Genomic DNA, 112,506 nt, shown 5'->3' with positions numbered 1-112,506 from the left:
TCGTTGCGACGGGGATTGGTTGCGTGCTGGGTGCCATGCTGGTGACCATCCTGTTGCGTCGCGAGCATCGTGCGGCTCGACGCGGCGTCGTCTGAACAAGGCACGCGCGATCGGCGGCAGCGGAAGTGGGGCAGGTAGAACGGACGGCGCCGGCGGTGGGCATGTTGCGGGGATGGCGCCGCCCACCGGTGCGGATGGCGCGATGCCAGCCGCATCAGTCAGCCGCATCAGTCAGGCGCATCGGTCAGCCGCATCAGTCAGGCACTTACCGGTAAGCCGCTTACATCTCGCCCGCTTCGCCATCGTGCCTGCCGCGCCGGACCTCGCGAGCGAGCTGCGCAAAAATCCACGAGGACGCGCAGGTGATCAGGCCCACGGACACGAAAGTCTCATGAAACACCGGCAGCGAACCGCGGCCACTCGCGGACATCGCGCCGAAGGCCGCCAGCAGGGCGCCCGCCACGGTGACGCCCAGGCTCATCGCCAGCATCTGCACCATCGAGAACAGGCTGTTGCCACTGCTCGCGCCGGCGCCGGCTAGGTCCTTCAGCGTCAGGGTGTTCATCGCGCTGAATTGCAGCGAGTTCACCGCGCCGAAGAACGCCACCTGCGCAATCCTCAGCCAGGTCGGCTGCTCCGACGAAATCAGCGCAAAGCTGGCCATCGCGGCGCCCACCAGGATGGTATTGACGATCAGCACGTTGCGATAGCCAAAGCGGGTAATCAGCATCGGCACCGCCCGCTTGGTCGCCATCCCGGCCGCCGCAGCCGGCAGCATGATCAGGCCGGCCTGCATTGGCGTGTAGTCGAGGCTCACCTGCAGCAGCAATGGGATCAGGTAGGGCATCGCACCGCTGCCGATGCGGGCGAACAGATTGCCCAACAGCCCGACGCTATACGTATGGATGCGGAACAGGGACAGCGGGAAGATCGGGGCGGGCGCACGAGTCGCATGCAGTCCATATGCGACGAAGCTTGCCAGGCTGACGATCAGCAGGACCAGGACCGCCGCGTGGTTGAGGCCGTGGGCGGCGATATTCTCCAGCGACAAGGAGAAGCCGGCCATACCGACCGCCAGCAGCACGTAACCTTTCGCGTCGAAGCGTTTCACCTCGCTGCGCGCATCCGGCATGGCAAACCACGTTGCGATACAGCCGGCGATGCCCACTGGAACGTTGATCAGGAAGATCCAGTGCCACGACGAGACTTCGACAAGCCAGCCCCCAAGCGTCGGGCCGATCAACGGACCGACCAGACCTGGGATCGCGACGAAACTCAAGGCCCGTACATAATCCTCGGGCGGGAAGGTTCGCAACACAGCCAGTCGGCCGACCGGCAGCAGCATTGCGCCGCCCACGCCCTGTACGACGCGCGAGCTGGCCAGTTGCACCAGGGTCTGGGAACTCGCGCATCCGATCGATCCGAGAACGAAGAGGGCGATCGCCGTTGCGAAGATCTGTCGCGTACCGAAGCGGTCAGCCAACCATCCCGAGGCTGGGATCACGATGGCCATCGTCAGCGAGTAGGCGATGACCACCGACTGCATGCGCAGCGGGCTTTCGCCCAGGCTGCGGGCCATCGACGGAAGGGCGGTGTTGACGATGGTGGTATCCAGGGTCTGCATGAAGAACCCGGTAGCCACCAGCCATAGCATGGCGGAAAGATGACGAGGAGACGCGGACATTCGGTCGGTTTCGACGTTGAGAACGGCAATGTAAGACGGTCCGAAGCGCGCCGCGTTGGCACTTCGAGAGGCAGAACCGGCAGCCACGCTGTTCAGTATAACCAGCGACCCTTGAAGCCGTCGCAAGAAGTCTGGCGTTCGCGATCATCTCAAAAACATATACTGAATACTGACATAGTAAAAAGCACAAAAACAATGTTCTCGTTCATGAATGCCAAAGGCACTTCGCCACCAGTTAAGACTTGCAAGGTGGGTCAAGACAGGCCTGTTCTTTGCTATCGGCGAACACTTCGGCCGACATCGAATTACCCGCTCGGTCGAGGGATGCGTTAAGTCTCGTATTAATCTATCGACGTCATTAATCTGAGCAGGCGACAACCGACAAGACAGAGCGCGGCAAAATTGGTTCTCAGCTCGGATTCGCAGCCCATTGCGAGCAGGCGAGCAAGCAGGAGAAATGATGACTAAAAAAACGCTTGAAGAGTGCCATTTAATCGAGGCCAACCGTCACTTGGACGAGGCGCGCAAACGCATTGCCGAATTGAGCGCGCAGTATGAGCGACGATCGCCGGCTGCCGGCCAGCGGGAGGACGCACAGCGCCTGCTGCACATTCTCACTGAATGCATGCAGACGATGAACAAACATCGCGCATTGATTGAACGCGAGGTTGTGGCGCAGCGGCCTTCAAATGAGGAGGCGGGCGGCAGCTAGCCGAGGTGGACTTCGAAGCGTCTCGGTCTTGGCCGGCCGTCGCACGGGCGCCGGTTAAGTCACGCGCTGCGCTCCCGCTCCTTCGGGGGCCTTTAGGTGATGCGTCAAAGCATCGGGCAACTCGCGCTCTCTGGCATTAATCGCGCGTGCATCGAGGCGACCCAGCGAGTAACCCTGGCGACCGCCAAGGTTTCGGCATCGATTTGTCGCGAATCGGCGCAATTCGCCCAGGAGCGAAATATCAGGGGCGTGGCGCATGAACTGGCACTGGCGCCAGCAATAGCGAGGCTGAAGCGCGGACGTCATGTAAAGCCCGGCCTTTATTGCCTGATTCTCCATTATCGGGAATTCGGCTGCGTCGCAGACTAAACGTTCCTGATCGACTACGAGAATCGCCGCTGCGCCGAGCAGCGTACCGCTCAGCGCTGCAATTTCACGCACCGCCAGCGGCATTGCTCGCTGCAGCAGCGCGGACTCCGGTAACAAGGAACGCAGCAGACTGGCTCGGACGCAAGCGTGAGACTGCGGCGCCGATGCTTGGGCATATCCCGTCAGGCTGGCGAAATGCACGATGGAATGCGACTGTGGCGATGGGATCGGGGCGCGCAGCGGCGCTTACCGCCGAATCGCGCAAGTGTCGGCGGTCCGAAGCCGACAGCCGGCGATCGCTGATCGATGGTTCGTCCGAACGCAGGACGGCGACCGCATGGTAGCGAGCGCGAAAACATGCCTGAAAAACAGGTAGCCAAGCGCGGCGGAGGAAACACGGCGAGCGCAGCGTGGATGGATCAGCGACAGCGCCAGCAGATGCGACTGGCGGGCAGCGATCGTGGGAGTTCGTGTCGCGTCGGCGTTCGTGACAAATGGCTGCGTGTCCTGGCGTGAACTGACGCGACATCATTTATCAGCAGCCCATCGCAACGCCGCCTCGAACTCGATAATTACTCTTATGTTAAATGCAGTAGAATTGTAGTCGTTCGGGCGCGCCATGCGGTGCCCTGCACGCTGCCTGAGAGCCCGATTTTCGGCGATAGGCGTTCAGGGTTCGGCCATCCAGCTGTGGCTGCCTTCGCGCTTCGACGCAAGCACAGATGCGATTTGTCTAATCCATCGTTTCGAATTGCAAACTCAGCGGCAAGCTGGCATGCGCGGCTTGTACCATGCGTGCACCGCCTTCAAGGCGATTCGTATTAATCCTCGCGTCGTCCAAGTCCCCTCGATTCGCGCCATCCGCGCACGCCGGTCCAGGAGGTTCATGCGGCGCGCTTTCACGGCGCGGCGCCTTGCCGCCCGTTCGCAGTTTAGTGGCGGCTCAATGCCTGATGCGTGTACTCCTCGGGTTCGCCCGAAAACTTACTTCATCCAGCCATTGCCCCGGCTGGTGCTGATCGCTGCGGTGTGGATTGTCATCGCAGAAAACGATGCCTGGGCGGTGCCCAGCTACGGGCGGAATTCGGGTATTGAAGCGTTGCCATGCGTGGGACGTGCATGCGCTGGCAACGACGAAGCGTTTCCCGAAGTCCTGCGCGACGGGCGCTCTGGACCGCATGCCCAGGCCTCTGGAAGCGAAGCCACACATGCGACGCACCATGCCTACTCGGCAACAACGGCTTCCGACGATCGTCCAGATTTTTTCCCGCCCGCGGTCGAAGAACGGTTGACGGACGACGAACGCGCATGGATCGCCGCGCATCCGCTGGTCCGCATCGGCGTGCCGCGCGCGTTTGCACCGATTGCCTACCGGGATCGCGAAGGCCGTCTCGCCGGCGTACTTGCTTCGCTGCTCGACATGGTCGCGCGGCGGACCGGACTGTCTTTCGAACCTGTGTTCGAAGCCGGCCTGCGGCGTGCCGGCGAGGCAATCACGCGACGTGAAGCGGCGATGGCCCTGGTCACTTTCCCGGTCGGTGATGAACCCGCGTCCGCCCATCTCACGCTGCCATTTTTTCGCTCCCGCCTGGCCCTGGTTGCACGTCGCAGTGTGGACCACGGCAGCGCCTCCAAGGTCAGGCCGCGTCGCATCGCGGTGATCGATGCGCTATGGCAGAGCCCGCAGTCGGGCAGTGATCGTTGGGCGACGCACGATCTGGCGGCGATGGACAGCGCGGACCCTCGGCCCGCCGCGCAACGCGAGCCCCAGGTAATGCTCACGGTGACCGAAACGCCGGCGGCGCTGGCCGCGATCGCGGCGGGCCGGGCCGATGCCGCATTACTGTATCAGCCGGTTGCACGCTATGTGGTTTTCCATCGCTATCGCGACGATCTGCACTTCGTCGGTGCGATCGGACCACGGATCGCGGCCTACTTCTTGGTCGGCGACGAACACGCGGCACTGTGCGGCATCATCAACAAGGCGCTGCGCACGATTCCGCCGCAGACGATCGAAAGCCTAGCATCGCAATGGACCTACACCCTGCCCGTCGAGAGTGGGCGCGGCGCGTCGACAATGCCGACGGCCATCGTCGTCGCCGGCGTCGTGCTGCTGGCGACGCTGATCTATAACGTTCGACTTTGGCAGCGGATGCGGGTCCGGCAGCACACCGCCCGCGCCCTGCGCCGCCGTCTCGCGTTCCTGTTCAGACTGGTCGACGCCAATCCCCATTCGATCTATTTTTGCGATGCTGACGGCCGCCTGCGCGAGTGCAACCGCGCGTTCTGCGAGGCCTTGGGCAGGCGCAAGTCGGAATTGGTCGGACGGCGACTCGACGACATGCATTTCTTCTCCGAGGCGACGCGCAGTACGCTGGCACGCGCGGAGGAACAAATTCGGCGCGGCAGCGACCGCTATGTCGAGGAGGTGACGGTCTGCCTGAACGGCATATCAAGGACCGGACTGCATTGGGCCGCGCCGCTTCACGGCAAAGGCGCCGTCGCGTCCCCGCCCTATGCTGGCGTGATCGGGGGCTGGATCGATCTCACCGAGCAGAAGCGCCTGCAGGACGCGCTGCGTGTAGCCCGCGATGAAGCGCGGGCAGCGGACCGTGCGAAAACCATGTTCCTCGCGACGATGAGCCACGAAGTCAGAACACCGATGAATATAGTCATCGGCATGCTCGAGCTCATCGGCCGCAGTGCCGACCCCGAAGCCGTACGTCACGCCGAACTGGCCCGCGAGGCGGCCACTGCGCTACTGAAGCTGCTGAACGACATCCTTGAAGTGTCGAGGGCCGAATGCGGTGAGATGCCGTTCGACGCCCAGGTTGGCAATTTGGCCGACACGCTGCGCGCCGCAACCGCCCTCTTTCAAACGCCCGCGCGCGCAAGGGGCCTGGCGTTGACGTTTTCAGCGGACGACGCGCTGCCTGCCGCGCTGCGCTTTGATCCTTCACGGATTCGACAGATCGCCTACAACCTGGTCGGGAACGCCATCAAGTTTACCGACGCAGGCCGGGTCGATGTCGAAGTAAGGCTATTGCGCTGCACCGCGGAGTTCTGTCTGATCGAGATGCGAGTCTCCGACACGGGCATCGGCATGGATCCCGCAACGCTGCGCGACGTGTTCGAACCGTTCCGCCAAGGGGGCGCCGGCACCTACCGCCGTTATGGCGGAAGTGGCATGGGGCTGGCCATCTGCCAACGTATCGTCTCGGCTATGCAAGGTCGAATTACGCTCGAAAGCGAAACAGGCACCGGCACGCGCGCGGCGGTCATCGTTCCGATGGCGAGGCCCCTGCCGCCCTCTTCCCCCGCGCCCTTCCCGGCCGCTGCTGCAATCCCGCTTCCGATCGGCACCGCCGAATCGAATCGACAGCACGTCGACGCTGCGGGTTCGGCGCGCAGCGCCGCTGCCCACGAGGATCGCGCCGACGGCGGGGACGCCTTGCCTGCCGCTCCCGGTGCTGACGTGGTTCAAACGGCAAGCGCGCCCTGCGCAGTCGATGCGCTTGCCGACCGGCCAGACGACGCCGAGGCCAGCGATGGTTTCGTCCAGCGCCCGGCGCCGCACCAGTCACTGCGCACCGTCGGGGGCAACAAGTCCATCAACCGCTCGGAAGCGGCGCCGCCCTCGCATCCAACAGAATCGAACGCCCTTCCCGCAGTGATCCACCTCGCGCCGGGTGCCACGGTCCTCGCCGTCGACGACCACCCGGCGAACCGGGTGCTGCTCACCACCCAACTGCGCCGGCTCGGCTTCAATGCATGTGCCGCTGAAAGCGGTGAGCAGGCGCTGGTCGTCGTGGCCAGCCGCTCGATCGATGCCGTGCTGACCGACTGTTCGATGCGCGGCATCGATGGGTTCTCGCTCGCCGTGAAGATCGGCGCGCTCTGCGATGCACCGGTGATCGGCTACAGCGCCGATCCGTCGGATGCCTGTCTGGCACGCTGCCTACGCGCCGGCATGACGGGCTGTCTCGTGAAGCCGGTCGGCTTGAACGAATTGGCGGCATGCCTTGGCGTCTCGGACGAGCGGCGCGATCGTGATGCGCCCGCCGGTCCGCTAGCGCGCGTGCAGGTTGAGCCCGACGGAATCGCGGTTGCGGAAGTCATTGGAGGCGATCAGGCCGTATCGACCAAGCGGCGCACTCACGTCGTGCCAAGCCAGGCGCCCGGCGGATTCGACGGCGACCCGGATGGTGCCGGCCATTGTACGGACACGGGCGTCGGTAGCGGGAACGCAGGCGCCGCGCCGCTCTCGGAGAGTGAGACGGACGCCCGGCTGTTCGACCATCTCCTCATTCTGGCCAACCATGAGGCAACGACCGCACGGGCGCTGTTGAGCCTTTTCATCGAGGGGCTTCGACAGACCCGGGACACCATCGCAAGTGGCGACTTCGCCGGCATGCGGCAGCATGCGCATCGCAACAAGGGGCCGGCTGCAATGCTGCGCATGGACGACTTCGTCGCGGCGTGCGACGCGTTGACCGCGTGCCCGGGGGCGGAGATCGCCGAACGCGCGCTGCAGACATATCTTCACGCAGTCGAGGCGTGCGAGCGGCGCCTGCAACCGCTGCAAGCCAGGCTGGACGCGCTCGGCGTCGCGCCAGCCGATGCAGCGGCCGACCCGCAAGAATAGCCTCGATAGCCGCATCAGCCGCAATGTGGGCAACGAGCGCCATATGCGCCATATGCGCCATATGCGCTATACGCGCAGTACGCGAAAGAGCCGTCCATCACGTAGTTGCCGTGAACGCGTCCGCACCTGTTCCGCAATCGACCTGGCTTGTCGTTGTGGTCCCGCCCGGAATCAATAATGGGCGAAAGCGTCGCGGCAAGCCTGGGGATCAGCCGGGTGCGCCGTAAGGGCGACGGTCAACAGCACTCGCGCCTTCCACACGCTCAGGGTGCCCGAGGGAATGAAATGGGCGTCGAGCGCGTCGCCCGTTACGCGAGGATGGCTGATACGAGACGATTGTACGATCACCACACCGGCCTCGGCCGCCTTCAGCAGCGGCCGCAGCAATGCCTGGTGGATCGATCCGCCTCCGGTGCCGGCAACGACGATGCCTGGCACGCCAGCGGCGATGGCGGCCTCGACCTGCAAGCCGGTCACGCCCGCGTAACTCGACACGATTTCCACTCGCGCAAGCGCCGACGCGTCCCAATCAGCACGGAGCGGCGCATAGGCGCTGTTCACCGTATGCCGTTTCTCTGCATCGCGCAGCGCATCGACACGTCCATCCTGTACCCAACCCAGTACGCCCCGTTCACCGCTCGAAAATGCGTCCACCGCGTAGCTCGACGTCTTCGCGATATCACGCGCCCCGAAGATCCGGTGCCCGAAGGCGATAAGCACGCCTTTCCCGCTCGCCGACGGCGACACGGCCACCGTGACCGCGTCGAGCAGGTTCAGTGGCCCATCCGCCGACAATGCGGTCGCCGGACGCATGGCGGCGGTAAAGACCACCGGCTTTCGGGTCGCTATGGTGAGGTTCAACCAGTAAGCGGTTTCTTCAAGCGTATCGGTGCCATGCGTAACCACGATTCCATCGACGTCGGCCCTGTCGACGTGATGCTGTACCCGCCGGGCCAGCGCGAGCCACGTAGTGTGATCCATGTCCTTGCTGTCCAGCGCCGCTACCTGCTCGGCCTCGACCTCCGCCAAGCGCCCGAGCATCGGCACCGCGGCAAGCAATTGCTGGATTGGCAATGCGCCAGCCGCATAGCCAGTGGTCTGTGCGGCGTCGCCCGCCGCACCGGCAATGGTGCCACCGGTGCCGACCACCACGATACGCGGGCGTCGGGACGCGGTCGGCGCGTCGGAAAAGGGGACGGTATCGGTTCTCATGGCGCGCATTGTAGCCGAGCGCTTCGGCCCGCAACGCTTCTCCCGGATGGTCGAACAGACGCTGCTCGCCCTGACTTGCTTAAAAAATTCCGCTTGCATACAGTACCGATACTGTATAAAAATACAGATGTGATCACACGGAGGCGGAAGATGGTGAAGTTGACGGCACGGCAGCAACAGGTGCTCGACCTTGTGAAAAGGGCAATCGAGACGTCCGGTTTCCCGCCGACGCGCGCGGAGATTGCCGCGGAGCTTGGGTTCAGCTCAGCCAATGCCGCAGAGGAGCACCTACGCGCCTTGGCGCGCAAGGGTGTGATCGAAATGACGCGCGGCGCATCGCGCGGCATCCGCCTGGTCCGGTCGGCCGATGACAACGATCGACTCGGCGACGTGCCGTTGGAGTTGCTGGGTCTGTCCCTTCCGCTGGTCGGACGGGTCGCCGCAGGCAGCCCAATTCTTGCCCAGGAACAGGTATTGCGAAACTACCGGTGCGATCAGTCGATGTTTGCTAATCGCCCCGATTATCTCCTGCAGGTTCGCGGGATGAGCATGCGGGACGCGGGAATCCTCGATGGCGATCTGCTGGCAGTCCAGCGGCGCACCGAGGCGAAGGACGGCGAAATCATAGTCGCGCGGCTTGGGGATGAAGTCACCGTAAAACGGTTGAAGCGCTTACCCAGCGGTGTGGAATTGATAGCCGAGAACCCCGAGTACCCGAATATCGTGGTTGAAGAAGGCAAGGCGGATTTTGCGTTAGAAGGTATCGCGGTCGGACTGATTCGTCCGACTCAATTCTGAGGAGCGTGATCATGGCAATTTCGATTCGACTGGCAGCAACCGGCAACACGACGAAGCAAAACAACGATGCCCGCAGCGAGGGATACAGTGCAACGTCGGTCAAACGCGCGCTGGGCGGCCAGTTGCTGAAGATGGTTGCGCGCCCGCGAGTGGAGAATGCTCTGAGCCGCCGTCCTGCGGTCCGTTCGATGACGTTTGCGCCGAATGTTCGCGTGTACCGCGGCCCTTCGCGTACGACGATGGTCGGGACCTTCGCAGCGGTGTGCAGCATGCTCGATCGATGTGTTGCTGAAGACGAAGCTGGCCATCGCGTTGCGTCTGCCATCTAAGGTAGCTATCGCTGGATAGGATGCTACCGCTATCGCTACGCGACGTCGCCGTGGGACCTCAGGAAAGATATCGGCTGATAGGCGCACTGCTCCCAGCTGATCGGCAAGACGACGTAGGCATAAGGCTTGCATCGTTTTCTTTCGAACAGGATTTGATTCGCTTGATATCGTATCAATCTTTTCGATTGGAGAGGAGCCCTTATGAAAGACGATAAACCCCAAGACGGAACTGCGCAGCCGGCAGTGCCGGTCGCTGAACATAGCGACAACGAAAAAAGCTTGTTGCCCGAGCGTGACGACGCCGACAAGAAGCGCGCACCGAATGACAATCCGCCAGAGACCAGCACAGAGAAAGAGCCACCAGTCGGCTGACGGCGGCTGAGCGGTCGCAGCGGATCCTCTGCTTCTCAATGCAGTGCGAGAACACCCCTACCCAGCGCTTTGAAGCGGTGCGACCGCTTGTGTAGGCCAATGCGCCGCAATACGTATAGTGACCAGCACGAATATTGTCTCGGTCCTTACGTTCCCGCCACCGATGTTCCTATTTTTCCGCTTTTTCCGCTTGTGCGGATTGGCGCGACGCGTGGTGGTTTCCCGACAGCGCTTCTCACGTGTCGCACAGGCGCCATCTAAAGTCACGACTCATTTCCAGGACCGCTTCAACGCACGTCGTATCGCTGGACCAGTATCTTTCGCAGCACTGCTGCGCTACATATGATGCCGAAGGCGCAACCACGGGTCGCTGCCCCGGACTGGCACGGAGACACCTTCAGGCGCCCCGCACCGAACATCAGCACACGCGTGTCTACGCTTAAAGTGTCCCGTTCTGCAACTCGCCGGTTTGCACCGCCTTCTCGATTAGCCCCGACGACTTGACCTTTTCGATGGCATCGTCCAGAAAGGCATCGGTGGATTCGAGCTTCGCCTTGATTGCCGCAAGCGTACCCGATGCTTCCATAATGACCAGTGTCTCCGGCGATTCGACACGGCTGACCAGTGCCCGGCTATTGACTGCGCCGTCGCCGAACGTGATGCAAAACGTTTCGTTCTTGCCTTCGACTACGTGAGTGAATTCTTTGATCATTGTATTGATGCTCCAGTTGATTGGGGCCGGATGCGCCGTTAGCCTCTCCACATACCGCTGTATTTTGCCGATGCGCGTGATTCCGGGGCTTCGTGCATCGATGAGCGTCTGAAGCGCTGCGGGGTAAATATGCCGAGCGCCGGGATGCTAGCGACGACCGCGACGGTGCTCCAATGGCTTGCCCTTGCTTTCGTCATCATCGTCTAGCGGCACGGCGCCCGGCGCATCCTCTGGATGCGGTTCGGTCATCGGATCGCGCGCGGGCTCGCCAGGGATGGGTTCGGGCCGGTGGAAAACGAATCCGAGCGGCATCATGCATTCTCCTTTTTCAAAGTCTGCCGAATAAAGCAACCTGCGCGCCAGACCAGTAGGGGCTTTGTGTTTCCCGCTGACAGCCGGTGCTATGATGGTCGCGATGCACCGATTGATGGGCAAACCTGGCGTTAGCAGAGCGATAATGAACCAAGCAGCAATGTTCAACGAGAACGGTGTGCAAGTGCACGCCGACCGACTGGTCGTCTACGGGCAGACAGTGCTTGTACAAGACGGCGACCGACTGGTACTCCAGCCTGGCGCGCGTTCCAAGCTGGCGGCCACCGTGCTCTTGCTTATCGGTTTGGCAGTGGTCGCATTGAGCGTTTACTTTGCCAGCGGTCCGGCGCTGATTCTTGGCCTGATGGCTTTCATCGCCAGCTTCATCGCTTGGCGTTTCCAGAACGTGCGCCACACATTGCAATTGATCGGTACGAGTTCGAGCCGCACGGTCGTCGACAGCACGGATTTGGCCTGGCTCGAGCGAATCCAGGCTGCGTTTGCCCAGCGCAAGTCGCAGGATGAGATCGTCAGCACGGCCAATACCGTGCAGGCTTGAGTCACATCGACGCCGGGGTCGACGAATCTAGCGTCAACGAACGGTATGGGGTTTGCGAGAGAGCTTGGCCCGCAGGATCCAAACGCCAAAGCGCAGAGCAGCTGGCAACCTGCGACCTGACTCTACGGTTCTCCCTACCTGCCCGAAACGGTCGGTCCGGCACGTGCCTGTCCGCAGTCTGATCGGCGGTCACCGCACGGCAGCCCCTTTCGCAGCTCGATGAGCTTGTCCGAAGATGGCGATGCCACGACGGTCGCGACGCTCATGTGGGTTAGTTGCAGGTCTCCCGAGTGGCAAGCCAGCGCCGCCACCCGTCATGCCGTGGATTGCTGAGACGTCACGACGCGGGCAAGTCGAATCGTTTCGGCGTCACGGCCGGCGTCGACACCGTGAGCGCACATTGCATCCAGCCACGAGACACTTCGCGTGACCCGACTCAAGGTGTCGGCTAATGAGACGTCGGCTAACAAGACGTCCACCGATCGCGCGGCAGGGTTCGCTCGGGCATCTGACAGTGATGCGTCGCGCGTACATCCCATCGCTCGGCTCTGCTCCGCCTGATTGCGCCGGTCAACAGCGGAAATCCTGCCTTCCTTCCTGCCCTCCTGCCTTTCCGCTCTCCCGCTCGTCAGCGCGCGCTTCATCGGTCCGCCGCGCCACACTAGTCTGCAGCCTTCGCCGGATACGCTACGCCGCCATCCGGGCATCGCTGCTGTGCAGCCAACTCTTTTGTGCGTTGCAAAGTCAACGTCGTGATGCAATCGGCCTAACTCATTGGCCATATCGAGCCACCGTCGCTTCGAGGGCCGAGCCGGGAAAGACACTCTTTATCCCGAAATGTTATCCATGCTTTCTCGGCATCACGGAGACGTTGTTTCCCTCCTGCGTCGAGCGAGGCTGCTAGGCTCTTGTACTGCTTGTTGAGAGCCTGATCTGCCGCGGACTGCTTCGCCGCAGCGCACTGATCCATTGCGCTTTGAGTCGTCGTATCGCCACAATTTGTCACAGGGTCGGCTTGTTCGGTCGTGATCGCTGCTCCCGAGAAGAACACTACGAGTGCGCTGGCGAGCCGGAACGCGGGTGCACCATCAAGCTCGGTGGTGTTGCTCACTGTCTTCTTTCTGAGATGTTGGATAGAAATCAGTGTTGTATTTTTTTCAGTATATGTTTCTACAACGAAGCAGCGGGGACCGCCCTATCTGCTACGTACGACCGGACGCCTTACACGGTGGGCGCGACTCGGGCACCGCCAAACTCGTCCAAGACGCTGGCTCATCCGAGGCGAGCGTTGTGCTCCTTCAAATATCGAATCAAACCATCGACCCCGCCGTTTTTCATCGCTGTCGCAAACTGCTGCCGATACACGACGATGGCCCACGAACCCATCATGTCGATGTCGTAGATCTTCCAACCCGCCGCGGTCTTGCCAAGACGGTAGCCGACCTTCAACGCATCGTCGCTGGCGCCCCGCACTTCCGACTGCACGACCACGTCGCTCGTCTTGGCCACCGGCTGCGCACGGTCGAAGCGAAACGTCACCTTCTGGTCACGAATCTGCGTCAGCTGCAGCGCATAGGTGCGTACGAGAAGACGCTGAAATTCCTGGAAAACAGTCTGCCTCTGCTCCGGCGTCGCACTGCCCCATGCCGGTCCAAGCGCGAGCCGCGTGGTGCGCTCGAAGTCCGTGTAAGGCAGGAACTCTCGCTCCACCACGCGAGCGGTGGCATTGATGTCGCCGTCGCGCGCGGCCGGATCCTGCTTCGCCGCGGTCACGACTGTTTCGATGGCGGTTTTGATAAACTCGTCGGGATTAGCGGACTTCGTCCCCTGCGCCCAAGCGGTACCTGCGGCGCAAAAAGAAACGGCCATTGCGGCAAATGCGGAAAGTGGCTGGTTCATCGTTTTCCTATTTCTCGTTCATTCGGCGGGCACCCCGGCGCCTGCCAGCGTATCCATGTTGACTTCGCTGATATCTCGGGTGGTGCGGCTGTCCGTGCGCCACGCCCCTCTGGTCATCGCTGCCGCATTGCTGCTGGGCGTGGTCAGTGCCGTCTACACTGCCCGCCATTTCGCGATCAATACCGATATCTCCGGTCTTATCGATACTAACGCGGCCTGGGCGAAGCGTGGCAAAGCGATCGACACGGCATTCCCGCACCGCGACGAGAGCACACTCGTTGTCGTCAGCGCTCCCGCCCCGGAGCTCGCCCGCGAGGCAGCGGATCAACTGGCGGCGCGACTGCGACAGGATACCGCCTCATTCCGGTCGGTCGAGCGACCAGGCGGCGGCGCATTTTTCGAGACCAATGGGCTGCTTTATCTCGATGTGGCCGAGGTCGAACGCGTCACGCAGCAACTGACCGACGCAAAACCGCTGCTGAATCGGCTTGCGCGTGATCCCACAGTGACGGGCCTGTCGAGCCTGCTGTCACTGATGCTGTCCACCCCGCTGGCGAATGGCGATGTCAAGCTAGAGAACATGGCGGGACTGTTCGACGCCAGTGCGACTGCAGTCGATGCCGTCCTCGCGCACCGCTCCGGCGCACTGTCATGGCAAGCCCTGCTCGCTCCTGACGCGGAAAGGCGCAGTTTCATCGAAGTCCGACCCGTCGTCGACTATGGCGCGCTCGAAGCAGGCCAGGCTGCGGCGGAACGCATTCGAGGCGCCGCGCAGAGCCTGCAGCTGGCGCAACACTTTGGCGCGCACATTGCCCTCACCGGCTCGCGACCGCTGGCCGACGAAGAATTCGCGTCGGTTGCGGAGGGGGCGATACCCAACGCGGTCGCTACTTTGATGCTGGTCCTGATCATCGTGTGGCTCGCAGTGCGGTCCGGCCGCCTGATGCTCGCCGTTTTCGTTACGCTGTTGGTTGGCCTGAGCATGACCGCCGCGGCAGGTTTGTTGCTCGTCGGTGCACTGAATCTGATCTCCGTCGCGTTCGCGGTCCTCTTTGTCGGCATTGGCATCGACTTCGGCATCCAGTTCGCCGTGCGCTACCGCGAAGCCCGGCTCGGCGCTCCGGATGTCGAAGGTGCGCTGCGCGGCGCCGCCCGCTCGATTGCAATGCCGCTCGCGTTGGCCGCGGCCGCCACCGGCGCAAGCTTCTTCTCGTTCCTGCCAACCGCGTACCGAGGAATCTCGGAATTGGGTGAGATCGCCGGCGTGGGCATCCTCTTCATCGCGTTCCCGCTCAGCGTGACGCTACTGCCTGCCTTGATCGCCGTCCTCAAGCCGCCAGCGCAGCAGCACGCGCCCGGCTTTCGCTCTCTGGCGCCGGTCGATCGCTTCACCGCACGGCATCGCAAGCCGTTGCTCTATGGAACCTTGGCATTGGTCGTCGCGGGTCTGCCACTGCTGGCCCATCTGCGCTTCGACTTCAACCCGCTGCATCTGAAGGATCCACACAGCGAATCGATGTCGACACTGCTGACGCTCGCGCAATCGCCGAACAACGGCGTGAACGACGTCGCCGTGCTTGCGCCGGATCTTGCACATGCAGACGCCCTTGCAACCCGCATCAAGGCCTTGCCCGAGGTTGGGCGAACCATGACTGCCAGCAGCTTCGTACCCGCCGATCAAGCGGTCAAGCTCGCCGCCATCCAGCGAGCGGCGGCGGCGCTGGCGCCCGTCCTATCTCAAACTCCGATCAACCAGGCAGGCGACGGCGCACGCATCTCCGCACTCCGCTACGCAGCCGGAATGCTCGACAACGCAGCGCTCGACCATCCCGGCAAGGGTGCCCCGGAGGCGCAGCGGCTTGCCGCGGCTTTGCGGCGCTTGGCGGGCAGCGATCCGGCGACCCGCGATCGCGCCGAGGATGCCATCGCCTTGCCGTTGCGTCTGTCGCTCCGCGCGCTCGCCGATATGCTCCGGGCGACACCGATCACCCTCGACAGCCTGCCGCCGACCCTCAAGCGCCAATGGATTGCGGAGGACGGCCGCGCACGCGTCGCAATCTCGCCGCGGGTCATGGCCGGGCAGGACCCGAACGACGACGTCATGTTGCGGCGATTCACCGAGGGCGTCACGGCTGCAGTGCCGGAGGCCGCGGGCGGCCCAATCTCGATCCTTCACTCGGCGGATACGATCGTCGCGGCTTTCTATGAGGCAAGCGCATGGGCGCTGGTCGCGGTAACGATGCTGTTGTGGCTGGCGTTGCGGCGTTTCACCGACGTACTACGGACGCTCGTACCGCTGCTGGTTTCGGCACTGGTGACGCTGGAGCTGTGCGTGCTGATTGACCTGCCACTGAATTTCGCGAACATCATCGCGCTTCCGTTGCTGCTGGGAATCGGCGTCGCCTTCAAGATCTACTACGTCATCGCGTGGCGCGAAGGCCGCAGCGACTTCCTGCAGTCCGGTCTGACGCAGGCCGTGATTCTATCGGCCGCAACCACCGCTACCGCATTCGGCAGCCTGTGGCTGTCGCACCACCCCGGCACGGCGAGCATGGGCAAGCTGCTGTCCCTGTCGCTGTTCTGCACGCTGATCGGCGCGGTCTTCTTTCAGCCCATCTTGATGGGACAACCACCGGCACCGCGCGCAAGCCCCCGTCCGAGCGAATTGCGGCACAACCGAGGGCGCGAGTGACGGCAGGCTTTCAGCGCCGATGAAAGCGCCGGTGACAGCGCGGAGACAGCGCGGAGACAGCAAACGTACGACGCAGGTTGCGGCGAGACCCGCATCGCGCAGCCGTGCCCGCTGACACGGCCGCGGCGACCCTCAAGCCGCGTCGTCGCGCCCCGCCGCCGTCGTGCAGAGCGACGAGAACGCCGCAAGCAGCCGCTCGATGTCGCCATCGGCAAGTGCGCCCATCGTGGAAATGCGGAACAGGGTACGCGAAAGGCCGCCTTGCCCCGCATAGATGACGAAGCCCGCTTTTTTCAAATGGTCGTGCAGCGTCTCGTAATCGACACCGGCCGGTAGCGAATAGGCCCGCAACACCGCCGACGATGCTTCGGGCGCAACCGCCGCCACGATGCCGAGCGCTGCCAACCCCGCGCGCACCCGCTCCGCCAACGCCTTGTATCGTGCAAGCCGAGCCGGCTGCCCACCGCCCTCCTCCATTTCGCGCAAGGCCTCCACCAATGCGTAGATCGCATGGACCGGCGGCGTGAACGGGGTATTCCGCTCGGCCTGGAGCGCGGCGGCCCGCTTGAGGTCGAGATAGAACGCCCGCGTGATACCCTGCTCGATCGCCGCGCGACGTGCCACGACTAACGCAATGCCCGGCACGCCGTGCAGGCACTTGTTGGCCGTCGCGGCGACGGCCGCCAGCGCTGGCGAACGAAAGTCGATTTGCTCGGCGCCGAAGCTGCTCACACCATCGAGCAGCATCGCGATGCCGCGCTTCTCGCAAAGCGCCAGAAGCGCAGCGATGTCAGTCAGACGCCCGGTGGTCGTCTCATGCTGCACGACAGCCAGGTGCGTGAAGGCCTCGCCGCGCCGCGCCGCTTCGTCCATCGCCGCAGCCAGCGTCGGCAGATCGGGAGCGGCCATCCACTCGCCCTGCGCCGTTTCATGGGCTATCCCATAACGCGCCGCCATCTGCGCAATGCGCTCGCCGTAGACGCCGTTCGCGACCACCAGCAAGCGGCCCTGCGCGGGGACCAACGAGGCGATCATGCTTTCGACCGCAGCGGTGCCAGAGCCGCCAACCAGAATGGCCTGCCAGACGGTCGCGTCAAGCGCGTAGACCTGTAGCAGCCGCCCGCATGCTTCGTCTTGAAGGTCGAAGAACTCGTTTTCCCGGTGACACAGGTCTGTTTGCAGCAGGCTGCGTCGCACACGCTCGGTCAGCGTGACCGGGCCTGGATTGAGTAGAAGGTTCATGGCTTCGCCCCTGTCGTGGTGCTGAAGTGGCGTGCGCCGATTCCGATATGGCGCTGCAGGCGGTCGCGCACCTGGACGGGCGTGACGGTAGGACGCGGCAGGCCGTCGGGCGTGCCCGGACGGATGTTCAAGCCGGCGAAACGGCAACCCGCGCTGGCCGTCTGCGCGAACAAGGCGTCGACCACGCTCAGCGCGCTGCCTTCGCGCGCCTCGCCATAACCGCAGGCGGCGGCAACGCCCGCAAAGGACACATTCGGCGAAACGCTGTGCTGTCCTCCGGTCGAGTCATGTACGCCGTTGTCGAGCAAAATATGCAAGAGATTGCGCGGACCGTAACTACCCAGCGTCGCAAACACACCCATGCGCATCAGGGCGGCGCCGTCGCCATCGACGGCGACCACGCGCAGATCGGGCCGCATCAACGCAAAACCGAGCGCCAGCGGTGTCACGCAGCCCATCGAGCCGACCATATAGAGCTGGTTGGGCCGGTCATCCAACGCATAGAGTTCGCGCCCGCAGAAACCCGTCGACGCGAACACGACGTTCTTCTCGACCGGGGTGAGCGCAATCACGCGTTCCAGTGCCTCCCGTCGCGCCGGCAGCGTCTGTGCCACCGGTTCGTGACGCACCGACATGTCGTGTCGGTTCGAACTGCTCGGTGTTAGCGCGCGCGCCAGTGCGACCGGCGCCACGCTGCCCTTTTGCATCAGCAAAGCATAAGGCCGCCCAGTGCTGCTCATATAGGCGAAGGCGCGTTCCAGTGCCGGCTCGATCTGTCCCCGTTCCGTCGGAAACAACTCCCAGGGGATTTCCATCAAGTCCAACAACTGCGGCGTGATCGGTCCCATCAGCGCATGCTGTGGCTCGTCGGCCACGCCGGGCTGCCCCCGCCACGTAACGATCAACAACTGCGGCAGACCGAACGTCCAGGTCAGTGAAGTCAACGGACTGACTGCATTGCCCAGGCCGGAGTTCTGCATCATCGTAATGCCGACGCCGCCCGCGAGCGCAACGCCGGCATTCACCGCGACCGCGTCGCCTTCATTGGCCGCGGAGAGGTAGTGGAGCGTCGGATCCTGCAGCACATAGTTGATGAACGGCGTCAGATACGAGCATGGCACGCCCGCATAGCGGTCGATGCCGCGTGCCCGCGCCGCTTCGATGAAATCCTTTGCCTCGATCACTGGCTATCCCCTTCAGTGCTTGTCGTCGGCACGCGTGCCGACGTCTTCAACGGGCACCTCGGCCCCGAAAGGCTGCTGGCCATGCGCGAAGTCGCCTGCCAGACGGAGTTCGTCGAGATCGTTGACGCCGCGCCAATGACCATGGACGTATTGAACGGCGACCGTCACGCCGTCGGTGACGAGCGCATTGATCAGATCGGGCATGTCCAGGCGATCGAAGTCGGGCCGCTCGCGCAGCGCGGCCAGGGCCGCATTGAGACGGCCGACGCCCTCGTCGCGCACCGCCATCAAGCCGATCCAGCGCCCCTCCGCCGAGCGATCGTCGCGTGTCGCCTGGCTGTCAATGTCGAGCAGGCGTACCGCTTGTCCGAACAGGTCCCGGTCGTCCGGTGCCGAGCAATAGGCGAAGTCGCGCACACTCGGATTGCACTGCGCCGGATCGGAAGAATCGATCACGACCGTCACCTCGGCCTCGCTATCGAGCAGGTCGCGGAGAATGTAGCTGCGGTACAGCAAGTCGCCGTAGGCGATGACCGCGTCGCCTTCGAGTGCCTCGACCGCGCAGGCCAGTGACGCGAGCTCGCCGGTCTGCTCGGCGCGCTCGTTGACGGCAAGCTTGACGCCTGTGGTATCGATCGCATCGGCACGGTAGCCGCCGACCACGGTGATGTCGTGCAGCCCCTGCGCCTTGAAGCCATCCACCAGCCAACGCAGCAGGGGCTTGCCGGCCACCGGCAGCATTACCTTCGGACGCGTTTCCGTCAATGCCTCCAGACCCCGTCCGCGCGCCGCCGCCAGCACCACCGCTGCCGCGGGCTTCCGGCCTGCGCCCAGATAGGCCCGCTCGGCGCGCGCGTATTCGTCGGCGCCTTGCAGCCGGAATATCTCGTTTACCGGCGCGATGCGGTCTTCCACGTCGATCAAGCGCTGGTTCGCATGAATTTCGCGGGCCGTCGTCTGCATCGCGGAGGTCGCCGCCCGGATCAGATGATTGGCCCAGATGATCGTACTGATGCCCGCTCGACGGAACACATCCGTCGGGGTGCTGTAGTACTTCGTCGGCACGATCACCAACGGCGCCCGACCGGCCCACTCGCGTGTGAATTCGAGGATTTCGTCCGGTCGCGACAGCTTGCTGTGAATCAGGATCGCGTCGGCACCGGCGGCACGATACGCCTCCGCGCGACGCAGCGCTTCGGCCATGCCCCAACCTGCGATCAACGCTTCCACACGGGCGACGATCGAGAAATCGTCGTCGCGCTGCGAATCCTTGCCCGCCTTGATCTTGCCGCAGAACTCGTCGACCTCGGCTAGCGGCTGACGCTCGCCGTCGATGAAGCTATTGGTCTTCGGGAACTGCTTGTCCTCGATACACACGCCCGCGATCCCGCGCTGCTCGAGCTTGTGCACCAGACGCCGCAGGTTGTTGAAGTTGCCGTAGCCAGTGTCGCCATCCAACAGGATCGGCAGGCCGCTTGCGTCGACCATGAACTCAAGCGTGTCGACGACTTGTGTCCAACTGGCCTCGTTGTTGTCGCGCACGCCGTACTGGGCGGAAATCGCCAACCCCGAGCCCCAGATACCCTTGAAACCGGCCTCGCGCACGATACGGGCCGACAACCCGTTGTGCGCTTCCATCAGGAATTCGAGTTCCGACGACAACAGCATGTCGCGCAAGGCGCGCGCGTGCGAGACTGGCTGGGAAGTGACAGGTGCGTTCATGCAGACATCGTTCCGTGTTGTACCGCTGCGGCAGGTGAGGCAGACGACGCAGGCAAGGCCGGCGGGAATGGCAGGAGCTGCGGCAGCACCTCGTCGGCAGCGCGCGCGACGTCTACTGGAAAGTCGATTTCGAGCCAGGGCAGCCCAGTCGCATCGGCGACGTCGAACTGTTCGCCACGTTCGATCAGCAGGTCGCGGACCGCTTCCTCGTGCGGCTGATCCGAACGCCCGGCGTCGATGTATCCCGCGACGATCTCGACGAGTCGTCGCGCGGTTGGCTGATCGAAGCGGAAAAAGCCAATCGACTCGCCGACAGTATCGTAGACCACGTCGGCCGCGACGCGCTTGCGCAGTTCGACTGGCACCCCGTCGCGGACGCACAGCTTCACCGGCTCGTCACCCGCCTCGAAGTCGCGGTCGATCAGTAGCCGGTTCGCGTGGCTGCCCTGGACCAACGCGGCGATGATTCTCTCGTCATACAACACGTCCGCATCGAAGAGCAGCACGTCGTCGTCCGCCTGCATCGCGGCGGCGAGCGTGTGCACGGTCAATACACTGCCGAGCGTGTAATCCGGATTCACCACGAGCGTGGGGCGCGGCTGCCAGTTCAGACGCGCCAGCTCCGCTTCGATTGCCTCGTGCGCGAAGCCGACGCCGAGCACGACATCGTCGATGCCCGCCGAGCGAAGCATCGTCAAATGGCGTTCGAGCAGCGTATGCCCGCCAAAGCGCAGCAGACATTTGGGGAAGCGTGCGTCCGCCGCCTGCTGTAGACGTTGGCCGACGCCGGCCGCGAGGATGATGGCTCTCAATCTGATCGTTCCAGGTTTCGGTTCGGTATGCCTATGCCTATGCCGTATCCCGGCTTCGGCACGTGCAATTTCGGGACGGAAGCGGCGCCCTTGATCCGGGCAGCCGGCATGTGTTCAGCCGGCGCCCTGCGCACGTATCCGGCGCCAGCGACGCTCGGCGTGTTGCAAGTAGACGATGCCCGGCACGGCGAGGATGATTTCTCTCGCGCGCTTCAGCAGCGACAGCGCCAGCGCGGTCGACGGCGGCAGTCCGACGAGATGAGCCAGCAGCAGATAGCCGCCCTCCTGCACGCCCAGCGCGCCCGGGATCGCGAACGCGGCGGCACGCACAGCCTGCCCCAGGCTTTCGAGCAGCAGCGCCTCGGTCCAGCCAACGGGGTGCCCGAGCAGTCGCAGCGCCAGCCACACTTCCGCGACGCCCACCGCCCAGCCGACGAGACTGAGCGCAAAGCTCCAGGCGGCCCGGCTGCCACTGTTCCGGTAGACCGACTGGACCGCCAGATCCGCGCCTCTTGCCCGTTCAAGCCAGTGCGTCCAGTCGTGGCGCGGCAAGGCGCGGCCCAGCCCTTGCACGAGCATCTCGAACAGGCCGCGCCGCTGCGCAACGTAGAAGGCATAGAGCAGCAGCAACAGCACTCCCGAGACGCTGAGCAGTGGCACCGTGACGTTTCCGGATGCGTAGGCGCAGCAGACTGCGATGCCGACCAGCGTAAACACGAGCTGCGCCGCCGTCTGAAGCGTGGTGCTGACCGTGATCACCGCAGTGGCCTGAGAGCCGCCCAGCCCACGTTGGGTCAGGTGGCGCACCATCAAGACGGGTCCGCCAATCTGCCCGGCAGGCATCAGGCTGTTGACCGACTCACCGAGCCAGCGCGCAAGAAGCGCACTGCGGAAGTAAGGCGACGCCGGAGCGGCACTGGTGGGCCGCAGCAGCACCGCGATGGCGCCCGCATCGAGCAGGAGCGGCGGCAGGTGCAGCGCGGTGATCGACAGCACGCCCCAACCGACCAGCGCCAGCGCGGACAGCACGGAGTCCATGCCCTGCCAGGCGAGCAAGACAAGCAACAGCGCACCGCCGGCCAGCAGCGACAGAAGCGCCGCTCGCCTCATCGAGGCTCGTCCGGGCGCCGCGCGGGCTCGCGACGCCTGCCGATCATGCCGCGGAAGACCTGCCGAAAGCCGAAGTACGCCACGGCATCCTTCAAATTCGAAAGTACGCGGCGCGAGCCCCGAAGCGTCGGATCGGTCACGTACTCGAACGTCAGCGAAACGCGCTCCTCGCCTTCCTTGAGGCGGGTGACGCGGTGGTGCAGCTTGTCGCCGTCGAACAGGATGAAGCCGCCGGGACGCAGGCGCGCCGCGCCCGATACATTGGCCCGCTGTTCATCCCGCGTGTGGAGCCGGTATTCAAGCAGGCACGACGAGTCGTCGATCACCCCCAGCAAGAGCGTGTAGCGCTTGCCGTCGTAATATGAGGTGTCATAGTGCCAGCCGATGTGGTCGCCGGCCCGGGTATAGAAATAGAGCGCGTAGGCGTGGGGATCGTCGTCCGGCGACGGCAGCAGCCGGTCGCCGGTCAGCCGCTCCAGCCAGCCGATCAACGCCGGCGACCGATACAACTCGGCGATGAACGGCGCCGCTTCGTCAATGACATGTCGACTGACACTGCCGCCCTGCTTGTGTCCGGGCAGATAGTTCCGATTCGCTTGCGACTGGACGGCACGAACGCAGTCGATCAAGCCGCGGGTGACCTCCGGCGGCAGAAAATCCTCAATGAACAGGAAGGCGCCCTGCTCGTCGAATCGGGCCTTTGCCGCCGCCGCGTCGAAGTCGGCGACACGTGCGGCCACCGCACGATCCGGGTCGACCGTCCCAACCTCAGCGCTTGCGCGCATCGATGGAACCGCGGACGGTGCGGCCTCGGCCGCAGCCATCGGTGGTGCCATACTGGCCCCCAGTGCGTGGCCGCCTGTGTCGGCACGACCCGCATCCACGCCCCCCTCCGGGTTCGAGAAGGCAGCCGCGCCAACGCCCGCCAGGGCAATGTGTTCGTCGTCGTTCGCCATCGATCGTTCGGCCCTCGCCATGCCAGTCGACGCGTCGCTGGCCGCCGCAGGGGCCGCCTCGCGAACGCGCCAGTAATCCCGTAACACGAGTATCAAGAAAAGGGGCGCGCCAACCGCCGCCGCCACCAGGAAGCCACGCGTCGCGTCGAATACGGTTATCAGCGGCAGCAGATACAACACGTCCTCGGTCTCGAAGCCGGCAAACGACGCCTGCCGGCTGCCCGCCTTGCCGGCCCGGTTCTCGAGCAACAAGCGCACGTAAAAGATCAACGCCACCGCCAGCCCGGCGATCACACCAAGCGCAGGCGGCGCCACCCACCACGACGCACCGCGATCCGGCAGCGTGACCGCCACGCCCAAACCGAGACCGGCAAACAGCCCAACCGTCACGACCGCGTCACTTGCCAGATCGTAGACGTGACCGATGCGACTGGTCTTGCCGCTCATGCGAGCCAGTTCGCCATCACCGTGGTCGATGAAGTTCGACAGCACGATCAAGATCGCGCCCGCGTTGCACCAGCCGAAACCGCCGTGCGCGAAACATGCCGCCCCCAGCAAACCGAGCAGCAATCGCAGCGTCGTGACGTGGTTGGGCGTCACCCGGCTGTCAATCAGGGGCCGCACCAACCAGGCGGCCAGTCGCGCATCCCACGGGCGTGCCGCCCCCTCCACGGCCGTAGCGGCGCCTTCGGACCTTCTAGTCTTGATCATCCCCGAAATATATACCTCAACGACGGACTGCGCCCAGCCCCAGGGCAGTCGACGCCGGCCCTGAGACCGGCTCATCCCATCGCCAGCAACCTGTTCCGACACCGGCCAAAAAACAAAGAAAGGCGCGTTCGCCGGCGCGGCACTATCGCGCCGCGCACGGGTCTGGCCGGGTCTGGCCGGCAACGGCCGCTCGCCGCGCCGAAGTCCGTTGCAAGGCACGGCACGCACGGAACGACGCGCATCGCGGCTCCAGCGACCAAAATTGACGGCGATGCGCGTGGCAGTGCTGCTTCGGTTATCGTTGGCGCTGCCGGACCACACTTCGAATCGTCATCAGACACGACCCAGGGAATGCCCCATGCGCTCACGTTTTCAATATGCCGCGCTCGCCGCGTCGTTGGCAGGATTGGCGGGCCCGGTAGCCGCCCGCGCCATCGATGCAGACCTGTCGTGCGCGCTGAGCGGTCACAACTTCATCGAGCCGTTGGTGGCGTCGGGCGCGATCGCGGCCACTCCATACCGCGTCGAAGACAACTCGGTCAATGTTTTCCAGCCGACCGTCACGGGGAATCTCACGGCATACGGCAAGAACGTACTCGCCGTGCTCGGCTTTGAGCGCGACGATCCCCGTTTCAAGACGGGCAAGGGCGAACCGATTGCCGATTGGGCCTACGGCGTCGTGGTGATCGGCGGCGCCGACGCCGTCCAGGGTGCGGCCCAGCGCGCAGCGAGTCCCGCTTACGTGCATCGCGTGGCGCCATTGATCACGGCGATCCTCTGCAAGAAAGGCGACGCGGCACCGTCTGCTCCCGCATCTGCGCCATCCCACTGAGCAATCGGCGCGATGCGTATTGTTATAGCGCCTGTCACCGGCAACGAAGCAGCAAGTGCGGATGGCAGCGACCCGAACCGCTCCGCGCATATTAACGATGCCAGCACCGCCAGGACGCACGCCGGCCAAGCACCTGGTTCGACACAAACCGGCAGTCGGTCTCGACAAGGCACGCGGTAACGCGGTGGCTACGCTGCTTTGATCGAGCAGGTCGTCGATTGGAGAACCAAGCAAACGAAGCAATCCAAAACATCGGATGTCTTCCGGCCGATGACTGACGCGACAGACCTGCACCGAGGCGCTTTCGCCATTTTTCGACTGGTTTTTCGACTGCGGCGACGCAATTTTTCGATTCGTATCCCTTATTGATATATGCTAGCAAGGCTCGCAAGAGCAACCCCCGCTTGCGCCCCGCCCGGATTCCCCTGCGCGGGGCAATTTTTTTGGCGCGGATCGAAATCGAATGTCGCGTCGGGAACGCTCAGCCTGCCGTTTCAGCCGGGATCGGCGCTGGCGTGAAGGACTGACCGCACGGCCTGGTTCGTATGCCCTCCCGCAAATGCTGCCATGGCAAGTCGGCCGGATCGGCGCGCATCGGGCCAGGCGCCTTCGCCACGAGCACTGCCGAAGCGATCGGTTCGAAATCGGCGCGGAAGTGCACTGAGCTTTTATTGACGAGAATCTTCATCCGCTCCGGTTCGATGCCGACCATTCGAAAAAGATTCCGGTCGAGCATTTGCGCTTTCACCGAACTCACCGCGATCCTGACACCGTCGATGCGCAAGCACGCACTCGGCCCTTGGTCCGCGTGCATTCCGTTCATCATCGGTCCATCGAACACGCAGCGCCCGTCGCTCAGCGCTTCGACCACGAAACGCCCCTCGAAAGGCGCGTCGCCAGGCACGCCTGCGCGTCCGCCCAAGCGCAGCGCGATCGTTGCGCCGACACCCGCTTCGTGTGCCTGCCTGGCCGCGTCCGGATCCCAAAAAAGACCCAGTGCCGCGCCGTCGACACCGTGCGCGAGCAAGGCGCGCAGCATGCCGGTAGTGTTGGCGTCGCCGCCAGCGCCCGGGTTGTCCTGCGTGTCGGCGATCACCACCGGGCGCGTCGCATCCCGCGCGAGACGCGCCGCCTCCGCAACGGCGGCATCCGGCGCCAGGAACGGAATGGCCCATGCCGGTTCGTCGGCGACGATACGATCGTAGATCGCTCCGACCGCGGCCTCGGCCTCCTCGCGATCCGCTGCATAGCCCCACACGGTGCCGCCGCAGCCTTCGAAGTCGGCGGCCGGGAATCCCGGCGCAAACGACAGTGCGACGCGCCCGTCATGTTCAGCCTCGGCTTTTGCCAACGCTGCGTACGTCCCGCGCGCGGGTTCCAACGACGTGCACATGCCATTGATCGGAATCAGGAACGGCAGTCGCCGGAACGCGCAGGCGGGCCGGCCCGATTCGACCACGCGCGCCAGCAGGTCCGCCGCCCGCCTGCCCGCCTCGGCCATGTCGACGTGCGGATAGGTGCGATACGCACACAGCGCATCCGCCTGCTCAAGCATCAACGGCGTCACGTTCGCATGAAGATCCAATGACGCGACCAACGGGATATCAGGACCGATGGCGTCGCGGACCCGTCTCAGTATCTCTCCCTCGCCATCGTCAGCATTCTCCGCGGCCATTGCGCCGTGCAGATCGAGATAGACAGCCTCGAAATCGCGTCGGCGCGCGGCTTCGACGATCTCGCCGACAATGCGTTCGAACGCGTCGCGCGTCACGCGGTCGGACGGGCTCGCGCCAGCCCAGATCACCGGTTTCAGTGTATGGCCGGCCGCTTCGGCCGCCAAGATGAAGCCCCCGACGGGAATGTTCACGTCGCGCAGCTTCAATACGTCCGCGCCACGACACAGCGCGGGAAAGCCCTCGCCCCGGACGAAGCTGTCATAGGTCGCCGGTGTTGGCGCAAAGGTATTGGTCTCGTGCTGGAAGCCTGCAATCAGAATCTGCATAGTCGGTCTTGCTGGATGAAGTATCGAAATCGGAGATTCGGCCCGATCCTGCTGCCGGTGCCGCCGCGCCCGAATCGCAGCTCCGTCTGGATCAGGTCGGGCGGGCACCATCGGACGGTCGGATGCGGTTTGCACTGCTCCTGTGGCCGCCCGCTGAGAGCACGGGTGCCGGCGCCATCGGGCAGCAGGTGAATCAGGCAACCGCTTGGGGTCGCGGAATGCGATTCAGCATGAACAGCACCGAACCCAGCACGAGCAGGCCGACCATCGACATCAGGCCCATCTCCATGCTGCCGGTTGCCGTACGTACCCATCCGATCAGCGTCGGGCTGACGAAGCCACCGAGCAAGCCGATCGTGTTGATCAATGCGATGCCGCCTGCCGCCGCCTCACCCTTCAGATAGTCGGAAGGCATCGCCCAGAACACGGTGTACGAGGCCCACATCAATGCGGTCGCGATGGTCATGCTGATCAGCGACACACTCAGCGAACCGCCGGCCCGCGCCGCGACAGCCAGCGCTATGGCCGCACCGAGCGCAGACCACGCCGCGTGCCAGCGACGCTCGCGGCGACGATCGGAACTGCGGGCGAACACCACCATCGCAACAATCGAGGCGATGTACGGAATCGACGAGTAGAGCCCGATCGAAATCGTGTCGGTCACACCGGTGCTCTTCAGAATCGTCGGCAGCCAGAAGCTCACTGCATAGAGCCCGCATATCTGACAAAAATAGGCAACGGCCATCACGTACACGCGCACGTCTTTCGCAACCTGGCGAAACGAACCGTGACCACCGCTTGGGGGCGTCAGCACCTCGGCCAACACCTGCTTTTCCTGCGCATCCAGCCAGCGTGCCGTTTGCGGCCGGTCGTCGAGATACCGCAGCGCCAGCACGCCCAGCACGACGCATGGCAGTCCTTCGATCAGAAACATCCATTGCCAGCCGGCGAGGCCGTGCGATCCGGCGAAGGCGGTCATGATCCATGTCGACATCGGGCCGCCAACAATGCCGCCGATCGGCCCCGCGCACATGACCACCGCCATCACGCGCGCCATCTTCGCGCCCGAATACCAGTACGTCAGATAGAAGATCATGCCAGGCGCGAAGCCCGCCTCGAACACGCCAAGCAGAAACCGCAGACCGTAGAACATATGTTCGTTACGCACGAACAGCATGGATGCCGAAGTCAGTCCCCACAGGATCATGATGCGGCTCAGCGTGCGGCGCGCACCGATCTTGGGCAACAGCAGATTGCTTGGTATCTCGCAGAGCATGTAGCCGAGGAAGAAAATGCCTGCGCCAATCCCGTACACCGCGTCGGTCATGCCCAGATCCCGTTGCATCTGGAGTTTCGCGAAACCGATATTGATGCGGTCAAGGTAGGCAAAGACATAGCAAAGCATCAAGAAAGGCAACAAGCGCCAATCGATCTTGCGATAAGTCGCCGCGAGATCCGGACGGGCCGCGGACGGTGCGGCCAGTGGGGTGGAAGCCATCGAATGCTCCGGCAAGATGGACGAAAGAAACGGGACGAAGGGTTCGGGAACGCCAGGCTGCCGTTGATCGAGTGCACCGACGGCACGACCCGAACGACCGGGCGCCGCTGCCATCTGGAATGCACCGTCAACACGAAACAGTTTTTGGAACCAAAAATCGACGAGCAAGAGCAACTTTGGTGAGTTACTGTTGCTCTGTCGGCAACACTATCTATCTATGCGCGAAATCAATCCCCGTCGGCTCCGTTACTTTCATGCGGTGCTTACCCACCGCTCGATTCGTGGTGCCGCCGACGCCCTCAACACTGCGCCCTCGGTTCTGACGCGTCAGATTTCGCTGCTGGAAGACGAACTGGGCGTCGTTCTTTTCGAACGGAGAGCCCGCGGCGTGGTGCCGACCGAGGCAGCAGCCCCACTGCTGGAGTACTGGCGAGGCTGCGCCGCGCAATTCGAGCGACTTGAGGACAGGTTGCAGGCCATTGATGATCTGCAGCACGGCGCGGTTCGCATCGCAGCAAGCGAAGGCTTCGTCGAAGGGCTGCTCGACGAAGTGCTGGGCGATTTTTGCGAACAGCACCCGCACCTCGCGATCACGCTGAATGTGTTGCCAGTCAACGACATTGTCAGCGAAGTGCTGAATGATGTCGCGCACATCGGGCTCGCCTACAATCCCCCCGCAGACCCGCGACTCGACGTTCGCCGTGCGGTCTCCGCACCGGTCAAACTCCTTACCCGCGGCGACCATCCGCTAACCGCGTTGGACGGTCCCGTGCCGCTCTCTGCGCTGCGCGCCTATCCATTGGCCATCATGCCGCCCGCCTACGGGCTGGGCCAGACGATCGAACTGCTCGAATACTCGACGCATACCCGGCTCGCACCGGCGCTCAAGGCGAATTCGCTGTCGGCGCTGAAGCGATTCGTGCGCCACGGATCGGGGATCAGCTTCATCGGTGCATTCTCTGTCTCTGGCGAGGTGTCGCGCGGCGAGCTTGCCTGTCTCGATATCGATCATCCGCTCTTCGATTCGGCTGAATCGCGGTTGCTGACGCGAAAGGGCCGCCCGTTGGCGCGTGCCGCGCAACGTCTGCTCGATGCGATCATCGAGCGGATGACGGCATTCGGGGACCCCGGTCGAGTCGAGACGGCCTGAGGCGCCACCGACGGTGGCGCGGCCGAGCGGCGCGCCCGCACGTCGCTGGTTTCCGCGCCGGTGCGCCGACACCCGACGTCAACGGTTGCGCGTGCGGGCCAGTGCGTAGGCTGGCGAAAGCTCGCAAGGCGGGACCGGCGCCCCCAGGTTCGTTCCGGCTTGCCACGCCGCAGCGCTACGCATCCACGGTGCAGCGACGTGGCTGCGCTGGCGTGCGATGGCCGACGACGCGGGGCTTCGCGACGGACATGGCATCGCCGGCCTGCACCGCGATCGATAGCATCAATTCGCAGCTCACAACCGCGCCCGACGCCTTGCGATCGGGGCCTGCGAACGTGCCGTGCCGTGGTGGGCGCCGGGTGCCGAGGTGCTGACTCGCGGCGCGTTAGGCGTGACCGCTTCCAAAGCGAAACACGGGTCGTTGACGGCTTGCCGAACAGTCGAGCACGCTCTGCCCTATACTTGCGCCCTTGCCCAAAAAGTCTCTTCTTGACGATACCTTGGCCTGGACCTAGGTCTATACGTCGGGCGCCCTTCGCGCCGGCAAATGAGCGCGGGATGGCATGATATGGCCGTCCGCGACAAATGCATTCCGATGCCGTTCCAGGATGAACGACCGTCTCCTATCGATGGACACACTCCCGCACCGCTTTTCCGTAGCACCGATGCTCGATTGGACTGATCGCCACGCGCGGTTTTTCCATCGCTTGTTGTCGCGTCACACGCGCCTCTACACGGAAATGGTCACCACAGGCGCACTGCTGCACGGCGACGTCGTCCGGCATCTGCAATTCAATGCAGAGGAACACCCGATCGCGCTCCAACTCGGCGGCAGTGAGCCGACCGCGCTCGCGCACGCGGTGAAGCTGGCGCAGCGGTACGGCTACGACGAAGTGAATCTGAACTGCGGCTGCCCGTCGGAACGGGTGCAGCGTGGCGCCTTTGGCGCCTGCTTGATGGCCGAACCCGAGCTCGTTGCGGAATGCGTGAGAGCGATGCGTGACGCGGGCGAGATGCCGATCACGGTCAAGCATCGAATTGGCATCGACGACATCGAGAGTTACGACTTCGTTCGCGACTTCGTCGGCACGATCCGCGATGCAGGCTGCCGGACTTTCATCGTTCACGCACGCAATGCGATTCTGAAGGGCCTGAGTCCGAAGGAAAACCGCGAAGTGCCGCCTTTGAAATACGCATTCGCGTATCGATTGAAGCAAGACTTTCCCGATCTCGAAATCGTGATCAACGGCGGCATCAAGACGATCGGCGAGGTTCAGCAACATCTCGAAAACGTCGATGGCGTGATGGTCGGCCGCGAAGCCTATCAAAACCCCGTGTTGCTCACCGGGGTGGACGCCATTCTGTTTCCCGACCTGCCAGGCGCGACGCCAGCATCGGACGCCGAACTCGTCGCGGCTTATCGCACCTACGCGGTAGCGAGGTTGGCCGAAGGCGCACCGTTGAGCGCGCTTACCCGGCCGCTGTTGGGTTGGCGGCGCGGCAGCGCCGGTTCCCGGCACTGGCGGAGAATCCTCTCCGACTCGAACCGGCTGCGTGTGAACGATCTTGGTGTGTTCGCCGACGCGCTAGCTGCACTCGACGCGGAGCGCTCTTACGCGAGCGAGGACAGCCCGGTCGACTGAACCGGTGCGACCGCGCATCGGCTTATTGAGTCGCGGCCTCATTCGCCGACGGGCAGTGCCGTCTTCTGGCGAGGCTGACGCATGCCAAAGGTGACCGCTGTACAGAAGCGCTTTCGGCGTGGTCTTAGGAGGCGCTGAGCGGGCCCGAGGCAGTGAGGCCCTTCACGTTCTTCACGGCCTTTACGTGCTTCAAGTCCCTTCTGTCGTTTACGTTCTTTGCATCCCTTTAAGTCCTCTGCCAAGCGACGACAGGGCTTGAAAACGCCCGGCGAACTGGGTGCACCCGCTCGGACCGGACTTGAAACGGGCGCCGGTAACACGCTATCCGACACGGCCCAGGGGCATCGTTACATGACGCTGCGTTCTCGATTCGCCGTTTGCGGCACGGAATCACCATAGAGCCGCAGTCGCGTTCGAGTCGACATAATGGAAACAGTTCATCACTGTCACCCAAGCTCAAGGCCCACTCGACATCCGCTGGCGCAACCGCTAACGGTTGATCATCGCCACGGCTCGCATTGCTTGGTCGTGGATAAGTAAGCTCGCATTAAGCGAACTGGTCCTGCCCCCATCCCGCCTGACTAATTAGACCCTTGCTGGCAAGTGCGAGTTATCGCTGCTTTGCAGTGCGCAACACGCTGACCGTCATAGTTTTCGTATCGGTTGATCTGCAAGACAGTATATATCGAAGCGCCGCGCGGGGCAGGTGTGCGCCTCCGCCTGTCGACGCGCCGCTAGGCCACGTCGCGCATGAACGCGCGGATCATCACCAACGTTCCCCACCCCCAGACGGCGTTGACGACGAAGGCGGACCCGAGGCGAGGCAGCAGATAGCCCGTCGGCCAGACCCCGCTGAGTGGGCCTACGACGAAGATCGTCAAGCCGGTCATCGCGAATGCGCCGAACAGCGTGGCGCCGAGCCACGGGGCCGAAGGCGCGCTGTCGATGCGCAGCACCCACGTCGCCAAAATTGCGATGAGTCCCCCCAGCACGGCATCCTGAACGAATGCCGGAACGCCGCTAGGCGCCGCCGCGGTCGTGTCGAACGCGATCCGCGCGCCAATATTGGCGGCATGCAATAAACCGATCGCAGCCTGCTGAAAGAAGAGAACCGCTAGAAAGCCAGCGACAAACGGTATAAGCAGGCGTTGCATAAGGGCGGGCGCGCAGGTGCGCCGGGAAGGGAAACATCAATGGCGGCGCTGACACGGGCCAGCGCCCTGCCCCACGTGGGGCAGCCAACGGATGACGCGATAAGGGTATCGCGGTGGACCATTATAGCCAGCGCGCCAGGTTCGCTGCGCGTAGCGAACCTGGCGGCCGACACTACACGCTCAGGCGGCCGAGGAAGCGACCTTCGCCGCGCGCGCGCGCCAGCCGAAAGCGGCCAGCGGCACCATCGCAACCAGGATCGCCAGAATCGACACAGCGCTCACGTAGTGGGCAGCGGCGAGCCGATCCTTTTGCAGCCAGAGTTGCGTCAGCACAGGCGTCAGGCCGCCGAAGATCGCGTACGACACGTTATACGCGAACGACAGGCCGGAGAATCGGATGACGGGCGGGAACACCCGCGCGCCGACGATTGGCATCGTGGCGATGGAACCGCAGAACAGTCCGACCAATGCATAGTTGAACATCAGCTGACCGTCGGAGATGCCCGGCAGGTTCACATAGAAGATATAGCTGGTAATCGCCAAACCGCCCCACGCAACGAGCATCGTCAAGCGGCTGCCCACGCGGTCGCACAGGTACCCAAACAAGATACAGCCGAGCGTCAGCGTCAGCGTGGCGGCGCAGTTCGCAGCAAGCGCAGCCTGCGGCGTGATCTTGTAGACCTTCTGCAGCAGCGTCGGCGTCATCAGGATCACGACGACGATGGCCGTCGACAGCGACCAGGTCAGCGCGGCGGTGACCAGGCAGGCCGCACGGTGTTCACGAAGCACCGTCTTGACCGGCATTTCACGCGCCAACGCGCGCCGCGCTTCGAGTTCCTTGAAGACCGGCGTCTCGCCCAGGAAACGGCGCAGATAGACCGAGATGAAGCCGAAGATGCCACCGAGAATGAACGGGATGCGCCACGCGTAGGCAACCAGGTCTTCCGCCGAGTAGCTGCGGTTGATGATGATCGCGACGATCGAGCCGAGCAGAATGCCACCGGTGATGCCGGACGTCAGCGTGCCGATGCCGAAGCCATAACGCTGCGGCGGGACGTGCTCTGCGACGAATACCCAGGCGCCCGGCATCTCGCCGCCGATCGCCGCACCTTGCATGACGCGCATCGCGAGCAGCAGCAGCGGCGCCGCGATACCGATCGACGCGTATGTCGGCATCAGACCGATCAGCAGCGTCGGCAACGACATCAGGAAGATCGACAGCGTGAACATGCGCTTACGGCCGAGCTTGTCACCGAAATGCGCAATGATGATGCCGCCGAGCGGGCGCGCCAGATAGCCTGCCGCAAAGATGCCGAGCGTTTGCAGCTGAATCAGCCAGTCAGGCATCGACGGCGGGAAAAACAGTCGTCCGAGCGTGGCAGCGAAGAACACGAAGATTACGAAATCGTAAAATTCGAGCGTGCCGCCGAGCGCGGCCAAGCCAAGCGTCTTGTAATCCTCGCGCGTCAGAGGTCTGGGCGAGTGGGCGTCGGGTGCGGCTGAGTTATCCATGGTTCTAACCGAGAAACGGCATACAAAGGGCGCGCAACAAAAAGCCCGCAGCAAAGGCTAGCGGGCTTCGGACAGGCCACCGGTCGGCGATGATCGTTATGGGATGCAGGCACGACTAGCGGCGCGCCGAACCCGATTAGGGTGGCGAGCCGGAACTAATCGATAGCAAACCGAGGGCATGCGTCATAGTGGCGCGATCATACACCGGCCTTTCACGCATGGGAACATGGCTAGTGTAAATCCCAGGAGCGTCTGCCGAGCAGTGCCGCGAGGTGTTGCGCATTCAAGACTTGGCGTGACTCGTCTTACGGATTTCTTCGCGCATGGCCGCCCCGTGTGACCTCTCGCAGTGACCTCCCGCGCTTGGCGCGGAGGCATGCGCGGAGTATGCAATGAAAGGTATGGCTGCCAATATCGCGTCCGATGGAGTCCGATCGAGTGACGTGATCGAATTCGCGCAGGCACTCAACCCGCGTGGCCAGCGCCCGCGAACATCATGGGTCCGCACGACCAGCGCTGTTACTCGACCGGCGCCTCTGCCGCCTGCGGAATGATGCGGACCGTCGTGATTCGCGGACCACGCATCCGCTCGACGACCGCCTGGAATCCGTCGAATGGCACGCGCTGGCCTTCACTCGGCAGGTCCGAAAGCTTCCAACTGATGAGTCCCCCGATCGAGTCGACCGCGTCGGTCGGCATCTCCACCCCCAATGCGCGTTCCAACGTGAACAGCGGCAAGCTTCCCTTTCCTATCATCGAGCCGTCCGGCAGCAGCGTCCATTCGTCGCCGTGAGCACCGAATTCGTCCTGTATCTCGCCAACCAGCGCAGTCAGCAAATTGTCGAGGGTGATGAAGCCAACCGGCTTGACTCGACTGCCCGGCTGCAATTCATTTAGATGGCCCACCACCGCGAGGTGCGGTGCCCCGGCGCGAAACTGACGGAACAACTCGAGTGCGGGCATTTTCGGCGGCACATAGGTCACCGGCCGAAGGAACGGCTCCAGGGAGTCGATGGCACGCCCGTCCTGGGTTGCCAGGAACAGATCCTTCAGATTGATGATCCCGAGCACACCCTCGCCTTCTGCATCGAAATACGGGTAGCGCGTGAACCGTCCAGTACGGGCGATCGCGAGATTCTCCGCAACGCTCGACGCGCTCGACATCGCAACTACTTCCCCGATCGGACGCATCAGGTCAGATACCTCCAACTCGCTGAAATCCATCGAATGCGCAAGGATGTCCAATTCCTTGCGCGTCATATTCTTCGAGACCCGCGTTGTTCGCAGGATCAGCTTCAGTTCATCGGCCGAATAAACCGCATCGTCATGTGCCGTTGCTCCGAGACCCGTCAGCCTCAGCACCGCATTCGAGCTCCAATTCAACAGCGCGATTGCCGGTAGCGCGAGCCAATAGAACCCATACAGCGGCCAGGCCGTCCATCCCGAGACGAGTTCCGGCATGCGCAAGGCGATCGACTTCGGCGCCAACTCGCCGATCACAATGTGCAGGAAAGAAATGATCCCGAACGCAACAACGAACGACACAGCCGACACCAATGCCACGTTATCGACGCCCGCGAGCGCGAACAACGGTTCGAGCAACCGCGCGAACGCCGGCTCCCCAATCCACCCAAGCCCGAGTGAGGCAAGCGTGATGCCGAGCTGGCACGCGGAAAGGTACGCATCCAACTGACCGTGCACACGCCGGAGCACACGCCCCCGCCAACCGAGTTCAGTCGCGAGGGCAGCCACGCGCGTGCTGCGCAAGCGAACCAATCCGAATTCGGCAGCCACGAAAAAACCGTTGGCGGCAACCAGGATGAGGGCGGCAAAGACGAGTAGCAGATTGTGCATTGATACGACCGCTGGGTCGCAGCGAGTGAGAGGCGCGATGGCTTCGGCCATGCAGCGGAGGGTTACTTGGCCAGACTGTCGCTACCAAGCTTGTCGATGGTGCTGCGGTGCTCGTTCGGCATCTTGGGCGGACGCTTGATCGGCATCGGGTCGCCTGCCGCGCCGGGTCGCCGCACCATCGGTGCATGCGCCGCGGAATCGCTGGCCGCCGGCGCTTCATCCGCGGGCGCAGCGAGGGACAGGCCCGCCGGAGCGAGCAGAAGAACAGACGCGAGAAATGACGAAAGTGGCGGCGCAAACTGCCTGGATCGCATGGCTCGTGGCAAAAGTAGAGAGCGGAATCGGGTCCGCCGGAGGGCACGTTGTGTGCCGAAGCTTACAAGCTGTCTGCCAAGATTAACCGAAGCTGACGAAAGCTGTCGATGTGACGATCCGCTCGGCTCGAATTGCCATAAAGCGCTAGCCAACGGCCGAACTGCTGCGTATAATCTTGTTCTTCGGTTCTGACGCGTCAAGCGACGTTCCGGATGTAGCAACATTGGTGGCCGTAGCTCAGTTGGTAGAGTCCTGGATTGTGATTCCAGTCGTCGTGGGTTCGAGTCCCATCGGCCACCCCAAGAATTCGTTGATTTCTAAGCAGTTATCGGAAATCGGATTTTTCGCAATATGGAATTCGGAACGAGGATTCGAATTTCGGAATATGGCCCGCCAACGAGCGGGCTTTTTTGCATTTCTGGGCGTCGCCGAGGGAGGCATATGTCCATGATTTCGACCTTGGTCGGCGCGGCCGTGGCATCGGTGACAACGGGCGTGGCAACATGGTGGACTCTCTCCGCTCAGGAGAAGAGAGCGAAGCGGGCTCAGGTTGCACAGACAAGGGCTTTACTGCAATCGATTTCCAGCGAATTCGAGACGGTGCTGGAGCTGTACAAACTGGCGGTCGGAAATCGAATCAGCGGGCTGCCCGATACTGGCCCGGTCGACCTTCTTTGGATTGCCGGTTCGCAGTACTTTCCTATTTACACAGCGAACGCTGCGGCGATTGGTACCCTAGATGACCATGATCTTCGTCAAGCTGTGATCATTGCGTACTCGCGGGCACAAGGACTGATTGACACGTTTCGGATGAACAATGAGTTGCTTCTCCGATACGACGCGGCGCATGTTCACCACAGCCTGGCGCCGAGCGATGCAGCGCGATTGCTTGAACAAGAGCGTCTCTCCGCGCTTGTGCTATACGGCCCCAGCGTCAGACGCGCTCATCAAGGTTTGTCGGAAGCCGTCGAAAATGCGCTGCGCCTCTTGCGGCGCCACGGAGCCGTCTAACTGCCCGATGTCTGGCTTGCGGAGTCGGCCCGCGAAAGCCGGCTTGGTCCTCAGAGCGGACCAAATGCCTCAGCTGGCCAGCGACCTCGTAGCAGACCGCCCCTCTCTAGCCCGACCATTTCCCGCATCACATTGCGCCCCGCTTCAGTGAGGGCTACCCTGCTCCCGCGCGGCGCGCTTAGCCATTCTGCCAGCCCGTCGGCCAGCAGCATATCGATGACCCAGCTCCCTCCCGGGTAGATCGGTCAGTCAATGTCGAGGCGGCGCATTGTGTCCGGCACCCTCAGCTTGGATACCCGCCTCGTCCTTTCCTCCTCCATCGACGCGCGCAGTCCGCCGACTTCGCTCTCCAATACTGTACATTAATACAGTAGTATACGGTCTCTTTCCCTATAGGTGGCCCATGGAAAAAGACCTGATCCCCCGCGCAGTCGAGCAGCTGCGAATCCGCTACGCGTCGGCCGCGCCGCGCATCGCCCGCCGAACGACCGAGCTGAAGAAAAACGCCAAGGGCGCGCCGGCCGCTGAGATAGAGACGGCGGCCGGCATCGACGTGCTGCGCGAGATGGCCGCGACGTACGGCGTCGATCCATACGCGTTTGCCGTTCGGCTCGCCGTCGATGACGTGGCCGAACGCGAGCAGCTGATTGCGGCCTACCGTGACTCCATGGCCGATGAGATGCCCGTGGCGGACATTGAGGTGTCGAACGCTGAGCCGCCGCCCGGCCCGGTCGACGCCGATTGCGACGATGCGATGCCGCCGCGCGACACTTCCTACGACGAGCCGGACTACAGCAAGCCGCCGAAGGCACGACCAAAGCCCGGACAAGACCCGCTCGGTGCGACGTCAGTTCGTCGAAACGAATACGTCCCGCTTGACCCGTTCCGGGCGTAAGGATGGGCCATTCCTTCCTGATGTCGTCTTCGAAGGGAAGCTGCTGGGACTGCCGCCACTGGCGCGGCGGCACCGCCGGTGGCGGGACGCACACGGTCTGCCGGCAGACGCCCGATCAGCCGCAGGTGCGCGCGCAGCCGGAACACGGGTGTGCGTTCTGGGAGGATGCGCCGGCCGAGCAGAAGGCCGCACTCATGCACCGGCGCAGCAAGTCCATTAAACGCTAGGGCTGCTCGTGGAAACTTCCCTTTTCGCACCAAAAACGGGTCTTCACGCCGTCTTGGTGTTGAAACAGATCGGCTGCAATTTCGCAATTGCTCCGATTGTATTCACCGGTTGGGTCCTTCGCATCGAACGTGGCCACATGCAATCGCGCGTTCTCTAACACGCGGCTGGACCGATATAGCGTGAAGACGTCGGCGTGCGCCAGGGCGCTAAAGGACAGGCCTACAAGCAACAAGAGAAACTTCATTGGCGCCTCGGCGCGTCGCATATTGCCGTGCAGTGTAGCCGATGCGTCGGCGCTGCCGCTATCGCCCCTCTTACTCATCGTCGCCTATTGGCTGATTGAAACTCGCGTCATCGTTCCCGGCGCCGCTCCGGTTCACCTGAGGCGTGACGCGGAACCAGTGGAAGTCTTCTGGACGAGTGCGTGCATTGTTCGCGATGTGCGTCGCTTCATCGAACGTCGTCGCCGGGTCCAGCCACGCCTGCGCCTCTTGCGGGCTCAGGACAAGGGGACGGCGATCATGCACGTCGAGCATGCCGCCGGCGGCCGCGTCAGTGACGATCACGAATCCGTCCACCGTGCCGGCTGGCGGCTCGGCCGCATGGTCGTCGGCAACACTGCTCAGGCCGGCGAAAAAAAGCGGCGCGGCGTCGTTTGGCTGAATGTAATACGGTTGTTTCCGCCCCCGCTCCGCAACCCACTCGTACCAGCCGTCGGCAGGAACGATGCACCGGCCTGATCGGAAGAGCGCTTTCCAAGTGCTGGTTTGTGCCTTGTCGAGCCGCGCGTTGATCATCATCGGCACTTTGCGCGCCACCGCCCAGAAAGGCCGGAAGCCCCACCCTTCCAGGTGAGGCCGTCCGTCTTGAGCACCGGCTGCTTCGTCCCCGGCGAGATGTTCCAGCTCGGCCGGAATAGGTCGAGATGAGCACTGCCGCGCGGGTCGCGGCCGTCGGTCATCAGCGGCTCGACGTAGTCGACGCCCATCCGGGCGCGGGAGAAGCGACCGCACATAGCGGCTCCTGTCGTATAACACCGGTGCAAGCTACATGCACGAGCTATGCCGCACCCTGCTCGGGACTACCAGATGCGCATCTCTTCCGTAAGTGCGGCGTCCATGCCGGCTCGGTAAGAAGCCCAACGATGCGACCCTTTCGGATACAGGTTATGGATAGTCCCCGCTTCGAAATCTTTTTTCCCTGCGCTGAAGGCGGTGCGGTCGAACGTAATCGCAATCCGCTGCTTCCTTGCTGATCGCCAAAATCCACAACCGAAAAGCGAAAGCACTCTCTCTTCCTTATGTTGCAAGCCACACCGACAGGACGGGCGACGCTGTAATTTTGGGAAATATTACCGTTAAGTATGTAACGGTTCAATCAGTCATCGGATGTTTTACCGAGAGACGCCGCAGTGCTTCGACCACTCCCGATCGTGTGCGAGGACCTGCTGGGCCACGCCGTCCGGCAATGCCGCCGCCTCTGCCGGCGTCAGGATAATCAACTTCGCCCACGAGCACGCCGTGTCGACCGTCTGCGTTTTGTAGACGACCTCCGGTTCCGGCGTGGCTGTCGGCGCGGACTGACAGCCGGCCAGCGCCAGGGCTATCGCTGCGACGAATGCGCGCATGATCATCCCCTCGTATATCCCTCATTGATCAAGGCGGCCTGAGCCTCGCCGGGTTTCAGCGCTGCCACGGCCGCATCGGTTGCCGCGCGGCTGGTCTGTGCGGACTGCACAGCGTCGAGCGCTTGCTGAGCGAGGGCAGCGTCGGCCACTGCCGCGCGCTCGCGCTCCTTCGCGGCGTCGCGCTCGGTCTCTGCGGCCTCCTTTGCGGCCGCGGCCGTGTCGGCCTTCTGCTTGTGGAAGAATGCATAGACGCCGCCGATGCAGGACAGTACGACGCCGGCCACGACCGGCCACAGTGACGACAGAATCGAGAGCATGGTTTTGTTCCTCGGTTAGACGCCCAGCGCCGCGCGCGCCGCTTTCCAGCGCGCCAAGCGTTCGGCGTTGCCGTTCGGCGTCACAGTGCTGTCGGGATTGCCCACGTTGATCAGCTTGCTGATGCGCGTGAACTCGTATCGGTCGGCCATCGTGTTGCACCCGTTCGATTGCCAGTACCAGCAGGCCGTCACCGCGCAGGCTGTTGGATCGGCGATCAGGTCCGGGTTATCCGAGAGGTCGAGGCCGGTGTCGGTCGCAGCGTCGGCGTAGTTGTCGCGCCCGGTGATCTGAATGTGGCCACCGCCCCGGTATCGCCAACCATCGTTTGCGCTGACGTTGCCCATGCGTCCGCCATAGACGATGTTGGCGATCTGGATCTGGCGCGCGAGCGGCACCGACGATTCGCCGGGCTGACGCCCGAGCGCAGCGCATTGCATGGACGACAGCCGCTTACCGAACGTCGCCTGCAGGCCCGCGACGGAATAGTTGAACGACTCACGCGCTGCGGTGAAGCCGGCCGACTCGTGGCCGGCCTGCGCGAGGAAAGACGCCTGACGCAGCGGCGTGTCGATGCCGTAGCCGGCCATCGCCAGCGTGTAGATCGGCGCCCACTTCTCGGCAAGCGACGCTGAAAGGCCGGTGGCGCTACGGAACAAGTCGGGCGTCATTGGCTACCCCCGTCCACCAGCGAGCCGGTCAGCGGCTGCGCAGCGGCGGCCTCATCCTTCAGGCCTGGCTGCCGCACTACCATCGCGAGGAACTTGAGCGCAACCAGTGCCCAGCCGACCGCCTGCACCGCGCCGGGGGGCAGTCCGCCGCGCAGGTCGCCCGGCAACGCCGTCCAGGCAGCATCGATCGCGTGCGCGATGGCCGCTGGATCAGTGAGCAGCGCGGCGCCGCCGAGTGTCAGCCAGGTCGACCAGCGTTTGTGAATGACATTCCAGCCGCTCGCCAGCCAGAGCGGCGGAGCGCGGCGGATTCGCCGGACGAAAAAAAAGCCGCCTATGAAGGCGGCTAGCGTCGCGGCAAATGTCGCCACGTAGAGCAATGCAGGATGCGTCACTTCTTCTCCTTTGCGGCCTCGACCGCCTGTTGCGCGGCGTCTGCCGCTTCCGATGCTTTTGCAGCCGCAACGGCGGTCTGCTCCGCGATGACTTCGCCGGCTGCGGCGCGGCGCGTACTCTGCCGCAACAGTTCGCCGTTCTGCTCGAGTAACTGCCCGATGCGGCGGTCCTGCTCGATGTCGTGTTTCTCGGACGCAGCGAGCCGCCGATTCATGTCGCTGTTGAGCTGGGCCAGCTGCTGATACTGCGCATCGCGGGCGGCCGCAATCTGCCGGTAGTAGTCCCGAACCTGCCGCGCTTCGGCCTCGCACTGCTCGATGCCAGACAACCGCACCGCGTTGATGCGGCCGTACAGCGTGGCCCGCTCGGCCGCCGCCGCGCTACGCTCTGCGTCCCATGCGATGCGATCGCGCTGCACCTGCAGCTGGTCGAGCCAAACGCCTAGACCCACCAGGCTGCCGGCGCCGCAGATGAGCGCAACGGCGAGCAGCGCATACAGGCACCGCAGGTCACGCATCACTGCGCCGACGCCCGCCAATGATCGCTTCAAGTTTCTCAATTCGCGTCTCCAGTTCCCGGACCTTGTTTTCCGCAATGCGCGCTCGCGAGTCGGCTGCATCGGCTCGCTCAACCGCGGCCCGCTCGCGTTCCTCCGCTCGGTCTGCCCGCTGAACTGCAAGCAGCTCGCGGGACTCGGCGCGCGAGGCGCGCTCCTCCGACCGCTCAGCCAGCGCCTGGTATCGAGCGATGACGTCGAGACCGGCGCGCGCGTCAGCGCGAATCGACTGCGAATCGGCGTCAGCCTGCGCCTGCTTTACGCGATCGATCTGGCGCCATAGGCGGGCCGTGCCCAGTGCGCCGAGTGCGCCGCCGATCGCCGTGCCGACACCCTTTCCAATCTCCACCCAATCCATAGGCCGGCTCCCCCGCGCCGCAAAAAGAAAGGGCCGCCCGAAGGCGGCCCGATATGGCCATGCGCTTACGCCCCTCCTCCCGGATCGGTCGGCCCGGGCGCTTCGCCGGGCGTAGTGACCACAGCCACCGGCGAGGTGTTGCCCCAGACGTCCGTAACCCAGAGGTCGTAGGAAGTGCCGGGCGCCGAAAGGATCGACCCCGGCGCGGCCGCGTCGTAGATCGGATTCGTCGTGCCTGTCTGGCGGATGTAGTAGCGGTCGACGTCGCTCGCCGTCGATGCGTCGATCGCCAGCTTCGTGCCGTCCTCCGCGGCGGTATCCGTCGGCGCCGGCGGTGCGTTGTTGTTCACGGTCAGGAACGCGGGCACTGACTCGCCGGCCGCATTGACGGCCGACACCTGAAACCTGACCTCAGGACTGACCGCCCCGGCGTTGCGCGCGTCGTCGATCGACCAGGTAACCAGCGGCGCCTGCGTGGAGTAAGTCTTGCGAACGACACCGCCGACAGTCACGACCACGGTGTAAAACTGCGCGCCCGCCGGCGGGACGATGTTGACCACTACTGACGTGCCCGTGAACGGCGACTGCAGCGCCAGCCCGGGAGCCCCCGGCGTGTACACCAGCGCCCCGACCTCGGCGTCCTGATAGACGAACGGCCCCGCGATCACGCCGATGGCGCGCCCACGAAACCGCCACGCGCCGGTCGAGATCTGAACGGATAGACTCGGCACCGCGCTTTGGCCGAACAGCTGCCAGGTGGCGCCGCCATCGCGACTGCCCCAGTATTCGTATGCGGTCGCGCCGTGCGCCGCCGGGCTGGTGATGGTCACGAGGCCCGGCGTGGTGGTTGCGGCCACGGCCAACGACGCCAGCACGGGCCCGGCCGCCGGATTGAGCAACTGTGACGAGGGCGGCGGCGGTGGCGTTGCGGCCTGGTTCTCGGCCTCGTAGACCGACGCCGCGTAATTGACCAGCGACAGCTCTACCGTCTCGTCCGAGTCCGGCGAAGCCTTGAGCATGATGCAGGGTTGCGACTCGGTTTCCTGCGACGGGCCGAACGTGTAATGCGTGTGTCGCTCGCTGTAGCCGTCCGAGATCCACAGCATTTCCCGTTGCTCGAGCGTGGCGTTCACGAGCCGCACGGAATGATCATCGTCGCCCCGCTCCACCAGGAACGGGCCGACCTTGCCGCCGGTGCGCGTCCGCAGGCCAATGTAGTGGTTCGCGCCCTCCGTCCACGTCAGCGGCTCGCTGGTGGTCAGCACGCCCGCCGCCGGCTCCCACGTGTCCGGAATGATCTCGCCGGACTGGCCCCAGCCGGGCACGTCATGACTGATCGAGACGAGATCGCCGTATTTCGGCAGGTAGCCGTCCGCGCCCGCTTTGAGGGTCGGAAACACGCGCTGGTCCCGGTTGCAGGCCGCCATGTACATGCCGAGCCGGTACGCCTGGTCGCGACTGGTGATGCCGAACATGGTCGCGGCCTGCGGGTATGCCTGCGGACTGCCGGCCAGCGCGCAGCGCACCGTCAGCGGCTGCCAGCTTGTCGGGTCGGTGTAGGTGATGTCCACGCAGTCCGGGGCCTGCGGCGCCGGGAAGACCATCCGCGCCTTCCACGAGCCAGCGACCATGTTGTACGGCGTGAACATTGCCGTCGGCAGCGTTTTCGGCTCGTCCCGGACCACCTCGACCACGCCGGCGTAATACATCGGCCGCGCCCGCCCGACCCGCGCGGCGTCGGTCAGCGCCTCCCAGAAAACCTGCTGCGTGTCGAATACCCCGTCCAATGTCTCGCCGCGAGCGGCCCACACGCCGTCGAGGCGTTGCAGCTCGGCCAGCGGCAGGCGGGTGTCCTCCATGCCGGCGCCGTAGTCGGCATTGCGGCACATGTCCGCGATCGCCCACGCAATGCTGCGCGTTGCCTGCGGCGCCGACCAGCCCGAGCCGTCCCACACAGGCACCTTCCCCGTACCAATGACGTTCACCTGTTTGGCGTTGTTGCTGTTCAGGTTGTTCGTCGCGCGGATGATCATCGCGATCATCGTGACGTTGCCGTAGGTGCGCTGGCTCGGCAGATAGGCGCGCATGCCCGACCAAACCATCGTGTTGATCTCGCGGCTGTCCGTTCGCTTCACGTCGAGGCGAGCGAAATACACCTCCACGCGGCTGTCTGGCACCGAATACCGGAACGACAGCATCTGCGGCTGGATGGTCGCCATCGTGAGCGTGCGCTCGTCCAGCGTGTACCAGTCGCCCACCGGCGCGCCGGAGTCGTTGATCGCGCGCGCCTGCACCCGAAACGTCATTGAGGCGGGTTCCGGGTTGCCGTCGTCGTTCACGTGCGCGAGGCCCTGCGGCAGCGTCACATCGATCCCAATCACGTTTGCGGTCGTGGTCGCAGGGTTCGCGGTGAACGGCCCGAGCACGTTGGTCCAGCTGTCCGCCGCGTCGTCCGGCCGCTCATTGCTGCCGACCGCTTCAAGGCCCGTGACGTCGGCGCTCGTCACGACATTGTCGGGAAACAGCGTCACCGTGCCGCCCGGCTCGATGACCTCGTACTGCAACTCGCTGCCGTACGAACTGATATCGGTGTCACCGATGCGGATCTGCTCGATTTCCATCTCGCCGAGCGTCACGCAGAACAACTGATACAGGTACTGCTCGTTCCCGACATTCTCGGTGTAGGGCTGCGCCGCGTAATCGGGATAGACGCGGAACCGGCCATACAACCGCGGGATAGCCGCGCCGATGCGCGCGCTGTTGCCCTGCGCGGCGATCGTGTAGGTCGGGCTCGCCGTCGTCGATGACGCTGCGGTACTGCTCGATGATTTCGGCGGCAGAACGGCATTGATTAGCGCCGACCCCACCAGGCCAATGCCCGCCGCATAACCGAATGCCAGTGGCGTTCCGGCTGCCCCGGCAAGCACTCCGCCAAGATATGGTGCGCTCATGACAAGCGCCAGCGTGAGGACGGTCGCGAGCGGATTCGAGCCTCCGCCGTTGCCGGGCAGCGCCGCAACCACCAATGCATCACCATGCTCGACGCAACGTGTCCACCGGCGCTGCAACATCGGCTCGCCGCGATGGTAGACGAGAAACCGCGACGTCCGGCGCATCTTCCGCCCTCGGCCAACGATGAAGCCTTGCTGACGGAGGGCCGTATCGATGCGCACGCGGCGGCGCAGCGGCGTGACGGTCGAGCCAACGCGCGGCCGCATTGGGTCCGGGCAATAAATGAGAGCAGCGTTATGCATGGGTTCAGCGGTGGCTTCAGACAAATGCGCGGACCAAGTAGCCGATGGCCACGATCAAGGCGAGGAACCAGATGGCCCAGAACCTACCCGGCGCGATCGAATTCGCCATTTCTCGTATCTCCTTGAGAAGTGCTGTAAACTTTTCCAATGTTCTAGTCCTGTCCTGAGGGCTGGAAACAAGAAAGCCCCGGCTGCTGTCAACAGTCCGGGGCTTTCGCTTTTTGCGGACCGCCTGGCCACCTTAGCCAGACGTTCGCGCAGGATTCTGCAGCCGGCTCAAGCAATGAACCGGTGGTACCGCGTGCGTGAGTAACCGAGCCGGCGCAGATCACGCCCCGGCGTCCAGATGACGCCGAATCCTTCCAGCGCGTGCAGCACTCCCCCGCCTTCGATCGCAAGCCAGACGCCGACGTGCGGCTCGCGGCCGCCGCGCAGCAACGCGCCCGCGCCATGCTCGGGTCGGTCGATCAGCTCCCACTCGCCGGTTACCAGCTTTCCCTGATAAACCGCGCGCGTCTGCATTTCGGTCCCGGGAAGCTCAGGCAGCGCCAGCCCGAAGTGCTCGCGCTGGACATGCAGCAACAGGCCCCAGCAGTCCCACGCGTCCGGCCCGCGCGCGCCGGCTTCCCAGCGCTTGCCGATGTATTGCGCCGCGTCGCTCGCATTCATCGCAGCAGCCCCGGGAATCGCTCAGTCGTGTACGTCTTGCTCGGGAAATTCAGGTTTTGCAGGTCGTCGAGCGACGCGGTGCCGGTGATCTGCATTGCGTCGACCTCGACTTCCGTCAGCACCATCGAGATGACCGGGTCCATTTCCGGGCCGTTGAGCGGGTCGCTTGCCAGATACGGCCGGTAGATGATGCGGATTTCGCTCGACTGGCCGATGGCCTGCATCAGCCGCTGCGTGATGACGCGGTCTACGTTGTCGATGGTGATCTGCAACTGCGGCATCTGGCCGTCTTCAAAGCCGGGCAACGTAATTTCAAAAGCGCATGCGATGAACTCGACCACCTGCCCCGGATTCAGCGGCGCGCTTGCCTCGAGGCGCGCCGACAGGTTCGCGTAGTCGCGCACCACGCGCACCGACGTGGGATTGCCGTCATCGTCGATGAACGCTGGATTCAGGATTTCGAGCGTGCTGAAGACAATCGCGGTCTCGGGCACCGAGGCGTAAGCCTCGGCGATCGCCTCCGAATAGACGTTGCTCATGGATCAGTTGAACCGATCCTTGTACAGCGCCCATTCCTGCGCAACGATGTCTGCGGCGGAGCGAGACACACCGGCCAGGTCGGCCGTCCACAGGCGGTAGAGCTCCAGCGAGACGCCGCCATTGTAGAAACCGCTGCCGCCAGCGCGGGCGAGCGCACCGCTGCCCGGCACGAGCAATGAGCCGCTGTATGCGCCGGTGAAGCTGCTTGCGAAATCGCCGTCAATGAACAGGTTGCCTGTGAACGATGCGTTGTCGTCATTCACTCGGAAGTGGCCGACGCACTGGTGCACTGTCTTCGTGTCCTTCGGGAAATACCCGCCCATGTTCGCGGTCACACCATTGAAGCCCAGCTCAAAATTGCCGAGGGCGCCGTTCGTGACTGGCAGATAGAAGCGGGACTGGTGGCTACCCATGCCCGAGCCATTCCCGTAGCTGATGATCGCGGCATTGAGACTGCCGGTGACCGCAACGGGCCGGTTCTTGAACATGAATCCGATCATGAACTCGCGATTGTCCGCGGACTTCTTGAACGCGTCCGGCAACAGCAGCGCAGCGCCGTTTGCGACCAGCGCGTTGTCGCTGCTGCGCGTGTACTGACCTGCGAAGATCAGTCCCTTGCTCGTCGGACTGAACGAATAGCTCGCCGTCGTGCTCGTTTCAGGCGTCTGACTCGTGGTCATCGCGGTATTTGCCTGCATCGAGGCGCCACCATCAACCAGGCTGTAGAACGTCGGCGACGCAGCGACCGGGGCCTGCTGCGGGTACGTTTGATTGCTCTTGAAGTCAAAGAGCGACTTGACGCCGTTGTACCGGATGAATTGGTCCTTGGCGATCGGCTCGACGCTCGAGTCGTTAATGTCCTGCGTGACGTCTTGAATGATGATGCTCATGCGAGCCACCCCTTGGCGCGAAGAATGGGAATGCCGAAGTTGACGGCGACGTATTTGTAGAGCGCATCGGACCAGTGCAGGCCGTCCTTCCGAAGCGACGTGCACACCAGGTCGTTCGCGTAATCGGTGGCGTCCTGGCTGGTCGGGTTCGGCAGGAGGGTGCGGTCGTTGTAGGCGTTGACCGCGAAGGTCCGGTGATCGAATCCGCCGAGCGTTGCGTAGTTGTCCGGCCAGCGGGCCTGCAGATCCTTGTTGAACTGCAGGAGGTTTCCGTAGCCTGACGTCCCTTTCGTCTCGGTGTTGCTGTTCGGCTCCGCGTAGATCAAGAAGTGCTTCGCCCTGGTTTTGATCCACTCGACAATCGTCGCCGTGTCCTTGATCGCCCGTGGACCTACGTTATTCCGGCTGATTTGGAGAATTGCGACGCACTGCTCCGCGTCGGAGCGCAACACGCCGTAGTAATCGCGCGGGTCCATCGTCAACAGGCTGCCGGCCGGCACGGCCACCGCCGCCCCGCTCACCGCGCGCGACACGGTAAAAGGCGTGCTTGCGGTGTTCATCTTGACGGCCACGCCGAGAATTGTCCCGGTCGCCTGTCCGCCGTGCTCAATCCCAGGCGACACGCCAGAGGCGAAGGTGATCGAGACTGACTGCGACGCATCGGCCGGAATCACACCGCCGTCGACCGTCACGGCCAGAGCCAGGGCACCGACGCGTGCGGCGCAGGCCTGGCTAATCTGTCCCGATCCGCCGAAGTTGTAGACGTCCACGCCCAGGGGCGTGCCGTACCAGGACGGGTCGATCTGCGCGATCAGGCTCGTACCGATCAGCGCCAGCTTGTTATTGCTGAGCGCCGCGTACTCCTTCTTCGCGGCGAGCGTGGCGTACATGAGGCCCGCACGTGGCGTCGGCGTCCGGTCCGTCTTCCAAATCACCGCCCCGTCGCCGGTGATTCGAGGGTTCGTGTTGTTGCCGCCGCCCGTCGACAGTTGCTCACGTTTGCCCGTCGCCCGCGCTTCGAGGTAGATCTGGCTGCTGGTGCCGTCCGAGGCCTCATACACCAGCACGCCGGCCTCCGGCGGCACGTAGGCTTTCGACTGATCCGGGATCGGCTTTCGGTTCTTATCCAGGCAGACGAACTGCCCGTCCAAACCCGCGAGCGCGTATGCGTCCGGATCGAGAAACTGCAACTGCGTGCCGGCAAGGTTCAGTTTGCTGAGCGCGCCGTCGGCACCGGCCGTAGGCGGATAGATGCCGTCCGTCCGGTGGTATCCGAAGATCGGCTTACGGTTCTTGTCGAGCAGGACGAACACCCAGCCCGACAGCGAGAAGTCGCCCGGCTCCAGCAGTCGCCCGCCAAGGTTCGCCGCCCACTGCGCGGTTGGCGTAGCCGCGATCAGCGTAGCCGCGGTGCTCGACGTCTTCTGGTACCGCAGCGCCGCCGTGGCGACGCCATCACCGATCACGTCGAAGTAACCGCCGACGGTAATGGCCGCGTCAGCCAGCCCCGCTGCCACCGTCGCGTACGGTCGGCCATTCGACAGGGAGGCATCGCGCGCGGCCACGGCGGTCGCCGCCGCTGCAACCGCGGTTGCTCGCGCCTCGGCGGTGACGCTCACCGCGTCGACCGCTGCGTACTCGCCGCGAACCTCGGCGACCAGCCCTGACAGCGTCGGCACGTCGCCGTTGTCGGTTGAAACCTTGACCGTCGCTGCGCCGTTGATGAAGTCGTAGGCTTTCCCCGACGTCTCGACAGTCGACGGTACGGCCTCTGCAAAGGTTGTTGGACGTGGCATATCAGTTCGTGATGACGTCGCCGGTCGGCAACGTGGTGTTGATGGCGTCGTAGTACTGCTGCGCGAGGGCCAGCATCTCCCCCTCCGCGCCTACCAGCCGCAGCGCGTCGTACTCGGTGGCTGTTACGGTTGGCATATCGATCGTCTCCAGCGTTGCCGATACATCGAAATAGCCAGCGGAGTCGCCGACATACGAGACCTTGTACGGTGACGAGTCATCGCACATGCGCGCTTTCACGCGCCGCACGCCTCGGCCGTTCGCGAGCCGCGTCTCGAACCAAACTGCGCCGCCGGCGATCTCGTACGCGACGAAGCCCTCGAACAGCTCCAATTGATCGCGATCGAAGCGCCAGACGACAGAGACCTGCGTCGGAACGCGTGTGAAGCGCCGGCGCTGCGCCGCCGTGCCCGCGTCCATACTCGTGCGGATGAATGGCGACTGCGGCTGGTAGCCGTAGCTGTCCTGGCGCGGCGCCGGTAGGCGGTCAGGCCACTGCGGTAGCGTCGTCATGCAATGGCCCCTCCTCGCGCACGCACGCCAAACCGACCGACGATCGCCGCATGCTCCGGTCCGCTGCCGCTCGCAATGCCGCGCGCCACTTCAGCGCGTGTCAGCTTCACAACCTGGTTGATGAGCCACTGGCCATTGCTGCCGCGCTGCGCCGATGCCTGAATCGAAACGTCGCTGCTGTCGTGATTCTCGATATTGATGATCGGCGCGCCTCCGCCAGGCGTCACGGCCGCCGCAGCGGCTCCGCCGACATAGCCGCCGTCGGCGAAGCGGGCGAGACTATTCACCGACGCGCCGTTGTTCACCGACTCCAAAAGCCCCCGATTCCGCGCAGTCGCAGCCGCATTCACCACGAACTCGCCATTCGAGAGGCGCGCAAGAATGCTGTCGCTGCGGCCGGTTCCCGCGCCACGGATGATGCCGCCGTCGGCTTTACCCTCCCCCATCAGGGTCAACTGCGTGCCGAGCGTGTCAGAGCCGCCAATGACATTCGCCAGTGACGCCGCCGACGAGCTGCTCATGCCGCCGGAGAGCGACGCAATCACCGATGCGATACCGCTGCCAGCGCTGCTCAGGAACGAGACCGCCGACGCCTTCACCTGCATGCGCACCAGGTCGGCGATGATGCTCGTCGCCAGGCTCGAGAAAGACACCTTGCCGGTAGTCGCGAACTGCACGATCGCGTCCTCCATGCCGCTCGTCCAACTGGTGACGGCCGACGACATTTGCGCGTAGCGGTTCGAGGCTGCGTCGACGTAGTCGGCAACTGCCTTCGTGGCGCCCAACGCGTAATCGCTCTGCGCGTCGCGGATCTGCGCGTTGGCGCTCAACTCGAGCGCGACCCGCTGCTGCTGGTAGGCGTTGAGTTCTTGCAGCTGGGCGTCGTACGTCGAGGCGTGCGCGGGGTCCTTCGTCCGATCGGAGATCAGCTTCAGATAGCGGTTGGCATACTCCTTCGAGACCGCCTCGAGCCGGGCCAGCGCCTGGCTATCCGTCGTGCCCAGGCCCATGTCCGACAGTTGCGACTGCGATGCGTCACGCCGGGCGTTGAGCAGCTTGTCGAGCGCCTCGCGATACGCGTCGACGTCTGCCGTTTCCTTGCGCTGCAGCGCTGCGCTGTCATCCGCAAACTTGCGGTCGTTGTCCAGAATCTTCTGCTGCAGGCGCTCGCGCTCGCCGCGGTACCGCTCCGCCGCGGCCTTCTGCTTCTTCCCGCCTGCCAGCTCCTCCTGCGCGCTCACCAGCTTCAGTTCGGCCTGATAGGCCGCCTGCCTGGCGTCGTGCTCCTGCTGCAGCGCGGTTTTGGCGTCGATGACGCCTTGCGCCTGCAGCGACTTGATATGGTCCAGCGACGACTTGAGCGCATCCTCCCGCTGCCGCAACTGCCCTTGCAGGCCGGCGATGTCCGCGTTGATACCGTTCTCGCCGCCGCTTTTGTGCTGCGACTTGGCGTAGGTGTCCTCGATCTGTTTGACGTTGGACTGGTGCCGGCGCAGCGCCTCCTGGTACTTCGCCGACTGCTGGTCGATATCCTTGGTCGCCGCGGTGAACCGCTTTGCCTCGTCGTCGAGGTCGAGCTGGTGGCGCTCGCCCGGCGTCGCATATCGTTTGTCGCCGACGTAGGCTTTGACTCGCAGTTCCGCGTCGCCGGCCTTCGTCGAGGCCGCCCGGGCCTTTGTCGCCTTTTGCTCCTGATCGAACAGTTGCCGCGTGGCGTCGAGTTGCTGCTTGCGATAGTCGACGTCGGCCTTCAAAGCGGCGAGATTGACGCCGGCGCCCGACAAACTGCCCGCCTTGCTGGCGTTCTGAAACCGGGCGTTCGCCGCGTTCAATTCTGCGGTCTGCCGCACCATCTTCTCGAGGTTGCCCTCCGGCACCCCGATATTCATGATGTGGTTGACCGTGTCCTGAATGTCGGCCACCAAGAGGCGCCAGGCTTTCGCGATCACGCCGGTTCGGTCGACTGCGTGCGCGGCCACCTCATCATGTGCGGCATTCAGCCCGCGAATGACCGCGGCCGTAGCTGCGGCCGTGTCTCCGGTGTCGACGAGCTTCTGCACTTCCTCGACCTGCGCGGCAGTGAAGGCGTGGTGCGCCGACTGGTACTCGGTCATCCAGCTGATCACGTTGTCGCGGATCTTCGACAGCGACTTGACGGCGTCCTCGGCGCTCACGCCGGTGTCTTCGGACATGCCGATTGCCGCCTGCGTTGCGGCTCGCAGTTGGTCCCCCGTGAACGCACCGGTACTGGCGAGCGCAGCCATCGTTTCCCGGGCCGTCGAGAGCGACGTCTTGGTCGTCTGCAGGCCGTTGGACATGGCGACCATGTCGTCGGCCGTCACGCCCAGATATCCGTGCGTGCTCTTGACAGACTTCTCGAACGCCTCGAACTGCTCGGCGCCCTGTTGGACCATGTGGAAGAACGCATATGCAGCGGCACCCGCCGCGCCGAGCGCAACGCCGAGCGGACTCATCAGCTTGGACAGTGCGTCCGTGCGTTCGCCGAGGACCAGTAGCGACCCGCCGAAATTGGACCAGCTTCCAGTCGCCGCTTCATGGCCGAGCACGAGCAGTTCCCGGCGGGCACCAGCACTCTTCAGGCTGAACGAATGCGCGGCCTCCCCCGCCCTATCCGTCGCCTTCGCCGCCGCTTCGATCTTCGCGATCATCGGCTCGGCGGCGTTGGATACGCCCAGCGCAGCAGCCTGCATGCGCAGCAGCTCGGCGCGGCTCTTGCCCGCCGCCTCCGATTGCCGCGACAAGCAATTGATGAACGAGTTGACCGAACGCACGCTCGCGTTCGCCCCGTTCTGGACAGATTCCGCGTTCGCGTCCTGTGCGGCGCGCACGCGACGCGATTGAGCCTCGACGCTTTCGGCGAACGCGCGCGCCGAGCGTTGGGCGCGCGTGATGCCCGCCTCGAAGCCGCTGGCGTCAGCGGTGATTGATACGACGGTTTGATTGCTGGCCATCAGCGCGTTGCCTCTCTCACTTTTTCTTGAATTACCGCGGCTACGGCCTCAGCGGCCGCCGTGCGCCGGGCGTCATAGGCGGGCCGCAGATGCGGCTGGGCCGGCATGCGTGATGTACCGTGCTCAACGAAACGCCCATAGAAAGCGTCCTTCGACCAGGTGATGCCGTAGGTGGACCGAACCCCCGTGAGCGAATCCTCCTCGCGGTAGAACATCAAGATGCCTTCCCGCTTGAGCAACCCCGGGATGTGCGGCTTGCCCTTGCGGATGTAGCGCTTCGTCCCGACCGGTGCGCGCAAGCGCGCTTCCTCAAGGACGATTCGAGCGCCCGCGGCGCTTGCCTGCCGCAGTGCCGATTCGCTTACCGCCGCCGGCAGCTGGAGCAACACCCGGGTCAGTTCCTCCGGGTTGCGGATCGTCATCCCGCTTCTTGCCATTTCGAACCACTCCGAAAAGCGCGTACAGGATCGCGCCCGACTGCTGCCGCCGGTCTTCCGTGAACAGCGGTTCGTCCGCTGATCGCTGCCCGGACCTGTCGCCCCATGGCATGAACTCAAGCGGTCCGAACGGCTGCGGCCGGCGCTTCGCATCCCGGTTGACGTTGCCGACCATCGAGGCGATCGTGCCGGCGCGCAGGTCGTCCAGCAGCGAGCCCCAGGGCTCGAGGTTGTAGAAGGCGAGCCAGTGAGTGAACTCTTGGCTGTCAATCTCTTGCAGCAGCCGCCGAACCGGCATGCCGAACTGCAGGGCTAGGCGGAAGGCGAAGCGGAGTTCGGGCCGCTCTCGGAGTTTTTTTCGGCTTTCTCCACTGCCTCGGGGCCAAGCCCGTTGAGCCGAAAGGCTGCGGCCGCGACGCGCGCGACGATCGCCGCATTCTTCGCCTGCAGCGCGGGCACGTCGTCCGGGCCGAACAGCTTGTTGCCGTGTTCGTCCACCACCGTGGCGGCTACCAGCGCCGCCTCGAAGAAGCTGACCGACTTGTCGCTTTGAAGCGAAACCAGGAACGCATCGCGTTCGGCGCCGGACATGACGGTGACCGTCACATCGCCCTGCCACTCGGGCACCGGTACGACCTCGCTGGCGCGGTCTTGCGCGCCCAGGATCTGGTCACGTGTGAGCATTGCTTTGCGTCTCCTTATTCGCCGGCGCCCGGCGTGATGGTGATGTCGCCGTCGATCGACAGCGAGATGGTGGCGGTCAGAACGCCGTCGACAGCGGCCGCAATCGGGAACGACTTGACGTAGGCGCGAAACTTCACGAGCGTGCCGTCGGGCAGGTCCAGTTCGAAGTCGCGCGCCTTACCGTCGCGCTTCGCCGTCAGCAGCTCCTGCTGCCCGGCGTCGTCGTAGTTCACGTTCACCTCGAGGCTGGCGTTCCCCCAGTCCTGCAGGCCGACGCGCTTCTCCTTCGCCGTAGAGTCGAGGTCGGTCACGTCGATATCGGTCGCCGTGCCGTCCATGCCGGAGAAGGACTTGAGATTGCCGACCTTGGTCATGGCCGGCGCAGTCGACGTGCCGGCGTCGACGCGCAGCGTCGAGTGCTGCGCCGAGATAGCGGTGCTGGTCATCGTTCCCTCTGAAATAAAAAAGGCCGCTCGAAGGCGGCCGTTGCTTGAAACGGTCCGGTCAGGGCCGCCACCACACGGAGAAATCCAGACGCGAGCCGTACAGCTTCGTGTCGTCTTCGTACTCGCTCACCGGCGCGCCGATCGGCACCGCGCGTACTGGCTCGGCCGTCATAGCGTTGCGGATCTGCTGCATGAGCGAAGATGCTGTCGCCCGATCGGCGGCCCACACGGTTATTTGCATGCGCGTGTTTTGCAGTTGGTCGGCACCGCTGAGAGTGGTCTCGTCAATGCCACCGACGGCCTGATAGACGATGTAAGGAACTGCGGCGCGCGTCTTCGCAAGATCGGGGTAGACGCGGCCATCGGCCAGCGCTTTCAACGCGCCGTGGACAATTCCTTCAACGCTCGGCATCGTGATTGCGCTCGCTCGTTGGGGCGTCCATGGTCACGCCGAATCGGTTAAGTTGAATGGTCATCGTCGACACTTCGTTGGCCTCGACGACCACATCAATGCTCCGGACGCCGGCGACTGAGCGGCCATCGGGAAGCACCAGGCGCTTACCGCTCGCATCCTCGATCAGATGAAGGGTGACGGACGGCAGGCCTCCTTCGATGCCCACGCTGATCTTGCTAGCCATTGTTTGCTCCCGTGGCGCAAGCCAGGTCGGTGTAGTCGCGCGTCGCGACGGCGGGCAGAGCCGTGAGGATGTCAAAGACGACGTCATCCACTGGTTGGCCGTCGACGTACTTGAGCAGGACCGCGCGCATGCCGTTGGTAATGTCCGTGCGGTACCGGATTCGGATGCTGGCCGTCGCGCTCGCGACCTCCGCATCGGCCTGCACGCTTTCCTTGCCGGTGAGCAGCAGCACGTTCGCCCAAACCTCGGCAACGGGCACCCACTCGTCACGCGGCTGGCCAGTTTCCGGGTCCGCGGCATCCGTGCGCTGCTCGATGCGCACGCGGCGGTTCAGCGGGCCGGCACGCATCACACACCCAGGCCGACGCGATACGGCTGCAGCAGGTGCTCTGCGCCGTCTGGCAACTGCGAGACAGTCGCGCCCACAACCACGTCCTCCCGGTTTGCGTACAGCTTGCCCAGGATCAGTAGGATGGCGGCCCGAATCGCGTTGTTGACGATGATCGGGTCGTCGCCGGCGGTGCCCGCAAGCACTGCTTCGGCCATGTCGTCGGTCGTGGCGTACAGCCGGCGATTGAGGAACTGCTCTGCGTGCTCCACCGCGGCGCCGAGGTACAGGTCGATCAGCGCGTCCTCGGTGCCGGCGTCCGCCCTCAGGTGTGACAGCGCCAGATCGGCAGGGATGATCGCCGTGGTCATTGCTTGCTGCTCTTGCCCGGCGACGTGCGCACCGGCTTGGCCGCTTCGTCGCTTTCAGCGGGCGGCTCGCCGCTCTCCGCCGCCAGGCCGGCGAGCAGCCCCTTGGCGCGCAGCTCGCGGGCGTGCTGCTCCGTCGTGTCGTGCTCGACGCCGACCTTACCGTTAAGCAGAATCGGGCGCGTCGTGGTCACTTTCATCGTGGTCTCCGAGGTGGCGGCCAAGGCCGCGTGAAGCGGCCCCGGCGGGTGCGTTACTGGCCCGCAGCGGCGGTGAACGAGCCGTAGATGAACGCCTCCGGCCGCTTGACGGCCAGAGCCAGCCGCTCTTCGCAGCGAATCGAGATCATGTTCTTCTCGAAGTCGTCCGCGTTTTCGGTCGAGATCACCACGTTGGCATCTTCCCGGTCGAACAGTTGTGCGCCGTACGCGAAGGAGCCCGTCAGGAACTTACCTTCGAACGCCGTGATCTCGGTTGCAACCACCGGCAAGCCCCACAGCACCGGACCGGCCAGGCCGAGCGGATTGGCGAGGATGTAGCGGCCCTGGCTGTCCTTCGTCAGCTCGATCTTCGCCCAGTCGATGAAGTGCAGCACATGGCCCGTCGCCGGAATGCGCGCGAGTTGCGCCTGCAGCATCGCGAGGCGCAGATCGTCAATGCCCGTCTGGCTCGCTACTTCGAAGGCGGCCGCGAACGCCGACGCCTGCGGCACGATCCCATGCAAATGCACGCCGGTACCGTCGCCGAACAAGATCTCTTGCTCCTCCGCGTACTTCAGGCCGAAGCGCAATTCGGCGTCGACGGTGCTCTGCAGTTGCGCGAAGTCGTCGAGGATCTGCTTCGACGCTTTGAACATGTGCGCGATCGTCGAGACACCCGTGATCTTCGAGTCGAAGGTGATGCTCGAGTACGGCTTGGCCGTGTTCTCGGGCACGACGGCGGCTTTGTTCGTGAAGCCGGTCATCTGCACCCAGAAGATCGCCGGCGACGCCGTGCGGCCGGGCGCAATCAGGTCGCGGATGAACAACCGCTGCTTCGGCTGGCTGTCGATACCCGGCAAGCGCTGCGGCTCGACGATGCCTTGCGCCACATCCGTCGAGATGAGCGCGGCGCGCGGCACCGGGACGCTCAGGCGGCGACCGGCGTCGACGTTCTGAGCGAATGCCTTGAGCGGCTCGTGCGCAACGACCTCCTGGCCTGCGGTCTTTGCCGCGACACGTTGGGCATTGCCGCCGGGCAGCGCCGCGAAGGCCTGTTCGGCTTCGCCAAGCTGGACTTCCAGCGCGTTCTGCGCGGTGCGCAGCGAATTGAACTCGGTGGCCATCTTGTCGACCGCGTGCTTCGTTTCCGTCGAAAGCGAGCCAGCGTTTTTCGCTTCCTTGATCGCCTCGTCGGCCTTCTTGTCGAAGCTCGCCGATGCCGCTTCCACGCTGGCCTTGACCTGCTGCAGGAGCTCTTGGGGAGTCATGTTGAGTTTCCTATTGGAGAGAGGTAGCTGCCGGTGCCGCAGCGGGCATGAGTGCCAGCGACAGTTCGGCGGAGATTTCGGCCAGGAAGGCCGCGTCGGCAGCGCCAGGCGTACCGGGGTCAGCAGCGCCGGGCGTGCTGGCCTTGATTTCTTGAATGAGCCGGCGACGTTCGGAGCGCGGCAGGCCCTGCCGGGCGAGCAGGACCTCGATCTGGCGCGCGGCGTTCTTCGCGCTCGAACGATCGCCGTCCGCTTCAGCGATCTGGTCTGCCGCCAGAAGCGAATCGGCGAAGCCCTGCTCGATCGCGGCGCTGCCGCCGATCCACGTCTCGCGGTCCATCAGCGCCTGCATTGCCTCCAGGCCGTCACCGGTGCGCGCGGCATAGATTCCGGCCATCGCACTGTCGAACGTCGCGAGCGTGTCAGCGATCTCGCGCAAGTCGTTGCGGTTGCCCGCGGCCAGCACCCAGGCGTTATGGATCATCGGGAAGCCGGCCCGGGCCATCTGCAACTCGTCCGCCGCCATCGCGATGATCGAGGCCGCAGAAGCGGCCAGCCCGAGCACCTGCACGGTGACCCGGCCCTTGTGCTCGCGCAGCAGGTTGTAGATCGCCAGGCCCTCGAACATGTCGCCGCCAGGGCTATTCACTCGCACGGTTACGTCGCCCTCGCCGATGCTGCGCAGCGCGGCGCCGATGCGCTTTGCCGTCACACCATCGCCCGACCAGCTGTCGTAACCGATCGGGTCGAAGATCGAGATGGTCGACGCGTCACCGTCGGCCGCCGCATGAATCGCCGGCTTCCAGCGCTCGAGCGCGCGGGGCGACAGTTCGCACGAAACACCCGGGCGTGCTTGTGCCGCCGGCGCGGCCGGCAAATTTCGGATGGTCATGGATTGCTACCTCAGGCGGTCAGTGCTTCGATTTCGGCGCGGCGTGCCTGCGCCGCGCGCTCTTCCGTTTGCTGCTTGTCCAGCAATTCGGCCGGATCGCTCGCGTCCTCGAGCTTGCCAAGCCACGCGCGCAATGCGGCGCGCGCCGCCGCGGCGGTGTCGGCCTCGGCGCGGCCGAGCAGCTCGATGGGCGTGAGATTCGTCTGCACGGTGTAGACGTCGCCGCCCGGGATCGGCGGCAGGTTTTCGAGCCGGCGAACTTCGTTGCGCGACATCCAGCCGTTTTGCAACGCGACGTTGTAGAACGCCGCGCGGCCGGCACTGTCCGCGCGCAGCAGCGCCTCGACAGAGAACTCTGCATAGATCGAGTCCGCGTCGACCGGGTCAATCAGGCACCGCGTGATCTCCTGCTCGATGTTGTCGAGGATCGGGCGCAGGCTGTTGGTGAGGAAGTGCAGGTTCTGCGCCTCGACGCTGGCGGCCCAGCTCGACTGCTTGTCCATGTGGCCGATCATGAACGGTGGCACCTTGAACCAACTGCAAATCAGTTCGATCGACAGCGCGAGCGTCTCGAGCATTTGCGCGGCGTCGGGGTTCATGCTGATGCCCTGATACTTCAATCCGGCCTCCAGCACCATCACCTTGCCGGCGTTGGTCGAGCCGCTGAATGCGGCAAGCGACTTGCGAAGCTTCTCGCGCTGGTCTGGCTTCAGCGTGCCGTTCTCATGCGTAAGGAAGCCCGACGCCTGCATGCCCTGCGCGAATACCTTTGCTGCTGCCTCTTCGGCCGCCATCGCCGCGCCGAACACGTCCCGCCCGGCCGAGATCGGATGCATGCCGCACACCCCGTCCAGGCCGAAGCCGCGGATATGCATCATGTCCTTCGCGGCGATATGCCGGGCCACGCCCTGCTCGGTGTACGTGTATTGCAACTGGCCGTTCGCCAGCCGCTCAACGACCATCAACTGCGGCAGCAGCGGCGTCAGCGCGACCACTCGGCCACCGATTCGGCGCTTCTCCACGAACGCGTTACCGCGCAGGCAGATGCTCGCCACGATGAACAGCATGAAGCGCCCCGGCGTCATCTCGGCGTTCGGCGAACGGCTGAGCAGCCGATAGAGCGGATGCTCAGTCGCGACCGCGCGTGAGCCGTCGGGCAGCTTGCGGTACACCTTGAGCGGCAACGTCGAGACGGTCTCGGACAACAGACGCACGCACGCCCACACGGCGGACAACTGCATCGCCGAATCGACAGACACGCTCTTGCCGCTCGCCGAACTACGGCCCGACCACTCTTTCCAGAAAGCGCCGTTCAGCAGGCTGATCGGCTGTCCCAGCCAGTCCACCAGCGCGGAGTGCGGCGAGGGCATCAAGCCGCTCGCGATCACCGCGGCAATTCCGCTCTTACGCATGCGCGCCTCCGCTGATGCGGCGGATACCGCGCGACACGATGCCCGCGATCACGAAACAGCATCCTGCGGCGGCCACGAGCGCCCACCCGGCGCCCGACAAGATGAAGACGCCGGCCACAAGGCATGCCATGCCAACGAGCAGCAACGCGGCCAGGAGTGCCAGAGGCGCCATCAGATACCCACCATGATTGGATCTTCGAGGAAGCCGTCCATGTCGGACGGCGGCTCAGGGTTGAGCGAAAGCAGCGCGATCGCATCGAACAGGGCCATCAGCGGGTCAATCTTTGCGGTGCCCGACGCCGCCTTGGTGATGAGCACCGCATTGCCGCTCGGCACGACCTTGGCGTTACCGACACACCAGGCCATCATCGGCCGGCCGCCGTGAAGCAGTCCGCCCTCGGCCAGCTTCCGCTCGGTCGTCTTGATCGTGCCGCCAAGCTTCCAGCCCTGCGAGATGCCGATGATCAGCTCCTTGGGCACGCCCGCCGCCTCCAGCGCGTCCAGCACCGCGCCGATGCCGCTCGGGTCCACGCCGACCTTGTCCAGCTTCCCCGAGTCGTGCACCTGCGCGACGATGGCGGCCAGCTGCTCGACGTCTTCGCCAATGCGTTTGACCAGCACCAGGTCGCCTTCGCGGGCGAAGTCGGTAAAGCGCGCGGCCTCCGACTGTCGGCGCTCGAGCACGGACGGGTGCGCCCAGGCTTTGCCCCACGTGAGCCAGGCGCCCGTGCCGCGCTCGCGGCCGGCGACGGCGAGGCCGAGCAAGTCATCCAGGCCGCCGCCGTCAATGCCAGCGTCGATCACTTCGCACCGATCGATCAGCTGCTCCAGCGTGAGGCCCGCGCGGCCCTGCGCCTCCCAGTGGTCGGCGCCTGCCCATCGGTCCGCCCGCAGGTTCAGCCCGATCTCGATATTCAGGTGCTTGGCTAGAAACTCTTGGAACGTGCCGTCGAGCTTGTGCCGGAGCTTCTGCAGCTGGTCGTCGAGCCACTCCGCGCTGACCGAGCGACCGATGTTCGGGTTCGAGATGTAGAAGTTGGTCGGGTCGAGATACGCCTTCGACTTGACCATGTGCGGCGGAAATTCGTACAGCACGCCCAGCGACTTTGGGTCAACGATCTTGCCGTCACGCACGTCGCGGTAATAGTCGAGCTTCTCCTTGAAGACGCCCGCCGGCGGCTGATCGCTCTGCGTGGTCAGGAAGATGACCCAGCCCTCGTCCCGCGATATCTGCCCGCCGGTGGCCTCCATGAACATGCTGGAGGCCCTGCTCTTCGTGCCGAACAGCCACAGTTCGTCAACCAGGATGCGGCCCGACTTCTTGCCCGATACCGTGTCCGTGTCCGCGGCCACGACCTTGAGCGAAGCGCGCGTCACGCGATGCGTGATCGTCCGGATGTGCTCCTGGATGTGGAACAACGCAGACAACTCCTCGTCGGCGCGCACCATACCCGCTGCTGGCTTGAAGCTGTTGTCGGCGACCTCCTTCGTGGGCGCCAGGATCAGGTGCTCTTCCTCCTCGCGCCAGCACAAAATGACGGCGGTCAGCATGATGCCGGCGGCGATCGTCGACTTCGTGTTTTTCTTGCTGATGAGCAGGAAGAACTCGCGGATCAGTTGCCGGCCTGTCTCGCTGTCGTACGCGCCGAAGATCGCCGCGACGTAATCGAACACCCACTGCTCGCTGCACTCGCCGAACGTCGGCTTGCCCGGCAGGTCCGTGACACGAAGCTGCTTGAAAATCGCAAGCGCCTGCTCTCCTTGGTCTGGAAAGATCGGAGGCGGGATGATTGAGCGGCGTTCCACCAGCCTGCTCGTCCAGTCTGGACAGGCTGTCGTCCATTCCATGCTCAGACCTTTTTACCGCCGTTGGCGACTAGCTTCGGCGGCGCAGCTGGTGCAAACCGGCTCGCCACCTTCTTCGCATCTTCGTTTCGCTGGTCCTTCTTGCCGACCTCGCCTTTCTTCGCGTGCTGGAACGGCAGCAACGCCTTCGCCGCGTCAATTCGCAACTTCTGCTCAGCGCGCGCGTCATTCATCGCGGCGATCAGGAAAGCTTTCGAGTCCGAGAAGGTGAGGATCGCGTCCAGATCAAACCCGGCGGGCAGCGCGACAGCCTGCGCCTCCTCGGCGGCCGCCCCCGGCTTCGACTTGACGCGCGCCGCAGGCTTTTTACGGTGCTCTGTCAGCCAAGCGACTACGTCCTTGTCTTTAACAAGGCGCGACCCTGCGGCCGAAGCTGTCGCCGGACTATAACCGGCGGCGATTGCCGCGTCCCGATTGGACTTTCCGGCCAAAACAGCGGCAGCGAACAGCCGCTTTTTTGCTGTTAAAGCCATTAACAAAAACTCCAAAAGGGGAAATTTTCTGCGCGTGAGGGAACGGGCGGTCAGGAGCCGCAACGCCGCTGAACTTTTTACCCACCCCTCCCTTACCGTATAGAAATTGCAACGAAGGAATTACAAATGCCCTGTTTTGGGGCATTCACCGTTCCGCAGATTCGGTCCGCTGCTTTTCGCCCGAATGGTGCCGAGCGCACAGCGGCTGCCAGTTCGAACGGTCCCAGAACAGGCGCTGGTCACCCCGGTGCGGCACGCGGTGGTCCAGCACGGTCGCGTATGGCAGCGGCAGGCCGCGCGCGGCGCATTCGAGGATGACGTCTGCCTCGTCCGTCGCTGCAAGCCGATAGTCGCGCAGGCAGTACACACAGAACGGGTGGGCCTTCAGGTACGCGGCCCGCGCTGTCTGCCATCGCGAACCGTAGCCGCGCTGCGCGGTGGTCAGCGCACTCGAACGCCATGAGCCCGGCTCGACGGTACCGACGCGCGCCGCCCCGCCGGCCACCGTTCGAGGCTGAAGCATCGGCAGCTTTCTTTTCTGCATATACAAAAAGTGCTGGACCTTATAACTTAGTGTATATACAATAAGTCACATGGAATTCGACACCGACAAGGACGCAGCAAACGTCGCAAAGCACGGCGTGTCGCTGGCCCTCGCTGCAGATGCGGAATGGGAAGCCGGCAAGACGTTCGTCGATGGTCGATTCGAGTACGGGGAACAGAGGCTGGTGACCATCGCGTATATCGGTCTTCGCCTCTTCGTCATCGTTCACACCGAGCGCAACAACAAGAACCGAATCATCAGTGTGCGCAAGGCCAACAAACGTGAGATCGCCATCTATGCCAGCCCTTAAGCCCGGAACCATCATCCCCACCGACGAGGAAAACGAAGCGATCAACAAAGGCATCGCTTCCGACCCTGACACGGTGGAACTCACTGAAGCGCACTTCGCGCAGATGAAGCCGACCGCTCAGGTAATGAAAGCGCGCGGCCGTCCGCGTCTTGCTGTAACCAAGGAGGCTGTCAGCATCCGCTTAGATGCTGACGTGCTCACAGGCTTCCGTGCGTTAGGCGACGGCTGGCAAACCCGCATGAACGAAGCGTTGCGCGATTGGTTGCAGACGCATAAAGCGTAAAGCCCCGCGCGGCATTACCGGGCAGGGCTTAGTAAATGACACTGCGACTTGCACTCCAGTCTTCCAAGCGATCGCCGAGAGCGGAGACCGCGCTTCGCCTGCTTGCTTCGCGCAGTAGGTCTGCGCTACGGCAATCAGCGCATTACAACCTTATGCCGTCGTGAGGCACCGGCCGGTTGAGCACGACTATTAAAAAAGCCGCGCAGGAGAAGTTTTGCGGGGCTTAAGGCGAATGTGTGACGTTTGGAACCGTCAGGTCAGGCAACCGTGGATCGCTGGCGCTTGTCCAGCAAATCTTCTCGGAGTGCTTTGACGACCGCTCCAACTGCAGGCTCGATAGCTAAGGGCCGCACTGAGTGCGATACAACTTGGCTGTTCACCTTCACCGTCCCACGCCCTGACTCTTCATCCACAACAACAGAAATGCTCGCCTCCGCGACAATGGAATCTCCGAAGCTGGGCACTGAGCGAGGCAAAGTAAGCTGCAGCTTGAACGTACCTGGTACGGCAGTGTCGAAGCCATAACGAACGACCTTTCGATGCCCAATGAAATCGGGCTTGATGGTGTCCGCAACGATCTTCAAGACACCGGCCGGTGCGCCCAAGCTGCTACGGACCGCCTCTTCAAACTCTGCCGCAGTTTTCCTGAATAGCTTTTCGGCGGCATCATCCTCACCGTCAAGGTCATCGAGTTGACGCTGTATCTCTTGGTAAAGCGACATCTTGAACCCTCCCGTTCCGGCCCAAAAGCCCATCATACGGGAGAAAGAGTCCAGCTGGATTCACCGCTTACAGGGTAAAGGGTCGCGCGCGTTAAAGAACGAGGCCGACCCGCTCACGCTTTTCATCGATGAACTTAGGTCAGGCTATCTGAAAAATAGTATGTAACGCCGTTTTTGTCGCAGCAACATGCGCGGGCCAAATTCACGGCTCGCACGCTACCCGCTTACAACAGTCAATAGAACGTGGGACGACTGACTCCGGCGCGGCGGAACACGTCCGGCGAATCGTCGAACACGATGCCTCGGACGTAGTACGCATACGGAATGCCCTTCGTCCGCTCGCATTCGATGGCCATGACGCTACGATGCAGGCGCGCCGCCGTGCTTGCAAGAGCACGAGAGCGCAGCATCGGCAGTTTCCCCATGCGAGACTTCAGAACCTATAAAGAATGCGCCTGCTTTGCCAACGCGGCGGACCTCTTTGACAGCGCCTTAGGGTAAGTCTGGCGTAAGAAAATCCGTGTAGCGTTGCTCGAGAACCTCATTGGGAAACACAAATGGACTTCAAAACTCAGGGCGGCCCGGCGTTTCCGAATCCCCGATCAGAAGCGAACCTGCTACCGGCAAATACCCCCCTCCATGGAATAAGCGTCCGCGACTACTTTGCAGCGGCGGCATTGACCGGTTACATAGCCCGGAATGACGGCTCCGCTGCGGACGCGATAGTGAAGCTTTCTTACGAAACCGCGGATCTAATGCTTCGGCAGCGAACCCGCGGGTAGCCCCGCGCCCTGTCAAGGCGAGTTGATCCACCATATTTCTGTTGCGCCGCATGGTGTGGGCGTCATCCACGGAACGAAAAAGCCCCACGCGGCTGCCGCGCTAGGCTTACGGTATTCGGCGTGGATCCGCGCGCCGCTGGGTCAAGCACTCACAAGCAGGCTCGGCCCGCTCAGCGGTGTTCGTCGCCGTTTTATTGAGCGGCCCATCCGTGCCGCGCTTGCTGTCCACGGCGCTCCTGCGCACGATTTGAAGAATGGCGCCGGTCTTTCCCGGCAGGTCACCACATGACCCCTTCACCCGACGAGCGGGATAGCAGTTAAGCGGGGCTGACCAGGAGGGAGCGACCCTGCGGACCTGGACCTGACTGGTGAGAGTGGCCGGTGCTGATCTCCGACATTCGCCGTACCTTGCGGCGGCGACAGGAGGGATTCGAACCCTCGATTGGGCTGTTAAGCCTCCGCCTTTTCGGGCCGTTGATGTCCGTAGTCCGCGAGCGGCAATCACAACGACATTCTGGCGCATCAGCCTGCGCATTCACTCTCATCGAAGCGGGCCGGACTTGACACCGGCTAGGGATTTTGGCCCCTGCGCGTTGAACCCCGGATTGCTGCCGAGCGAGACCGCTCGGTTAGCATTGAATACTCGGGTCGCCGCGTGTCCATCCACGCCGCCGCTTCGATGAAAGTGCCGTAAACGACAAAACCCGCGAGGCTTTCACCTGGCGGGTTTCGTTTTCTGCGGACGCAATTGTCCGAGCCCTCATTCTCACAAACTTTTCGGCGATGTGCAAGCGGTTTTCATTGCGTCACGCGCGTGCCGCCGCGCCTGCAACCAAACCCTTCGAGACGAGCGCCGGCCGCATTGCCTCTTTCGCCGCAGCGTAGTCGTGCGCCTGTCGCTCAGGGTGGCGCGGATTACGGAAGGACGCGGCGCCTACAACGAAGTTTCGGGCCGCCGTCATGACAGCGACGCGATGGTCAAGGCCCAGCGCCATTACGACCGGCTCCACAGCCGCGCCTATCGATGCCTGCAAGCTGTGGTCGATCTCAAAGTCATAGTCTTCGTCGCTCATCCATGACCTGCCGGCGCGATATTCGCCGCAGGACGCCGCGTGAGTCGGGTAGCCGTGGACGCCCTCGTCCCGCTGACTCCATTCGTACCACGCGACGAGCACTTGATCGATCTCATCCATTTGCCGCTCCATCGTTGCGCTCGTTCTCTTGCAATAGTTCTTGCAGCGGCGCCCGTACCGCTTCCCGATCCCGCAGACGGCGACTGCCGCGCCAACGATCGTCAGCCGTACCGCGTGCGGGCAGCCGCAGCACGTTCCTGCTTGCGCCCGCTCAAGCACGTCGGCCGGGTCCGCGTATTCGTTTCGTCTCATGCGAGAAGCGCCCTCACCTGTGCAAGCAACTCGGCCTCGCTTCCATACGCTGCCTCGAATGACTGCCGCCCCGCGTGCAACGCGACGCCCAGCCCGCCCAGGCGGTGATGCGTTGGGCAGAGCGGGATGACGTCCATGTGGCTCGACCGCTGCGCGCCGCCGGCGAGGAACCGCGGGTGATGCAGTTCCGCCGGCGAATCGAGAAAGCCCAGGTTCCGACAGACGATGCAGCCCAGCCGCGCCACCGCATCCATGTGCCTGCGCTCCGCTGCGGTAGGTGCCGGCCGGGCCTTCGTTCGTATCGACCGGCGCGGCGCGCGCGGCCCGCCGACGGCGCGGCGCTTGAATCCCGTTCGCTTCATCGGTGAGCGGCGCATCATTGAGCCCCCTTGCCGTAGAACGCCGCTGTGAGGGCGTCGCGTCGCGGCCGCGCGGTCAACGCGCGACGGCGGGCGCGGTAAAGCTGCTGCTGCGCGGCAAGCTCCGCACGCCCCACTTTGCGCACCCGTCGCTTGTGCCGCTCCTTGCTTGTCGCCGCGCGCGGCCTCGGCACGCTCTTACCCGGCCTCGGCACGAACAGCAGCGCCGGCGCGCCGCCGTCCACCTGATTCACCCAGCCCGTAACATGCGCGTCGTTCAATTTGACCCGGCGCCACACCAGCAAGGCCATGGCACCACGCGTCACACCAACCAGCGCCGCCGCAGCCTCGATCGAACGCGGCACGCCGTCCTTCATCGCGTCGCACACCTGATCCCATGCCATGCTGCCGCTGCCCGGCCGGCACTTCTTCAGCCCGAGGTTGTGCGCCTTGACCATCACCGTCCGCAGCGATCGACCACCGAACAGGTGCAGGTTGCGCTTGATGCTCGCCGGCTGGCTGTAGGCCCAGCGAAGCGCCTTCACTTCCTCTTCCGTCCAACGCTTCATGATCAGCGGACCTCCCGAATGTCGATGCCGTGCACGGCCTTCATGAGGTGCTTCTTTGTGCGGTACGTCGACGCTTTGGCCGTGATGGTGCTTTTCACGTCCTCCACTACCAGCGCGCCGCCCTCCACGTATGTGAAATCGGCGACATAGCGAAGCGCCGGCTTCTTGCGTCCGTCCAGCACGACCGCTTCGGTCAGGACAAACGGCACCTGCCGCCGTAGGTCGCGGATCTGTCCCGCCGCCTGCATCGCCTTCAACGTCTGGTAGCGCGCTGCCTCGCGGCGGCTGTCGAACGTGATGCCGTCGACCTCGACCTTGCAGTTGCCGTACTTCGCGCGCTTCGCCGGCGGCGCGCTGCCCACCGCCGCGCCCGGCGCCGGCCACGGCCGGACGGTCGCAGTCCCGATCCTGCCCGCCGTGCTCGGCTTCGGCAGGCCGTATCCTCGTTTGCTCACTTCCATTTCTCCACGCATTGCTCCATTTCCCGCTTCGCTCTGGCCCGCGCTTCCTTGCCGTGCTGCTGGCCTATCTCCTTGAGCAGCGCATTGCCGAGGGTGTAGTCGCCGCGCTTTGCCGCGCGCACTGCTGCGCGCAGACGCTCCCAGCACTCAGCGCGGCGCTCTTCCTCAGACACGACGCACCCAACCCTTCATTGGCTCGCCCGTACGCTTGTTGATGCGGACGTTGCCGGACTTGTCGCGCTTCTCACCGATTTGCATGGTTGCGAGCCGCGCCACGCCCCCCCCCCAAGCGCCCCGCGAGCGCGATGAAGTCATCACAGAAGGCAGGCGAATCGAACTCCGGACTGACACGCACCGGCGTCATGCGCGAGAAGATGCGTGCGGCCTCCTCGTCGACTTGCGCCTCCCACTCCGCGCGCGTCAGCTCTCTGCCCTCGCGGCGGGTCGGCACCTTCTTCTCGGCCTTTTCTCGAGCGGCTTGTAGCGATGCGCCGAATACGCAGAACGAACTCATGCGGCTTCTCCTTTACCAGCACCGCGCGCCGCCGCTGCGGCTTCCACCGCCTTGATGACGCGTATCTTGAAAAACGGGAACAGTTCGTCCGGGTGCTGCTGGATGCCGTGCTCGGCACCTTTCGCGGTGATGCCGCTCGCCGAGGTGCGCCAGTCGCCAGCGATGCCGCCCATCGGGTTCGCATTGCCAGGCGCGCTGCCGGCACCCGGCGTGCGCTCGTCTCGCACCCAGTTGCGCCAGGTCGCCAGCCAGTCGACCTTCCGCGCATCCTTACCGGCCTTGCCCTTCCAGTAGTCGCCGAACTTCAAGCCGAGGTTGCGCACGAATTCCGCTGTCCACCCTGGCCGTTCGGCAAGCGCCCACTCTCCCCAGGCTTTGGGCAACATCCAGTCGGCAGGCAAGCGCGTTCCGCGCGCAGCGTCAGCGCGGGGCGCCCGCGCCGCGCTCTGCTCCTCTCCTTCCTTCTCTAGTTCTTCTCCTTCTTTATTGCCCTCCAAATTTGGAGGGGCTTCAGGGGAAATTCGGAGGGGCTTCGAGGGAAATGTGGAGGGGCTTGCATCCACATTTGGAGGGGCTCCGTTTTTGGAGGGGCTCCGTTTTTGGTACCCCTTAGCAGTACCAAATTTGGAGGGGCTCCGTTTTTGGTCGGGCTTCGTCGCGGCATGCTCACTCGCCGATGGCGGGCCGAGCGTGATCGTCGTTCCAGTGTTCGGGTCGACGCCTTGGATGACGATCGAGCCTTCCGGGGCCAGCATCTGATAAACGATGATGCTGCCGGTGCCGCCGCGTCTGGCCGTTGTTTCGGCGAGATAGCCCATTGCGATAAGGCGCTGCCGGCACTTCCGAATGGTCTTGATGTCCATCTCGGTGTCCTGCATCAACTCGTCGTTGGGCACCCACGTCAGATAGTCGCTGTCCGCCCAATGGGCATAGGTCTTGAGCAAAGCCTTCGCCGACGAGTCGCCGACCGTCTGGCGCTTTGCCCAGTTGTAGGCATACCCGCTCACTGCTTGCCTCCGGGAATGGCGCGGAAGAGCGCGGCGCGCCGGCCGGCCGCCGCTCGCTTGTCCACATGGCCGGCGCGCGTGAGCGCGGTCAACTGGTCACGCACGCCGCTTTGCGACATGCCCGACCACTGCGCCAGCCGCTGCACTGTCACCCAGGCGTGGCAGCCGCCCGCCACCCGCTCGACCTCAACCAGCAAGGCGAGGATGGCCGTCTGCGGCGCGGCCAGGCCCGCTGTGTATGCTCGGTTCATTGTTCCCCCTGCACGCGCGCGAAAACGGGCTGCGGCTGCCGGTGAATGGCCGGCTCGAGCACGAATCCATCCTCCACCAGCGAGCCGGCGCGTACGCAGCGCGCAACCGCCCCGCAGACCGCCCCGAGCCCCAGGTTCGTGCGGCGGACCAGCTCGCCGTACGTCAACCGATCCTGCGGCCGGCTGAACGCCTGCAACACCATCTTGTCCGCGTCTTCCTTCTCGATGCGCATCGCGCCCTCCTACGTCCGCACGCCGCTGGCTTGCCTGACCGGGACTGGCCCCGGGGCCACGCCCAGCGTCTCCGGCTTGCAGTGCAAGTTGAACGAGCAATGCAGCAGCTCCTGCACGGATTGATGGATGCCGTTGCCGATCGCAATCAGGTCGGCTTTCTCGCCGGCGTCGATCTCGCCATCGGCCGTTGCTTCGTCGTGGCGCCGCGCCAGCTCGCCGAACCGCGTTGTCAGCTTCACGAACTTGTGCAGCAGCTCGGTGTTGTCGGCCTCCTCGCCAATGCCGGGAATTGCGACGAACACGCCGCCACTGCGCATGGCCACCGCCTCGGCGAAGTGGTTCGTGTCCGATAGCGCCTGCATTTGCAGCGCGTCGTCGGTGCTGACCTGCTGCCCCTTTCGCTCGTACACACGGTTCTCCAACGACGAGCGGCTCATTCCGAGGTGCGTTGCGACAGCGTCCCAGCCACCCTCGGTGGCGCGGATCATCGCGAGAAATGCCTTTCGAATATCCACAGGGTTTTCCTTTACTCGGTGGTGGTGCGCGCCGCCGCGGCGCCGCATACTGCTTACGTCAACTACTGATATGGTGCGTACCTAATGCCATGAGAGAATCAATACTCACGTACCCAAAACGGATTGGAGTGAGCCATGCCGTACGACGTCAAACTTAAGGTGTCTGAGCGGGTGAAAGAGCTTTACAAAGGCGATCCCATGGTTGCCAAACATGCAGCTAACAGTTGGCCCGCACCAGCGATTGGCGATGTCATTTTGTGCGTCTTCAATGCGCGCAAAGTCGGCCTGAAAGTTGTCAGACGCACCTTTGACTACAGGGACGGCGGGCTCGTCGTCACCGCCGAGCTTGACCACGACCCTGACCATTCGGAGCCGTTCTACGGAGAAAAACCGCGTTACACGGCGGACGGCCGATTCGACGGGCCGAGGGCAGCAGATACGCCACGTGACGACAGACCCCGTCGGCCGTGAGGCAGCACGGATGCGAAAGCGAAAGCTCTTGAAATCCGGCCGCTCCATCAGTTCGCTACTTCCAAACGCTTCGGGCGGAGCCGAAACTTGCCTCCGAAAGATTGCACGCGAGCTTTATTGCTTTTCGAATCGCCCGCTTCGCGCACCGACTCCAGTAGTGGCGACAGGATCGAAGCGGCTGATGGGGCTCTCCGCGTCAGTAATGCTCGCGGGCCGAGAACACGATCACGGCAATCTGGCTGAGGAAATCGCACTGAATTTGTACGAGTTACTGGTCCAAGGAGCCATCGGTCAACGTCGCCACAGGAACTGTCATCGATAATCCGCATCGCTTTGTTCATTGAACTGCCCCTAGCGATTCAGTGGAGAGAGAGGGTTCTGGCCAAATCTGCTGACCGCGACGGTTGAGTCGACGCCTGCTGACACCCGTCACCCGCTCGATGTCCGGACAGACATGCGCCGGCGCGCTGCCGGTGCGCTGCCACGACTGAACCGTCTGGTATCGATCCAGTCCGAGGGCAGTAGCCAGAGCCACCACGCCGCCCGCCTTTGCAATCGCTTCGTCTATCGCATTCATGCGTCAAGACTACACTAGAAAAACTAGCATTACTAGAAAATCCTGCATGGACACAAGAAAAGCTAGTGCAATACCATCGCGCGCATGAGTATCCATAGCCGCATCAAGCAGCTGCGCGAAGCGAACGGGCTGTCAATGGAAGCGCTGGCCAAGCGGGTCGGAGTAAGCGCTTGGCAGACCGTTCAGCAGTGGGAGCGCGAAGAAAAGGGCACGGCCCCGAAGCGTGCGCGCTTGCAGGCGGTGGCCGACGCGCTTGGGACTACGCCGGAATACCTTCTCGTCGGCGACGCGGGCGCAGAGCGAGCTGACGACGATGCGGAGTTCGTCGGCGTTCACGTGCTCAACGTGAAAGCGTCTGCCGGTGCTGGACGGCTCGTATTCGAGGAATCGGCTGTCGGCCTTATGGCCTTCCGGACGGATTTCTTACGCTCGATGTCGATTGCCCGTCAGGACGCAGTCATGATGACGGTCCAGGGAATGAGCATGGAGCCGACCCTGCCAGACGGCTCTGTGGTGCTTGTCGATACGTCGCAGACCAATCCGCGAGCAAGGGGCGTCTTCGTCGTTCTTGTCGACGATGAATTGATGATCAAGCGAGTACGGGTCGAGAAAAACGGCGACTTGGTACTTACCTCCGACAATCCCGACAAGACGACATTCCCAGATCGGAAATTTGCCGCCGCCGGCAAAAAATTGGTCCAGATAAAGGGGCGAGCTCGATGGTTCTCGGCATGTCTGTAATGCGCATGAGCTGGCGCGCTGCCACCGCAGCGGCGTTCGTTGCCCTGTCCGCGTGCGCATCTGTCGATCGAGCGCAGATGTCTCAACTCGTACCGCCACCCGCTGGTTCGGACCCGACGCTGATCCGATTCGTTGCTGTCGCTGCCCCGCCCTACTCGCTCTCCTCTCCCGACTCAGAGGACGTGCGCCTGCAATGGCTGCGGAAGACGTTGGCTGACAATGGCTATGACCCCGATCACTACTCTATCGTTTCGAGGAAGGTGGTCGCAATGGACAGGGCGCTTCTGGGCGAAAGTCATCGCATCTTCTACGATGTCCGCGTTCAGCCGATAGCACAATGACAGCCTGTTTGAGCGCTGCTGGGAGGCGGCGCCTCAGTAACTAGGCGCGTCGCATTTCGGGATGCAAGACGGCGTCAGTCGGTCACCGGCGCATGGGCAGTATGAACGGATAACAGTCCAAAAACGCCGCATCTTACGTCTAGCGGGAGCACGCGGGTTTACCACATTTTGGCTGCACTTGAATTTGGTTGACAAACCTACTGTTTTTTGTAGAATCGGTTGCATGGAATTTGATGAACTTCGCCATGACCACCGATGTCACCCAGTTGTTCGATGAATGCCTGCCGGTAGAAATCCAGAGTGCTATAAGTGGTGCGCTGACGCGCGCGTACGATTTCACGGAGGCGCTCATTCTCAAGAACCCCCTTCTCGGTGGTGCGTTGAGCGGCGACGTTCGTCCACACATCCGTAGGGTTGCTGTGGATGCCTGCCTGAAAGAACTTGATGGCTCTGTCCAGGGCCTGAGGGCTCTGATACGGCCAAATGCTGTGGGTAATTGCCAGCATGTGGAGTTACACGCAAAAAGGATAGTTCTAACCGCAAATTATGTGGAAGCGAAAAGGCAAATGCCCCGGTCTGCGGTTTTTCGGAAAGCTTTTTCGCAAGCATTGAACATGTCGTTGTTTGCGGATGAGCCGCTTGAAGTCCTCCCTGAGCGGCCTTATGCACATATCATCCACGGCGGGTTGGGAAGAAAGCCTTCCTTCGTAGTGGTAACAATTCCAGATGTTAGCGGTCAGTATGCTGTCTACTCGCGGTCGCTAGCGGTCGCGGCTCACAGCACCGATGCGCCGGTCGAGCACATCCATGATGCGGTTGTGTCGCAGCTTAAGATTTCCATCCAAAATGAAGGCACGGGAACAAATTAACCCTCTTAGGCTGCGCGAAGCGAGGGAGGCAAGAGGGCTCTCACTACTGGAGCTGGGTGCCAAGCTTGATATTAGTCGACAGGCTCTGTCGATGTTCGAGAATGGTAAGAAATCGCCCTCAAGTGAAACATTGCTCGCAATTGCGAAATCCCTCAGCGTGCCTACTTCGTATCTATTGTCCGAGGTCAGTCGGCCGGATCTGTCCGGTGTCACTCACTTTAGGAAGTTGGAGGCCGCCACAAAGAGAGATCGGGCAAAGTACGCGGTCCGCGAGCGGTGGATCGCCGACTTACTCGCGACCCTGCGTTGCCATCTCGATCTGCCAAAAGTCAATGTGCCTGATTTCAATGTTACCGACTTCGATCGTTTGACGAACGACGACATCGAAGATCTTGCTGACGCTACCCGTCGTACATGGGGGCTGGGCAGCGGCCCCATATCAAACGTAACAATGTTGTTCGAGAACAATGGAATTGTTGTCGCTAGGATTCCGCTTTCGGCTAATGTCGACGCATTCTCTTGCTGGCAAGGCGAATTGCCGATCGTGATCATCGGCAGCAAGCTTCCGTTTGTTAGAGGACGCTTCGATTGCGGTCATGAACTAGGACATTTGATCCTACATAAGGCAGTAACGCAAGAACATCTGGCCGACAAAGATACCTTCCGGTTGATCGAACAGCAGGCGCACCTCTTCGGGGCCGCACTACTTGTCCCCCGCGCGTCTCTGGCAAAAGAACTGTATAGCATTTCCATTGATGCACTGTTGGAGCTGAAACGAAGGTGGGGAGTGTCTATGCAAGCGCTTCTCTATCGTGCGCACAAACTCGAACTCATCTCCTACAACCAATATCAATATGCATTTAGGCAAATAAGTGCTGCCGGCTACCGGAGGATCGAGCCTCTCGACAGAGAGATTCCGGTGGAAAGACCCACCATGCTGTCTCGTGCAATCCATTTGGTCACGGACAATGGCATTCTTAAGTCCGATGAGTTTTGCGAACTTTTGTCTCTCTTCCCTGAAGATCTTGCCGAGATTTCCGGCGTCACGGCGGACTTCTTCACTCGGAAGGACGTAGTGGTGCCGTTAACCCTGAAATTCGGCTAAGTCACATTGCGCTCTCGACGCATCATGGCCCCGTTCGCGGGGCCTTTTTTGGACTACAGCCCCACTAATGAATAGCGCATGGCAAGTGTTAGCGAAGTAAGACCGCAATATCACTAGTTTTTCTTGCATTGCTAGATTTTCTAGTCCATACTCGCCTCATGCACTCACCGAGCATGAGCGATGGCCCGCCCCGCCCCGCCCTCTGATACGCCCCGCGAAGCGCCTTCGAGCGCTGATCGTGCGGCGCAGTTCTTCCCTGACGATGCAACGCTGACCGCGCTCTACGAGTCAGGCCAGCGCGACCTTCGGGAACTCGCAGCACGCTACGCACACGGCACGCCCGTTCAGCGTCAAGCGATGGCTGCTAAGCATTCCTACCTATTTGAACGCTACTCGCGCTTTTCGCGAGGGCTTGCGGCCGTCGCCTGACAACGCGCTCGCGATCGCGGGCATCTGGAGAAACGGAATGCGCATCAACGTGTACAGCCAGGAGCTGACCGACGAAGTGCTGCGAATCGAGAAGCAGAGCAACACCGGCGTTACCTATTCTGCTGTGCAGGTCATCTTGCACAGCAGCGAAAAACTGCACCACCCGCCCCAGGACGATGACCGCAGCGCCGTGACCTTCTGGCTCCCGAAGTCGGTGAAGCGCCGCGAGCGGCTCGCTCAAGCGTTCGAACGCATGGCCGACCTGGTGCGAACAGCTCCGCACGAGACAGGCCTCGATTGAGCAACCGAGACGATAGATGATCCGCCACGACACCGAAGACTTCCGCGCGCGCATCAGCGCCGCCGCTACCGCCCTGCTCGCCCGCGAACGGCAAGCCGTCGACGTTGTCGCGGCACCGGCCCCGCAGCTGGTCTCGCGCGTTCGCCGCAGCGCTCCGCGTAGCGCCCTTCTCTTCCGCCTTTCTCTGCGAGGTGCCGCATGATCCGCACTCTGCTTTCCGCCCTGCGCTATCTCGCGATTGCGTTGGCCGCGTTCTGCTTCATCGTGGTTGTGTGCACGGTGCGCAGCGAGTACGACGACGTCCGCGTGCGTGTGCGTGCCCCTGCAACTGAGAGGGCCGCGTGATGAGCACCATTCTTACCGCCGGCGGCACGCCGTTCAATTTCTTCGCGCCCTGGGCCGCGTCGATCGACCTCGACACCATCGCGCATGCGCTGTCGAACCTGTGCCGGTTCACTGGGCACACCCGAGCCTTCTACTCGGTCGCGCAGCACTCTGTCCTCGTCAGCGAAATCGTGCCGCCGGAGTTCGCCATGCAGGGGCTACTGCACGATGCTCATGAGGCTTACGTCGGCGATATGGCCCAGCCGCTGAAAGCGATCCTGCCGGGCTACCGCGCGCTCGAAGACACCGTGGCCGAGGCCGTGCGCGCCGCGTTTGACCTGCCCCTCGAGCTCGACGCGGTGGTCAAGCATGCCGACCTGGTGGCGCTGGCAACCGAGCGACGCGACCTCATGCCGCCATCCAGCATGCACTGGCAGATCCTCGACGGCGTGCAGCCACGGTCCGAGCGCATCACGCCTGTCTCGCCGGCAGACGCCTATCGCGCGTTTCTCGACCGCTATGCCGAGCTGCTCGCCGCTGCTGTTACGTCGCCGGCGGCAACGCTGTGGGGAATCTCGATCGACGGTTCGTTCGAGGTCGTGGCCTTCCCCGATCAAGCGACCGCCGAGCGCGGCGCCGCATCGTTCAACTCCGATCCGCTCTTGCAACAGCGTGCCGCCGAGCGCGCAGGCCGGCGCATTGCCTCGCGACGCTCACTGACTGCGCAAGCGCGGCCGTGGAGTGGCGACTCAGCATCGCACGCCTCCGACCTCGCACGCGGGGCGTGGAAAAGCTATCTGCCGAAGGAGCGCCGAGCATGAGCAACGACTACGACGAAGCCAACGGCTACCGCGGCATCCCGGTGCTCGGCGAAATTGGTGATGGCGACTCCATCCATTTCTATGGTGAGCGAGAGAAAGCGCACTTTGAGTCGCTTTCTGCGCGGCAGCAAGCACTCGAAAGAGTCCGTGCGACCCGCGCCGCCCTGGCGCAGCAGGCAGCGGTGCCGAAGGGTACGGCTTGCGTCGTTACCGCCGATCACCATTACGACTGCAACGAGGTCGTGCGTGCGTTCAGCAACAGGGCGGATGCCGAAGCATTCGCTGAGCGGTGCCGTAGTTATGACGACACGGAGCCGGAATGGCCCGACGAAAGCGACAACGAATCGATCAAGCGATGGACCCCTGCCAGAGTCGCGTGGATCGACGGGCACCCGGCTGGATTGTCGAGTAGGCCCGACAGCTACAGCGTCCACGAGGTTTCGGCGATTGGGTTCGCCGCCGCGCCCGATGCGCCCGCTGCCCAGGGGCAGGAGGCAGTCCCGACCGACGAAGACCTCACCGTGATCGCCAACGAGCACGGCTCATATGAGGGCGAGGATGACACATGGCATTTCCACTGGTCATCGCTCATGGATCTATTACGTGCCGTTGCAGGGCCAGCAGGGGCGATCCGAGACCTGGCCGAGGTGCTGAGTCCGGTTGCCGGATCGGTAACAGCAGCGCCGCAGCCCGTCGAGCAGGCGGCAGGGGCGCTGTCGGGCGAACGCATTCAGGAGATCGCGCGTGAGCACGGCACGGGCGGATGGCAGTCGCTTGACGACATGATGCGCTTCGCTCGCGCCATCCTGGCCGCAGCCGCCCCCGCACCGTTGCACCAGAGTGCAATTTCGGCGGGAAATGACACTCTAGTATCACCCGTTATTCGAGACGCTTTCGTTAAGCACTTCGGCTCCGATGCCGATTGGCTTGATGCGCCGGGAAGCTGGTTTACCGAAGGGTTCCGCGCCGCTCTCGCCGCACGCAATGCAGAGAGCGACGGCGGCCAGAAGGTGAAGCCATGAGCCTGCTGAAAACGTTTAGCCCCGATGGCAAGGATTTTTTCGTCAACGTCAACGCCATTATGTCGGTTCAGCCGACCGGGCCGTCGAGTGCATGGCACGGCCATCGATCGACGTTGAAAACCATAACCGGCGATCGGTACGAATGCGGCGAAAACGCTGCCAGCGTCATGGAGAAGATTGCGCGAATACAGGCCAGCCAGACAGGAGGCGAGCAATCATGAGCCGCTCCGGTTACAGCGACGACTGCGACGGCTGGGCGTTGATCCGTTGGCGCGGTGCTGTCGCGTCGGCAATCCGCGGCGAACGAGGGCAAGTGTTCCTGCGCGAACTTCTCGCAGCGCTCGACGCCATGACCGACAAGCGCCTTATCGCAGACGAGCTCCAAACAGCCGATGGCGACTTTTGCACGATCGGTGCGCTTGGCGCGGCGCGCGGCATCGACATGTCGCACCTCGATCCCGATGACAGGGAAGCCGTTGCAGAAGCATTCAACATCGCGCCTGCCCTCGCCGCCGAGATCGTCTACGAGAACGACGAAGGGCTTTATGCGTGGGATTGGACGGAGGTCGAAGTGTATGGCCCGTTGCGGCGATTCGAGCCACGAACCCAATCAATGCGCGTCGCGCGCCCTCGACTCGAGGAGGAGCGCTGGCAGCACATGCGGCAATGGGTGGCATCGCAGATTCGAGGGAGTGGCCAATCATGAGCCGGATCATCGGCCTGCTCGTCTGCCTGGCGTTGCCCGTGTGGCTGCTGTTCATCGCCATCTATCTCTGCGTGGAACCATCGTGAGCAACGACATCACTACCGATGCGCTGACGCATTGGAATAAACGACTAGGACATGAATCAGGCTGTGCCGGTCCATTATTCGGCCGCAGTCCAGGCAGGCAATTGCAATCCGCGTTCACGAATATCAATCTCAATTTGACGCTTAATGCTGCTCAGCCGTCTTGCGAGTTTGAACCACCTGGGGTTTCGCGGATGCCACAAGTCTCTGCCGCCGGCCGTCGCATTTATCGCCTCAAGGTTCCCGCGAAAACTGGCGAGAAGGTCGGAAAGTACGAATGCGCGTGCGCTGTTCACGCTGCTCAGGGCATAGGTCGGCACGCAAAGCAGTTTCTGGTGAATATCCCAAATATTTTCGACGTCAACGAATGGTGGTTCGCCTTGTGCGGCTCTCAGCGACTCACGGAAATTATTGACACACTGAAACGCCCGCTCCGCGAGCATGTACAACTGCGTCAGCGCTCTGTCCTTCGCTTCGTTGTCCGCCCTACGTTGCTCCGCCAACTCTCGGCGGCGAACGGCCGCCGCCTGACGTTTATCCTCCACGCTGAGAAAGATCGCAACGCAGATCGCGACGATTGACCCGATCGCTTGAACCCAGCTACCCGCGCTGCTGCTATCGCGCGGGGGGTACAGATAAAACATGGCCGCGCTCCAGCCGATGATGACGCCTATCAATAACAGCCCCAGATTTTTGAGTCGAGCCATGCGTGAACTCCCGATATTATTTTCTGGCGCTATGGTGCGCGCCATCCTCGACGGCCGCAAGACGCAGACGCGGCGGGTCATCGCGAAGCAACCGTTCGACCGCTCGTGGTCGCGGCATGACCACCGCATTCAATACGTGTCGGGGCGGGCCGAAAATCAAGACGAGACCGACGGCTTCTATGCTTACAGCACCAGCTCGGGCGGCGAATGGCAGGCGAAGTCACCATTCGGTCAGCCTGGCGACCGGCTGTGGGTGCGGGAGACGCATGCGATCTTCGCGACTTATGGGCAGCGCCGTGTCGACGGCGAGCGCTGGGGACCGTGGGGCGGCCTGTCAACAGTCGTGTCCCCTGACGGCAAGCAGATCGTCTACTTCCGCGAGGGGTTTGACCGCTGCGACCCTGGCCGCTGGCGGCCCAGCATCCACATGCCGCGATGGGCCTCGCGCATCCTGCTCGAAGTCGCGGAGGTGCGCGTCGAGCGGTTGCAGACGATCACGGAGGACGACGCACGGGCGGAAGGCATTGCCGAAGTGCCGGGGCAAAGCGGCGAGCCGGGCGCGTGGTGGACTGGCGACGTTAAAGAAGGCTCGGCGCTGCATGGCCACACGCCCGTCGCCGCCTTCGGACGCCTGTGGAACAGCCTCAACGCCGCTCGCGACCACGGATGGGACGCCAATCCCTGGGTGTGGGTGGTGTCGTTCAAGCCGGTCTCTTCGACCGGCGCGTGAGCCTTTGACCGCCCACGGCTCACGCTATGGCAGAGGTTTGAAAGGCAGCCCTCCCCAATTGATTGTGTCCTCATAGCCGGGAGGCGGTCTCCACTGATCTGCGGCGACATCCGCTTCTTGCCTTGTCGCGAATGTTTGACCGAGTTCGATGTACGCCATGTGTGCAGGCGCTGCACGTAGCGAGGACTGCACGGCCAGCGTAACGGACCAACGGCCGGTATACGGGGCCTGGGTCGTTAGGCCAATTGAGACGCGATGGATTGTTTGCTGAAGACTATTCCGTCTAATGATGTGTTTCATTTCTATCGGCGTATGCACTGCCGCTCCTATCACATATTTTAATCTCTTGGAAGGGATGTGTTGTAAAAAAAGCAAAAAAAGTAGTTTCATTCCTGGTCGGATGGCCGAAATCAATCTGTTGTTCAGGCGATTCCGCCCAGCAACAAGAGCACTGACGCCCGCCGCCGCGTGGGTTATCGAGATAACGAGAAGGGAATGGAGGGTCGAATGATGAACGACTACCTCAGCTCAGCTGAACTGTCTGAGCTGGTCGGCTGCAAGCCGAACCAGCGTGCCGCCATGGCTGCCTGGCTCACGAAGAATCACTGGGCATTCGTCTTAGACCGTAGCGGACTTCCGAAGGTGGCTCGCGCTTACCGAGATCGGAAGCTGGGCGTTACCGAAACCAAGCAAAAAGCAAAGCACAATGACGCGCCCAACCTCCAGGCCTTCGTCTAAATCGGTAGCGAAGGATCACTCGACAGGCGTCGACCGCCTGTATGTTCGCAAGGGCGTGCGGAGAGTCACCTTTTGGTACAAATACGCGGACGGCAGACGCGAAACTCTGTCGACGGCGCCAGTCGGGGATCGCGCCGCGATTGCTGCGGCGGAGCTTTCAGCGAAGCGCAAAGCGATCGATATTCAGGCGGGTCAGGTCGTCGCCGGGTCAGTTGGTGAATTGATCGATCGGTTCGCTAGCGAAGTCGCGCCTACCCATTTCGCAGATCAGTCAGCCAACGGCCGCGGCGTGCGCGCAGGGACGTATCGAAACCTGACGAAGTTTTTCGGGCGAATGGCCCCCGCTGCTCTTCGCAAGATCCACGGGTACCAATACCTTGACGCGCGTGCCAAGTCGGGCGCCCCCGTGCTTGCGAACAAGGAGTTGGCGATGATGTCGACGATCTGTTCCTACGCGGAGCGCTGGGGCATCATCGAGGCGAATCCTTTTGTTGGAATGCGGCTGAACAAGGCCGACAAGAAGGTCCGAACAATTGATCGCAGCCAAGTGGTCAAGTTCTACCTGTGGGCGCTACGGCAGGATCAACCGTTCCGAACCATGGGATGCGCCGCCATGTTCTGCTACCTGACCGGTTTTCGCGCTGCCGAGGTCCGACCGTTTCACATGGCCGGCGTGAGCGGCATGGGCGTGCAGGTCGTAAGCGCGAAGCGGAAAAAGGGGGAAGAGGAAGTCTCAAAGCTGCGAACCTGGTCGCCGCGGCTGCGCACCGTTGTCGCCCGCGCAAAACAGGGCCGCAAGGTCAGCAGTCTCTTCCTGTTCGCCAACCGCCGCGGTCAACCATACTCGAAGAGCGGCTGGGGCGCGGTGTGGTCCGACGCCATGTATGCGTGGATCGCTGGGGGCGACCCCGAGGTTGGCCTTCGGCTCGCCGCGCAGAAGGCGCGAGAAGCAGACCAGCGGCGCGGATTCGCTGCAGCGCCCTCGCCGGCCCCATCGCTAGCCGAGCATCCGCTCTACTTCGCGCTCAGCGATATCCGGCCGGCTGCCATTACTCGCAAGATCGCGGAGCGCGCCGCCGATGCCTACGACTTCGCGGCCCATGCAAACCCCGCGACGACCCACAGACACTACGACCGCCGAAGGGTTAAAAGCGCCGCGGCGACGGAATGAAAATTTCGGAACGGGGCTGAAAAACTCGTTATATATCAATGGGCGAAAATTCTTGTCCGTTCCGAAGTTGATTTCTTATGTGATTGATTCCACGATCGAAAACACTATTGGATGGCCGGATTGTGATTCCAGTCGTCGTGGGTTCGAGTCCCATCGGCCACCCCAAGAATTTCTTTCAAAACAGCCGCTTATACAGCGGCTGTTTTGCTTTGTGGCGTATGTTTACAACGGGCGCCGAGAAGTTTACAAATCCGAGCAGGGCTTGGCGTCCGCCCTGGCCTTTTGGGCGATCGCAGCGCGCATGCGAAGTGTCTGCGTCGCGTGATCCGTTTCAGCATCGAGGTCGGGGGCGCCTCCCACCTCCTCCGTTCCCAACGCTCACGGCAGGCGGTCGTTCAAACCTGTGTCCGCTGGCTTTGTCACGTCGACCTGGCAGCCTCTTGCGGCAGCGTTCACGACAGCCTCGAACATCAGAGTGCCGCCCGCCTCGAACATTAGGGTGCGACTCGCCCACCTGCCGGGCTGGCACGCGCCCGATCCTGAAAAGCCCCGCTGCTTGCCCCCATTGGAACGACCGGACTCTGTTTCTGCAGTAAGCCGACGATTTCCATGCCTTGCTCGCAACCGCATTCAAGGGGCCTGACCCTGCAAATGCACTTGCCGCTTACCAAGGCGGGAGATGGATGGCCGGCAACGGGATGGCGACCCTGCCATCAGCAGTGGTTTCCGTACAGTCGAACAACATTTGAAAAATAACGAGCTGGTGCGGAGTCGGGAGCATGCAAGGTCAGTGGGCCTTGCAATAACTCCTGGCGACTCGGGTAGCACCTGAGTGTTGATCCTTACGCTCTGCAACATAATTGCAGGCGGGCCGGGCAGGCGCTCCGTTTAGAATTCGGCCACTTATTAATACGGCCATTTTACATCATGACAGATATCAAAAAAAATCGTATATCTGCGCTCGACGGCCTAAGAGGCTATGCAGTACTAGCCGTGTTTCTCTATCATACCCTCGACGTTCCTAAAAGCGGTCATCTCGGGGTCGATATATTCTTCGTTTTAAGTGGATTCCTGATTTCCTCTCATCTTTATCAACAGCTTTCGACGTGCGGAACAATCGATCTCTCCGGCTTCTACTTGAAACGGTGCGCGCGCCTGCTGCCGGCATTCTTCGTTGCATGTGTCCTTTTCGAGGCTATTGCATACTGTTTTCCGAGCAGTGCGTCCCTGGAATCGCCGCTCAAGCTGCTGAGCCTTTTGTTCGTATCGAATTTTTTGTCGGCGTCGGGTCAAGAACAGGTAGGCCTGATGAACCATCTCTGGACGCTCTCCGTTGAATGGCAGTTCTACTTGTTATGGCCCGCCGTCCTATTTGGACTTCATAAGCTCAGGCTCCGAGGTCGCGGCATCGGCTGGATTTTACTGATAACGTTTATACTGGCAGTCGGACTGAAGGCCCACGGCAACCAATTCGCACATTTCGATGGCTTGCTTGTCGGATCACTTCTGCCATTGCTGACTAGTCAGAAAGTGGTCAAGCGCGCGTTCAATAACCGGATATGCAATGCCGCTTTGCTTTCAGCATCAATCTCAGCACTGATCCTACTCATTCTATTTCCGGTGCCGCAGTTCACGATGTTCAATGAAGTCGCAACCTCAATTGCTACAGTTGCGTTGATTTTCTGCACGACTTTCAAGCAGTCGGGGATTTCGCGCCTGGTATTGGCGAACCGACTTGCCCAGTATTTCGGCCGAATTTCCTATGGCCTTTATCTGTATCATTTCCCCATCGCGGCGCTGCTCTACGTCAACTCGTTCCCTCGCGCCAAGATCGCGCTCGTGGCATGCGTAGTTGCGATTCCGCTTGCCGATGTCTCTTGGCGTTGTCTGGAGCAACCGGTCATACGCCGCTTCGGTAATAGGAAATCTCAGCGCGCCGCCGCTGCCTTCGGCCGCACGTGGAAGGCACCGTAACGATTGCGATGGGCGTAAGGCGGCGTGCACGGTGGGATCGAGCGACGGGTTCAGGTCTGGATCGCCACGATTTGAGCATCCGAAGACAAGGTACGTCTGCGTCCCCTCCTTCTCTACGGGACACTGTTCGGCGCCCTACATCCGCCGTCGGTTGCCCGCTTCGCCGCCCCCGTATGGCATTGGCTCGCCTCTCTGTCGAAGCACCGTTGTAACTGATGAACGTGTCCAAGTGATGCGCGCCCCTTCCGGCGAGGAATGCAATGTTCAGCGCCGCTATGTTGACCCTTTGTTGGCCCTGGTCCGCTGATTTGCCGCTTATCAACGTCCATCATGCCCGCTCTCTCGACCGAGCGCGATAGCCCGCGCTGATAGAATGATCGTTCGTGGAAGCGTGATCCGATCAATCTTCCGCATGCCGAGCGTGTGATGTTAAGGGTTCCCAAGGTAATACGCGAAACGTGCCGGGAGACGATGACTCGCAGCATGTCGTGGACCAGATCGATACGAGAATGTCGCCGCACGACGGGACACGTGAACGCTGATTCGGCCTTGACTGGTCGCATAGTGTCGCCTAGATTCGGACCTTGTCCGCGGAAGACCTCTGCCATGGGTTATATCTCCACTCTTTCTCTCATTGCGCTGACGTATCTGGCGGTCTTGGCGAGTCCGGGTCCAAACTTCTTCATCCTCAGCCAAATGGCACTGGAGGGGAAAGCAGCGCAAGCGCGCCGTGTCGTCGTTGGACTTTCGACCGGCTCCGTGTTCTGGGTGACGATATCCATGGCGGGACTGGCAACCGTCCTTGCACGGCATCCCCATCTGGCAGACGTCGTCCGCATCTTCGGTGCGGTTTATCTAATCTGGTACGGCGGCCGCCTGTTAAAGTCCGCCTTCACAAGGCCACGACACGGAGACAGCCGCAAGCCTCAATCGGCCACGTTCGAGCGCCTGCGGGGCGGTTTCAGGGTCGGTCTGCTGACTGGGGTCACCAACCCGAAGGGCGCGGCATTTTGGACCAGCGCGTTTGCTGCGCTGATGCCTGCGGCCGCGCCGCTCTGGTTTCATATCTTGACCGTTGCGACGATTGCCGTCATGTCGCTCGGTTGGCACCTGGGCATCACGCTCGTGTTCGGCAAGCAGCGTCTACGGGACGCCTACCTGCGGATTCAGAAAAAGGTCAATGGCGCAGCCGGTTCCCTTCTCATCTCGTTCGGCCTGTACCGTGCCTTCAATCGATAGCGACGCCATAGCCGGAAGCACGGTGTGCGGCGACCGGTCCGTGCCGAGGTGGCGCATGCGCTTGCGTGAAAAGCCGCATCGTCATCTCGTTGACGTCTGCGACTTCCCACCTTCCGACTCATAGCACCGCTGCAGCATCTCTCGCCGCGTCCTTATCGCCGGCGAGCACCAGTCGCTGCATCTCGAGTGCTGTGACGGTCTCGACCTCTACGGCAGCAGGCGCCGCATGGGCCTGTGATTGCGCATTATCGGCACACATGGATTGCGCGCTCGTTCAAGAGGAATCGCCTCGGGCGCGCGGGGCCTCAAGCACCTCATTCCGCCTGCCTCGACAAGCTGCCTGATACGGCATCAAGGCAACCCGCAGTCGCTTCTCCCGCTTGCATGCGATGGACGTGCCGCCCTCGTCGCGTCAGCCCATGCGACAACGCTGCCCGGCAAAGCGCTTGCATTATTTCAGTGCTTCCTGTGTCATTGGAGGCCCGCGCGGATAACGCCTCGCGCCACGAGAAAAAGACCATGTCCGCTCTTCCTGCCGCAAACCGTGAATGGGTGCGGGACGCGGTGCGCCGTATCGAAGCTGACTTCAACCGGTCCGCCGACACCCACCTCCTGCCGGTGCCGATCGCGTCCGCGCCGCGCATCACGCTCTACCTCAAGGACGAATCCACGCATCCGACCGGCAGTCTGAAACACCGGCTGGCCCGGTCGCTCTTTCTGTATGCGCTGTGCAATGGGTGGATCGGGCCAGAGACGACAATCATCGAGTCGTCGTCGGGGTCGACCGCTGTTTCGGAGGCCTATCTCGCTCGCCTTCTCGGCCTTCGCTTCATCGCGGTAGTACCCGCGACAACGTCGCCCGAAAAGCTGGCTGCGATTCGGTTCCACGGCGGGCACTGCCATCTGGTCGATGATGCTAGCGAAGCGCCAGCGGCAAGCCGGGCGTTGGCAGAGACGCATGGTGGTCACTACATGGATCAGTTCACATTCGCCGAGCGGGCGACGGACTGGCGCGGCAACAACTCTATTGCGGAGTCGATCTTCCGGCAGATGGCGCTCGAACCTCATCCGGAACCGACGTGGATCGTATGCGGTGCAGGCACCGGCGGCACGTCGGCGACGATCGGCCGCTTCGTGCGCTATCGCGGTCATTTGACTCGTCTTTGCCTGGCCGACCCCGAGGCATCGGTGTTTCATCGGCATGTGCTCGACCGCGGCATCGTCGATGTGGGACGCTGCGCGAGCGCCGTGGAAGGCATCGGCCGCTCGCGCGTCGAGCCGTCGTTCGAACCTTCGCTGATCGATCGGTGCGAAGCAATTGGCGACGCGCAAAGCATTGCCGCCGCCCGTGTGCTATCAGCGTGGATCGGTCGCCCGTGCGGCGGATCGACCGGTACGAATGTTTGGGCGTGCGCGCGCGTGATCCGCGACATGGCAAAGCGCGGCGAGTCCGGCTCGGTGGTTTCGCTGCTTTGTGACTCAGGCGAGCGATACCGAGCGACGTACTTCGACGACGCTTGGCTTGCATCGCGCCATATCGACGTCGTGCCGATGGAGCAATTGATCCGACGCTTTTTCGAGACCGGTCAGTTCCCCGAGGACGCGTAACGGGTCCGCGATCCGGGGGGCAAAGTCCCGGGATCCGGGCTCCGACCAGGCGTCGGGAGCGTGAATTGCTCGCACGCCGCTGTGGGGCGTGAACGAATCGACGTCCGTCGCGGATCTGGCATCGGCCTGGCCGATTTGACCAGTCGGTGCGCCGCCCCCGGCCTCGACTCTCGTCGCGGGCATAGTCGCGCAGCCCACTGGAGAAAGTTATGACCAACGATCTAACGCAAGAACCGCTCGACGGCACGACGCCCCCGGGCCGACCGATTCCGGGCGGTGCGCCCGAAACCGAGCCGCTCGCGCCTGGTAGCGACATTTCGACGCCCGATGCAGACCGCGACGCAGCCGTCGATCCTCGTCAAGACGGACGGCCGCCGCTACCGACGGAACCGGCCAATACTGCACAATAGACTTGACCGCCCCGTAGCCTTGCGCACCTCGGCAACGTTGGCTGCATGCGGCTCGCGCCGCCGCATGCTACCCAAGCTCCACCCTGACTGCAGCATTCGTGGAGCCACTTGCAGAGCCGCTCGTATTCACGCGAGATCATGCAAGGGATGAGCATCCCACGGCGATTCGAAGTAGCGGTCAATATTTACCTGCGCTAAGCCATCGACGTCGGCAGGCCGCCATTGCGGACGGCCGTCCTTGTCGATGAGCAGCGCCCGTATGCCTTCAATCAAATCGCCGCGCTCGAGAATACGGGCGACCAGTGTGAGGTCGTCTTGGAGGCAGGCAGCGAAGGTCTGACGTGCGGCCCGGCGAACATGCGCCAGTGACAACGCCATCGAGAGCGGCGAGCGCGACCGTAACGTGGTTAGCGTGAGTTGAGCCCAGTCGCTGGGATCGGCGGCGAGCGAAGCAACGATGTCCGCAACGGTCGCGCCAGCGAAATGCTGTTCGATCAGCGGCGTCGCATGTTGCACCGAAGCCTCCCCAGCTTCTTGCGCGGCGGCGTCGGACGACGGCGCATCGAGAGCGACTTCGCCGATGAACGCGATTACGTCGGCGGCGCTGTCGAACTGCGCGCCGCGCAGGCGAGCAGGCAGCGTTTCGGCCGCCGCATCGGCAATCGCCTTGTCAGCCAACCCAGCGCTCAACGCTTGCTGCCAGGTGATGGACTCGCCGGTGACTGCCATGTAGTCGCCGAGTCGACCGGGAGCACGCGCCAGCATGTAGGAAACGCCAACGTCCGGGATCAACCCGATGCGCGTCTCCGGCATCGCCATTCGAGTGGAAGGCGTGACCAGTCGCAGACCACCGGTGAAGACGCCGGGCTGCGAGATGCCCATGCCACCGCCCATCACTATGCCTTGCGCCAGTGAAATGTAGGGCTTGGAAAAGGCACTGATCGCGTAATTGCACCGATACTCGTCGGTAAAGAAATCGAGAATTTCGGCGGTGTTGCCTTTGATCCCGCTGTAATACAACGATTTGATGTCGCCGCCTGCGCAAAACGACCGGGGACTGCTCGAATGGACGAATACTGCTTTGATCGACGAATCGCTTTCCCACTGTTGCAGCTGCGCGTGTAGCGACACCAGCATCTCGCGACTCAATGCGTTGAGCGCTCGGGCGCGATTCAATGTCACGAAACCAAGGCCGTTGCCCGGCGCGTCGAAAAGAATGGGAGCCGCGATCTCTTCCTTTTCCAGCACGCTTCCTCCTTCGGTAAATTCACATTTGTATCGGGGCCGCCGCCGTCCCGCCGCAGTGTAGGCGCAGTACGGCCCATTGACGGAGCGCGCGCCGCCGCTGCAATCGAACCGGTTCACCTCGTTGCCGGCTTACACTGCGCGCAGTGCCAGGGTAGTACACCGCGCAGACGGTGCAATCCAATGGCTATGCGCGCCCTGGGCCGTCGCCTGCATCGACTCGTGTGCACTCGGCCCACTGGTAAGCACTGAGGGCTGAATGCCCGATCTTTGGCGATTTTCTTCTGCCCTTTCTGTGCCCTTTCTTCGACCTTTCGCTACCGATTTTCCCGCTCCGGGATCGCTTACTCGGCTACAGCAGGCATTCGTTTTACAGTCAGCAACCCTCTACGCCCAACTCGTCGAGTCGAACGATGACGGCATCGCGTGCACGCTGCGAGCCGCCTCCAAAATCGACCGCGTCGAACACGGCCATGCTGGTACAACGCCGAATACGTTCGCCAAGCGCCTGGCGCAGGCGTTCGGTGTTCTGCAGCGGCTCGCTGAGGAAGGCCTTGATTTCATTGGGACGCAGCGCCACGAACACCCGAAGCGGATGCTCGAAACGCGCGAGGGTCGCAATGCGCTTGGCACGCAACTCGATTCCGGCCATCCCGGACAGGACCTTGGCTTGCGCCAATACGTGAACCGGCAGCAATTCGCGCATGCGGTCGGCAAGCCGCTGCGCCCAACTTGTCATGAATGCGCCCTCTTCCGGCGTCATCAACGGATTCTTCATAATTCTCCCATTACAGCAGTGCTGCAGTCGCCAACAACGCGCCATCCCTTGCTGGACGTTTTGGCGATAAAATCTGCGCCGCCTCAGTCGCAGTGACCCGGAAACCGAACCATGCGCAAACTCTGCCTGTCCTTCCTACTCTTGTCCGCCGCCGTTGCCACAGGCTGTGCAACCAAAAGCGCGACGACAATGATCCACTTACCCGATGGACAGCAGGGCTTCGCGCTGAACTGCAGCGGCAGCGACGCGGGCGCCAGCTGGGCCGAATGCTTTCGGCGTGCAGGCGAGGCATGTGGACCAAGCGGATACGACATCGTTTCCAAGGACGGCAGCGAAGGCGGCGCTGGCGGCTCGGTAAACGGATTATTTCAAGCCAACATTACGACGCGTACGATGGTCGTCAAATGCCACTGACCAACTGCCGCACCGACTTGCAACAGCGTTTACGACGGCGTGAAGCGATAGACCGCGGGTAACGCTGGAAGGTTCGATCGCTGGAAGGTTCGATAATACGCGCGCGGTGCATCTTGACCAGTCAGCAAAAAGACCTACTCCCAGCGCGCGCCCCGACCGAAGCGCACGCGCAAGCCAGGGCCAGGCTTCTACCGGAACGCGCAAACTTGCGCGAGCCCGTGGACCGAGATATACTCTCGGTCTTGGTTGACGGACGCGGGGTGGAGCAGTCTGGCAGCTCGTCGGGCTCATAACCCGAAGGTCGCAGGTTCAAATCCTGCCCCCGCAACCATACAGTCCGTTCAAACCCGTGACATTGCCTTGCGCATGTCCGACGACAAGCCCGCACGAGCGGGCTTTTTCGTTTTCTGGTGCAGTGCGCCGCCGTCATCAGAACGGTACTGGGCTGCATCTGTCTCGCTCCCAATCGAGGCGACGAGCGCGCTTCCCTCCTCCCGGCAAAGCGGTATCGGCCCGCGGTCAAATTGGGCAAGCTGGTCAATCCGCCGAGTCTTACCTCACCTTGCACTCGGATAACATAGGCATTCCAGAAACAGTGCTGCAAAGCCGTCTGCCATGTCTGTTCCCGAGCCCACACTCGACCTGCCCTTCGACCCCAGTGGCGATCAGCGATCGTACGCGCTCAAAATTGCGGACGGAAGCTGCGCGGCGTCGGAATGGCTCGAAACCGACGACCTCGGCGGTTTCGCGTCCGGCACCGTCGGACTGATCCGCACGCGGCGGTATCACGCACTGCTGCTGTCGGCCGTCCGGCCACCCAGTGAACGGCTGGTACTCGTCAACGGCATCGAAGCTTGGTTGCAGCATGGCGACCGCCGTCTGGCGCTGACGACGCAGTGCTACGAAGGCGCTCTGTGTGATCCGGATGGCGCGGGCCGGGTCCAAGGCTTCTCACCGGCCCCCTGGCCCACCTGGCGCTTCAACTGCGAAGCACTCGGCGAGTTGCTTTTCGAGGTCGCGGTGATACGCGCGTCGGGCGACACCGTGCTGCGATGGCGCGCCGCGGAGCCCAAGCGATGCGACGGTTGGCGCCTTCATGTAAGGCCGCTGCTGTCTGTCAGAGCGTTCCACGCGCTGCATCACGAGAACCCTGCGTTCGACTTCACCCCCGACGGTGACGGCTCGCGCGTGTCCTGGAAGCCTTACCCGGATCGGCCGGCCATTTCCGCATTGAGTAATGGCGCCTACCGTCATGCACCCGATTGGTTTCGCCGGTTCTGGTACGCGGCTGAAGCCGAACGTGGTCTCGACGCCTCGGAAGATCTCGCTTCGCCGGGCGTGTTTGAGTTCCGGTTGGGCGCCGAACCGGCAATCCTCATTTTTCGTGCTGGCGACAGCCGACAGGTCGCCGTTGAACCATATGCAGGCGCCGCGTTGGCAACCGAGCACCGTAGGCGAGCCGAATTCACGTCGCCAATAACGCGTGCGGCCGATCAGTATCTCGTCGAGCGTGGCAGGGGCCACACCTTGATCGCCGGCTATCCTTGGTTCGGTGACTGGGGAAGGGACACGTTTATCGCGATGCGGGGGCTCCTGATCGCAACAGGCCGGCTTCGGTTTGCCTATGCAACACTCACGGCTTGGGCGCAGACGGTGAGTCAAGGCATGCTACCCAACCGCTTCCCAGACAATGACGGCCCGCCGGAATACAACTCCGTCGACGCTTCGCTTTGGTATGTGATTGCCTACCACGACTACGCAGCGGCGGCCCGCCCCGACGCCGCTGCGCGGGCACCGATCGAGAAAGCGATCGAGGCGATCATCGACGGATATCGCGCCGGCACGCGCTTCGGGATCCGCGAAGACATCGATGGTCTGCTCGCTGCAGGTGAGACCGGCGTGCAATTGACCTGGATGGACGCGAAGATAGGTGACGAAGTGGTCACGCCACGCATCGGCAAACCCGTCGAGATTCAGGCGCTCTGGTACAACGCGCTCAGGATTGCCGGCAGCTTTGCGCCCCGCTTCGCGCCCCTCGCGGACCGCGTGCAAGCAGCGTTTCGGGCGCGCTTCCTCTCCTCCGACACGCGAGGAACGGACGCCGTCCTCGCAGATGTCGTGGACTGCGACCATGTCCCTGGTCGAGTCGATGGAGCGATCCGGCCCAATCAAGTGTTTGCCGTCGGTGGACTGCCATTTGCAGTGATCGACGGGGATGCGGCGCACCGTGTCATCGAGCAGGTGGAACGCACGCTGCTGACGCCGATGGGTCTACGTACGTTGGCGCCCGACCATCCCGCCTACGTTGGCCGATATGGCGGCTCTCCGTTGAACCGGGACCGCGCCTATCACCAGGGAACGGTGTGGCCGTGGCTGCTTGGCGCCTTCGTCGACGGTTGGCTGCGTGTGCACGGCAACAAGGCGGCGACCCGCGCACGAGCCCGCGAGCAGTTCCTGGCACCGCTGCAGACACACCTGAGCCACGCGGGCCTGGGCCACGTCAGCGAGATCGCCGATGGTAACTGGCCGCATACCCCGCGCGGCGCGCCTTTCCAGGCCTGGTCGCTAGGTGAACTGCTGCGTATCGAACAGTGGTTGGCAGAGGTGGACAGCGCCGACCACGCGGCGCGTGGCGCAACATCGGACGTTTGAGATAGGCGGCAGCGGTCGCATTTGAAACTTACGGAGCGGAAAGAACATGTCGGAAAAAGCGAGCAGCCTGTGCGACACGGCGGAAGGCAAACGCCTCTTTTCGCCCGAGTGTCCGAAATGGCGGCGGTTCGGTCCGTATGTAAGCGATCGGCAGTGGGGAACCGTACGCGAGGACTACAGCGAAGGCGGCACCGCTTGGGATAGCTTCCCACACGAGCACGCGCGCTCCCGTGCCTATCGGTGGGGCGAGGATGGGATTGGCGGATTCGGCGACGAGCAGTTGAACTGGTGTCTGTCGCTGGCCCTCTGGAATGGCAAGGACGCGATCCTCAAGGAGCGTCTGTTCGGACTTGCCAACGCAGAAGGCAACCACGGCGAGGATGTAAAAGAGCTGTACTTCTACGTCGATGGCCTACCCAGCCACGCGTACATGCGCATGCTGTACCGCTATCCGCACGCCGCGTTTCCGTACGAGGATCTCGTCGAGGAAAATGCAAGACGCGACGCGTCGCAGGTCGAGTACGAGGTGCTGGACACCGGTGTCTTCGATGACGATGCGTTTTTCGACGTAGTCATCGAGTACGCGAAGCACACGCCGGATGACGTGGTGATGCAGGTCTCGGTACGCAACCGAAGCGCGCTGTCCGCGGAGTTGTGGGCACTGCCGCAGGTGTGGGCGCGCAACTACTGGTCCTGGCAGAACACCGAGCGTCGCCCGTTGCTGCGCAACGACGGCGACCGGCTGCTTGCACGTCATCCCCGGGTCGAGGACTTCGAAGTCACCACCTGGGGCGACGCCCAAGCCGAATGGCTGTTCTGCGAAAACGACACGAACGTCACCCGCCTGTTCGGTAATCCGGGCGCGGGGCCCTTCAAGGACGGCTTCAACGATTACATCGTCGACGGCAAGGAAGGCGCCGTCCGACGCGACAGCGGCAGCAAGGCGGGTGCGCTGCGGCGGCTCGTATTTCAGCCTCATGAAACGCGGACGTTCGGGATGCGTTTCCGTCCGGTAAATGGCGCAGGCGATGCTGAATCGGCCGCGCCCGACGCCGTCATCGCCCGACGCCGTGCCGAGGCTGACGAATTCTACGCCGCGTTGCAACCAGGCCTCGACGAGGACGCGCGCAATGTACAGCGACAGGCGTTCGCAGGTCTGCTGTGGTCCAAACAATTCTACTTCTTCGATGTCCAGCGCTGGCTGGCGGGCGATCCACTGCAACCGCCGCCGCCGGCGTCGCGCAAGCACGGGCGCAATGCGGATTGGGGGCACCTGTCCAACGCCGATGTCATCTCGATGCCGGACAAGTGGGAGTATCCGTGGTACGCGTCGTGGGACCTTGCGTTCCACGCCGTCACATTCGCGTTGATCGACCCGGACTTCGCAAAAAAGCAGTTGGCGCTGCTGCTGCAAGATCGTTTCATGCATCCGAACGGCCAGATGCCGGCCTATGAATGGGCGTTCGGCGACGCCAACCCACCGGTCCACGCCTGGGCCGTATGGCGCGTCTACGAAATGGATCTGGCGCTCACGGGCACGCCGGATCGGGTATTCCTCGAACGCAGCTTCCACAAGCTCCTGCTGAACTTCGGCTGGTGGGTCAACCGCAAGGACGCGGAAGGCCGCAACGTGTTCCAGGGCGGCTTCCTCGGCCTGGACAACATCGAACTGTTCGACCGCTCCGCCCCGTTGCCCACGGGTGGCCGCATCGACCAGTCCGACGGCACCGCCTGGATGGCTGGCTATGCGCTCAACCTGATGCGCATCGCGCTCGAACTCGCGGTCGAGAACCCGATTTACGTCGACATCGCGGTCAAGTTCTTTGAACACTTTCTCTATATCGCCGAGGCGATGGCCGGCGCCGATGACGACGGCATCGGTTTATGGGACGAGCAGGATGAATTCTTCTACGACGTCCTGCGCCTGCCGAATGGCAAGAAAGTGCCGTTGCGGGTCCGGACCGCGGTTGGACTGATTCCGCTGTTCGCGGTCCATGTGCTCGAGGACAAGGTAATTCGGCAGGTACCGCGGTTGGTCGAGCGTCTCGCCTGGTTCATGCGTCATCGCCCGGCGTTGGCCAAATTGGTATCGCGCTGGAATGAGCCGAATCAAGGCATGACGCTGTTGTCGCTGCTGCGCGGTCACCGAATGAAGGCGCTGTTGCGTCGCGCACTCGACGAGGCGGAATTCCTGTCTGACTACGGCGTGCGTTCCCTCTCGCGCTCACACGCACATTCGCCGTTCGTGCTCGAGCACGACAACCAGCCGTTTGGCATCGGCTACTGGCCGGCGGAATCAGAGTCTCGCCTGTTCGGCGGCAACTCGAATTGGCGCGGCCCGATCTGGATGCCGATCAACTATTTACTCGTCGAATCGCTGTACGAGTTTCATCGCTACTATGGCGACGATTTTCGCGTCGAATATCCGACCAACTCAGGCAAGCTTCACTCGCTGGCCGAAATCGCTGACTCGCTCGCGGGCCGTCTGTCGTCGCTCTTCCTGAAGAACCGCGAGGGACGCCGGCCGGTAATGGCTGCCTATCCGCTGCTGGAGTGCGATCCCGAAGCGAGCGACCTGGTGCTGTTTCACGAATACTTCCACGGCGACAACGGCAGAGGCGTCGGCGCGTCACACCAGACCGGGTGGACGTCGCTGGTCGCATTGCTACTGCAACCCCGGCGGATGACAGCCTCGGCAAATCTTCCGGTGGGTGCGGTCGGCTCCGACGACGACGCCGCGGAACAGGCACTCGCCGCCGATGGCAATGCAAGATTCTTCCACGAAGCGAACGCGGCATGGTTCGAGGCGAACAAGGGCGGGCACGGCGGTGCACAGACTGATGGAGGGCACGGGCGGGACGTCGATCCCTTCGAGTCACTCGATGTTTCCTGACCGACCAAATCGATCGGTTGGCCGCGCAGCGACTTTAGCAAACCGGAGGGGCGAGACGACGCTAGGAGACGAATGTCCTGCGGAGCCGTGCTTCGCCAGGGCGAATGACTGACGCCTCTGTCGCCACTTGGCCAAACTTCGCGCAATCCAGTGCATTGCTCGGAAGCTTCTGGTTGCAGTTCTCGAACGCGAACCGGTCAGGCGCGGGAGCCGGTACGCAAGCGGACGCTGCTCTCCGGTGCATCTACCGGTGGCTACTCGTGGCTACTCGTGGCTACTCGTGGCTACCCGTGGCCGCGAGCGCGTCCAGGGTGGCGGCCGGCGTTTGCAGGCGGCGCTATCAGGCAGCGCGCAACGCCGGGCCGATCGTCGTCCAGGCGTTGCGTGGTTGCCAGCCGACCGCTCCATACCGCACAAGAAGCACTGACGTGATGAGCTGTTGGCGCGCCGAGACGTCCGGATGCGGGCACCTTCGAGTGCCGAGACCGTCGGCTGCAACAACCCTGACCCTGAGACTCGGCGTGCGAGGAGCAGCGGCCCCCAGAGCCTGCCGCCGCTGAGACTGGACGGATCGCAACGCCTCAGGGTCGGGATACCTCCAGGTGGTGCCGCCTCCGAGCAGTGATGCCTTCCGATGCTGAGACCTTCGGCAGCCAAGACCCTGTGGTACTACGACCCCAGCATGTAAGGACCAGTGGCCTCCAGAGCCTACCGACGCTGAAACTGGCCGCATCGCGACGCCTTCGAGTCGGGACGCCTACTGGTGGCGCTGCCTTCCAGTGGCAACGCCTTCGGATGCTGAGACCTTCGGCAGCAGAGACCTTCTGCTTCTAGGACCCCAGCGTGTAAGGACCAGTGACGGCTAAAGCCTGCCGCCCTTTGAGACTGGCCGAATCGCGACGCCTTCGAGTCGGGACGCCTACTGGTGGTCCTGCCTTCCAGTGGCAACGCCTTCGGTTGCTGAGACCTTCGGCAGTAGAGACCCTCTGCTCCTAGGACCCCAGCGTGTAAGGACCAGTGGCCGCTGGAGCCTGTCGCCGCTGAGACGGCGCGGGCCGCACATCGTCCGGTGGTGAAGTCTTGGCGTGGTCACGCCTTGTCGTGGTGGTGCATTCAGATGGTGATGCCTTGAGGCGTTGATGCCTCAGGGTGCTGGCGCCTCCGGATGCCGACGTCTCCGGATGCCGACGTCTCCGAGTGCCGACGTCTCCGAGTGCACACGCATCAGGGTGCCGACGCCTCAAAGTATCGATCCTTTCGCCAGCAAACGTCCTCGGTCCAAAGGCGTCCGCGCCCTCAGCCCCCGATGCAGGGCTGCAGGGATGCGAAGATGCGGAAACGTCAGGAACTGCGAGACGCAGGTGCCAGGGCATCGCCACGCCAGGAATCGCGACTCTTAAGAGTGGTGGCATCGGGACGCCCGAGAGCCGCAGTCTCGAAGTCGCGATATGCCTGGGGCGAGAAGTCGCCAGCGCGCCAAGATGCCGGGCGGTCTGATTCGAGGCTGGCGGTGCCGGGCCAACCATCGGGTGCCCTTCGACGCCTGGTCGGCGAATCGCAGCGCACATTTGCCGCCCACGACCCTTGCGCGATACGGCGACATCCGAACGGAGCAAACCCCTTTGGCCGATGGCTGTCCGTACGCCGAACGTGGCGTTCCCGCACTGGCGGCAGTGTTAAACTTGCCGCTCGTCGATCCCGCGCCAGCCCATGAATTACTGCTCCCAATGCGGCCACTTTCCGCTCGAATACCGCATTCCTGCGGGGGACACGCGCGAGCGCTTCGTTTGTCCGTCGTGCGGGACGATCCACTACCAGAACCCGCGCAACGTCGTTGGAACGGTGCCGGTCTGGGAGGACAAGGTGCTGCTCTGCAAGCGAGCGATCGAGCCGCGCGCCGGCTATTGGACGCTGCCGGCGGGCTACATGGAATTGAGCGAGACGACGGCCGAATGCGCCGCGCGCGAAACGCGTGAGGAGTCGGGCGCGGAGGTCGAGCTGGTGCAGCTGTTCTCACTGCAGAATGTGCCGCACGTCAGTCAGGTTCACCTCTTCTATCTGGCAAGGATGCGGAGCCCGGCGTTCAGCGCCGGGGAGGAAAGCCTCGAGGTCCGGTTGTTCGAGGAAGACGAGATCCCGTGGGGCGAGATTGCGTTCACGACCGTCTCGCAGACGCTGCGGCATTACTTCCAGGACAGGCGTAACGGCGTCTTTGGCATGCATACGGGCGATGTCGTGCGTCCGATTTTCGATGAGCGCGATCCGCTCCTGCCAGGTCTCCCACCGGCGCCAGTCGACGTGGACCAATGATTCCCTGGCTGGGACCGCTCGATCCCTTCCCGTCTCCCAGCAGTGCTTTGCCGCCGGGTTCGCCGGCACCGGGGCTGCTGGCGGCCAGTGGCGAACTGCCGCCGACGCGGCTGCTCGATGCCTATCGTCGCGGCATCTTCCCTTGGTATTCTCCTGGGGAGCCGGTGCTGTGGTGGTCTCCCGACCCGCGCATGGTACTGGCACCCGACCGCTTCAAGGTCGCCCGTTCGCTGCGCAAGACGCTGAAGGCCGTGCTGCGCGACCCCGCGTTCGAGGTCCGCGTCGACGACGATTTCATCGCCGTGATGCGCGCTTGCGCAGGCGCGGCCCGCCCTGGGCAGGACGGCACCTGGATTACCGACGAAATCGTGGCGGCCTACGGTGCGCTGCACGATATGGGCTTCGCGCACAGCGTCGAGACGTGGTTCGAGGGCCGCCGCGTCGGCGGCCTGTACGGCGTCGGACTGGGCCGGATGTTCTTTGGCGAATCGATGTTCAGCGAGCGCACCGACGCGTCCAAGATTGCGCTGGCCGCGCTTGTGGCCCACTTGCGCATGCACGGCGTGCAGATGCTAGACTGCCAGCAGAACACCGCGCACCTCGCCAGCCTGGGCGCGCGTGAAATTCCGCGCGATGCCTTCCTCCAGCATCTGCGCGCAGCGATCGATGAACCTGCCGTTCCCTGGCCGTTCGACAAGTCGGTGTTGCGCCAGATCGCATAGGCGGCGGCCAAACCTTCCGGGATCGTGCACGTGACTCATCCGAACGAACTGCCGATATCGCCCCTGTCTGCGCTGCAGTATTACGCGACCGCGCCCTATCCTTGCAGCTATCTGCACCAGCGTACCGCGCGCTCGCAGGTCGTTACGCCCAGTCATCTCGTCGATGCGGATGTCTATGCGGAACTCGTCCGGGTGGGCTTCCGTCGTTCCGGCGTGTTCACCTACCGGCCGTATTGCGACGGATGCACCGCCTGCGTGCCCGTCAGAATACCGGTGGACGCTTTCGTACCCGCGCGCACGCAGCGACGGGTCGCCAAACAGCATGGCTCGTTGGTCGCAACCGCCACGCCGTTGCACTTCGATGCCGAACACTATGCGCTGTACCTGCGGTATCAGCTGACCCGACACGCCGGCGGCGGCATGGACCGCGACAGTCGCGAGCAGTACGATCAATTCCTGCTGCAGAGCCGCGTTAACTCGCGCCTGATCGCCTTCCGCGATGGCGCGCCGTCTCCTGACCTCCTTGCCCTGCCTTCGGACGCCCCGCCCCGCGGGGCCGGCACGTTGCGCATGGTCAGCATGCTCGACATACTGTCGGATGGCCTGTCCGCGGTCTACACCTTTTTCGACCCAGACGTTCCGAACAGCAGTTACGGCACATACAACATCCTTTGGCAGATCGAGCAGGCGCGACATCTGCGGCTTCCCTACGTCTATCTCGGTTATTGGATCGCGGAGAGTCGCAAGATGGCCTACAAGGCCAGGTTTCGTCCGCTGGAAGCGCTTGTTGACGGCGAGTGGCGGGATTTTGCATCGCTCGCGTCAGGCGAGTGAGCAAGTGGACCCGGCGAAGCCACGTGCAAGCCGATCGAACAGGCTGACCTGGCGCCGAACGGAGGACTCGAACGCGTGTATCGACGCAGTGCAACGACGCAGTGCAACGACGCACTGCAACGACGCACTGCAACGACGGAACATACCGGCGAAGTGCTCCGACGGAGCGGACCGACCGAGCGGACCGGCTGAGCCAGCCGGCACCGCGCGCCGACCGCGCGGCGGATCATCGCCTGAGCATGGCAGTCAAGGCGGTCGCGGGATTCGCGACGCTGACCGACGAGGCGAGCTCGGCAATCAGCCGGGCGGCCCGCGCAGGCACGCCGGCCGCCAAAGCGGCTCACGCTTTGAGCCGACGCGACTCACGCATGGCCAGCGACGCATCGAATCGCCTCCCCAACAAGTGCAAAGCGCGGACGGACGCGGCAGCGGTTTCGGATAGACGCTGCCAAGATCGGCTCGCAAACGCCAGCGCTCCTGCCCGGTCATCTTCCAAACCGCCCAACACCGCGGGTCGCGATCGCCCGTGCCGGTCGGTAGCGTGCTGCAATGGCGATTGGCCACGGACGCTGCATCGTCCGACGTGGCAAGGCGCCTCACGGCTTCGACCGAGCGGACGATGGGACCGGCATGCGACGCTGCCATCGCGCGCCGCCGAAGCGCTTGGCGCACGCCAGATGCCGCAGTGATAACCCAGGATCGTGTCCCACTGCCTCGGGTGACCGGCAGACGCTGACTTGCTTTCCCGCTTGCTTGCGCGGATCGACCGACAACACGCGTCGGGCCACGCAGCGCCTCGGACCCACGGAAGTTGCGCGAACTGTCGGTCGCGGTCGCCGCTTTTCTGCTGGCCGGTTGCTGGCCGATTGCTGGCCGATTGCTGCCCAATTGCTGCCCAATTGCTGCCAGATTGTCTTCGTCAATCCGCGGCACCGACAGCAGAGTTGCACCGACAGCCTGGATTCGGGTACGGCCACCGCGCCGCTCGGCGGATCGCTGGCTGGCGGGCTGGCTTCGCTCATTCGAACCACGTCCGGATACGTCGACAAGCCCCGTCTCGCGAACGCAAACCGCCGCGCGTCGCGGCCATGACATACGCGCTCAGCGGTAGCTTGGCCAGTTAAGCGCTGACCCGCTGCGCGACCGATGGCCGTATCGAAATCTCCGGCGACAGCGCTACGGCGACGTCTTCACGGCTATCTTCACGGCTATCTTCACGGCTATCTTGACGGCGATATCTTGACGGCGAGGTGCCCCGTAGCGGCGTTTCGGTACAATGCGGCCGTCCGGCGCTGTTCGGCCGCCAGCCCGTCTCTGGGGCATGTTGCTGGCTGCCCTGTGCCTCGGACTGCCCGTCGCGTCGATCCGCTTGTTGACGCGGGGGCACCCTCTCAGCCTTCGCTCGCATCCGACCGTGCTCGACGCTCTCTATCCCGCATTGCGCGGCGCTCTCTTCAAGCTCGACGCCGAAGAGGCGCATCATCTGACCCTCGGCACGCTTGCCGCACTAGGTCGGGTAGGCGCTGCCCGCCTTCTCGCCAGCCGGCCAGCGCAGCAGCGCCCAGTCACGGCGATGGGGCTGACGTTCCCGAACGCGGTCGGCCTGGCCGCGGGCCTCGATAAGGACGGCGCGTGCATAGACGGGCTGGCGTCGCTCGGTTTCGGCTTCATCGAGATCGGCACCGTCACACCGCGCGCGCAGGATGGCAATCCGCGTCCACGCATGTTCCGGTTGCCGGAGGCCAACGCGCTGATCAACCGAATGGGTTTCAACAACCAAGGCGTCGACCGCTTCATCCAGAACGTGAGCAGCGCGCGCTATCGCGGCATTCTGGGCCTGAATATCGGCAAGAATGCCAGTACGCCGATCGACCGCGCCGTCGATGACTATCTGTACTGCCTGGAGCGGGTATACCCGTTCGCCAGCTATGTCACGATCAACATCTCCTCGCCCAACACCAAAAACCTGCGTCAGCTGCAGGGTGCGGATGAACTCGATCGGCTTCTCGATGCGCTCAACGTAAAGCGACAGGACCTGGCCGCGCTGCACGGCAAGGCCGTGCCGCTCGCCTTGAAGATCGCGCCCGACCTCGATGACGAGCAAGTGAAGGCGATCGCGGCATCGGTGCGCCGGCACGGCATCGACGGCGTCATTGCGTGCAACACTACCTTGGCCCGAGATCAGGTACAGGGCATCGCGCATGGCGACGAGGCGGGCGGGCTTTCCGGCGCGCCGGCGTTCGCCGCGTCGAATCGCGTCATCGCCGCGCTGCGCGCGGAAATGGCCGGCAGTGTACCGATCATCGGGGTCGGCGGCATCATGAGCGGCGCGGACGCGCGAGCCAAACTGGCCGCCGGAGCGACGCTGGTCCAGGTCTACACCGGCTTGATCTATCGCGGCCCTCGGCTCGTCAGGGAGTGCGTCGACGCGCTCGCGTAAGCGTGCGGCGTCGTTGCGAAGCGACGCGCCTCCTTCGACGCCAGCGACGCGCGCCGAGCAGTTCTGCACCCTGGCGTTCGGGATGCGCCTGTTGGCGCACGTCGCAGCATGCGCCGGGCTACCTGCCGGAAAGGCAGGCGAGCAATACGGGTCCTTCTGCAACAGTCGCATGCGCTGCGGATCACCGCGGACCGCTGCGAGTCGTCGTAGCCGACCGCAAGCCGTGACCACGCTGTTCAACACTGGAGACGCGCGGGCTCGCAACCAATGCGGCGTCGCTGTCGGCCGGCGATTTTGTTTCGTCGCCGTTTCACGATATGATAAACGCCTGTTTGTTTTTCTCCCTTCCCTAGATGGCCGACTCCGACAGGGATGGCAAGACTTCGATTCAGGTGATCGAGCGGATGATGCATCTGCTCGATGCGCTGGCCGAACATAGCGATCCGGTCAGCCTGAAAGTCTTGTCCGGCGAGACGCAATTGCACGCGTCGACTGCCCACCGCATTCTCAACGACATGGTTGCCTGCAGGCTCGTCGATCGAGTGGAGCCGGGCAGCTACCGGCTCGGCATGCGTCTGCTCGAGCTCGGCAACCTGGTCAAGGCGCGACTGTCGGTTCGCGAGGCGGCGCTCGGCCCAATGCGCGAGCTGCACCGATCGACCGGGCAAACCGTCAACCTGTCTGTGCGACAGGGCGACGAAATCGTTTATATCGAACGGACGTACAGTGAACGGTCCGGCATGCAAGTAGTACGGGCAATCGGCGGGCGCGCGCCGTTACACCTGACATCGGTCGGCAAGCTGTTCCTGGCAGCCGACGAACCGACGCGCGTACGCAGCTACGCAATCCGCACCGGCCTGGCAGGCCACACCAAGAACAGCATCACCGAGCTGACCAAGCTCGAACGCGAGTTGAATTGGGTTCGACAAAACGTGTGCGCACGGGATAACGAAGAGCTGGAAGTCGGCGTGCGTTGCATGGCCGCCGGCATCTACGACGACGCTGGCAAGCTGGTTGCGGGCCTGTCGCTCTCCGCGCCAGCGGATCGCCTGCAGGAGAGTTGGCTCGGCCAACTGGGCGATACCGCGCTCAGGATCTCGACATCGCTTGGTTTCCACGGCGGTCTTCCGACGCTCGCTGGCAGTGCGGTGGGCGCCGTCTGAATAATGAGCGGCGCGATCGACCTGCCGCGCCAGGGGTCGAGGTCGCCTGTTGCCAGGCGGCTTAGCCAACTGCACCGGTATTTGCAGTGCCTGGGCCCGCCGCTCAGTGTGCGGCGACGGCGCGAGAGCAGCCGGTGAGCACGGCAGAACGCGGCTGCTGATGCCCGTCACACGCGACGGTTACACGGGCTGCCAGGCGGACTACCGGGTGGGCTCTCACACGCGCTGTCAGGCGGGCTCAGGGGCGCATCTGATCCATCCTCAGCGCGTCTCTTGCGGCTCCCGTTTGCGCCCTTTCAGCGCCCTGTCTCCGCTTTACACCGCGCTGTTCACGTGCAACCTTAAGTACGGCGCACAGACGCCCGAGCGCGCTGTTCGAAACTGCGCGCTGGCGCGCCGGCGCGGCCGGACCGAACGGCGAGACAGCGCCACGCCTGGGTCGCGTCCTATGTCACTCACGGCCGCGCCGATGGGCCGGCCGAGGGAACCTCAGGTTCCCGAGTGCGGCACCATTGCGGCGCTCATCAGGCGCTGCGCTTCGGCGTTGGTGGTAAGCCATTGACGGACGCGTTGCGCGTCGCCGATACGCGAGTATTTGCCGGAGGAATCCAACAGCACCATCACCACCGGGCGCTGATTGATCACCGCCTGCATCACCAGACATTCGCCTGCTTCGTTGATGAAGCCCGTTTTCTGGACGCCGATCTGCCAGTCGGCATGCCGCGTCAGCGCGTTGGTCGTGCCGTAGTGCAGATGCGCGCGGCCGGTGTCCACTTCATAGGCGGTATCGGTCGAGAACTGCCGGATCAGCGGGTACTGGTACGCCGCTTCCACCAGCTTGACCAGATCGCGCGCACTCGACACATTCTGGCTCGACAGGCCCGTCGAATTCTCGAAATGCGTGTCCATCATGCCGAGTTCGCGTGCCTTCTGGTTCATCGCGGCGATGAACGCCGGACGTCCGCCCGGAAAGTAGCGACTGAGCGCTGCCGCTGCGCGATTCTCGGACGACATCAGGGCGATGTGCAACATGTCGGCACGCGACAGCCGCGAACCGACTGCCAGGCGCGATCCGGTGCCCTTTTCGTAGTCGCGGTCCTCGTCGGTCACGATCATCGTGTCCTCGAGCGGCATCTTTGCGTCAAGCACAACGATCGCCGTCATCAGCTTGCTGATCGAGGCGATCGGCACGATCGCGCGGCTGTTCTTGTCGATCAGCGCCTGATTGCTGTTCTGATCGATCACGTACGCAACGGACGAGCGCAACGATAGCGGCTCGTTCTCGTTGAGACCGAAGGCCTGCTGCGGCACGCGCGTCGGCGCAAACGCCACGCGGCGGGCGCTTGCGCGTCCTGCGTGAAGCGCGCCATGGACACGGCCGCGAGCGGCAACCAGTCGCGTGGTGGCTTCGGCGCCGCGCTTGGCGGCAAGCGACTGCTTGCCACGCGGCTCGGCGCGCACCACCAGCCTGGCGGCCTTCACGCCGGCCTTGCCGGCTGGCTTGGCCGCCGTCTTCGGGCTCGAGGCCTTGGCGACGGCGCGCGCTTTCGCAGCGCTCTGCTTGCCGGCGGCCTGCGCCGGGCCCGCGCCGCAAAGCGCGGCGGCAGTGGCGAACAGGGTCAGGGAGAGCGCAGCGCGGCGCGCGGCGTTCGCCGCGCTGCCGAGGGGGAAAGAAAGGAGACGATTCATGCGGCGGCGTGAAAAGAATTCTGGCGGCGATGGGTCGGCACGCGTCGGGGCGTCGGCAGGAGCGATAAACGAGTGCAATCACTCACTTACGCGACGGTATTGAGATCATATCTCAAAGTAGCGCAAGCGTTGCAACGGCAATTGTCCGCTGGGGACTGGATTGCGTGGTTTTAGACGCACATCGGCGGTTTCCCGTACGGGAAAGCATGCAGATCGGAACGCAGCGCGCGCATTGTACCGTTGCGTTTGCAATGAAGCTTGACTTGCAACAGTCAACGTCTAGAATGGTGCAATGCTGCATTGCAACAAACGGCGAAAACGGTTTGCGGACGGGCTCCCGACGCGCTTGCGCGCTGCCCCGATCCGCCGAGCAGGGTTCGCGCGGGGCGTTGCTGCTGCCGACTGCCATGCCGTGCATGGTTTCCGCCACGCGCAGGTGTGGCCCAGCTTGCAAACTGCGTCTTTGGTGCCGCTTGAGACTCGGCGCCAACCGCCAGACAGGAGCCTAGAATGAGCGTTTTCAATCCGGAACAGCTTGCGGCCGCCCAGCGCGCCCAGCTCGACACCCTTTTCGGCCTGACCAGCAAGGCGTTCGAAGGTGTCGAAAAGATGATGGAACTGAATATCGAAGCGTTGCGCGCGTCGCTGAGCGACTCGCGTGAGGCTGCCGGCAAGGCCGCTGGCGTCAAGGACGCACAGGAACTGCTCGCGCTGCAGGCATCGATCGTTCAGCCGCTGGCCGAAAAGACGCTGAACTACAGCCGCAGCCTGTACGAGATCCTCTCGTCGACCAACGCCGATCTGGCACGTCTGTCGGAAGAGCAAGTGCAGCAGTACACGCAGCGCGTGCAGGCCGCTGTCGAGAACCTGGCTCGCAACGCGCCGGCCGGCTCGGAAACGGCCGTGGCGGCCGTGAAGGCCGCGGTGACGACTGCCAACACGACGTACGAAACGATCCAGAAGGCGAGCAAGCAAGCGATCCAACTGGCGGAAAGCAACTTCAACGCGGCGTCGACGGCCGCTACGCAGGCTGCCGGTCAGGCCGCCAGCCAGGCGGCGTCGAAGACCGCAGCAGACGTGGCGCGCGCCCAAGCCGCCGCCCAGCCGTCGGCCGCCACCAAGTAAGCCGACCCAGGCGCGCGCGCCCCTGCGCCGCGCCTGCTTGCCCGGCTGCTGCCGCCGGAATCACCCGCAGCTTGGCAACGTCAGTACGCTAGCGTGCCGGACTGCCCGACCCGCGCTGCCCCCGCCGCCTCGCTGGCCAGCCGCCGAGCCCGTCCGGCGATATCTGTCTACGTTTCAGTCGACTACCCGATCGCGGCGCAGTGATCCTGTCGTGTCCTCGGCCGCCATGACGCCGCCGTTGCGCGCATCTTCCCTGCGGATGGCTTCCCGTTCCCCATCGTCGCTTGCCGAGCCAGATCGCCGTAGCGGTAATGCTCGTCCTTCGCCAAGCCGAACCGTACGCGCTTCGCTCGATATCTGCCGATCTAGGTCCGCACGGCCGGGCCGTCCAGTGATCGCAACTCTCCGTGTGCATTCGCGCGCCTTCGCGAAGCGCCCGACGGCTCCGCCGCGACGAAAACGCGGCATCCGAGCGCACCGAGCCTCGCTTGCCACGCGACGATGTGCAGTAGCGGTTCGGATGCCCCATTGAGAACAGCGCTGACATCGTCAATGTGACGGAGCTTGCATCGCCTCGATCGCGATCTGCTACCCATCTGCAGTGCCTGCGGCCTCGATACCGTCGCGACCATTCCAGTACAGCCGTTCCTACGGTCGGCCAAGCCGCTGGCCCTGGATCAACGCACCGCTTCCCGGCCCGGCCAGCGTTTGACGATGCCGTTGCGATGGGGCCCTTAACCGAGGAGAACGGCATCGGCGGTTCATCGCGGCAGTCGGAACAAGGCCGTTGCAACACGGCAGTCGGGCCCAAGCCAGCACGTCGAGCTCGAACGAGCGCGGTGCATCGCCTGATGCCAAGTGCAGTGCAATCGATCCATCGCTGCGGCGCAATGAAGCCGCTGTCCCCGGACAGGTCCGAGCCAATCGCTGTCCGTTTCATCCGTCGCGACGTGAAACGTCCGCCGATGCGTCGTTCGCGCAAGGCACCGACCCGCATCGCGGTTCGCGCTTGCCGTGACCCGACAGGCGCAGTTCCTAGCGCTGCGGCCGGACCGACGCATGACGTAAGAAGATGCCGTCCCCGCCTGATGCTCAAAAGGAAACGCCGCCGGCTGTAGCCGGCGGCGTCAGTCGAATGCTAGCGTGGTTCGCGCGGTGGCGCGGACCACGGCGGGCATTCGCTTACTTCTTGGCGGGCGGAAGGTCGGTGCAGACACCTTCGTAGAGTTCGGCCGCCATGCCGACCGACTCGCCCAAGGTCGGATGCGGATGGATCGTGCGTCCGATATCGGTGGCGTCCGCGCCCATCTCGATCGCGAGGCACACTTCGCTGATCAGATCGCCCGCGCCGGTGCCGACGATGCCGCCACCGATCACGCGATGGGTCTCCTCGTCGAACAGCAGCTTAGTGAAGCCTTCGTCGCGACCGTTGGCGATCGCCCGGCCCGAGGCAGCCCACGGGAATACAGCCCGACCGTACTTTGCGCCCTCGGCCTTCAGTTGGTCTTCGGTCTTGCCGGCCCAGGCCACCTCCGGGTCGGTATACGCGACGGAAGGAATCTGGATCGCATCGAAGTAGGCCTTTTCGCCGTGCGCGGCTTCGGCCGCTACATGGCCCTCGTGGACAGCCTTGTGCGCGAGCATCGGCTGACCGACGAGGTCGCCGATCGCGAAGATGTGCGACACATTGGTGCGCTGCTGCTTGTCGACGGTGATGAAGCCGCGCTCGCCGACCGCCACGCCTGCCTGCTCCGCGCCGATCTTCTTGCCATTCGGCGAACGGCCGACCGCCACCAGCACCAGATCGTAGCGTTGCGGCTCGGGCGGCGCACCCTCGCCCTCGAAGCCGACGTAGATGCCATCGTCACGCGCTTCCGCCGATACGGTCTTGGTCTTCAGCATGACACGCGCGAAACGCTTCGCGTTGAACTTCTGCCAGACTTTGACGAGATCGCGGTCGGCACCCATCATCAGGCCGTCCATCATCTCCACCACGTCGATTTCCGCGCCGAGCGAAGAATAGACGGTCGCCATCTCGAGCCCGATGATGCCGCCGCCGATGACCAGCATCTTCTTCGGCAACTGCCGCAGCTCCAGCGCACCGGTGGAATCCACGACGCGCGGATCCTCGGGCATGAACGGCAGCTTGACGGCTTGGGAACCCGCGGCAATCACGGCTTTCTCGAAACGCACGACCTGGCGCGAACCGTCCGCGACGACTTCGAGATGGTGCGGGTCGAGGAACGTGCCGACGCCGGTGAGCACCTTGACCTTGCGCATCTTCGCCATGCCGGCCAGACCGCCGGTCAGCTTCGCCACTACCGACGACTTGTAGTCGCGCAGCTTGTCGAGGTCGATCTTGGGTTCACCGAAGCTGAGCCCGTGCGCAGCCAGATTGCGTGCCTCGTCGACGATCTGCACCGTGTGCAGCAACGCCTTCGACGGGATGCAGCCGACATTCAGGCAGACACCGCCGAGCGACGCATAGCGTTCGACGAGCACCGTCGACATGCCCAGATCGGCGCTTCGGAACGCCGCGGAATAGCCCCCGGGACCGGCACCCAACACCAGCATCTCGCATTCGACGTCAGCCTTGCCGTCGAACTTGCCGGCCTGCGGCGCCGGCGCAGCCACCGGCGCGCTCGTACCGCGCTTGTCCGTCGAGCCGGTCGTGACCTGCGGGGCGGCCGGCGCCTGGGAGGCGGCGGGCTTCTCCTGCGCGGCGCCCGCGCCGGTCTCGGCCGCACCGCCGTCCTTCGCTTGCGCACCCGCATCGGCCGTCTCGACCACGGCAATGACCGTGCCCTGCGACACGCGATCGCCCGCCTTGACGCGCACCTCCTTCACCGTGCCGGCAACATCGCTCGGCACTTCGATCGAGGCCTTGTCCGATTCGAGCGTGAGCAACGGCTGCTCCTTCTCGATCGCGTCGCCGGCCGCGAACGACACCTCGATGACCGGCACATCGTGAAAGTCGCCGATGTCTGGAATCTTGATTTCGATAACACTCATCGCATCGTCTCCGCGGCGATCAAAGCATCACCCGGCGGAAGTCCGCCAGGATCTGACCGAGGTAGGCATTGAAACGCGCGGCTTCGGCGCCGTCGATCACCCGGTGGTCGTACGACAGCGAGAGCGGCAACATCAGGCGCGGCACGAACTGCTTGCCGTCCCAGACCGGCCGTTGCGCGCTGCGGCAGACACCAAGGATCGCGACTTCCGGCGCATTGATGATCGGCGTGAACGTCGTGCCGCCGATGCCGCCAAGCGACGAGATCGAGAAGCAGCCGCCCTGCATCTGGTCGGGCTTGAGCTTGCCGTCGCGCGCCAGCTTGGCGAGATCCGACGTCTCCTTCGCGATCTCCATCACGCCCTTCTTGTCCGCGTCGCGAACCACCGGCACGACCAGGCCGTTGGGCGTATCGGCGGCAAAGCCGATATGGAAATATTGCTTGAAGACGAGATTGTCGCCATCGAGACTCGTGTTGAACGTCGGAAATTTCTTGAGCGCCGCGACGCACGCCTTGATCAGGAACGCGAGCATCGTCACCTTGACGCCGCTCTTCTCGTTTTCCTTGTTCAGCGTCACGCGCAACGCTTCGAGCTCGGTGATGTCCGCTTCGTCATTGTTCGTGACGTGCGGGATCATCACCCAGTTGCGGTGCAGATTGGCACCGGAGATCTTCTTGATGCGCGACAGCGGCTTCGCCTCGTTCGGACCGAACTTGTTGAAGTCGACCTTCGGCCAGGGCAGCAGATCGAGACCGCCCGCCCCGGCAGCCGGCGCCGCGTTGGGTGCTGCCACGCCGCCCTGCAGTGCCTGCTTGACGTAGGCGCGCACGTCGTCCTGCGTGATGCGTCCCTTGGGGCCCGTACCGCTCAGGCGCGACACGTCCACGCCGAGCTCGCGCGCGAACTTGCGCACCGAAGGGCTGGCGTGACTTGCCTTGCGACCGGCGCCGCCCACGCCGGCTTCGATCACCGGCGCCTGCGCCAACGGGTTCGCCGCGGCGGCCTGCGGTGCCGGTGCCGCGGGCGCATCCGGCGAAGCTTCGCGCGCCGGTGCTGCGGGCTTGCTGCCGGCCTGCGTCGGCGCGGCCGGCTTGCTCTCGGCCGGTGCCGGCGCCGCGGCCGACTCGAGCGTCAGAATCAAGGTGCCCTCGGCCACCTTGTCACCGACCTTGAGCGCGACCGACTTGACCACGCCAGCCGCCGGACTCGGCACGTCCATCGTCGCCTTGTCCGTTTCGAGCGTGAGCAGCGCCTGCTCCTTCTCGACCGTGTCGCCTTCCTTCACGGTGACTTCGATGACCGGAACGTCCTTGTAGTCGCCGATGTCAGGCACCTTCACTTCGATCGTGCCGCCCGCTTGCGGTGCCGGCGCGCCCGCGTCGGCGCGTTCCGCGATGTTCGGCTCCGCGGCCGCTTGCTGGACCTGCTGTGCTTGCTCTTTGTCCGCCTGCTGTTTGCTCGCCTGCTGACCGGCAGCCGCCGAGGCCTGGCCGCCGGCCGCTTGCGCGCCACCCGCCTCTTCCAGCTCCAACAGCACGCTGCCTTCCGATACCTTGTCGCCCGGCTGCACGCGCAGCGCCTTGACCACGCCGCCCTTCGGGCTCGGCACGTCCATCGCTGCCTTGTCCGATTCCAGACTGACCAGCGACTGTTCGGCTTCGATGGTGTCACCGACCTTGACGAACACCTCGATGACCGGCACGTCGTGATAATCGCCGATGTCCGGAACCTTGACTTCGATCGTTTGACTCATTTTTTGGAGATCTCCATGACGCAACGCGCCGCCGCTGCGCAGCAGTCGGCGGACGCGAGGCGTACGGCGCGCACGCGCCTTATACGGTCATCGGGTTCGGCTTGTCGCCGTCGAGCTTGTATTTCGCCAGCGCCTCGCCCACCTTCTTGCGATCGAGCTTGCCTTCGTCGGCCAGCGCCTTGAGGGCCGCCACCGTGATCCAGTAACGATCGACCTCGAAGAAGTGGCGCAGCGCTTCGCGAGTATCCGAGCGACCGTAGCCGTCCGTGCCCAGCACAACGTAGCGGCGCGGCACGAAGGCGCGGATTTGCTCGGCGAACGCCCGTACGTAGTCGGTTGCGGCGATCACCGGACCTTGCGTGCCGTCGAGCTTGCCGGCGACGTGCGAGACGCGCGGCGTGTCGGTCGGGTGGAGCATGTTCCAGCGCTCGACGTCGTGACCGTCACGCGCCAGTTCGGTGAAGCTCGGGCAGCTCCACAGGTCGGCTTCGACGCCCCAGTCATCGTGCAGCAGCGAGGCCGCGGCGATGACTTCGTTGAAGATCGTGCCCGAGCCGAGCAGCTGCACGCGCGGCGTGTTCGCCTTGCCCTTGGCGCCGCTGCGGAACGCATACATGCCCTTCACGATGTCGCGCTCCGCGCCTTCCGGCAGCGCGGGATGCTCGTAGTTCTCGTTCATTACCGTGATGTAGTAATAAACGTCTTCCTGCTCCTGCACCATCCGGCGCAGACCGTCCTGGATGATGACCGCGACCTCGTGGCCGAAGGCCGGGTCGTAGCTCACGCAGTTCGGGATGCCGGCCGCGAACATGTGCGAATGGCCGTCCTCGTGCTGTAGCCCTTCGCCGTTCAGCGTGGTGCGGCCCGCCGTGGCGCCGAGCAGGAAGCCGCGCGAACGCATGTCGCCGGCGGCCCAGGCGAGGTCGCCAATGCGCTGGAAGCCGAACATCGAATAGAAGATGTAGAACGGGATCATCTGTTCGCCGTGCGTCGAGTACGACGTCGCCGCGGCGATCCAGTCGGCCATGCCGCCGGCTTCGTTGATGCCCTCCTGCAGGATCTGCCCGTCCTTCGACTCGCGATAGAACATCAGCTGATCGCTGTCTTCCGGCACGTACTTCTGGCCGTCCTGATTCCAGATGCCGATCTGGCGGAACAGCCCTTCCATGCCGAAGGTGCGCGATTCATCCGGCACGATCGGCACGATGCGACGGCCGAGCTGCTTGTCCTTCAGCAAGATGTTCAGGATTCGCACGAAAGCCATCGTCGTGGAAATCTGACGGCCCTCGCCACTGCCCTTGGTCACCGGCGCGAACGCGTCGAGCGACGGCACGGCGAGCGGCTCCGCCTTCTGCCGACGTGCCGGCAGATAACCGCCCAGCGCCTCGCGGCGCTCGCGCATATAGGTCAGTTCCTTCGAACCTTCGTCGAACTTCAGGTACGGAACATCGACGATCGCGTCGTCGCTGATCGGCAGGCGGAACTGGTCGCGGAACTTCTTCAGCGCGTCCACCGGCAGCTTCTTCTGCTGGTGGGTGATGTTCATCGCCTGGCCGGACTCGCCCATGCCGTAGCCCTTGATCGTCTTCGCGAGGATCACGGTCGGCTGGCCACGGGTCTTGGTGGCGGCATCGAAGGCGGCGTAGATCTTGTGCGGATCGTGTCCGCCGCGGTTCAGGTTCCAGATGTCGTCGTCGGACCAGTCCGCCACCAGCGCCTTGAGTTCGGGCGTGTTGAAGAAGTGCTCGCGCACGAAAGCGCCGCTCTCCGACTTGTACGTCTGGTATTCGCCGTCGACCGCTTCCATCATCCGGCGCATCAGCGCGCCGCTCTTGTCGCGCGCGAACAGGGCATCCCAACGGCTGCCCCACACGACCTTGATGACGTTCCAGCCGGCGCCGCGGAACTCCGATTCGAGTTCCTGGATGATCTTGCCGTTGCCCCGCACCGGGCCGTCGAGACGCTGCAGATTGCAGTTGACGACGAAGATCAGGTTGTCCAGGCGCTCGCGGCCGGCCATGCCGATCGCGCCGAGCGACTCCGGCTCGTCCGTCTCGCCGTCGCCGAGGAACGCCCATACCTTGCGGCCGTCGGTCTGAGCGATGCCGCGCGCTTGCATGTACTTCATGAAGCGGGCCTGGTAGATGGCCATGATCGGGCCCAGTCCCATCGACACCGTCGGGAACTGCCAGAAATCGGGCATCAGCCAGGGGTGCGGGTAGGACGAAATGCCCTTGCCGCCCACTTCCTGGCGGAAATTGTCGAGTTGCTCCTCGCTCAGCCGACCGATCAGGAAGGCGCGCGAGTACATGCCGGGCGACGAGTGGCCCTGGAAGAAGACGAGGTCGCCGCCGTGCTCGGCCGACGGCGCGTGCCAGAAATGGTTGAAGCCCACGTCATACAGCGTGGCCGCGGAGGCGAACGATGCGATGTGGCCGCCCACGTTGGTGTGCTTGCCAGCGCGCAGGACCATCGCGAGCGCATTCCAGCGCGTGTACGAGCGGATCCGATGTTCGAGGTCCTGGTCGCCGGGGATGTTCGCCTGCTGCGCCAGCGGAATCGTATTGATGTATGGCGTATTCGCCGAGAACGGCAGGTGCTCGCCGTGCACGCGGGCGAACTCGATGAGCTTCTCGATCAGGAAGTGCGCGCGGTCCGGGCCTTCGGCCGCCAGCACGCCTTCAAGCGCTTCGAGCCACTCGCGCGTTTCCTGCTGGTCGTCGTCGTGCTCGCTTGCGACGTATTTGATGACTTCCCCGGGGACCGCTGACATGGATGTCTCCTCTCAAATGATGGCCGGTCTGCCGCAAGCGGCGCCGGACGGGGCGATTGTAAAGACCCGCTCCAACCGTTAGCAAGCAAATTCTCGGATGACGAGATTCGATTTTGCAATACGAAATTTTGTTGCTGCGCAACAAGTTGCGTCGTCCCCTTTCCGCGCATTTTTCGCGCCTCGTCGCCCGTCCCAGCCTGTGCTGGCCGGCTTCCAACGCCCCGCCACCACCGGTCGAGGCGGGGTTGGGGTGCGCTACAATCCGCCCATGCTGACACATAGGTTATCCGCGCTCTTTTCGCGACGGGACAAACCCTACGACGCGACGGCGCTCGCCGCGGGCGGGTACCGCCTGCCACGCCGGATGACGTCCAACGCGTCGCTGTTGGCACCGCTGATCTCGATCCTGATCTTTGTGATGGTGATCACCGCGATCGTGTGGAGCCTGAACCGGCGCGAGCAGCAATATCAGCAGGACACGCTCTACCGCAATGCGGCCTGGGCCCAGCAGCAAATCCGCGTCGCACTTGGCGACGTGCAGGATCAAGGCGCCGCACTGGCCCGCGCGGCCGCCGCCGGCAGTCCACAGATCGGCGCCGCGTTGGCGCAAGCCCATCGCCACCATCCCGAAGTCGTATTGGTCGATTGGCTCGACACTGACGGTCGCAGCATGACCGCGTCGGTGCGCTCGGAAGCTGAACAGGCCA

At 63.5% G+C, this 112,506-nt stretch carries 115 protein-coding genes, 2 tRNA genes and 1 pseudogene (2 of these 118 only partly in view); 47 read left to right on the top strand and 71 right to left on the bottom strand.

The window, feature by feature from the left end:
* Positions 1-95: the end of an MFS transporter gene (locus BLU54_RS15755; RefSeq protein ID WP_235837984.1), read on the top strand. 1,108 nt of this gene lie to the left of the window's left edge; the window shows 95 of its 1,203 coding nt (coding positions 1,109-1,203); the start codon falls outside the window, past its left edge; the stop codon is at positions 93-95.
* 185 nt (positions 96-280) lie between these two features.
* On the opposite strand, the gene mdtD is transcribed toward BLU54_RS15755, so the two are convergent.
* On the bottom strand, positions 281-1,684 hold the full coding sequence (gene mdtD, locus BLU54_RS15750) for a multidrug transporter subunit MdtD (protein WP_091910459.1): 1,404 nt from the start codon (positions 1,682-1,684) through the stop codon (positions 281-283).
* A gap of 460 nt (positions 1,685-2,144) precedes the next feature.
* Here mdtD and BLU54_RS15745 point away from each other — a divergent pair, with 460 nt between their 5' ends.
* Entirely contained in the window at positions 2,145-2,396 is a 252-nt protein-coding gene (locus BLU54_RS15745) for a hypothetical protein (protein WP_139169720.1), read from the top strand.
* A 54-nt stretch (positions 2,397-2,450) separates the two neighbouring features.
* Here the strand turns inward: BLU54_RS15745 and BLU54_RS15740 are convergent, their stop codons facing one another.
* Complete coding sequence (locus BLU54_RS15740; RefSeq protein WP_091910454.1) at positions 2,451-2,849, bottom strand: hypothetical protein; 399 nt, start codon at positions 2,847-2,849, stop codon at positions 2,451-2,453.
* Between the two features lie 1,204 nt (positions 2,850-4,053).
* Here BLU54_RS15740 and BLU54_RS15735 point away from each other — a divergent pair.
* Positions 4,054-7,410, top strand: a complete 3,357-nt coding sequence (locus tag BLU54_RS15735; RefSeq protein WP_170845175.1) for an ATP-binding protein — start codon at positions 4,054-4,056, stop codon at positions 7,408-7,410.
* Between the two features lie 171 nt (positions 7,411-7,581).
* On the opposite strand, the gene BLU54_RS15730 is transcribed toward BLU54_RS15735, so the two are convergent.
* Positions 7,582-8,622: an asparaginase gene (locus tag BLU54_RS15730; RefSeq protein WP_091910448.1), complete on the bottom strand. Its 1,041-nt coding sequence runs from the start codon at positions 8,620-8,622 to the stop codon at positions 7,582-7,584.
* 150 nt (positions 8,623-8,772) lie between these two features.
* Between BLU54_RS15730 and lexA the strand changes: the two genes are divergently transcribed.
* The 3 genes from lexA (at position 8,773) to BLU54_RS23820 (ending at position 10,121) form a co-directional block, all read left to right on the top strand.
* A complete protein-coding gene (gene lexA / locus BLU54_RS15725) occupies positions 8,773-9,420 on the top strand; it encodes a transcriptional repressor LexA (protein ID WP_091910446.1) in 648 nt (215 codons plus the stop codon).
* Positions 9,421-9,431: 11 nt separating this feature from the next.
* A complete protein-coding gene (locus tag BLU54_RS24270) occupies positions 9,432-9,749 on the top strand; it encodes a hypothetical protein (RefSeq protein WP_091910445.1) in 318 nt (105 codons plus the stop codon).
* Positions 9,750-9,950: 201 nt separating this feature from the next.
* Entirely contained in the window at positions 9,951-10,121 is a 171-nt protein-coding gene (locus tag BLU54_RS23820; protein WP_170845173.1) for a hypothetical protein, read from the top strand.
* Positions 10,122-10,560: 439 nt separating this feature from the next.
* On the opposite strand, the gene BLU54_RS15715 is transcribed toward BLU54_RS23820, so the two are convergent.
* Entirely contained in the window at positions 10,561-10,833 is a 273-nt protein-coding gene (locus BLU54_RS15715) for a hypothetical protein (protein ID WP_091910442.1), read from the bottom strand.
* A gap of 406 nt (positions 10,834-11,239) precedes the next feature.
* On the opposite strand from BLU54_RS15715, the gene BLU54_RS15710 reads away from it, so the two are divergent.
* A complete protein-coding gene (locus BLU54_RS15710; RefSeq protein ID WP_139169719.1) occupies positions 11,240-11,704 on the top strand; it encodes a DUF6232 family protein in 465 nt (154 codons plus the stop codon).
* A 766-nt stretch (positions 11,705-12,470) separates the two neighbouring features.
* Here the strand turns inward: BLU54_RS15710 and BLU54_RS23390 are convergent.
* Positions 12,471-12,815 (bottom strand): lysozyme inhibitor LprI family protein, encoded by a 345-nt coding sequence (locus tag BLU54_RS23390; RefSeq protein ID WP_139169718.1) that lies wholly within the window; start codon positions 12,813-12,815, stop codon positions 12,471-12,473.
* A 161-nt stretch (positions 12,816-12,976) separates the two neighbouring features.
* Positions 12,977-13,603, bottom strand: a complete 627-nt coding sequence (locus tag BLU54_RS15700; RefSeq protein WP_091910436.1) for an MlaC/ttg2D family ABC transporter substrate-binding protein — start codon at positions 13,601-13,603, stop codon at positions 12,977-12,979.
* A gap of 55 nt (positions 13,604-13,658) precedes the next feature.
* On the opposite strand from BLU54_RS15700, the gene hpnN reads away from it, so the two are divergent.
* On the top strand, positions 13,659-16,295 hold the full coding sequence (gene hpnN, locus BLU54_RS15695) for a hopanoid transporter HpnN (RefSeq protein WP_091910434.1): 2,637 nt from the start codon (positions 13,659-13,661) through the stop codon (positions 16,293-16,295).
* 132 nt (positions 16,296-16,427) lie between these two features.
* Here the strand turns inward: hpnN and BLU54_RS15690 are convergent, their stop codons facing one another.
* The 7 genes and pseudogenes from BLU54_RS15690 to BLU54_RS24485 all read right to left on the bottom strand — a co-directional run.
* Positions 16,428-17,537 (bottom strand): 2-aminoethylphosphonate aminotransferase, encoded by a 1,110-nt coding sequence (locus tag BLU54_RS15690; RefSeq protein WP_091910432.1) that lies wholly within the window; start codon positions 17,535-17,537, stop codon positions 16,428-16,430.
* Entirely contained in the window at positions 17,534-18,721 is a 1,188-nt protein-coding gene (gene aepY, locus BLU54_RS15685; protein WP_091910430.1) for a phosphonopyruvate decarboxylase, read from the bottom strand. The genes BLU54_RS15690 and aepY overlap by 4 nt, the downstream gene beginning before the upstream one ends.
* A 12-nt stretch (positions 18,722-18,733) precedes the next feature.
* Entirely contained in the window at positions 18,734-20,443 is a 1,710-nt protein-coding gene (gene aepX / locus BLU54_RS15680) for a phosphoenolpyruvate mutase (RefSeq protein ID WP_091910427.1), read from the bottom strand.
* Positions 20,440-21,255, bottom strand: coding sequence for a phosphocholine cytidylyltransferase family protein (locus tag BLU54_RS15675; RefSeq protein ID WP_091910425.1), 816 nt, complete (start codon positions 21,253-21,255; stop codon positions 20,440-20,442). Before BLU54_RS15675 ends, aepX begins: the two co-directional genes overlap by 4 nt.
* 114 nt (positions 21,256-21,369) lie before the next feature.
* Positions 21,370-22,365, bottom strand: coding sequence for a lysylphosphatidylglycerol synthase domain-containing protein (locus tag BLU54_RS15670; RefSeq protein ID WP_091910422.1), 996 nt, complete (start codon positions 22,363-22,365; stop codon positions 21,370-21,372).
* A complete protein-coding gene (locus BLU54_RS15665) occupies positions 22,362-23,201 on the bottom strand; it encodes a HalD/BesD family halogenase (RefSeq protein WP_091910566.1) in 840 nt (279 codons plus the stop codon). The genes BLU54_RS15670 and BLU54_RS15665 overlap by 4 nt, the downstream gene beginning before the upstream one ends.
* A gap of 285 nt (positions 23,202-23,486) precedes the next feature.
* Positions 23,487-24,032: pseudogene (locus BLU54_RS24485) on the bottom strand (CDP-alcohol phosphatidyltransferase family protein); the annotation flags it as partial.
* A 358-nt stretch (positions 24,033-24,390) separates the two neighbouring features.
* On the opposite strand from BLU54_RS24485, the gene BLU54_RS15655 reads away from it, so the two are divergent.
* Positions 24,391-24,864 (top strand): hypothetical protein, encoded by a 474-nt coding sequence (locus BLU54_RS15655; RefSeq protein WP_091910420.1) that lies wholly within the window; start codon positions 24,391-24,393, stop codon positions 24,862-24,864.
* A 481-nt stretch (positions 24,865-25,345) separates the two neighbouring features.
* Here the strand turns inward: BLU54_RS15655 and BLU54_RS15650 are convergent, their stop codons facing one another.
* Positions 25,346-26,866, bottom strand: coding sequence for a M81 family metallopeptidase (locus tag BLU54_RS15650; RefSeq protein WP_091910417.1), 1,521 nt, complete (start codon positions 26,864-26,866; stop codon positions 25,346-25,348).
* 193 nt (positions 26,867-27,059) lie between these two features.
* Positions 27,060-28,364: an MFS transporter gene (locus BLU54_RS15645; RefSeq protein ID WP_091910564.1), complete on the bottom strand. Its 1,305-nt coding sequence runs from the start codon at positions 28,362-28,364 to the stop codon at positions 27,060-27,062.
* A gap of 217 nt (positions 28,365-28,581) precedes the next feature.
* Here BLU54_RS15645 and BLU54_RS15640 point away from each other — a divergent pair, with 217 nt between their 5' ends.
* Both BLU54_RS15640 and dusA read left to right on the top strand, forming a co-directional pair.
* Positions 28,582-29,514 carry a LysR family transcriptional regulator gene (locus BLU54_RS15640; protein WP_091910415.1) on the top strand — a complete coding sequence of 311 codons (933 nt, stop codon included), beginning with the start codon at positions 28,582-28,584 and terminating at the stop codon, positions 29,512-29,514.
* A gap of 629 nt (positions 29,515-30,143) precedes the next feature.
* On the top strand, positions 30,144-31,157 hold the full coding sequence (dusA, locus tag BLU54_RS15635; RefSeq protein ID WP_407919430.1) for a tRNA dihydrouridine(20/20a) synthase DusA: 1,014 nt from the start codon (positions 30,144-30,146) through the stop codon (positions 31,155-31,157).
* A gap of 734 nt (positions 31,158-31,891) precedes the next feature.
* Here the strand turns inward: dusA and BLU54_RS15630 are convergent.
* The 4 genes from BLU54_RS15630 to BLU54_RS15615 form a co-directional block, all read right to left on the bottom strand.
* Positions 31,892-32,311, bottom strand: coding sequence for a hypothetical protein (locus tag BLU54_RS15630; RefSeq protein WP_091910410.1), 420 nt, complete (start codon positions 32,309-32,311; stop codon positions 31,892-31,894).
* 180 nt (positions 32,312-32,491) lie between these two features.
* Positions 32,492-33,823, bottom strand: a complete 1,332-nt coding sequence (locus tag BLU54_RS15625) for an MFS transporter (protein ID WP_091910408.1) — start codon at positions 33,821-33,823, stop codon at positions 32,492-32,494.
* Between the two features lie 519 nt (positions 33,824-34,342).
* A complete protein-coding gene (locus BLU54_RS15620) occupies positions 34,343-35,677 on the bottom strand; it encodes a hemolysin family protein (RefSeq protein ID WP_091910406.1) in 1,335 nt (444 codons plus the stop codon).
* Positions 35,678-35,739: 62 nt separating this feature from the next.
* A complete protein-coding gene (locus BLU54_RS15615; RefSeq protein ID WP_091910404.1) occupies positions 35,740-35,991 on the bottom strand; it encodes a hypothetical protein in 252 nt (83 codons plus the stop codon).
* 227 nt (positions 35,992-36,218) lie between these two features.
* On the opposite strand from BLU54_RS15615, the gene BLU54_RS15610 reads away from it, so the two are divergent.
* The 4 genes from BLU54_RS15610 (at position 36,219) to BLU54_RS15595 (ending at position 38,125) form a co-directional block, all read left to right on the top strand.
* A tRNA-His gene (locus tag BLU54_RS15610) sits at positions 36,219-36,294 on the top strand.
* A gap of 145 nt (positions 36,295-36,439) precedes the next feature.
* Positions 36,440-37,003, top strand: coding sequence for a hypothetical protein (locus tag BLU54_RS15605; protein ID WP_139169717.1), 564 nt, complete (start codon positions 36,440-36,442; stop codon positions 37,001-37,003).
* Between the two features lie 403 nt (positions 37,004-37,406).
* The gene (locus tag BLU54_RS15600; RefSeq protein ID WP_091910400.1) at positions 37,407-37,898 is read left to right on the top strand and encodes a hypothetical protein; all 492 of its coding nucleotides are present in this window, start codon (positions 37,407-37,409) and stop codon (positions 37,896-37,898) included.
* A gap of 2 nt (positions 37,899-37,900) precedes the next feature.
* Positions 37,901-38,125 carry a hypothetical protein gene (locus BLU54_RS15595; RefSeq protein WP_091910398.1) on the top strand — a complete coding sequence of 75 codons (225 nt, stop codon included), beginning with the start codon at positions 37,901-37,903 and terminating at the stop codon, positions 38,123-38,125.
* Here the strand turns inward: BLU54_RS15595 and BLU54_RS15590 are convergent.
* The 32 genes from BLU54_RS15590 to BLU54_RS15445 form a co-directional block, all read right to left on the bottom strand.
* Complete coding sequence (locus BLU54_RS15590) at positions 38,122-38,448, bottom strand: hypothetical protein (RefSeq protein ID WP_091910395.1); 327 nt, start codon at positions 38,446-38,448, stop codon at positions 38,122-38,124. The two genes, BLU54_RS15595 and BLU54_RS15590, sit on opposite strands and share 4 nt — an antisense overlap.
* The gene (locus tag BLU54_RS15585; protein WP_235837982.1) at positions 38,441-38,926 is read right to left on the bottom strand and encodes an SOS response-associated peptidase; all 486 of its coding nucleotides are present in this window, start codon (positions 38,924-38,926) and stop codon (positions 38,441-38,443) included. Before BLU54_RS15585 ends, BLU54_RS15590 begins: the two co-directional genes overlap by 8 nt.
* Positions 38,923-39,114, bottom strand: coding sequence for a hypothetical protein (locus BLU54_RS24260; protein ID WP_235837981.1), 192 nt, complete (start codon positions 39,112-39,114; stop codon positions 38,923-38,925). The genes BLU54_RS15585 and BLU54_RS24260 overlap by 4 nt, the downstream gene beginning before the upstream one ends.
* A 93-nt stretch (positions 39,115-39,207) precedes the next feature.
* A complete protein-coding gene (locus BLU54_RS24020) occupies positions 39,208-39,414 on the bottom strand; it encodes a hypothetical protein (RefSeq protein ID WP_211435362.1) in 207 nt (68 codons plus the stop codon).
* Between the two features lie 105 nt (positions 39,415-39,519).
* Positions 39,520-39,753, bottom strand: a complete 234-nt coding sequence (locus BLU54_RS15580; RefSeq protein ID WP_139169716.1) for a hypothetical protein — start codon at positions 39,751-39,753, stop codon at positions 39,520-39,522.
* A gap of 2 nt (positions 39,754-39,755) precedes the next feature.
* The gene (locus BLU54_RS15575; RefSeq protein ID WP_091910391.1) at positions 39,756-40,070 is read right to left on the bottom strand and encodes a hypothetical protein; all 315 of its coding nucleotides are present in this window, start codon (positions 40,068-40,070) and stop codon (positions 39,756-39,758) included.
* 15 nt (positions 40,071-40,085) lie between these two features.
* Complete coding sequence (locus BLU54_RS15570) at positions 40,086-40,739, bottom strand: glycoside hydrolase family 19 protein (RefSeq protein ID WP_091910389.1); 654 nt, start codon at positions 40,737-40,739, stop codon at positions 40,086-40,088.
* Positions 40,736-41,110, bottom strand: a complete 375-nt coding sequence (locus BLU54_RS15565; RefSeq protein WP_456236527.1) for a DUF7940 domain-containing protein — start codon at positions 41,108-41,110, stop codon at positions 40,736-40,738. The genes BLU54_RS15570 and BLU54_RS15565 overlap by 4 nt, the downstream gene beginning before the upstream one ends.
* 20 nt (positions 41,111-41,130) lie before the next feature.
* Positions 41,131-41,685, bottom strand: a complete 555-nt coding sequence (locus BLU54_RS15560) for a hypothetical protein (RefSeq protein WP_139169714.1) — start codon at positions 41,683-41,685, stop codon at positions 41,131-41,133.
* Between the two features lie 429 nt (positions 41,686-42,114).
* Entirely contained in the window at positions 42,115-45,165 is a 3,051-nt protein-coding gene (locus tag BLU54_RS15550) for a host specificity factor TipJ family phage tail protein (protein ID WP_170845170.1), read from the bottom strand.
* Positions 45,166-45,319: 154 nt separating this feature from the next.
* Positions 45,320-45,451: a hypothetical protein gene (locus tag BLU54_RS24390; RefSeq protein WP_268874526.1), complete on the bottom strand. Its 132-nt coding sequence runs from the start codon at positions 45,449-45,451 to the stop codon at positions 45,320-45,322.
* Positions 45,452-45,579: 128 nt separating this feature from the next.
* Positions 45,580-45,972: an NlpC/P60 family protein gene (locus tag BLU54_RS15545; RefSeq protein WP_091910378.1), complete on the bottom strand. Its 393-nt coding sequence runs from the start codon at positions 45,970-45,972 to the stop codon at positions 45,580-45,582.
* Complete coding sequence (locus BLU54_RS15540) at positions 45,969-46,511, bottom strand: DUF1833 family protein (protein WP_091910376.1); 543 nt, start codon at positions 46,509-46,511, stop codon at positions 45,969-45,971. Before BLU54_RS15540 ends, BLU54_RS15545 begins: the two co-directional genes overlap by 4 nt.
* A gap of 3 nt (positions 46,512-46,514) precedes the next feature.
* Positions 46,515-47,402 carry a hypothetical protein gene (locus BLU54_RS15535; RefSeq protein ID WP_091910373.1) on the bottom strand — a complete coding sequence of 296 codons (888 nt, stop codon included), beginning with the start codon at positions 47,400-47,402 and terminating at the stop codon, positions 46,515-46,517.
* Complete coding sequence (locus tag BLU54_RS15530) at positions 47,399-49,081, bottom strand: TolB-like translocation protein (RefSeq protein WP_139169713.1); 1,683 nt, start codon at positions 49,079-49,081, stop codon at positions 47,399-47,401. Before BLU54_RS15530 ends, BLU54_RS15535 begins: the two co-directional genes overlap by 4 nt.
* A gap of 118 nt (positions 49,082-49,199) precedes the next feature.
* Positions 49,200-49,709, bottom strand: coding sequence for a hypothetical protein (locus tag BLU54_RS15525; RefSeq protein WP_091910369.1), 510 nt, complete (start codon positions 49,707-49,709; stop codon positions 49,200-49,202).
* The gene (locus BLU54_RS15520) at positions 49,706-52,681 is read right to left on the bottom strand and encodes a phage tail length tape measure family protein (protein ID WP_091910367.1); all 2,976 of its coding nucleotides are present in this window, start codon (positions 52,679-52,681) and stop codon (positions 49,706-49,708) included. The genes BLU54_RS15525 and BLU54_RS15520 overlap by 4 nt, the downstream gene beginning before the upstream one ends.
* Positions 52,681-53,103: an HK97-gp10 family putative phage morphogenesis protein gene (locus BLU54_RS15515; protein WP_170845169.1), complete on the bottom strand. Its 423-nt coding sequence runs from the start codon at positions 53,101-53,103 to the stop codon at positions 52,681-52,683. The genes BLU54_RS15520 and BLU54_RS15515 overlap by 1 nt, the downstream gene beginning before the upstream one ends.
* A complete protein-coding gene (locus BLU54_RS23815) occupies positions 52,991-53,416 on the bottom strand; it encodes a phage tail assembly protein T (RefSeq protein WP_170845160.1) in 426 nt (141 codons plus the stop codon). The genes BLU54_RS15515 and BLU54_RS23815 overlap by 113 nt, the downstream gene beginning before the upstream one ends.
* A 14-nt stretch (positions 53,417-53,430) precedes the next feature.
* On the bottom strand, positions 53,431-53,802 hold the full coding sequence (locus BLU54_RS15510; protein ID WP_091910364.1) for a hypothetical protein: 372 nt from the start codon (positions 53,800-53,802) through the stop codon (positions 53,431-53,433).
* 14 nt (positions 53,803-53,816) lie between these two features.
* Positions 53,817-54,248, bottom strand: a complete 432-nt coding sequence (locus tag BLU54_RS15505; RefSeq protein WP_091910363.1) for a phage tail tube protein — start codon at positions 54,246-54,248, stop codon at positions 53,817-53,819.
* A 58-nt stretch (positions 54,249-54,306) separates the two neighbouring features.
* Positions 54,307-54,627, bottom strand: a complete 321-nt coding sequence (locus BLU54_RS15500) for a DUF3168 domain-containing protein (RefSeq protein WP_328586136.1) — start codon at positions 54,625-54,627, stop codon at positions 54,307-54,309.
* 19 nt (positions 54,628-54,646) lie between these two features.
* On the bottom strand, positions 54,647-54,886 hold the full coding sequence (locus BLU54_RS15495) for a hypothetical protein (RefSeq protein ID WP_091910357.1): 240 nt from the start codon (positions 54,884-54,886) through the stop codon (positions 54,647-54,649).
* Complete coding sequence (locus BLU54_RS15490; protein WP_091910355.1) at positions 54,879-55,235, bottom strand: phage head closure protein; 357 nt, start codon at positions 55,233-55,235, stop codon at positions 54,879-54,881. The genes BLU54_RS15495 and BLU54_RS15490 overlap by 8 nt, the downstream gene beginning before the upstream one ends.
* Positions 55,235-55,585: a head-tail connector protein gene (locus BLU54_RS15485; protein ID WP_091910352.1), complete on the bottom strand. Its 351-nt coding sequence runs from the start codon at positions 55,583-55,585 to the stop codon at positions 55,235-55,237. The genes BLU54_RS15490 and BLU54_RS15485 overlap by 1 nt, the downstream gene beginning before the upstream one ends.
* A complete protein-coding gene (locus BLU54_RS15480) occupies positions 55,582-55,782 on the bottom strand; it encodes a hypothetical protein (RefSeq protein ID WP_139169712.1) in 201 nt (66 codons plus the stop codon). The genes BLU54_RS15485 and BLU54_RS15480 overlap by 4 nt, the downstream gene beginning before the upstream one ends.
* 53 nt (positions 55,783-55,835) lie before the next feature.
* The gene (locus BLU54_RS15475) at positions 55,836-57,050 is read right to left on the bottom strand and encodes a phage major capsid protein (protein WP_091910346.1); all 1,215 of its coding nucleotides are present in this window, start codon (positions 57,048-57,050) and stop codon (positions 55,836-55,838) included.
* Positions 57,051-57,060: 10 nt separating this feature from the next.
* Positions 57,061-57,942, bottom strand: a complete 882-nt coding sequence (locus BLU54_RS15470; protein ID WP_091910343.1) for a head maturation protease, ClpP-related — start codon at positions 57,940-57,942, stop codon at positions 57,061-57,063.
* Between the two features lie 11 nt (positions 57,943-57,953).
* Positions 57,954-59,354 carry a phage portal protein gene (locus tag BLU54_RS15465; protein WP_235837980.1) on the bottom strand — a complete coding sequence of 467 codons (1,401 nt, stop codon included), beginning with the start codon at positions 59,352-59,354 and terminating at the stop codon, positions 57,954-57,956.
* Between the two features lie 171 nt (positions 59,355-59,525).
* Entirely contained in the window at positions 59,526-61,202 is a 1,677-nt protein-coding gene (locus BLU54_RS15455; protein WP_091910336.1) for a terminase large subunit, read from the bottom strand.
* A gap of 2 nt (positions 61,203-61,204) precedes the next feature.
* Positions 61,205-61,693, bottom strand: a complete 489-nt coding sequence (locus BLU54_RS15450) for a terminase small subunit (protein ID WP_091910559.1) — start codon at positions 61,691-61,693, stop codon at positions 61,205-61,207.
* Positions 61,694-61,838: 145 nt separating this feature from the next.
* On the bottom strand, positions 61,839-62,216 hold the full coding sequence (locus BLU54_RS15445) for an HNH endonuclease signature motif containing protein (protein ID WP_091910557.1): 378 nt from the start codon (positions 62,214-62,216) through the stop codon (positions 61,839-61,841).
* Positions 62,217-62,286: 70 nt separating this feature from the next.
* On the opposite strand from BLU54_RS15445, the gene BLU54_RS15440 reads away from it, so the two are divergent.
* Both BLU54_RS15440 and BLU54_RS15435 read left to right on the top strand, forming a co-directional pair.
* Complete coding sequence (locus tag BLU54_RS15440; protein WP_091910332.1) at positions 62,287-62,547, top strand: BrnT family toxin; 261 nt, start codon at positions 62,287-62,289, stop codon at positions 62,545-62,547.
* A complete protein-coding gene (locus tag BLU54_RS15435) occupies positions 62,534-62,830 on the top strand; it encodes a BrnA antitoxin family protein (RefSeq protein ID WP_091910328.1) in 297 nt (98 codons plus the stop codon). Before BLU54_RS15440 ends, BLU54_RS15435 begins: the two co-directional genes overlap by 14 nt.
* Before the next feature lie 257 nt (positions 62,831-63,087).
* Here the strand turns inward: BLU54_RS15435 and BLU54_RS15430 are convergent, their stop codons facing one another.
* The 12 genes from BLU54_RS15430 to BLU54_RS15380 all read right to left on the bottom strand — a co-directional run bounded on the left by BLU54_RS15430 (position 63,088) and on the right by BLU54_RS15380 (position 69,629).
* Positions 63,088-63,552: a hypothetical protein gene (locus BLU54_RS15430; RefSeq protein WP_139169711.1), complete on the bottom strand. Its 465-nt coding sequence runs from the start codon at positions 63,550-63,552 to the stop codon at positions 63,088-63,090.
* 233 nt (positions 63,553-63,785) lie between these two features.
* Positions 63,786-63,908, bottom strand: coding sequence for a hypothetical protein (locus tag BLU54_RS24385; protein ID WP_268874525.1), 123 nt, complete (start codon positions 63,906-63,908; stop codon positions 63,786-63,788).
* Between the two features lie 1,232 nt (positions 63,909-65,140).
* Positions 65,141-65,527, bottom strand: coding sequence for a hypothetical protein (locus tag BLU54_RS15425; protein WP_139169710.1), 387 nt, complete (start codon positions 65,525-65,527; stop codon positions 65,141-65,143).
* Between the two features lie 188 nt (positions 65,528-65,715).
* Complete coding sequence (locus BLU54_RS15420) at positions 65,716-66,081, bottom strand: Ref family recombination enhancement nuclease (RefSeq protein ID WP_091910555.1); 366 nt, start codon at positions 66,079-66,081, stop codon at positions 65,716-65,718.
* Positions 66,082-66,095: 14 nt separating this feature from the next.
* Entirely contained in the window at positions 66,096-66,647 is a 552-nt protein-coding gene (locus BLU54_RS15415; RefSeq protein WP_091910317.1) for a hypothetical protein, read from the bottom strand.
* 2 nt (positions 66,648-66,649) lie between these two features.
* Positions 66,650-67,009, bottom strand: a complete 360-nt coding sequence (locus BLU54_RS15410) for a DUF1064 domain-containing protein (RefSeq protein ID WP_235837979.1) — start codon at positions 67,007-67,009, stop codon at positions 66,650-66,652.
* Positions 67,010-67,098: 89 nt separating this feature from the next.
* A complete protein-coding gene (locus tag BLU54_RS15405; RefSeq protein WP_091910311.1) occupies positions 67,099-67,281 on the bottom strand; it encodes a hypothetical protein in 183 nt (60 codons plus the stop codon).
* 71 nt (positions 67,282-67,352) lie between these two features.
* Positions 67,353-67,622: a hypothetical protein gene (locus tag BLU54_RS15400; protein ID WP_091910308.1), complete on the bottom strand. Its 270-nt coding sequence runs from the start codon at positions 67,620-67,622 to the stop codon at positions 67,353-67,355.
* Positions 67,619-68,629, bottom strand: a complete 1,011-nt coding sequence (locus BLU54_RS23385; RefSeq protein WP_139169709.1) for a helix-turn-helix domain-containing protein — start codon at positions 68,627-68,629, stop codon at positions 67,619-67,621. The genes BLU54_RS15400 and BLU54_RS23385 overlap by 4 nt, the downstream gene beginning before the upstream one ends.
* A complete protein-coding gene (locus BLU54_RS15390; RefSeq protein ID WP_091910302.1) occupies positions 68,626-68,880 on the bottom strand; it encodes a hypothetical protein in 255 nt (84 codons plus the stop codon). The genes BLU54_RS23385 and BLU54_RS15390 overlap by 4 nt, the downstream gene beginning before the upstream one ends.
* Positions 68,877-69,113, bottom strand: a complete 237-nt coding sequence (locus BLU54_RS15385; protein WP_091910300.1) for a hypothetical protein — start codon at positions 69,111-69,113, stop codon at positions 68,877-68,879. The genes BLU54_RS15390 and BLU54_RS15385 overlap by 4 nt, the downstream gene beginning before the upstream one ends.
* A 9-nt stretch (positions 69,114-69,122) precedes the next feature.
* Entirely contained in the window at positions 69,123-69,629 is a 507-nt protein-coding gene (locus BLU54_RS15380; protein ID WP_091910297.1) for a YmfL family putative regulatory protein, read from the bottom strand.
* A gap of 135 nt (positions 69,630-69,764) precedes the next feature.
* Here BLU54_RS15380 and BLU54_RS23380 point away from each other — a divergent pair, with 135 nt between their 5' ends.
* On the top strand, positions 69,765-70,100 hold the full coding sequence (locus tag BLU54_RS23380) for a hypothetical protein (protein WP_139169708.1): 336 nt from the start codon (positions 69,765-69,767) through the stop codon (positions 70,098-70,100).
* Between the two features lie 337 nt (positions 70,101-70,437).
* Here the strand turns inward: BLU54_RS23380 and BLU54_RS24565 are convergent, their stop codons facing one another.
* Positions 70,438-70,677: a YdaS family helix-turn-helix protein gene (locus BLU54_RS24565; protein ID WP_091910291.1), complete on the bottom strand. Its 240-nt coding sequence runs from the start codon at positions 70,675-70,677 to the stop codon at positions 70,438-70,440.
* Positions 70,678-70,761: 84 nt separating this feature from the next.
* Here BLU54_RS24565 and BLU54_RS15365 point away from each other — a divergent pair, with 84 nt between their 5' ends.
* From BLU54_RS15365 to BLU54_RS15320, 11 genes are all read left to right on the top strand, one after another.
* Positions 70,762-71,418, top strand: a complete 657-nt coding sequence (locus BLU54_RS15365) for an XRE family transcriptional regulator (protein WP_091910288.1) — start codon at positions 70,762-70,764, stop codon at positions 71,416-71,418.
* Between the two features lie 77 nt (positions 71,419-71,495).
* Positions 71,496-71,759 (top strand): hypothetical protein, encoded by a 264-nt coding sequence (locus tag BLU54_RS15360; protein WP_139169707.1) that lies wholly within the window; start codon positions 71,496-71,498, stop codon positions 71,757-71,759.
* A 233-nt stretch (positions 71,760-71,992) separates the two neighbouring features.
* Entirely contained in the window at positions 71,993-72,628 is a 636-nt protein-coding gene (locus BLU54_RS23375) for a hypothetical protein (RefSeq protein WP_170845167.1), read from the top strand.
* Entirely contained in the window at positions 72,546-73,733 is a 1,188-nt protein-coding gene (locus BLU54_RS15350) for a helix-turn-helix domain-containing protein (RefSeq protein ID WP_091910279.1), read from the top strand. The genes BLU54_RS23375 and BLU54_RS15350 overlap by 83 nt, the downstream gene beginning before the upstream one ends.
* Before the next feature lie 466 nt (positions 73,734-74,199).
* Positions 74,200-74,463, top strand: a complete 264-nt coding sequence (locus tag BLU54_RS15345; protein WP_091910276.1) for a hypothetical protein — start codon at positions 74,200-74,202, stop codon at positions 74,461-74,463.
* A gap of 16 nt (positions 74,464-74,479) precedes the next feature.
* Positions 74,480-74,665, top strand: a complete 186-nt coding sequence (locus BLU54_RS15340) for a hypothetical protein (RefSeq protein ID WP_091910272.1) — start codon at positions 74,480-74,482, stop codon at positions 74,663-74,665.
* Positions 74,662-74,808, top strand: a complete 147-nt coding sequence (locus BLU54_RS23810) for a hypothetical protein (protein ID WP_170845165.1) — start codon at positions 74,662-74,664, stop codon at positions 74,806-74,808. Before BLU54_RS15340 ends, BLU54_RS23810 begins: the two co-directional genes overlap by 4 nt.
* A complete protein-coding gene (locus BLU54_RS24015; protein WP_211435360.1) occupies positions 74,808-75,608 on the top strand; it encodes a hypothetical protein in 801 nt (266 codons plus the stop codon). Before BLU54_RS23810 ends, BLU54_RS24015 begins: the two co-directional genes overlap by 1 nt.
* Complete coding sequence (locus BLU54_RS15330) at positions 75,605-76,630, top strand: hypothetical protein (protein ID WP_091910268.1); 1,026 nt, start codon at positions 75,605-75,607, stop codon at positions 76,628-76,630. The genes BLU54_RS24015 and BLU54_RS15330 overlap by 4 nt, the downstream gene beginning before the upstream one ends.
* A complete protein-coding gene (locus BLU54_RS15325; protein WP_091910266.1) occupies positions 76,627-76,851 on the top strand; it encodes a hypothetical protein in 225 nt (74 codons plus the stop codon). Before BLU54_RS15330 ends, BLU54_RS15325 begins: the two co-directional genes overlap by 4 nt.
* Before the next feature lie 92 nt (positions 76,852-76,943).
* Entirely contained in the window at positions 76,944-77,336 is a 393-nt protein-coding gene (locus BLU54_RS15320) for a hypothetical protein (protein ID WP_211435359.1), read from the top strand.
* A 160-nt stretch (positions 77,337-77,496) separates the two neighbouring features.
* Here the strand turns inward: BLU54_RS15320 and BLU54_RS15315 are convergent, their stop codons facing one another.
* Positions 77,497-78,063 (bottom strand): hypothetical protein, encoded by a 567-nt coding sequence (locus BLU54_RS15315; RefSeq protein ID WP_139169705.1) that lies wholly within the window; start codon positions 78,061-78,063, stop codon positions 77,497-77,499.
* 61 nt (positions 78,064-78,124) lie between these two features.
* On the opposite strand from BLU54_RS15315, the gene BLU54_RS15310 reads away from it, so the two are divergent.
* The 7 genes from BLU54_RS15310 to BLU54_RS15280 all read left to right on the top strand — a co-directional run bounded on the left by BLU54_RS15310 (position 78,125) and on the right by BLU54_RS15280 (position 85,996).
* On the top strand, positions 78,125-78,856 hold the full coding sequence (locus BLU54_RS15310; RefSeq protein WP_091910256.1) for an ASCH domain-containing protein: 732 nt from the start codon (positions 78,125-78,127) through the stop codon (positions 78,854-78,856).
* A gap of 510 nt (positions 78,857-79,366) precedes the next feature.
* The gene (locus BLU54_RS15305) at positions 79,367-79,594 is read left to right on the top strand and encodes a DUF4224 domain-containing protein (RefSeq protein ID WP_170845164.1); all 228 of its coding nucleotides are present in this window, start codon (positions 79,367-79,369) and stop codon (positions 79,592-79,594) included.
* A complete protein-coding gene (locus BLU54_RS15300; RefSeq protein WP_139169704.1) occupies positions 79,563-80,765 on the top strand; it encodes a site-specific integrase in 1,203 nt (400 codons plus the stop codon). Before BLU54_RS15305 ends, BLU54_RS15300 begins: the two co-directional genes overlap by 32 nt.
* 927 nt (positions 80,766-81,692) lie before the next feature.
* Positions 81,693-82,739: an acyltransferase family protein gene (locus BLU54_RS15295; protein WP_091910247.1), complete on the top strand. Its 1,047-nt coding sequence runs from the start codon at positions 81,693-81,695 to the stop codon at positions 82,737-82,739.
* A 606-nt stretch (positions 82,740-83,345) separates the two neighbouring features.
* Positions 83,346-83,978: a LysE family translocator gene (locus tag BLU54_RS15290; RefSeq protein WP_091910243.1), complete on the top strand. Its 633-nt coding sequence runs from the start codon at positions 83,346-83,348 to the stop codon at positions 83,976-83,978.
* A 519-nt stretch (positions 83,979-84,497) separates the two neighbouring features.
* A complete protein-coding gene (locus BLU54_RS15285; RefSeq protein ID WP_091910553.1) occupies positions 84,498-85,586 on the top strand; it encodes a PLP-dependent cysteine synthase family protein in 1,089 nt (362 codons plus the stop codon).
* A 209-nt stretch (positions 85,587-85,795) separates the two neighbouring features.
* Positions 85,796-85,996: a hypothetical protein gene (locus BLU54_RS15280; RefSeq protein ID WP_091910239.1), complete on the top strand. Its 201-nt coding sequence runs from the start codon at positions 85,796-85,798 to the stop codon at positions 85,994-85,996.
* 126 nt (positions 85,997-86,122) lie between these two features.
* On the opposite strand, the gene BLU54_RS15275 is transcribed toward BLU54_RS15280, so the two are convergent.
* Both BLU54_RS15275 and BLU54_RS15270 read right to left on the bottom strand, forming a co-directional pair.
* Positions 86,123-87,244, bottom strand: coding sequence for a 3-hydroxyisobutyryl-CoA hydrolase (locus BLU54_RS15275; RefSeq protein ID WP_091910236.1), 1,122 nt, complete (start codon positions 87,242-87,244; stop codon positions 86,123-86,125).
* A 373-nt stretch (positions 87,245-87,617) separates the two neighbouring features.
* Positions 87,618-88,019: a hypothetical protein gene (locus tag BLU54_RS15270; protein ID WP_091910233.1), complete on the bottom strand. Its 402-nt coding sequence runs from the start codon at positions 88,017-88,019 to the stop codon at positions 87,618-87,620.
* 111 nt (positions 88,020-88,130) lie between these two features.
* On the opposite strand from BLU54_RS15270, the gene BLU54_RS15265 reads away from it, so the two are divergent.
* The 9 genes from BLU54_RS15265 (at position 88,131) to BLU54_RS15215 (ending at position 101,447) form a co-directional block, all read left to right on the top strand.
* Entirely contained in the window at positions 88,131-88,433 is a 303-nt protein-coding gene (locus tag BLU54_RS15265) for a hypothetical protein (protein WP_091910231.1), read from the top strand.
* A gap of 254 nt (positions 88,434-88,687) precedes the next feature.
* Positions 88,688-88,764: transfer RNA gene (locus BLU54_RS15260), tRNA-Met, on the top strand.
* A gap of 284 nt (positions 88,765-89,048) precedes the next feature.
* Entirely contained in the window at positions 89,049-91,085 is a 2,037-nt protein-coding gene (locus tag BLU54_RS15255) for an amylo-alpha-1,6-glucosidase (RefSeq protein ID WP_091910229.1), read from the top strand.
* Positions 91,086-91,131: 46 nt separating this feature from the next.
* Positions 91,132-93,978: an MGH1-like glycoside hydrolase domain-containing protein gene (locus tag BLU54_RS15250; RefSeq protein ID WP_139169703.1), complete on the top strand. Its 2,847-nt coding sequence runs from the start codon at positions 91,132-91,134 to the stop codon at positions 93,976-93,978.
* A gap of 1,710 nt (positions 93,979-95,688) precedes the next feature.
* Positions 95,689-96,288, top strand: coding sequence for an NUDIX hydrolase (locus BLU54_RS15245; protein ID WP_091910226.1), 600 nt, complete (start codon positions 95,689-95,691; stop codon positions 96,286-96,288).
* Positions 96,285-97,010: a leucyl/phenylalanyl-tRNA--protein transferase gene (aat, locus tag BLU54_RS15240; RefSeq protein ID WP_091910224.1), complete on the top strand. Its 726-nt coding sequence runs from the start codon at positions 96,285-96,287 to the stop codon at positions 97,008-97,010. The genes BLU54_RS15245 and aat overlap by 4 nt, the downstream gene beginning before the upstream one ends.
* 30 nt (positions 97,011-97,040) lie before the next feature.
* Positions 97,041-97,844: an arginyltransferase gene (locus BLU54_RS15235; RefSeq protein ID WP_091910551.1), complete on the top strand. Its 804-nt coding sequence runs from the start codon at positions 97,041-97,043 to the stop codon at positions 97,842-97,844.
* A gap of 1,414 nt (positions 97,845-99,258) precedes the next feature.
* Entirely contained in the window at positions 99,259-100,284 is a 1,026-nt protein-coding gene (locus BLU54_RS15220; protein ID WP_091910549.1) for a quinone-dependent dihydroorotate dehydrogenase, read from the top strand.
* A 353-nt stretch (positions 100,285-100,637) separates the two neighbouring features.
* A complete protein-coding gene (locus BLU54_RS15215; protein ID WP_091910218.1) occupies positions 100,638-101,447 on the top strand; it encodes an IclR family transcriptional regulator in 810 nt (269 codons plus the stop codon).
* Positions 101,448-101,936: 489 nt separating this feature from the next.
* On the opposite strand, the gene pbpG is transcribed toward BLU54_RS15215, so the two are convergent.
* The gene (pbpG, locus tag BLU54_RS15210; protein WP_091910216.1) at positions 101,937-103,136 is read right to left on the bottom strand and encodes a D-alanyl-D-alanine endopeptidase; all 1,200 of its coding nucleotides are present in this window, start codon (positions 103,134-103,136) and stop codon (positions 101,937-101,939) included.
* Positions 103,137-103,646: 510 nt separating this feature from the next.
* Here pbpG and BLU54_RS15205 point away from each other — a divergent pair.
* Entirely contained in the window at positions 103,647-104,261 is a 615-nt protein-coding gene (locus tag BLU54_RS15205; RefSeq protein ID WP_091910213.1) for a phasin family protein, read from the top strand.
* Positions 104,262-105,443: 1,182 nt separating this feature from the next.
* Here the strand turns inward: BLU54_RS15205 and lpdA are convergent.
* The 3 genes from lpdA to aceE all read right to left on the bottom strand — a co-directional run bounded on the left by lpdA (position 105,444) and on the right by aceE (position 111,799).
* The gene (gene lpdA / locus BLU54_RS15195) at positions 105,444-107,273 is read right to left on the bottom strand and encodes a dihydrolipoyl dehydrogenase (RefSeq protein ID WP_091910207.1); all 1,830 of its coding nucleotides are present in this window, start codon (positions 107,271-107,273) and stop codon (positions 105,444-105,446) included.
* Positions 107,274-107,292: 19 nt separating this feature from the next.
* Positions 107,293-109,026 carry a dihydrolipoyllysine-residue acetyltransferase gene (gene aceF / locus BLU54_RS15190; RefSeq protein ID WP_091910204.1) on the bottom strand — a complete coding sequence of 578 codons (1,734 nt, stop codon included), beginning with the start codon at positions 109,024-109,026 and terminating at the stop codon, positions 107,293-107,295.
* Positions 109,027-109,105: 79 nt separating this feature from the next.
* A complete protein-coding gene (gene aceE, locus BLU54_RS15185) occupies positions 109,106-111,799 on the bottom strand; it encodes a pyruvate dehydrogenase (acetyl-transferring), homodimeric type (RefSeq protein WP_091910201.1) in 2,694 nt (897 codons plus the stop codon).
* A gap of 268 nt (positions 111,800-112,067) precedes the next feature.
* Here aceE and BLU54_RS15180 point away from each other — a divergent pair, with 268 nt between their 5' ends.
* On the top strand, positions 112,068-112,506 hold the 5' end (the start) of the coding sequence (locus BLU54_RS15180; RefSeq protein ID WP_091910198.1) for a PAS domain-containing sensor histidine kinase. Its footprint extends 2,126 nt past the window's final position; 439 of the gene's 2,565 nt are visible here — the first part of the coding sequence; it begins with the start codon at positions 112,068-112,070; its stop codon lies off the right edge, out of view.

The organism is Chitinasiproducens palmae, from assembly GCF_900095735.1.
Lineage (GTDB): Bacteria > Pseudomonadota > Gammaproteobacteria > Burkholderiales > Burkholderiaceae > Chitinasiproducens > Chitinasiproducens palmae.
Note: the sequence above shows the minus strand (reverse complement) of the source record. Positions and strands in the feature narration are given on the sequence as shown.

Bases quoted from the DNA above. Each gene is read 5' to 3' on its own strand.
- mdtD (WP_091910459.1), bottom strand. From the start codon at position 1,684: ATGTCCGCGTCTCCTCGTCATCTTTCCGCCATGCTATGGCTGGTGGCT.
- BLU54_RS15745 (WP_139169720.1), top strand. From the start codon at position 2,145: ATGACTAAAAAAACGCTTGAAGAGTGCCATTTAATCGAGGCCAACCGT.
- BLU54_RS15740 (WP_091910454.1), bottom strand. From the start codon at position 2,849: ATGCCGCTGGCGGTGCGTGAAATTGCAGCGCTGAGCGGTACGCTGCTC.
- BLU54_RS15730 (WP_091910448.1), bottom strand. From the start codon at position 8,622: ATGAGAACCGATACCGTCCCCTTTTCCGACGCGCCGACCGCGTCCCGA.
- lexA (WP_091910446.1), top strand. From the start codon at position 8,773: ATGGTGAAGTTGACGGCACGGCAGCAACAGGTGCTCGACCTTGTGAAA.
- BLU54_RS24270 (WP_091910445.1), top strand. From the start codon at position 9,432: ATGGCAATTTCGATTCGACTGGCAGCAACCGGCAACACGACGAAGCAA.
- BLU54_RS23820 (WP_170845173.1), top strand. From the start codon at position 9,951: ATGAAAGACGATAAACCCCAAGACGGAACTGCGCAGCCGGCAGTGCCG.
- BLU54_RS15715 (WP_091910442.1), bottom strand. From the start codon at position 10,833: ATGATCAAAGAATTCACTCACGTAGTCGAAGGCAAGAACGAAACGTTT.
- BLU54_RS15710 (WP_139169719.1), top strand. From the start codon at position 11,240: ATGGTCGCGATGCACCGATTGATGGGCAAACCTGGCGTTAGCAGAGCG.
- BLU54_RS15700 (WP_091910436.1), bottom strand. From the start codon at position 13,603: ATGAACCAGCCACTTTCCGCATTTGCCGCAATGGCCGTTTCTTTTTGC.
- hpnN (WP_091910434.1), top strand. From the start codon at position 13,659: ATGTTGACTTCGCTGATATCTCGGGTGGTGCGGCTGTCCGTGCGCCAC.
- BLU54_RS15690 (WP_091910432.1), bottom strand. From the start codon at position 17,537: ATGAACCTTCTACTCAATCCAGGCCCGGTCACGCTGACCGAGCGTGTG.
- aepX (WP_091910427.1), bottom strand. From the start codon at position 20,443: ATGAACGCACCTGTCACTTCCCAGCCAGTCTCGCACGCGCGCGCCTTG.
- BLU54_RS15670 (WP_091910422.1), bottom strand. From the start codon at position 22,365: ATGAGGCGAGCGGCGCTTCTGTCGCTGCTGGCCGGCGGTGCGCTGTTG.
- BLU54_RS15665 (WP_091910566.1), bottom strand. From the start codon at position 23,201: ATGGCACCACCGATGGCTGCGGCCGAGGCCGCACCGTCCGCGGTTCCA.
- BLU54_RS15655 (WP_091910420.1), top strand. From the start codon at position 24,391: ATGCGCTCACGTTTTCAATATGCCGCGCTCGCCGCGTCGTTGGCAGGA.
- BLU54_RS15650 (WP_091910417.1), bottom strand. From the start codon at position 26,866: ATGCAGATTCTGATTGCAGGCTTCCAGCACGAGACCAATACCTTTGCG.
- BLU54_RS15645 (WP_091910564.1), bottom strand. From the start codon at position 28,364: ATGGCTTCCACCCCACTGGCCGCACCGTCCGCGGCCCGTCCGGATCTC.
- BLU54_RS15640 (WP_091910415.1), top strand. From the start codon at position 28,582: ATGCGCGAAATCAATCCCCGTCGGCTCCGTTACTTTCATGCGGTGCTT.
- dusA (WP_407919430.1), top strand. From the start codon at position 30,144: ATGGACACACTCCCGCACCGCTTTTCCGTAGCACCGATGCTCGATTGG.
- BLU54_RS15630 (WP_091910410.1), bottom strand. From the start codon at position 32,311: ATGCAACGCCTGCTTATACCGTTTGTCGCTGGCTTTCTAGCGGTTCTC.
- BLU54_RS15625 (WP_091910408.1), bottom strand. From the start codon at position 33,823: ATGGATAACTCAGCCGCACCCGACGCCCACTCGCCCAGACCTCTGACG.
- BLU54_RS15620 (WP_091910406.1), bottom strand. From the start codon at position 35,677: ATGCACAATCTGCTACTCGTCTTTGCCGCCCTCATCCTGGTTGCCGCC.
- BLU54_RS15615 (WP_091910404.1), bottom strand. From the start codon at position 35,991: ATGCGATCCAGGCAGTTTGCGCCGCCACTTTCGTCATTTCTCGCGTCT.
- BLU54_RS15605 (WP_139169717.1), top strand. From the start codon at position 36,440: ATGATTTCGACCTTGGTCGGCGCGGCCGTGGCATCGGTGACAACGGGC.
- BLU54_RS15600 (WP_091910400.1), top strand. From the start codon at position 37,407: ATGGAAAAAGACCTGATCCCCCGCGCAGTCGAGCAGCTGCGAATCCGC.
- BLU54_RS15595 (WP_091910398.1), top strand. From the start codon at position 37,901: ATGGGCCATTCCTTCCTGATGTCGTCTTCGAAGGGAAGCTGCTGGGAC.
- BLU54_RS15590 (WP_091910395.1), bottom strand. From the start codon at position 38,448: ATGAGTAAGAGGGGCGATAGCGGCAGCGCCGACGCATCGGCTACACTG.
- BLU54_RS15585 (WP_235837982.1), bottom strand. From the start codon at position 38,926: ATGATGATCAACGCGCGGCTCGACAAGGCACAAACCAGCACTTGGAAA.
- BLU54_RS24260 (WP_235837981.1), bottom strand. From the start codon at position 39,114: ATGGGCGTCGACTACGTCGAGCCGCTGATGACCGACGGCCGCGACCCG.
- BLU54_RS15580 (WP_139169716.1), bottom strand. From the start codon at position 39,753: ATGCGCGCATTCGTCGCAGCGATAGCCCTGGCGCTGGCCGGCTGTCAG.
- BLU54_RS15575 (WP_091910391.1), bottom strand. From the start codon at position 40,070: ATGCTCTCGATTCTGTCGTCACTGTGGCCGGTCGTGGCCGGCGTCGTA.
- BLU54_RS15570 (WP_091910389.1), bottom strand. From the start codon at position 40,739: ATGACGCCCGACTTGTTCCGTAGCGCCACCGGCCTTTCAGCGTCGCTT.
- BLU54_RS15550 (WP_170845170.1), bottom strand. From the start codon at position 45,165: ATGCGCCGGACGTCGCGGTTTCTCGTCTACCATCGCGGCGAGCCGATG.
- BLU54_RS15545 (WP_091910378.1), bottom strand. From the start codon at position 45,972: ATGAATGCGAGCGACGCGGCGCAATACATCGGCAAGCGCTGGGAAGCC.
- BLU54_RS15540 (WP_091910376.1), bottom strand. From the start codon at position 46,511: ATGAGCAACGTCTATTCGGAGGCGATCGCCGAGGCTTACGCCTCGGTG.
- BLU54_RS15535 (WP_091910373.1), bottom strand. From the start codon at position 47,402: ATGAGCATCATCATTCAAGACGTCACGCAGGACATTAACGACTCGAGC.
- BLU54_RS15525 (WP_091910369.1), bottom strand. From the start codon at position 49,709: ATGACGACGCTACCGCAGTGGCCTGACCGCCTACCGGCGCCGCGCCAG.
- BLU54_RS15520 (WP_091910367.1), bottom strand. From the start codon at position 52,681: ATGGCCAGCAATCAAACCGTCGTATCAATCACCGCTGACGCCAGCGGC.
- BLU54_RS15515 (WP_170845169.1), bottom strand. From the start codon at position 53,103: ATGACGATCCGCAACCCGGAGGAACTGACCCGGGTGTTGCTCCAGCTG.
- BLU54_RS23815 (WP_170845160.1), bottom strand. From the start codon at position 53,416: ATGCCGGTTCGGCGGCTGCTGCAAGAGATTGACAGCCAAGAGTTCACT.
- BLU54_RS15510 (WP_091910364.1), bottom strand. From the start codon at position 53,802: ATGCTCACACGTGACCAGATCCTGGGCGCGCAAGACCGCGCCAGCGAG.
- BLU54_RS15505 (WP_091910363.1), bottom strand. From the start codon at position 54,248: ATGACCAGCACCGCTATCTCGGCGCAGCACTCGACGCTGCGCGTCGAC.
- BLU54_RS15495 (WP_091910357.1), bottom strand. From the start codon at position 54,886: ATGGCTAGCAAGATCAGCGTGGGCATCGAAGGAGGCCTGCCGTCCGTC.
- BLU54_RS15490 (WP_091910355.1), bottom strand. From the start codon at position 55,235: ATGCGTGCCGGCCCGCTGAACCGCCGCGTGCGCATCGAGCAGCGCACG.
- BLU54_RS15485 (WP_091910352.1), bottom strand. From the start codon at position 55,585: ATGACCACGGCGATCATCCCTGCCGATCTGGCGCTGTCACACCTGAGG.
- BLU54_RS15480 (WP_139169712.1), bottom strand. From the start codon at position 55,782: ATGAAAGTGACCACGACGCGCCCGATTCTGCTTAACGGTAAGGTCGGC.
- BLU54_RS15475 (WP_091910346.1), bottom strand. From the start codon at position 57,050: ATGACTCCCCAAGAGCTCCTGCAGCAGGTCAAGGCCAGCGTGGAAGCG.
- BLU54_RS15470 (WP_091910343.1), bottom strand. From the start codon at position 57,942: ATGACCATCCGAAATTTGCCGGCCGCGCCGGCGGCACAAGCACGCCCG.
- BLU54_RS15465 (WP_235837980.1), bottom strand. From the start codon at position 59,354: ATGCGTAAGAGCGGAATTGCCGCGGTGATCGCGAGCGGCTTGATGCCC.
- BLU54_RS15455 (WP_091910336.1), bottom strand. From the start codon at position 61,202: ATGGAATGGACGACAGCCTGTCCAGACTGGACGAGCAGGCTGGTGGAA.
- BLU54_RS15450 (WP_091910559.1), bottom strand. From the start codon at position 61,693: ATGGCTTTAACAGCAAAAAAGCGGCTGTTCGCTGCCGCTGTTTTGGCC.
- BLU54_RS15445 (WP_091910557.1), bottom strand. From the start codon at position 62,216: ATGCTTCAGCCTCGAACGGTGGCCGGCGGGGCGGCGCGCGTCGGTACC.
- BLU54_RS15440 (WP_091910332.1), top strand. From the start codon at position 62,287: ATGGAATTCGACACCGACAAGGACGCAGCAAACGTCGCAAAGCACGGC.
- BLU54_RS15435 (WP_091910328.1), top strand. From the start codon at position 62,534: ATGCCAGCCCTTAAGCCCGGAACCATCATCCCCACCGACGAGGAAAAC.
- BLU54_RS15430 (WP_139169711.1), bottom strand. From the start codon at position 63,552: ATGTCGCTTTACCAAGAGATACAGCGTCAACTCGATGACCTTGACGGT.
- BLU54_RS24385 (WP_268874525.1), bottom strand. From the start codon at position 63,908: ATGGCCATCGAATGCGAGCGGACGAAGGGCATTCCGTATGCGTACTAC.
- BLU54_RS15425 (WP_139169710.1), bottom strand. From the start codon at position 65,527: ATGGATGAGATCGATCAAGTGCTCGTCGCGTGGTACGAATGGAGTCAG.
- BLU54_RS15420 (WP_091910555.1), bottom strand. From the start codon at position 66,081: ATGAAGCGAACGGGATTCAAGCGCCGCGCCGTCGGCGGGCCGCGCGCG.
- BLU54_RS15415 (WP_091910317.1), bottom strand. From the start codon at position 66,647: ATGAAGCGTTGGACGGAAGAGGAAGTGAAGGCGCTTCGCTGGGCCTAC.
- BLU54_RS15400 (WP_091910308.1), bottom strand. From the start codon at position 67,622: ATGAGTTCGTTCTGCGTATTCGGCGCATCGCTACAAGCCGCTCGAGAA.
- BLU54_RS15390 (WP_091910302.1), bottom strand. From the start codon at position 68,880: ATGAACCGAGCATACACAGCGGGCCTGGCCGCGCCGCAGACGGCCATC.
- BLU54_RS15385 (WP_091910300.1), bottom strand. From the start codon at position 69,113: ATGCGCATCGAGAAGGAAGACGCGGACAAGATGGTGTTGCAGGCGTTC.
- BLU54_RS23380 (WP_139169708.1), top strand. From the start codon at position 69,765: ATGCCGTACGACGTCAAACTTAAGGTGTCTGAGCGGGTGAAAGAGCTT.
- BLU54_RS24565 (WP_091910291.1), bottom strand. From the start codon at position 70,677: ATGAATGCGATAGACGAAGCGATTGCAAAGGCGGGCGGCGTGGTGGCT.
- BLU54_RS15365 (WP_091910288.1), top strand. From the start codon at position 70,762: ATGAGTATCCATAGCCGCATCAAGCAGCTGCGCGAAGCGAACGGGCTG.
- BLU54_RS15360 (WP_139169707.1), top strand. From the start codon at position 71,496: ATGTCTCAACTCGTACCGCCACCCGCTGGTTCGGACCCGACGCTGATC.
- BLU54_RS23375 (WP_170845167.1), top strand. From the start codon at position 71,993: ATGAACTTCGCCATGACCACCGATGTCACCCAGTTGTTCGATGAATGC.
- BLU54_RS15350 (WP_091910279.1), top strand. From the start codon at position 72,546: ATGCGCCGGTCGAGCACATCCATGATGCGGTTGTGTCGCAGCTTAAGA.
- BLU54_RS15345 (WP_091910276.1), top strand. From the start codon at position 74,200: ATGCGCATCAACGTGTACAGCCAGGAGCTGACCGACGAAGTGCTGCGA.
- BLU54_RS15340 (WP_091910272.1), top strand. From the start codon at position 74,480: ATGATCCGCCACGACACCGAAGACTTCCGCGCGCGCATCAGCGCCGCC.
- BLU54_RS23810 (WP_170845165.1), top strand. From the start codon at position 74,662: ATGATCCGCACTCTGCTTTCCGCCCTGCGCTATCTCGCGATTGCGTTG.
- BLU54_RS24015 (WP_211435360.1), top strand. From the start codon at position 74,808: ATGAGCACCATTCTTACCGCCGGCGGCACGCCGTTCAATTTCTTCGCG.
- BLU54_RS15330 (WP_091910268.1), top strand. From the start codon at position 75,605: ATGAGCAACGACTACGACGAAGCCAACGGCTACCGCGGCATCCCGGTG.
- BLU54_RS15325 (WP_091910266.1), top strand. From the start codon at position 76,627: ATGAGCCTGCTGAAAACGTTTAGCCCCGATGGCAAGGATTTTTTCGTC.
- BLU54_RS15315 (WP_139169705.1), bottom strand. From the start codon at position 78,063: ATGTTTTATCTGTACCCCCCGCGCGATAGCAGCAGCGCGGGTAGCTGG.
- BLU54_RS15310 (WP_091910256.1), top strand. From the start codon at position 78,125: ATGCGTGAACTCCCGATATTATTTTCTGGCGCTATGGTGCGCGCCATC.
- BLU54_RS15305 (WP_170845164.1), top strand. From the start codon at position 79,367: ATGAACGACTACCTCAGCTCAGCTGAACTGTCTGAGCTGGTCGGCTGC.
- BLU54_RS15300 (WP_139169704.1), top strand. From the start codon at position 79,563: ATGACGCGCCCAACCTCCAGGCCTTCGTCTAAATCGGTAGCGAAGGAT.
- BLU54_RS15295 (WP_091910247.1), top strand. From the start codon at position 81,693: ATGACAGATATCAAAAAAAATCGTATATCTGCGCTCGACGGCCTAAGA.
- BLU54_RS15290 (WP_091910243.1), top strand. From the start codon at position 83,346: ATGGGTTATATCTCCACTCTTTCTCTCATTGCGCTGACGTATCTGGCG.
- BLU54_RS15285 (WP_091910553.1), top strand. From the start codon at position 84,498: ATGTCCGCTCTTCCTGCCGCAAACCGTGAATGGGTGCGGGACGCGGTG.
- BLU54_RS15280 (WP_091910239.1), top strand. From the start codon at position 85,796: ATGACCAACGATCTAACGCAAGAACCGCTCGACGGCACGACGCCCCCG.
- BLU54_RS15270 (WP_091910233.1), bottom strand. From the start codon at position 88,019: ATGAAGAATCCGTTGATGACGCCGGAAGAGGGCGCATTCATGACAAGT.
- BLU54_RS15265 (WP_091910231.1), top strand. From the start codon at position 88,131: ATGCGCAAACTCTGCCTGTCCTTCCTACTCTTGTCCGCCGCCGTTGCC.
- BLU54_RS15255 (WP_091910229.1), top strand. From the start codon at position 89,049: ATGTCTGTTCCCGAGCCCACACTCGACCTGCCCTTCGACCCCAGTGGC.
- BLU54_RS15250 (WP_139169703.1), top strand. From the start codon at position 91,132: ATGTCGGAAAAAGCGAGCAGCCTGTGCGACACGGCGGAAGGCAAACGC.
- BLU54_RS15245 (WP_091910226.1), top strand. From the start codon at position 95,689: ATGAATTACTGCTCCCAATGCGGCCACTTTCCGCTCGAATACCGCATT.
- aat (WP_091910224.1), top strand. From the start codon at position 96,285: ATGATTCCCTGGCTGGGACCGCTCGATCCCTTCCCGTCTCCCAGCAGT.
- BLU54_RS15215 (WP_091910218.1), top strand. From the start codon at position 100,638: ATGGCCGACTCCGACAGGGATGGCAAGACTTCGATTCAGGTGATCGAG.
- pbpG (WP_091910216.1), bottom strand. From the start codon at position 103,136: ATGAATCGTCTCCTTTCTTTCCCCCTCGGCAGCGCGGCGAACGCCGCG.
- BLU54_RS15205 (WP_091910213.1), top strand. From the start codon at position 103,647: ATGAGCGTTTTCAATCCGGAACAGCTTGCGGCCGCCCAGCGCGCCCAG.
- lpdA (WP_091910207.1), bottom strand. From the start codon at position 107,273: ATGAGTGTTATCGAAATCAAGATTCCAGACATCGGCGACTTTCACGAT.
- aceF (WP_091910204.1), bottom strand. From the start codon at position 109,026: ATGAGTCAAACGATCGAAGTCAAGGTTCCGGACATCGGCGATTATCAC.
- aceE (WP_091910201.1), bottom strand. From the start codon at position 111,799: ATGTCAGCGGTCCCCGGGGAAGTCATCAAATACGTCGCAAGCGAGCAC.